The sequence below is a fragment of the Sphaerisporangium rhizosphaerae genome, from assembly GCF_042665155.1.
Classification (GTDB): domain Bacteria; phylum Actinomycetota; class Actinomycetes; order Streptosporangiales; family Streptosporangiaceae; genus Sphaerisporangium; species Sphaerisporangium rhizosphaerae.
In genome coordinates this window covers 1-112,933 of sequence record NZ_JBHTCG010000032.1, presented here as the reverse complement: position 1 = coordinate 112,933, position 112,933 = coordinate 1, and the positions used below count along the sequence as shown (strand labels likewise).

Below are 112,933 nucleotides of genomic sequence, written 5' to 3'. Positions count from 1 at the left end.
GTTGCGGCCGTCCGCCGCCGCGACGACCTCGCCGAGCGGCTCGCCGCCGCCGCACCCGACCTGCTGGACGCCTTCGCCGCCCTGCCGACCGCCCTTGTCGCCGGCTGTCGATCGGGGGATGCCGGCGCCAGACCACCGGTGGAACAGACGCGGCGGACGACATCTGGAGCCTCCGACGCCGATACCGGGGCCGACACCGGGCTCGACACCGGGGCCGACACCGACGCCGATACCGACGCCGATACCGGGCCCGACGCCGATGCAGGGGTCGACCTGTCGGCCGGGGGAGTGCCTCTTGGGGCGGCCCAGGCTTGGGTGGGGCCGCTGGAGGAGGTGGCGCGGGGGGCGATCTCCTCGACGGAGTTCGCGGAGGGCGCGGCCGCGGTGGAAGAGGTCGTGCGCGATCTGCGCGACCGGCTCGCCGCGCTCGAACGGGCGCACCGCGACGAGCTGGCCGGGCTGGAGCTCCGCCGGGCCGACGAGGCCCGGTTCGAGGAGACCCGCGCCGCGCTGCGCGCCCTCGACGAGGTGCTCGCCGAGCTGGCCGAGCGCGAAGCGGCCCTGGCCGACGCGCGGGCCGGGCTTCCCGGCCGCCTGGAAGAGGCGTCGGGACGGCTCGCCGAGGCCCAGGCCGAGGCGGCGCTGGTTCCGGCGGCCGCTTCCGCCTGCGAGGCCGCCGCGGTCGTGCTGGAGCAGGCGTCGCGCCGCGACGCGCTCACGGCCGAGCTGGAGGCTGCCGAGGGCGAGCGGCGCCGGGCCACCGACGAGGCGCAGGAGCTGCGCGACCGTCTCCAGCAGATCAGGCAGGCCCGCATCGACGGCATGGCGGCCGAGTTGGCGCGCGGCCTGCTCCCCGGTGAGCCGTGCGCGGTGTGCGGCTCCGCCGACCATCCCGCGCCCGCGTCGCCGGCCCTGTCCACGCCGACACTCGACGACGAACAGGCGGCCCAGGCGCAGTCCGACGCCGCGCAGGAGACCCGCCAGGCGGCCGAGGGCAGGGCCGCGGTGCTGTCCGCGCGGCTCCAGGACGCCACCCTCCGCGCCGGCGGCCGGCCGGTCGGCGCGGCGCTGGCGGCGCGCGACGAGGCCGATGCCGAACTGGCCCGTCTTGCGTCGATCGCCGATCAGGTTCCCGGCATCGAGGCGCGGGTCCGTGGCCTCCAGGACGAGCTGGACGCGGTCACCGGCCGGGCCCGCGAGCTCGACGTCATGATCGCCGAGCGGCGCGCCGGCCAGGCCGGGCTGCGACGCGAGCTCGACCGTCTGGGGGAGCTCCTCGCCGCCGCGCGCGGCGGCGACGACAGCGTGGGCGCCCGTCGCGACCGCGTCACCACCGAGACCGCACTGCTGGCCGCCGCCGTCCAGGCCGCCGCAGGAGTCGCCGAGGCGGCCACCGCCTGCACCGAGGCCCGCGCCGCCGTCTCCCGCGCCTTGTCCGAACGCGCCGGCGAGGGGGCGCCGGCCGAAGGCGAGGTGAGCGCGGCCGCGGCCGAGGAGATGCTGCGCGAGGCCGAGGCGGCGCTGGCTCGGCTGCGGGAGGCGGCCGAGGGGGAGGCCGCGCTGGTCGAAGAGCTGACCGGTGTCGAGGAGCAGCTCGCCAAGCTCGGTGAGAGCCTCACGCGCTTCGGGCTTGAGATCGTCGCGGAGCGCGCGGCCGGGAGGACCGCGGCCGCCGACGCCGAGCGGCTGGCGGCCCGGCTGGCCGAGGCCAAGGGCGAGGACGCCACGCTCGCCGCTCGCGTCGACCGGCTCGCCGACGAGGCCGAGCTGCTGCGGGAGGCCGTGGACACCGCTCGCGTCGCCCTCACCGAAAGCGCCGAACGGGACGCCGCGGTGGCACGCGCCGAGAGCGCCGCCGCGGACGCCGACTTCGCGCGCCTCGCCGACGTGCGGGCGGCCACGCGCCCGGCGGCGAGCCTCGAGTCCATGGCCGCGCGGTTGCGAGAGCTGGACGCCGAACGCGCCGCCGTGACCAGGCTTTTGGCCGATCCTGAGCTGGCGGCCGCGGCGGCCGCGCCCGCTCCCGATCTACCCGCCCTCACCGACGACTTCGAACGCGCCGAACGCGAGCACGCCTCGCGCACCTCCGCGCGCGACCAGGCCGAAGGACGGCACGACGAGCTGCTGGCGCTCACCGCGACGCTGGAAGCCGCCCTGGCCGAATGGCGTCCCGCCGAGGAGCGTTACCGCCTGGCCAAGCGCCTGGCGGAGCTGGCCGTCGGCACCTCCTCCGACAACAGGCTCGACATGCGCCTGTCGTCGTTCGTCCTCGGCGAGCGGCTGCGCCAGGTCGTGGACGCCGCCAACGAGCGGCTCGACCACATGTCCGGCGGTCGTTACAGCCTGCTGTTCGACGTGCGCAAGTCGGCGGCCGACCGCAAGCGCTCCGGCGGCGGGCTCGGCCTGCGCGTCCTGGACGGCTGGACGGGCGCCGACCGCGACCCGGTGACGCTGTCCGGCGGTGAGGCGTTCATGACCTCGCTGGCACTGGCCCTCGCGCTGGCCGATGTGGTGACCGCGGAGGCGGGCGGGGTGGAGCTCGGCACGCTCTTCATCGACGAAGGGTTCGGCACCCTGGACGACGAGACGCTCGACGGTGTCCTCGACATCCTGGACGAGCTGCGCGACGGCGGCCGGGCGGTCGGCATCGTCAGCCACGTCGGCGAGCTGCGTGCCCGCGTGCCCGCCCAGCTCAAGGTCACCAAACAGCGCTTCGGCTCGACCCTCGCGACAGTCGTCCCATCCTGACGCGGCGGTGACCGGCGCCCCGGCCCGCTGGTGACCTTCGCTCGTCAGGTGGCGTTGAGCAGGTCCAGGATCTCCAGAGGGGTGAGCAGGTAGCTGCCGATGACCAGGGCCGCGCCGGAGACCAGCAGGAACAGGAAGACGAAGAAGCCGCCCGGGAACGGGGTGAGCCGCGCGAGCTGGTCGGCGTCGGAGTCGGGCGCCCGGCCGCGCCGGCGCTTGCTCCGCAGTTCGAGGATCGGCCGTACGCCGCCGATCAGCAGGAACCACGCGACGAGCTGTGCGCCGACCGCCTGGATGTGCGCCGGGGCGAACCAGGACAGCGCGAAGACCGCTCCGCCGATCGTGAGGAGCGACACCACTCCGAAGACGTTGCGGATCATCAGCAGCATGCCGGCGAGCAGCAGCATGATGGTCCAGAGCAGGATCGTGATGTACCCGAGGGCGGTGAGCCACGCGGCGGCCAGCCCGAGCAGCGAGGGGGCGACGTACCCGGCGGCGGCCGTGCAGATCATCCCCGGCCCGGTGGGACGGCCCCGGGTCAGCGTGACCCCGGAGGTGTCGGAATGCAGGCGGATGCCCTGGAGCTTGCGCCGGGTGAGCACGGCCACCAGCGCGTGCCCTCCCTCGTGCGCGATCGTGATCAGGCCTCTGGAGATGTGCCACGACGTGGGGTACACGACCACGCCGAGGACGACGAGCGCGGCCAGGGCGGCGATCCACATGGGCGGGACCGGTTGCACGGTGGTCAGCCGTGCCCAGAGAGCGCTGAACGTCTGCAGGGTCCACCTCCATCGACCAGGCCACCGGCGGCCACGCGCGAGAACGCGCGGACATAGCCTTGCATGTCCGCCGACAGCACACGCGCACTGTCCCGCCAGAACAAGATTCGACTTGGATGATCCGCATCCCCGCCGGCCGACGGCACGGTGCGCGGCGGCGGTCGGGCGCCGTAACAGGCGCCGGCATCGCCGTACCACGACCCGCCGACCCGGCGCCGATCACTGCAGCACGTGGCCGGATGGAGGGCCGCGGCCGACGAACGTATGTGGGCACGCGCTGATCGGTGCAGCAGGTGGCCGGGTGGGGAGTCGCGGCGGACGAACGTATGTGGGCACGCGCTGATCGGTGCAGCAGGTGGCCGGGTGGAGAGTCGCGCCCGGTGAGCGTATGCGGTCACCGCGCTGGGTGGGGCCTCGCGCGGGACGGGGAGGCGGCGGGGTGAGCCGCGGGCGGTGGGGAGGCGGCGGGGTGAGCGGCGGGGTGAGCGGCGGGGATGGGGAGGCGGCGGGGTGGGCCACGGGGTTGGGGGTGCCGGGGGCCCGCGCTGATGCGCTCGGTGTCATCGGCGACCGGCTTTCGGAGGATGCCGGCGCAACGGCATCGGCGTTCGGGAAAAAGCCCTCTAAGCTGGAGGAGTGCCCTACTCCCGTACACCGGCGACGGGACCCGCCGAGCACCAGCAGGTGATCCGCGGCTTCTTCGACGCCTTCGCGCGCGGCGACACCGACGCCCTGGGACGGTGTTACCACCCGGACATCAGCTTCGGCGACCCGGTCTTCCTCGAACTGGAGGGCCGCGACCAGGTCGTCGGCATGTGGAGCATGCTCCTCGCCTCCGTAACCGACCTCAAGATCGCGGCCTGGGACGTCACGGCCGACGACCATTCCGGCGGCGCGAGCTGGTCGGCCGACTACGTCCTGCGGCGCAACGGCAGGCAGGTGGTCAACCAGGTGAGCGCGCAGTTCCGGTTCGAGGACGGGCTGATCGTCCGCCATCACGACGACTTCGACTTTCGCCACTGGTCGACGCTGGCGCTGGGCAGGCCCACCGGCGTGCTCGTCGGCTGGGCTCCGGCGCTGCGCCGCAGGGTCCGCGACAGGGCGCGCCACCGGCTCGACGAGTACCTGCGAAATGGGTCACTCATATCGGGTTAAGGTCTGACACGGGCGAGTCGACCCGGTCGTAGGTCCGCGACCGCCCCGAGCGTCCAGGGGAGGTGTCCGATGTCGGATCGTCGTGTGCGCGGGCTGAGGGATCTGATGCGCGTGCCGGTCGTGCGGGGAGGCGACCACGAGGTCGCCCCGGAGCATTCGATGGATCCCCGGCCGAAGGAGAACGACTCTCCGGCCGCGCAGCGGAGCGTCATCGACAACGCCGTCTACGTCGACGGCAGGCGGGTGGACACCCCGCCGTCCCTGGCCGAGGCGGTGACGGCCCTGCGCGCGCGGCCGGGCAGCATGGCGTGGATCGGCCTGTACCGGCCGGCCGGCTCGGAGATCCTCAAGGCCGCCGAGGAGTTCGGCCTGCACGAGCTGGCGGTCGAGGACGCCATCGTCGCCCACCAGCGGCCCAAGGCCGACCGGTACGGCGACACGCTGTTCCTGGTGCTGCGGGCCGCGCAGTACCTCGACTCGCCGGAGAAGGTCGAGTTCGGCGAGCTGCACGTGTTCGTCGGCGGCGACTTCGTGCTCACCGTGCGCCACAGCGAGGCCCCCGACCTGAGCAAGGTGCGGCGCCGGATGGAGAACGACCCCGACCTGCTGCGCCAGGGCCCGCAGGCGGTGCTGTACGCGATCCTCGACGCGGTGGTGGACGGGTACGCGCCGGTCGTGGCCGGCCTGCAGAAGGACATCGACGAGATCGAGGTGCAGGTCTTCGGCGGCGACCCGGCGGCGCCGCGGCGCATCTACGCCCTGTCGCGCGAGGTCATCGAGTTCCAGCGGGCGACCCGGCCGCTGCTGGACATGCTGAGCGGCCTCATCGCCGGCTCGCCGAAGTACGGCGTCGACGGCGAGCTGCAGCGCTACCTGCGCGACGTGGCCGACCACGCCATCACCGTCGTGGAGCGGGTGGACAACTTCCGCCAGATGCTGCAGGACATCCTCATCGTGAACTCCACCCTGGTCAGCCAGGCGCAGAACGAGGAGATGAAGAACGTCACCCAGGCGAGCTACGCGCAGAGCGAAGAGGTCAAGAAGATCTCCTCCTGGGCGGCCATCCTGTTCGCGCCCACCCTCGTCGGCACGATCTACGGGATGAACTTCACCCATATGCCCGAGCTCGGCTGGGTGTACGGCTATCCGTTCGCCGTCGCCCTCATGGGGGCGGTCTGCGCCACCCTCTACCTGGTCTTCAAGCGCCGCGACTGGCTCTGACCACCCACGCCGCGACCGGCTCTGACCGCCCGCGCCGTGATCCGGCCGGACCGGGAGGGACGAGCCGCGCATTCGGGGTAGGTCCCCGCGTATGGAGGAACGCCTGCTGGAACTGCACGCCATCGCGATGGACGAGTTCGGGCTCCGGGTGGGGATGGTCGAGGGCGACATGTGGGGGGCTCCGACCCCGTGCTCGGAGTGGACCGTCCGCGACCTGGTGAACCATCTGGTGGTCGAGCAGTTGTGGGTGCCGCCGCTGCTGGCCGGGGAGACGGTGGCCGGTGTGGGGGACCGCTTCGCCGGCGACCGGCTCGGCGAGGACCCCGTGGCCCGCTGGACCGACGCCTCCGTCGCCGCGCAGCGGGCGCTGGCCGAGCCCGGCGCGCTCGACCGGGACGTCCACCTGTCCTACGGGACGGTGAGCGCCCGGCACTACTGCATGGAGCTGACCGCTGATCTCGCCGTCCACGCCTGGGACCTGGCCCGCGCCCTCGGCGCCGACGACCGGGTGGACCCGGGGGTGATGAGCGCGGCCTACGAGCACCTGCTGCCGATGAAGGACGCGCTCGCCGGCAGCGGCATGTTCGACGAGCCCGTGCCGGTGCCCGCCGACGCCGACCCGCAGACCCGCACCCTCGCCCTCACCGGCCGCCACCCCTGAGTCGCCACCCTGAGTCGCCACGCTGGGCCGCCACCCCTGGGCCGCGGCCCGCCGGCGGAGCGCCATGTCCGCGCGGCGCGGTCGTCAGCCGAGGAGCTTGCGGGCGGCGCCCTCGATGTCGTGCTCGGACAGCAGCACGTGGGCGGCGGCGTCGCCGAGCGGGACGAAGCTGTCCCGCGAGGTCACCCGGGCGACCCGGCCGGTGTAGCCGGCGTCGGCGAGCGCGGCGAGCACCCCTTCGGAGACCCCGCCCGAGGCGCGCGTCTCGTCGGCGATCAGCACCCTGCCGGTCAGGTCGGCCGCGCGCAGCAGGTCCTCCACCGGCAGCGGCGACAGCCACCGCAGGTCGAGCACGCGGCAGCCGTACCCCTCGGCGGTGAGCCGGATCGCCGCGCGCAGGCTCATGCGCAGGCCGTTGCCGAAGGTCACGATGGTGAGGTCGCGGCCGTCGCCGTAGGAGCGGCCCCGCCCGATCGGCACGTGGGTCTCGGCCCACCGCGAGGGCGGGACGTACGCCGACAGCCAGCCGTTGTCGCCGTCGTCCATCAGGTCGCGGGTGTTGTACAGCGCGATCGGCTCGAGGAACACCGACACCTCGCCGTCGGCCAGGGCCGCGGCGACGCAGGTGCGTAGCATCGCCGCCGCGTCGTCCGGCCGGGCGGGCGAGGCGACGACCAGGCCCGGGATGTCGCGCAGCGCCGCGACGGAGTTATCGTTGTGGAAGTGGCCGCCGAACCCCTTCTGGTAGGAGTATCCGGCGACGCGCACGACCATCGGGTTGCGGTAGGCCCCCTGGGAGAAGAACCGCAGCGTGGCCGCCTCGCCCCGCAACTGGTCCAGCGCGTTGTGCAGGTAGGCCAGGTACTGGATCTCGGGGATGGGCAGCAGTCCGGAGGCCGCCGAGCCCAGGGCCAGCCCGAGGATGGACTGCTCGTCGAGCAGGGTGTCGAACACCCGGCCCGCGCCGAACCGCTTGAGCAGCCCCCGCGTCACCCCGTACACCCCGCCCTTGCGGGCGACGTCCTCCCCGAACAGCATGACCTCGGGGTGGGCGCCCATCAGGTCGGCGAGCGTGCGGTTGATGGACTGGGCGAGCGTCAGCGGGCCCTCGCGCTCGGGCAGGACGTCGCCGAACAGCGGCTCGCGGTCGGCCGCGGGCCGCGCCGCCAAGGCCGCCACCTGGGCGGGGTGGCGGGGCGCGAGCGGCTCCATCACCTCGTGCGCGGAGCTCAGCCGGGGCCGGCGGGTGCATTCGAGGGCGAGCTTCAGCACGTGCTCGCGCAGCGACTCGTAGCGCGAGGCCAGGTCGTCGGGCGTGGCCAGACCGGCCTGTACCAGCAGCCGAGCGGTGGCGACCAGCGGGTCGCGGGCGAGGTCGGCGGCGAGCTCGCGGGGCGTGCGGTAGGCGGACTCGACGTCGGAGCCGGCGTGCCCCATCAGGCGCACGGTGCGAAGGTGCAGGAAGGCCGGGGACCGGCGGGCGCGCACGTGCTCGACGGCCTGGCGGGCGGCGTCGTAGGCGTCCGGCAGGTCGCAGCCGTCGGCGGTGAAGCGCGGGATCAGCGGGTGGCCGGCCGCCTCGACCCAGCCGCCGGGGGTGCGGACGCTGATGCCGATGCCGTTGTCCTCGCAGACGAACAGGATGGGCAGCGGCAGCCCCTGGTAGGCGCAGTACGCGGCGGTGTTGAACCCGGTCAGGGCGCTGGCGTGGTTGGCGGAGGCGTCGCCGAAGCTGCACACCGCGACCGACCCGGCGGGCCAGGGCGAGCCGGCGACGCCGAGCTTGCGGGCCCGTTCGATGGCGAAGGCCACGCCGACCGCCCGGGGCAGGTGGCTGGCGATGGTCGAGGTCTGGGGGATGACCGCCAGGCCGGGGTGGCCGAACACTTTGTGGCGCCCGCCGGCGATGGGCTCCTCGGCGGCGGCGGTCAGCCCGAGCAGCACGTCGCGCAGCCCCTCCTCGGCCAGGCGGCCGGCCTGCGCGGACCTGGTGAGGTAGAACGCCCCGGAGCGGTAGTGCAGCAGCGCGGGGTCGGTGACGCGCAGGGCCGCCGCGACCGCGGCGTTGCCCTCGTGCCCGGCCGAGCCGATGGTGTAGAAGCCCTCGCCCTGCTCGCGGAGCCAGCGGGCGGCGATGTCCAGCATCCGGCTGGCGAGCTGGATCTCGAACAGGTCGCGGCACACGGCGCCGGTGAGCGTCGTGCCCGCTCGCACGGGCAGGCCCGGATCGCGGCGGTTTCCGGGGACCATCGCGGCGACCGACTCGATGAAGTGCGTCTCTACTGTGTCGCGGGCCACAAGGCCGATTATGTCGCCATGAACCGGGTCGCGTCCCGTGGCTTGCCGAGACTGGTCCGGTGTCCGAGTGGATCGGTCCATTTGACAGACGTTACTGACAGTTTGTCAGATCGACCAACCACTGCCACCTCCCGGCCGTCTACCTAGAGGAAATGACGTGGCACCCTCAAGCCGCGTTAAGGCAACGGGAAGGACGGATCCCCGTGTTACAACGCATCCGCGCCATCGTCGTGACGATGGCGTTGGGCGCCGGAGCCCTCGCTCTGGTGTCCACGCCGGCCTCGGCGACGGCACAGGCCGCGCCCACCGTGACCTCGGTGGACGTGAGCCCGAGCACGGTCGTCGTGTACGACAAGGACGGAAAGGCGGTGACCTTCAGCTTCCTGGTCGACGGGGCCACCACGGGCGGCTTCACGCTGAAGCGGCCCGACGGGTCGACCGTCGACGTCGAGGCCAAGAAGGTCGGCGACAGCGACGGCAAGCAGAAGTGGCAGGGCACCCGCACGTTCACCCGGTCGGACGCCTCCGGCAGGTGGAGCGTCACGGCCAAGGCGACCAGCGTCGTCGGAACCGGGACGGCGAGCGAGAGCTTCCGCGTCCTGCAGGTCTGGCACACCCACCTCTCGGACTTCCGCATCGGCCCCGACCCGGCCGACGAGGGTGACCGGCTGGTGGCCCGCGGGCGCCTGTCGGTCGAGCGTGCGAGCGGCTGGGACGGCTCCCGGGGCAAGAAGGTCGACCTGCTGTTCAAGGCCGACGGCTCCCGCCGCTGGAAGGTCGTCGGGCACGACTGGACCGACCGCGGCGGCCGGTTCTGGATCAGCACGGAGGCGGTCGAGTCGGGCTGGTTCCGCGCCGCGTTCGACGGCGCCCCCGGCGTCCGGGGGACGAGCAGCCGTCCGGAGCACGTGACGGTGCACAAGGTCGTCAAGCCGGCCGCCACGCGGGTCGTCCGCTTCAACGCCTCCCCCGAGCCGGTGAAGTACGGCAGGTACCTCACCAACCGGGGCACGCTGCAGGTGTGGGACGGCGACCACTGGACGGCTTATGACCACACGAAGGTCGCGCTGTACTTCAAGCGGGCCCACCACTCCAAGTGGGAGTACGTCAAGACGGTCGGCACCAACGGCGCCGGCGCCTTCTCCACCAAGGTGAAGGCCTGGCACTCCGGCTACTGGAAGGTCGTCTTCAAGGGCGGCGATGACACCAAGTCGTCGACCAGCAAGGCCGACTACGTGAAGGTGAAGCGGTAGCACCAGCGGTCGGGGCGATCGCCGGAAACGGTGATCGCCCGCGACGGCGATCGCCGGGAGACGGCGATCATCTGAGATGACGACGGCCCGGGAGCCCTGCTCCCGGGCCGTCCGCGTCCCGCCTGCCGCCCGGAGTGCGTGCGCTCGGTCCGTGCGGTCGGTCCGTGCGGTCAGTCCGTGCGGCGGAACTGGGCGATGGCGACGCCGAGCAGCGCGGCGCCCATCAGCGCGACGATCGCGAGCTCGACGCCGGTGGTGACCCGCCAGCCGAACCAGTGGACGCCCGGGTTGAGCGCCTCGACGGCCCGGGGGCTCACGTTCAGGTGGCTGAAGACGGCGTGGCGCATCGGGTCGACCGCGTAGGTCAGCGGGTTGATCTTGGTGAGCACGGCCAGCCACGCCGGCAGGTTGGCCAGCGGGAACATCGCGCCGGACAGGAAGATCATCGGCATGATCGCCATCTGCATGATCCCGAAGAAGGACTGCATGTTCTTCATCCGGGCGGCCAGGCTCACGCCGAACGCGGTGATGGTGAAGGAGGCCAGGAACATCTCGCCGAGCAGGGTGAGGATCAGCGCGGGGGAGTAGGGGACGTGCACCAGGCCCGCGAGGGCCAGGATGATGACGCCCTGCGCGGTCGCCACGATGCCGCCGCCCAGGCACTTGCCGATCACGATGGACGCGCGGCTCACCGGGGCGACCAGCATCTCGCGCAGGAAGCCGAACTCGCGGTCCCACACGATGGAACCGGCCGAGAACATCGCCGTCGTGATCACCGTCATCGCGATCACGCCGGGGTAGATGAAGGTGCGGAAGTCGACCCCTTCGCCCGGTCCCCGCGAGACCAGCGTGCTGAGGCCGGTGCCCATGACGAACAGCCACAGCACGGGCTGCACGAGCGTGGACACCATGCGGGTGCGGTCGTTGACGAACCGCAGCATCTCGCGGTGCAGGACGATCCTGACCGCGCGCAGGTCGTGCCGCACGCTGCGCCCGGGGACGCGCACGCGGACCACTCCGGGAGCGGTGACGCCTGTGGTCATCGGTTACCTCCTCGCCATCGCGCGCATCCACGTCGACGCGCCGCCGCCCTCGGCCTCGGCGTCGCGGATCGTGGAGCCGGTGTAGTTCATGAAGACGTCGTCGAGCGAGGGCCGCGACACGTTGACCGAGCGGATCGGCACGCCCAGCTCGGCGAACAGGCGGGGCACGAACGCCTCGCCGGAGGCGACGGCGAAGGTCACCACGCCCTCCCGCAGGGCGGCGTCCAGCTCGAAGCGCTCCTTCAGCGAGGTGATCGCGAGCTCGTCGTCGGCGGTGTGGATCTGGACGCGGTCCTTGCCGACGCTGGCCTTGAGCGCCTCGGGGGAGTCGACCACGACGATCTCGCCGTGGTCGATGATCGCGATGCGGTCGCAGTACTCCGCCTCGTCCATGTAGTGCGTGGTCATGAAGATGGTGATGTCCTCGGTGCGCCGCAGCCGGTTGATGTAGCCCCAGATGGCCGAGCGGGTCTGCGGGTCCAGCCCGACGGTCGGTTCGTCCAGGAACAGCACCCGGGGGGAGTGCAGCAGGCCGCGGGCGATCTCCAGGCGGCGCTTCATGCCGCCGGAGAAGGTGTTGACCTTGGCGTCCTTGCGGTCCCAGAGCGCGACCATCTCCATGACCTGCCTGATGCGCTCGGCGACCGCCTCGCGCGGCACCCCGTACAGCTCGGCGTGGAAGCGCAGGTTCTGCTCGGCCGTCAGGTAGCCGTCCAGCGTCGGGTCCTGGAAGACCAGCCCGATGTTGCGCCGGACCTCGTCGCGTTCCCTGACCACGTCGTGCCCGGCCACCGACGCCTGTCCGCCGGTCGGGCGGGCCAGCGTGCACAGCATGCTGATCGTGGTGGTCTTGCCGGCGCCGTTCGGCCCGAGGAACCCGAACACCTCGCCGGGCCGCACCTCGAAGTCGACGCCCTTCACGGCCTCGAAGTCGCCGTAACTCTTGCGCAGCCCCCGTACGGCGACGGCGGGCTCCTCGCTTGTCGTCATCGTTCCGTCTCCTCCTCGTCACCGTCGTCGGCGAGGATCGCGAACACCGACCGCCTGGTGCTCTTGAGCAGCTCGCGCGCCGCCGCCACCTGCCGGGGGCTGGCGACCTGGGCGAGCTGGCCGAACGCCTCGCCGAGCCGCCCCCACAGCATCCGCAGTTCCATCATGTCCTCGGGCAGCGTCCGCGCCACCTCCGACCAGGGATCGCCGAGGGCGCGGGCGTCCAGGTGCCGGCGTCCGTCCTCGGTCAGGGCGTAGGTGCGGCTGCCGCCGGACTCCTCGCCGGTGATCAGCCCCTCGTCCTCCAGCTGCTGCAGGGCGGGGTACACCGATCCGGGGCTCGGCCGCCAGACTCCCTGGCTGCGGTGCTGGATCTCCTGGATCATCTGGTACCCGTTGCGGGCCCCCTCGCCCAGCAGGGACAGCAGGGCGGCCCGTACGTCGCCGCGCCGCACCCGCGGCGGGAAGTGCGGCCCGTCGGGCAGGCTCCGGGAACCCGCGAAGTTCCAAGCGTCCATCTCACCGATCTTCCAACTATCGAGATACGTTAACGATATATCTAGATAGTTGACGAGACAAGCCCCAATTCGGACATGGGGGAGGTTACGGCGCGCCGTGTAGGGCGGGCGTATGGCGGCGCGGCGGGACCGCCGGCCGGGTGGATGGGAGTTAGCGCCCGTTAACGAGGCCGGCCAGGGCGGCGCGGGCCATGTCGTGCAGGAGGGCGGCCATGGCGTCGCGGGGCAGTTCCCCGGCGCTGTGCGGGGTGGAGTTCAGCAGCCCGAACACCGCGTGCGTGGCGGCGCGCAGCCGCGGCGGCGGCACCCGGGGGTACAGCTCGCTCAGCACCGTCACCCACTCCTCGACGTAGAGCCGCTGCAGCCGCCGGATGCGGCGCCGCTCGGGCTCGGGGACGTTGCCGAGCTCGCGGTCGTGCACGGTGATCAGCGCCGGATGGTCGAGCGCGAACTCGATCTGCCCGCTGAGCAGGGCGTCCAGGGCCTCTCGCCCGTCGGCGGCCCGGGTGGCGCGTTCCACGGCCGAGGTGCGCAGCCGCTCGCTGATGTCCAGGAGCATCTCGGCCAGCAGCGACTCCTTGCCGCTGAAGTGGCGGTAGAGCGCCGGCCCCGAGATGCCGACCGCCCCGCCGATCTCCTCGATCGACACCCCGTGGAAGCCCCGGGCCGCGAAGAGCGCGGCCGCCGCGTCGAGGATTTCCCTGCGGCGAGGGCTCGGAACGCGGGTAGGACTCGGCACAGCGGTCATAAAGCGCAATGGTAGACGAATCAGTTAATGGTGACTAACATCCGAGGCGGTGTTAGCGGACGTTAACCCAGGGAGGTGCGTGCGACCATGGCCCCTGTGCTCCGGACGACGGCGGGTCCGGGCGGCGAGGAGTTCAAGCGCAACGCGGAGGTCAACGAGCGCCTGGCCGCCGAGCTGCGCGAGCGCCTGGCCGTCGCGGCCCTGGGCGGTCCCGAGCGGTCCCGGGCCCGGCACGTCGAGCGCGGGAAGCTGCTGCCGCGCGACCGCGTCGGCACGCTGCTCGATCCCGGCTCACGCTTCCTTGAGCTGTCCCCGCTCGCCGCCACCGGCCTGTACGGAGACGAGGCGCCGGCGGCGGGCATCATCACCGGCGTCGGACGGGTCTCCGGCCGCGAGTGCGTGGTCGTCGCCAACGACGCCACCGTCAAGGGCGGCACCTACTACCCGATCACCGTCAAGAAGCACCTGCGCGCCCAGGAGGTCGCCCTCCACAACCACCTGCCGTGCGTCTATCTCGTCGACTCCGGCGGCGCGTTCCTGCCCCTGCAGGACGAGGTGTTCCCCGACCGCGAGCACTTCGGGCGCATCTTCTACAACCAGGCGACCATGTCCCGGCGCGGCATTCCGCAGATCGCCGCCGTCCTCGGCTCCTGCACCGCCGGCGGCGCGTACGTGCCGGCCATGAGCGACGAGGCCGTCATCGTGCGCGGCCAGGGAACGATCTTCCTCGGCGGGCCGCCGCTGGTGAAGGCCGCCACCGGCGAGGAGGTCACCGCCGAGGAGCTCGGCGGCGGCGAGGTGCACTCCCGGGTCAGCGGGGTCACCGACCACCTCGCCGACGACGACTCCCACGCGCTCGCCATCGTCCGCGACATCGTCGCCACCCTGCGCCCGGCCGGCCCGGCCCCCTGGGAGCGGGCGCGGGCGGAGGAGCCGGCGCACGACCCCCGCGACCTGTACGGCATCGTGCCCGCCGACACCCGCACCCCCTACGACGTCCGCGAGGTGATCGCCCGCGTCGTCGACGGCAGCCGGTTCCTCGAGTTCAAGGCCGAGTACGGCCCCACGCTGGTCACCGGCTTCGCGCACGTCCACGGCCACCCGGTGGGCATCGTGGCCAACAACGGCATCCTGTTCGCCGAGTCGGCGCTCAAGGGCGCCCACTTCATCGAGCTGTGCGACCAGCGCGCCATCCCGCTGGTGTTCCTGCAGAACATCAGCGGCTTCATGGTCGGCAAGGCCTACGAGCACGGCGGCATCGCCAAGCACGGCGCCAAGATGGTCACCGCCGTCTCCTGCGCCCGGGTGCCGAAGTTCACCGTCGTCATCGGCGGGTCCTTCGGCGCCGGCAACTACGCGATGGCCGGCCGGGCCTACGGGCCGCGCTTCCTGTGGATGTGGCCGAACGCCCGCATCTCGGTCATGGGCGGCGAACAGGCGGCCAACGTCCTGGCGACCGTCCGGCCCGGCGGCGACGCCGGCGAGGAGGCGGAGTTCAAGCGGGCGATCCGCGAGCGGTACGAGGAGCAGGGCAACCCCTACTACTCCACCGCGCGCCTGTGGGACGACGGCGTGATCGACCCGGCCGACACCCGCACCGTCCTCGGGCTGGCCCTCTCGGCGGCGTCCAACGCCCCCCTCGACCCCATCGGCTACGGCGTCTTCCGGATGTGACCATGACCTCGATGTTCGACACCGTTCTGGTCGCCAACCGCGGCGAGATCGCGCTGCGCGTCATCCGGACGCTGCGCCGGCTCGGCGTGCGGTCGGTGGCGGTGTACAGCGACGCAGACGCGGGCGCCCCGCACGTCCGCGCCGCCGACGCCGCCGTCCGCCTGCCCTCGGGCTACCTCGCCGTCGAGGAGGTCCTGGCGGCGGCCGGGCGCACCGGCGCGCAGGCGGTGCACCCCGGCTACGGGTTCCTCGCCGAGAGCACCGCCTTCGCCCGGCGCTGCGCCGAGGAGGGCGTCGTCTTCGTCGGCCCGCCCGCCGAGGCCGTCGAGGCCATGGGCGACAAGATCAGGGCCAAGGCCACGGTGGCCGCCGCCGGGGTCCCCGTGGTCCCGGGCGGCGCCGAGCCGGACGACCTGACCGAGGCCGCCCTGCGCATCGGCTTCCCCGTGCTGGTCAAGCCGTCGGCGGGCGGCGGCGGCAAGGGCATGCTGGTCGCCCGCTCGGCCGCGGAGCTGCCGCAGGCCCTGGAATCGGCCCGCCGCACGGCCGCCGCCGCGTTCGGCGACGCCACCCTGCTCGTCGAGCGGTACATCGCCGGGCCCCGGCACATCGAGATCCAGGTGCTCGCCGACGCGCACGGCAACGTGGTCCACCTCGGCGAGCGCGAGTGCAGCCTGCAACGCCGGCACCAGAAGATCATCGAGGAGGCGCCGTCCCCCCTGCTGGATGAGGAGACCCGGCGCAGGATGGGCGAGGACGCCGTGCGCGCCGCCCGCTCGGTCGGATACGTCGGCGCCGGCACCGTCGAGTTCATCGTCGCCGGAGACGAGCCGGGGCACCCGGCCTACTTCATCGAGATGAACACCCGCCTGCAGGTGGAGCACCCGGTCACCGAGCTGGTCACCGGCCTGGACCTGGTGGAGCTGCAACTGCGCGTCGCCGCCGGCGAGCCGCTGCCGTTCGCCCAGGAGGAGGTGCGGCTGCGTGGCCACGCCGTCGAGGCCCGCGTGTACGCCGAGGACCCGGCCCGTGACTTCCTGCCCACCGGCGGCACGGTCCTCGCCCTGGCCGAGCCCGGCGACCGGCCCGACGTGCGCGTGGACTCCGGTCTTCGGCCCGGCACGGTCGTCGGCAGCGACTACGACCCGATGCTCTCCAAGATCATCGCCTGGGCGCCGGACCGGGGAGAGGCCCTGCGGCGGCTGGACGCGGCGCTGCGCGCTACCACAGTTCTCGGCGTCACCACCAACATCGCCTTCCTGCGCGCCCTGCTCGCCGACCCCGACGTCGCCGCGGGCCGCCTGAGCACCGGGCTGATCGACCAGCGGCTCGGCGCCCTCCTCGACGCCGCCCAGGGCGGCGGACCCGTCGGGGTGAGCTCCCTCTCGGCGGGTTCCCCCGCGAAGGGCTCCGTCTCGGCGGGTTCCCCCGCGAAGGGCGTTCCGGATGGCCAGGTCGCCGGCGGCCGCGCGCCGGGCGGCGCGCCGCCGGGCGAGGTGCTCGCCGCGGCCGCCCTGGTGCTGCACGACGAGCTGGCCCGGCGCGCCGGGGACGACCCGTGGGAGGTGCCCGACGGCTGGCGCGTCGGCGAGCCCGCCTGGACGACCTGGCTGCTCGCGGCGCGCGGCGAGACGGCCGCCGTCCGCGTGCGCGGCCTGCCCGCCCGCGGGTGCGAGGTCGCCGTCGCGGACGGCGCGGCCGTGCGAGCGCGGCTCGCGCGGGACGGCGACGCCGACCGGGTGACCATGGACGGCGTGACCTCCCGCTTCGCCTGCGCCCTCGACGGCGGCGTCGTCTGGCTCGGCCGCGACGGCCGGTCCTGGGCGCTCACGCCGCACGAGGCGGGGGAGCGCGGCGCCGGCGCCGGGCCGGGCGGCGCGGGCGACGGGGTGGTGCGCAGCCCCATGCCGGGCACCGTCCTGCTGGTCAAGGTCGTCCCCGGCGAGCAGGTCACCGAGGGGCAGCCGCTGGTGATCGTCGAGGCGATGAAGATGGAGCACACCGTCACCGCCCCCGCCGACGGCATCGTCGCCGAACTGGCCGTGCGCGCCGGCCGTCCGGTCGACATGGACGCGGTCCTCGCCGTCATCCGCCCCGCGCCCGCCGACCCGGCGGGCGCCCCGGCCGCCGAGGAGGGATCATGATGCGCGCACCGTTCCGGGCGCCCTTGGAGGGACTGCCCGCCCGGGTGACGATCTACGAGGTCGGGCCCAGGGACGGCCTGCAGAACGAGGACACCGTCCTGCCGGCCGCGACCAAGGCCGAGTTCGTTGCCCGGCTCGCCCGGGCCGGTCTGACCACCATCGAGACGACCAGCTTCGTCCACCCCAAGTGGGTGCCCCAGCTCGCCGACGCCGAGGAGCTGCTCGGACGCCTCGACCGCGTGCCCGGCGTCCGCTACCCGGTGCTGGTGCCCAACGAGCGCGGCCTGGACCGCGCCCTCGCCCTCGGCGTCACCGACATCGCCGTCTTCGGCAGCGCCACCGAGTCCTTCGCCCGGCGCAACCTCAACCGGAGCGTGGAGGAGTCGATGGCGATGTTCGCCCCCGTGGTCGAGCGCGCCCGCGCCGGCGGGCTGGACGTCCGGGCCTACCTGTCGATGTGCTTCGGCGACCCGTGGGAGGGACCGGTGCCGATCGAGCAGGTCGTGCGGCACGGCCGTCGGCTGCTGGAGCTGGGCTGCACGCAACTGTCCCTCGGCGACACCATCGGCGTCGGCACCCCCGGCCACGTCACCGCCCTGCTGCGCGCCTTCGCCGACGCGGGCGTCGGCCCCGAGCGGCTCGCCGTGCACTTCCACGACACCTACGGCCAGGCCCTGGCCAACACCCTGGCCGCGCTGCGCGCCGGGGTGAGCGTCGTGGACGCCTCGGCCGGCGGCATCGGCGGCTGCCCGTACGCGGAGAGCGCCACCGGCAACCTGGCCACCGAGGACCTGGTCTGGATGCTGTCCGGCCTCGGCGTCGAGACCGGCGTCGACCTCGCATCGCTGGTGGAGACCAGCGCGTGGCTGGCCGGGGAGCTCGGCCGCCCGAGCCCCTCCCGAGTCGTCCAGGCCCTGGCCGCCGGGCCCGCCACCACGCGGGCCGGCGCGCCGGAGGCCGGCCAGGCCGCCGGACCCCCGGCGGAGCGACCCTCCGAGCCGGCCACGGGGAGACCCCCCGGGCCGCCGGCCCCAGAACAGGAGTGAAGAGCATGCACCGGCTCACCGACGAGTACGAGGCGCTGCGCAAGAGCGTCGAGGAGTTCTCCCGGGACGTGGTCGCCCCCGTCATCGCCGACTACTACGAGCGCTGCGCCTTCCCGTACGACATCGTCGCCCAGATGGGGCGCATGGGACTGTTCGGGCTGCCGATCCCCGAGGAGTACGGCGGCATGGGCGGCGACTACTTCGCGCTGTGCCTGGCCCTTGAGGAGCTGGCCCGCGTCGACTCCTCGGTGGCCATCACCCTGGAGGCCGCGGTCTCCCTGGGGGCCATGCCCGTCTACCGGTTCGGCACGGCCGCCCAGAAGCAGGAGTGGCTGCCCCGGCTGACCTCCGGCGAGACGCTCGGCGCCTTCGGCCTGACCGAGCCGGGCGGCGGCTCCGACGTGCCGGGCGGCATGCGCACGACCGCCGCGCTGGACGCCGGCGAATGGGTGGTCAACGGCTCCAAGGCGTTCATCACCAACTCCGGCACCGACATCACCGGGTTCGTCGCCGTGGCGGCGATCACCGGCCGGCGCGAGCGGGCCGACGGGAGCCCGGCGCCGGAGATCAGCACTGTCATCGTCCCCTCCGGCACCCCGGGGTTCACGGTGTCCAAGAAGTACTCCAAGGTCGGCTGGTCGGCCTCCGACACCAGGGAGCTGTCCTTCGCCGACTGCCGGGTGCCCGAGGCCAACCTGCTCGGCGAGCGCGGCCGGGGGTACGCGCAGTTCCTGCAGACCCTGGACGAGGGCCGCGTCGCCATCGCCGCGCTGTCGGTGGGCCTGGCGCAGGGCTGCGTCGACGAATGCCTGCGCTATGTGAAGGAGCGGCGGGCCTTCGGGCAGGAGATCGGGCGCTACCAGGCCATCCAGTTCAAGGTCGCCGACATGGAGGTGCGCGCGCACACCGCCCGCCTGGCCTACTACCACGCCGCCGAGAAGATGCTGGCGGGCGAGCCGTTCAAGAAGGAGGCGGCGATCGCCAAGCTGGTGAGCTCGAACGCCGCCATGGACAACGCCCGCGACGCCACCCAGATCTTCGGCGGGTACGGCTTCATGAACGAGTTCCCGGTCGGGCGCTTCTACCGCGACGCCAAGATTTTGGAGATCGGCGAGGGCACCAGCGAGGTGCAGCGCATGCTGATCGCCCGGCAGCTCGGCATGCCCGCGTAGGGGGCAGATCGCGGGTCAAGGCCTGATCTGCGGGGGGTGTCCGCGCTGTGACCTGCGCTATCGTGCAACATGGGGGCATCGGGGGGTGCGTCCGGCCGGCTCGCCGAGCCGGTCGCGCCCGCCGCGTGCCGCCTTCGTCGGCCCCTGCCGCGAGAAAGGTCCGTCCCGATGTCCGAGGCCAGTGAAATCATGATTCGGCTGACTGAGGCCTACAACAGCCACGACGTCGAGGCGATCACACGGTGCTACGCGCCCCGTGCGGTCACCGTCGCGCCGGGAGGCATCGCCGAGGGGCTGGACGAGATCTTCTCCTACTACGCCGACTGGATCGGCGCCTTCCCCGACTCCGTGGTGACCCCCTCTTTGCTGGTCACGGCGGGTGAGAGCACCATTTTGGAGTTCATGGTCACCGGCACGCACAAAGGGCCGCTGATCATGGCGGCGGGGGAGGTGGCGGAGGCGACCGGCCGCCCCATCGCCATCCGCTGCTGCTCGGTGTGCACCATCGAGGACGGCGCCGTGGCCAGTCACCGGCTCTACTTCGACCAGCTCGAGCTGGCGGCGCAGCTCGGGTACGCCATGCCCGGCAAGGACCGCGCGTTCTGATGTTCCCGGCACCCCTGGGCTCGATTCCGGCCCGCCCCTTCGTCCCCCGCGGCACTCCCGCGCCAGGCGTCACGGGGCCCGCGGAAGGCCGCCGAATGGACGAACCCGCCATCGACTCCCTAAAGTCCTTTTCATGACTTCTGATGATCTCCTGGTGCGAAGGGCTGAGAAGAAGGACATCGAGGAGATCTTCGGGCTCACCCGCGAGTTCGCCATGTCCTTCCGTCCCCAGCGATCGGCGTTCGACGCGGCCTTCCCCCGCCTGCTGGAGAACCCCGACGCCCTGCTCCTGGTCGTGACGGTGGGCGGCACGGTGCGCGGGTACCTGCTCGGCTTCGTGCACCTCACCCTGTTCGCCAACGGCCACGTGGCCTGGGTGGAGGAGGCCATGACCCAGCACGGCTTCCGCCGGCGCGGGCTCGGCCGGGCGCTGCTGGAGGAGTTCGAGACCTGGGCGCGCTCCCGCGACGCCGGGTACATCGCGCTGGCGACCCGGCGGGCGCCGGAGTTCTACGCGGCACTGGAGTACGAGTCCGCGGGAACCTACTACCGCAAGGTGCTCAAGGCCGACCGCCCGGCCTGACGCGCGACCGCTCACGGGCGGGCCCGCTCACGGGCCCGCCGGCGGCCCGGCGGCCGGGTCAGGAGGTGAGCTGCGCGTCCAGGCGGTACCCCTCCACCGTGACGTACACCGCGTCGCCCGGCCGGGCGTTGAGGCGCATCAGCACCGGCTGGAGCGAGTCGAACACCGGCTGGCGGTCGCGCCAGACCAGCACCACGGCGTTCTCTCCGGGCCCGGTGACCGACAGCAGCGTGCCCGGGCGCATGCCGAGCTGGGTGGCGTACCCCTCGGGCACGGGCACCGGCTCGCCGCGCAGGTGCTCGGGGGTCACGTCGATGCGCTGCCAGCGGCGCGGGTCGGACGCCGGACCGGGAATCGGCGCCTGGGTGGCCGCGCGCGGCTCGGGCACCAGGTGGGGCCGGGGCGGGCCGGACAGCGCCGTCAGCGCGGCCAGAGCCGTCTGGGCGTCGGGCAGGTTGTCGGCGACCGACGGGATGGGCAGGCCGCCGCGCATCTGGTGGCCGTTGGCCCCGGGAGTGCGACGGGGGAGCGGCGCGAACCCGTTGGTCGTGGTGGCCATCGGCTCCGGCGCCCGCGTCATCGCCTTGGGCAGCGCCTCGATCCACGCCTGGGCCGAGTGCGCGCGGATGCCGACCTGGGTCAGCATCTCGACGGCGTCCTCGCCGGAGGTCTTGTCGCCGAGCATCTGCGCCGTCCGCTCGCGCAGCCGGGTCAGGTCGCCGACGACCAGCCAGCCGTCCTGCAGGCGGCGGTCCGGCATCAGCGCCACCAGCACCCGCCACAGCGGCGTGCCCAGCGAGGGGACCTCGATCGGGTGCGCGGGGTCGGCCCCGATGAGCTGGTCCTCGGTGGCGGCGACGCCGAGCCATTCGGTGAGCCGGAACAGGTGCCCGGTCACCGCCGTGGACTCCGGCGAGCGCAGCCACTGCAGCACCCGCTCCTCGGCGGCCCGCTGCGCCTGCGAGAGGACGTCGCGGTCGACGTGCAGCTCGTGGGCCAGCGTGCGCAGGCTGACCGGCTGCTCGGCGAACAGCCGCTCTATCGCGACGGCCCGCTCCAGGGGCGTCCATTCGCGGAACACCGCGTCCACCAGCCGGACCAGCGGGTTGTCCGACACCGGCGGCGGCGGAGGCGTCGCGGGGGCGGGCGGCGCCGGAGGTTCGGCGTAGGGGGCGCGGGACACGCCGTTCACCGTGGGATGCGGCCCGGTGTGCTGCCCGGGGAAGGGCCCGGCGGGAGCTCCCGGGCGTGGCCCGGCCGGCCGGCCCTGCGGCCCGGTGGGATGCCCGGCGTACGGCACGGCGGGCTGCCCCGGCTGCCCCGGCTGTGAGGAGAAGACCGGCTGCCCGGGGACACCCTGCGGGGCCGGGCCGGGCTGCCCGGGGACGCCCTGCGGGGGAAGGCCCGGCTGTCCGGGCTGCGGGACGCCCTGCTGGGGCCCGCCCGGCTGTCCGGGAACGGGGCCGGGCTGCACCGGGTGGGGGCCGGTGCGCTGGGCGGGGTGGGTCGCGCCCGGCGCGCCGGCGGGCGGCGGCACCTGCGGCGAGACGGCGGGCACCCGGCCGAGGACCTCGCGGAACAGCGCGGTGATGATCACCTCGGCCGAGGCGGGGACCGCGGGGACGCGCAGGTCGGCGGGGCTGAGCCGGCGCAGGCGCTGGATGCCGCCCATGCCGCTGACGGCCGACCGGGCGGGCTCGGGCCAGCCGGGCAGCGCCGGGTCGCCGGCGTGGACCTGCAGGGCCGGCAGCACGTCCGTCAGCGCCATGTGGTCCCAGCGGCTGACGGCCAGCCGCGAGAGACGGTCGCAGAGCCACTCGACACCGGTCGTGCCCAGGGCACGGCTGAGGGTGACCGACGCCCACCATCCCCCGGGCAGCCGGGGGTCGGCGAGCACCTCGGCGATCTGCTGAGGCCGGCTCCAGCGCAGAGCCGGAACGAGATCACTCAGGCAGATCATTGAATCGGCGTCCATCGGCTGACCGCATCCTCCCGAGTGTGACGCATGTTGCTAATGGTGCAGCTTACGCCGGAGGCTATCAATTAGCGCCATCAAGGGAGAACATAGCGGCTCGCGCGGCGCCCGGGGGCGCGCACGGCCCTCATCGCCACCCCGATCCGCCGCCCTGCCCGCCGTTCTCGCCGCGCCTGCCATGCCCTCGTGCCCCGTGCCCGCCATGCCCCTTCACCGCCGTCGGGCCGGTGGCGGCGCCCGCCGGCGGGCAGGTCAGAGGGCCGGGGGACGGGAGGGGGGACGGCCGCCGAGCCGGGCGACCGCGGCGGCGCCGGCCCGGCAGCCCTCATCCAGGGCGGCGGGCGCGGGGCGGCCGGCGAGCAGCGCGGTCAGGAAGCCCGCGGCGAAGGCGTCCCCGGCCCCCGTGGAGTCGACGATCCCCGCCGCGCCGGTGGCGGGGACGGCCGCCGCGCGGTGCACGACCCGCCCGCCGACGGCCAGGACCGCCCCGGCGGCGCCGAGCTTCACCGCCGCCATGCCGTACCGCGCGCTGAGCGCCGCCGCCGCCCGCTCCACGGCGCCGGGCCCGTTGCTCCGGTCCCGTTCGCCGTTCCCGGCGACGGCGTCGTCCCCGGCGTCGCTGGCGTCCCTGGCGTTCCGGGCGGCGGCGTCGTCTGTGGTGGGCAGGGCGAGGGCGTCGTCTGCGGTGGTGGGAGGGAGTGCGTCGTCCCCGGCGGCCAGGAGGAGGGCCTCGTCGCGGTTGGGGATGATCAGCGTCGCGGCGGCGGTCTCGCGCAGGAAGCGGTCCGGGCCGAAGGCGCGCAGCGGCCCGGTCGAGGCGGGGTCGACGCTGATCGGCACGCCCCGGCCGCGGGCCGCCCGCACGGCGCGGCGCACCAGGTCCAGCCCCGGCTCGGCGAACAGCGTGTACCCCGAGATGTGCAGCAGGCCGACGTCGTCCAGCAGGGCGTCGTCCCAGTCGGCCGGCCCGATGCGCCCGCCCGCGCCCCGGTTGGTGAGCATGGATCGTTCCCCGCTCGCGTCCACCATCGCGATCACGACCGCCGTGGGGTGCGCCGGGTCCACCGACGCGTGCGGCCGTACGCCGGCCGCGCGCAGCTCGGAGATGTGCCACTGCCCGGTGTCGTACCCGACGCGGGTGAGGATGCGCGCGTCCGCGCCCAGGTGGGCGGCCCAGGACGCGGTGTTGGCCCCCGAGCCGCCCGGGCGCACGGCGATGTCGGCCGGGGTGTCGGTGCCGGTGGCCACCGGTGTCCGGTGCAGGGCGACGACATCGGTGACGGCGTCTCCGATGACGAGCAGGCCCGCCACTCAGCCCTCCGCCGCCGGGACGGGGACGGCGGGGACGCCAGGGGCGGCGGCGGAGGACCAGGCGGCGGCGATGCGGCCGGCGAGGCGGGTGTTGCCCCGGACGGCGGCCAGGTTCGCCTCCAGGGAGGCGCCGCCGGTGCCGCGGACCAGGAAGTCGAGCAGGAACGGGGTGATCGCCTGCCCGGTGACCCCTTCGCGGTCGGCCGCCGCGAGGGCCTCGGCCAGCACCTGGTCGTGCAGCGCCGGGTCGAGCTGCTCGTCGGCCGGCACGGGGTTGGCGACGATCAGCGCGGACGCGGGGCCGCCGAGCCCGTCCTGCGCCCGCATCACCGCCGCCGCCTGCTCGGGGCTCTCCAGCCGCCAGTCCACCGGCAGCCCCGAGGAGTGCAGGTAGAAGCCGGGGAAGGCGTCGGTGCGGTACCCCGCGACGCTCACCCCGCGGGTCTCCAGCCGCTGGAGGGTGGCGGGCACGTCGAGGATGGACTTCACGCCCGCGCAGACCACGGTGATCCGGGTCGAGGCGAGCATGTCCAGGTCGGCGGACTCGTCCTGGTCGGTCGTCCAGCCGCGGTGCACGCCTCCGAGGCCGCCGGTGGCGAACACGCGGATGCCGGCCCGCGCCGCGAGGAACGCGGTGGCCGAGACCGTCGTCGCGCCGCTGGCCCCGAGCGCCGCGGCCAGGGCGAGGTCGCGGAACCCGAGCTTGCGCAGGCCCGGCTCGGTGGCGACGCGTTCCAGCATGCCCGCGTCCAGGCCGACCCGGGCCACGCCGTCCAGGACGGCGATGGTCGCCGGCACGGCTCCGGCCTGCCTGACCAGCTCCTCCAGCTCCACCGCGACCTGGAGGTTGCGGGGCTGCGGGAGGCCGTGCGAGATGATCGTGGTCTCGAGCGCCACCACGGGGGCTCCCGTGGCGAGCGCCTCGGCGACCTCGCCGGAGGTCTGGATGATCGTCTCGCCGGGGCCGGTCGTACGCATTCTGGCTCTGGGTCCTCTCCGTCTGTACGCTCTGATGTCTCCCGGGGAGATGTTCCCCTGATGTGCTGTCTCACCGTACTGTCCCGGTTAGGAGCGTTTGTCATGCACCGGTCGCATTACGACGCCGTGATCGTGGGCGGAGGGCACAACGGCCTGGTCGCCGCCGCCTACCTGGCCAAGGCGGGCCGCCGCGTGCTGGTGCTGGAGCGGCAGCCCTACCTCGGCGGGCTCGCGGTGTCCGCGCGGGCCTTCCCCGGCGTGGACGCCCGCCTGTCCCGTTATTCCTACCTGGTCAGCCTGCTCCCCGGTCGGATCGTCGCCGACCTCGGCCTGCCCGTCACCCTGCTGCGGCGCCGTTTCGCCTCCTACACCCCCGTCGGCGCGACCGGTCTGCTGGTGGACAACGCCGACGCCGCCCGCACCGCCGCCTCCTTCGCCCGCGTGACCGGCGGCGCCGCCGACCACGAGCAGTGGGAACGTTTCTACCGGATGACGGCCGAGGTGGCTCGCCGCGTCGCCCCGACCCTGCTGGAGCCGCTGCTCGACCGCGCCGCCATGCGCGAGGCCGTCGGGGACGCCGAGGCGTGGAGCGCGCTGTTCGAGCGGCCCATCGGCGAGACGGCGGCCGAGCGGTTCGCCGACGAGGTCGTGCGGGGCGTCGTGCTGACCGACGCGCTGATCGGCACCTTCGCCGACCCGGCGTCCGGGCTGCTCGCCAACCGCTGCTTCCTCTACCACGTCATCGGCGACGGGACCGGCGAGTGGAACGTGCCGGTCGGCGGCATGGGCGCGGTCAGCGGCGCGCTCGCCGACGCCGCCAGCCGCGGCGGCGCCGACCTCCGCACCGGTGCCGAGGTGCTGGCGCTCGACCCCGCCGCCGCCGGTCCGGGCGGCGAGCGACGCGCCGCGGTCACGTTCCGGGACGAAGACGGCGCAGAGCACGCCGTGACCGGCGAGCACGTTCTCGTCAACGCCCCGCCCGCCGTCCTGGCCCGGCTGCTCGGCGCGGCGTCCGGCGAGGAGCCCGAGGGCGCCCAGCTCAAGGTCAACATGGTGCTGTCCCGGCTGCCGCGCCTGAAGGACGACGCCGTCGACCCGGCGGAGGCGTTCGCCGGCACCTTCCACATCAACGAGGCCCGCGACCAGCTCGATCGGGCGTACGCGCAGGCGTCGGCCGGCCGGATCCCCGACCTGCCGCCCGCCGAGGTGTACTGCCACTCGCTGACCGATCCCTCGATCCTCGGCCCGTCGCTGCGCGCGTCCGGGGCGCAGACGATGACGCTGTTCGGGCTGCACATGCCCGCCCGGCTCTTCCGCGCCGATCCGGACGCCTCCCGGCGGGAGGCGCTGGCGGCCACCCTCCGCTCGGTGAACTCCGTCCTGGCCGAGCCGCTGGAGGACTGCCTGCTCCGCGGCCCCGACGGCGTCCCCTGCGTCGAGGCCAAGACCCCCGTGGACCTCGCCACCGAGGCCGGGCTCCCCGGTGGGCACATCTTCCACCAGGACCTGTCCTGGCCGTTCGCCGAGGACGCCGCCGACGCCGGCCGGTGGGGCGTGGAGACGGCGCACGAGCGCGTGCTGCTGTGCGGCGCGGGCGCCCGCCGGGGCGGCGGCGTCAGCGGCATCCCGGGCCGCAACGCCGCCATGGCGATCTTGACCGCGGGCGCCTGAGAACGGCCCGGAGCCGGATGCCGGAGCCGGATGCCGGAGCCGGGGCGCCGGGAACGTTCCCGCGCCGCCCGGTCCCGGTACGAGCTCGCCCGGCGTCTTTCCACGCCGGCCCGCATCGACGGCGCGATCGCGGGTAGGACGCCGCACTACCGCTCACCGAGGGAATGATCTCGCATGGACCAGCACAGTTTCGTCGCTCTCCTCAACGAGGACCTGGAGAGCGAGTTCCGCTCGATCGTGCAGTACACGCAGCACACCGCCACGGTGAAGGGGGCCGAGTACCAGAGCATCATCGAGGAGCTCAGGGCCCACCTGAGCCAGGAGCTGGAGCACGCCCTGACGCTCGCCACGCAGATCGCCTTCCTCGGCGGGGTGCCGTCGGTGACGATCCCGAAGATCCCTAACGTGCCGGACGGGGCCGAGGCCCTCCAGCTCGACCTGGACCTGGAGGTCACACAGCTCGAGCGCTACCGCCAGCGGGTCGGCCAGGCCATGGAGCTCGGGCTGCACGACGTGGCCGAGGCGCTGCGCCCGCTCCTGCAGCAGACGCAGGACCACGTGATGGACCTGCAGGGGGCCCTCGGCCGATGACCTCCCCGGGGACGGCGCGGCGGGGACACACCTGCCTTGCCGCGCCGTCCCGCGGCCCTTCTCACGCCGATGGGCGGGGAGAGGCGGAGTAGGATCTGGGCCGTGCGGGGTGCGGAGAGAACACGAGGCAGCCGGGCCGACCAGGCCGACCAGCGCAGGGCCGAGCTGCTGGAGGCCGCGCGCCGGGTGGTGCTCGAACGGGGCATCTCCAGCACCCGCGTCGCCGACATCGCCAAGGCGACCAACGTCAGCGGCGGCCTCATCCACTATCACTTCGCCACCAAGGACGACCTGATCACCGCGATGCTCCGCGCCACCATCGACGGCGAGGTGGCCCGGCTGCGCGAGCTGGTGGAGGGCGCGGGCACGGCCGTCGACCGGCTCGACCAGGTGCTGTCGTTCTACATTCCGCGCTCGCGCACCGACCAGAGCTGGCTGCTGTGGATCGACGCGTTCGCCACCGGGCTGCGCGAGACGGTCGTGCGCGACAACCTGCTCGAACTGGAGACCGCGTGGATCGGCGCGGTCGAGCGGGTGATCCAGGAGGGCGTCGACTCCGGCGAGTTCTCCTGTGAGGACCCGCGCGGCGCGGCCGAGCGCCTCGACGGCATGCTCGACGGGCTGATCATCCGCTACACGCTCCACCCGTCGGTGCTCTCGAGGACGCGACTGCTCGAGCACGCCCGCATCGCCGCCGCCCGCGAGGTCGGCCTGCCCCGCTCGGCCTTCCCCGCCCCCTGATGGAGGCGTTCTCGGCCGCGGGGGCCGGACTCGAGCGGTTCCCTGAGGAGATCCACGCCCTGCCGGGGTTGCGCCGCGCCGACCTGGCCTGGAACCGCATCACCGCGGTCCCGCCGGAGATCGGCCGCCTGCGCGAGCTGGCGATCCTGCGACTGGACGGCAACCGGCTCACCGGCCTGCCGGAGGAGATCGGGCGGCTCGGCGCCCTGCGCGAGCTCCACCTGGACGGCAACGCGCTGGACGCCTTCCCCGCGGCGCTGCTCGGCCTGACCGGGCTGTCCACGCTGTCGCTGTACGGCAACCGCATCGCCGCGCTGCCCGCGGGCCTGGACCGGATGGCCGGACTGCGGCACCTGTCGGCCGGCGGCAACCGGCTGACCGGGACGCCCGAGGGGCTGTGGCGGCTGACCGGCCTGCGCTCGCTCAATCTGGCGGAGAACGCGCTCACCCACATCCCCGACGCCATCGGCCGCCTGCGCGGGCTGCGCATGCTCGACCTCGGGCACAACGCCATCGAGCACATCCCCGCCGCGATCGGCGACCTGGACGGCCTGACCGACTACCTCTACCTCAGCGACAACGGGTTCACCGCGGTGCCGGCGTCCCTCGGGCGGCTGCGGCGGCTGGCGTACCTCAACCTGACCGACAACCGGCTGACCGAGTTGCCCGCGAGCCTCGGCGACCTGGCCGCGCTGGTGGAGCTCAGGCTGTACGGCAACCGCCTCACGGCCCTGCCCGCGTCGTTCGGCCGGCTGTCCTCGCTGCGCGAGCTGCATCTGCGCGGCAACCGGCTGGCCGCGCTGCCCGAGCAGATCGGCCGCCTGGACGGGCTGCGCGTGCTGGACGTGCGGGACAACGTGCTGACCCGCCTGCCGGAGTCGGTGGGCGGGCTGACCGGCCTCACCCATCTGGACCTGCGCAACAACCGGCTCCGCGAGATTCCGGGCGCGCTCGCCGCCCTGCCGCGCCTGGAGAAGCTCGACCTCCGCTGGAACAAACTGGACGACCCCGGCTCAGAGCCGCTTCACGTGCTGCGCGGTCGAGGGTGCGCCGTGCTGCTGTGAGGACGGCTCAGGCGGGCAGCGCGGCGAGGAGGTAGGCCAGGCGGGCGGCGGCGCCGTCGATGTCGTCGGTGGTGCCGAGCCGGTAGCCCCACGAGGTGAGGAAGACGCCCTGCGGGCTGCAGGTGACGACCTCGGCCAGCGTGTCGCTGAAGCGGTTGCGCACCCGGACGCGGGGCGGGGTGTCGCCGATGACCTGCACCGACAGGTCGATGTGCAGCCGGGTCGCGGAGGCGAACCGTTCGAGGCAGGACATGGTGTCCAGCATGCGCCCCACCTCCGCGTCAGCCCTGTGGAAGGTCAGGATTGCATGATCTTGCCGACCGGGGCAAGCAATTGTGGAGGTCAAGACGCCGATTGTTTCGCGAAGTCGACAAGAACGCGGACGATCACCTCCCTGGCCTCCTCGCGGAACACCGCCACCTCGCAGAGCTCCTCGAAGGCGCCGGCGTAGAAGGCCACGCTGTCGGGATCGCGCAGCAGCAGGTCCTTGGTGCGCGTCGGGACGCCGACCATGGACTCGTTGTAGATCCAGAACCCGTTGAGCAGGGCGGAGGGAAGCTGCGCCTCGAAGGGGATCACGCCGAACTCGACGTTGGGCAGGGTGGTGACGGCGAGCAGCCGGTCGAGCTGGCCGCGCATCACCTCGTCTGGCGCGAGCCGGTAGCGCAGCGCGGCCTCGGGGAGCAGGAAGCGGAACCGCCGGGCCGGATCGTAGAGGATCTCCTGGCGGCGCATGCGCACCCGGATGGCGGCGTCGATGTCGTCGGCGCCGGTGTAGACCCGGTGGACCTTGGTGAAGATGTTGCGCGCGTACTCCGCGGTCTGCAGCAGGCCGATCACCACGCCCGGCTCGAACACCCGGAACAGCGTGACGCGCGCCTCGAGGTCGCGGACGTCCTCCTGCAGCCCGGCCAGCCCGCTCTTGTGCCGCTGGCGCCAGGAGTCCTGCCGGTCCAGCAGCGCGACCGCCCGGCCGACCAGGTCGGACAGCACGTCCGGCGCGGCCTCGACGGCCTGGCACCACAGCATGACGTCGTCCTCGGTGGCGCTCTGCCGGGCGTTCTCGATGCGGGAGACCTTGGAGGCCTGCCAGTGGAGCCGGGCCGCGAGGTCCTTGCCGGACAGCTGGGCGGCCTCGCGCAACTGGCGCAGCCGGGTGCCGAGGTCCATCCGCGCCTGCTGAAAGCCGCTCACGCTCACCTCCCGTCGGCGACAGAACTCGCCCGAGGGTAGACCCGCCGCCGCGGCCATGCCATAGGGATCTCCCTATTCGTGATCAGCGACGCCCGCCGACGGGCCGGGGACGCCGAGCACCCGGCGCGCGATCTCGACGAGCAGCTCACGGGGCACCTCGACGGCCGACTCGCCGTCCAGCACGTGCCGCAGGTCGCCGCGGGCTTCGGGGTCGGTGAGCGTCACGCCCTGCACGACGAAGGTGCCGCGGTCGGTCTCGTAGAGCGAAGGGCAGGCGCCCGCCTCCGAGGTGGAGCCGAGAAAACGCAGACGCATGACCGACCGTCCTTCCCCCCGCGAGGCCCCCATTTGGCCGCAATTGCGCGCAATTGTAGAGGAAAGAGGGCGTCGCTGTCCCCTATGTCCAGTAGATAACCCGCGCTCCCCGGCTGCCGGTCATGTGCCTGGCTGGTCAGTCACCGGTGACGCCGTCCAGCATCTCCCGCAGGATGTCGATATGACCGTTATGTCGGGCGGTCTCCTCGACGAGGTGGTGCAGGATCCAGCGCAGCGTGACCCGCGTCCCGTCCCGGAGCGGCTCCTTGGCCACCGTGTCCAGGCTGAGCGGGGCCAGCAGCTCGCGGTAGCGCGCGCACTGCTCCTCGTACTCCGCGAGGAGCCGGCTCAGGGGGATCTCCAGAGCGATCCGCATCTCGCGGTCGGGATCCTCCTCCGTCCACGGCGCGTGCTCCTCCTCGCCCAGGAGCCGGACCTGGACCCAGGAGTACTCGACCCAGCGCAGATGGCTCACCAGCCCGCTGATCGTCGTCAGCGGCGAGGACGGCAGCAGGGCCTTGCGCGCGTTCTCCTCCGACAACCCCTCACACTTGGCGTGCACGGTGGCCCTCACGTAGTCGAGAAGGGTCTCCAGCGTGGCCCGCTCGTCCCAGGCGGACGGAATATCGGTGCGTGTATTCATGGAGGGCAGCATTTCGGACGTGGTGCTCGCTGTCGAACGATTAAATCATCTGACCTGCGCCTTCGCCGGCCCGGCGGCGTGGGTACGCCTTGGGGATGGGATGCCTCAGGACCCGTCGGGCCGGCCGGGTCGGCCCGGGTCGGGTCGGCTCCGGTCGGGTCCGGTCGGGTCCGGTCCGGTCGGGTCCGTCAGTTCAGGTCAGGTCTGTGAAGGGGCGGCGGGTTCGTCCCGGGGGATCCAGGACGCCGGCCGCTTCTCCATGAACGCCCGGATGCCCTCCTGGCCCTCCGGTGAGGTGAAGCGCTGCGCGGACAGCTCGGCCATCCGGCGCATCCCCTCCTCCACCGGCAGGGACGGCACGGTGCGCACGAGCTGCTTGGTGATCGCCAGGGCCTCGGGGCCGCCGCGCAGCAGCATGCCGGCGTAGTGCTCCACCGTCGCGTCGAGGTCCCCGGCCGGCACCGCGCGGGTGAGCAGGCCGATCTCGGCGGCGCGGGCGGCGCCGAACACCTCGCCGGTCAGGAAGTACTCGGCGGCGGCGCGCGGCTCCACCCGGCGCAGCACGGTGACCGAGATCATGGCGGGGACCACGCCGAGCCGCACCTCGCTGAAGGCGAACGTCGCGGAGTCGGGGGCGATCGCGAAGTCGCAGGCCGCCACCAGCCCGAGCCCGCCCGCGCGGGCGGTGCCGTTCAGCCGGCAGATCACCGGCTTGGGGCTGTCCCAGATCAGGCTCATGACGCCCGGGAAGGTCGCGGTCACCGGCGCGTCGTGCGGCCGGGCGTCCGCGGCGGGCGCCTGTTCCTTCAGGTCGGCGCCCGAGCAGAACACCGGCCCGGCGCCGGTGAGCACGATGACGCGCACGCCCTCGTCCGCGAGGGCCCGGTCCAGGGCCCGCTCCAGCTCGCCGAGCAGGCGGACCGACAGCGCGTTGCGGTTGGCGGGGGAGTCGAGCGTGACCGTCGCGACGCCGCCGCGGGCCTGGTAGCCGACCAGCGCGGTCATCGGCCCTCCTCGATGACGGCGAGCACGGCCCCGGCCTCGACCTGGCGCCCCGGCGCCACGTTCAGCGCGGAGACGACGCCCGCCGCCGGGGCGGAAATGCGGTGCTCCATCTTCATCGCCTCCAGGATCAGGATCGGCTGCCCCTCGTCGACCTTCTCGCCGGGGGCGACCTCGACGCGCAGAACGGTACCCGGCATGGGCGCGAGCAGAGAGCCGGGGGCGACGCGCGTCACCGGTTCCGGCAGCCTCGGCAGCGCGACCAGCCGCACCGAGCCGAGCGGCGCGTCCACGTGCGCGACGTCGTCGTAGCGGGCGACGGCGAACCGGCTCACCACCCCGCCGACGGCCAGGACGACCTGCTCGGGGGCGGCCGAGACCAGCTCCACCTCTGGCAGGCCCTCGGCCGCCAGTCCGTCCCGGGTGAGCTGGTAGGCGACCTCCACCCGGCCCTCCGGCCCGTCGAAGGCCGCCCGCTGCGGCTGGGAGGGCACGTTGCGCCAGCCGCTCGGCAGCCCGCCCAGCGCCGGGGCCGCGGCCCGGTTGGCGGCGGCGGCCGCCAGCGCCGCGGCCAGCGCGAGAACAGGCAGGACGGCGCCGTCAGGGTCGCCGGCGGGGGAGGGCGCGGAGAGCAGGTCGTGCCGGTCGAGGAATCCGGTGTCGGTGTCGCCCGCGAGGAACGCCTCGTGCCGCAGGACGCGCACCAGCAGGTCGCGATTGGTGGTCAGGCCGTGCAGGCGGGCCCCGGCCAGCGCGGTCGCCAGCCGCCGCGCCACGGCCGCCCGGTCGGGGCCGCAGGCGATCACCTTGGCCAGCATCGGGTCGTACCGGACGCCGACCACCGACCCGCTCTCCACCCCCGAGTCCAGCCGCAGGCCGCACGGCCCGGCCACCCGGCCCTCAGCGGGCTCGCGGCCGTCCACCGGCGGCGCGAGATCCGGCTCGCCGCTGCCCACCGGCCGGGAGCCAGCAGGGTCGCGGTCGTCCACCGGCCGGGTGGCAGCGGGCCCGCGGTCGTCCACCGGCCGGGCGACGGGCGCCGCGGTTCGCGCCTCGCGCGCCGCGGCCGGCACCGTGAAGCGGGCGTCCACGCCGGGGATCTCGAACAGGTGGAGGGTGCCGCTCTGCGGGCGCCAGTCGTGGGCGGGGTCCTCGGCGTACAGGCGCACCTCGATGGCGTGGCCGCTCGGCTCGGGCGGCGCGGCCGGCAGGCGCGCGCCCTCGGCGATCTGCAGTTGCAGGCGGACCAGGTCCACGCCGTACACGCACTCGGTCACCGGGTGCTCGACCTGCAGGCGGGTGTTCATCTCCAGGAAGGCGACCGTGCCGCCCGCGACGAGGAACTCCACCGTGCCCGCGCCGACGTACCCGATGGCCTCGGCGGCCCGGACGGCGGCGTCCAGCAGCACCGCTCGCACGCCGGGGGAGACCCCGGGCGACGGCGTCTCCTCCACGACCTTCTGGTGCCTGCGCTGGATGGAGCACTCGCGCTCGCCGAGCGTCCACACGGTGCCGTGCGCGTCGGCGAGGACCTGCACCTCGACGTGCCGGGCGTTCTCCAGCAGCGGCTCGGCGAACACGGTGCCGTCCCCGAACGCGGCCAGCGCCTCGCGCCCGGCCGCCGCGACCGCCTCCGGAAGCTCCGCCGGGTCGCGCACGACACGCATCCCGCGCCCGCCGCCGCCCGCCGAGGCCTTCACCAGCACCGGGAACGAAAGGCCGTCGCCGCCCGCCCCCTCCGGGCCGGAACCCGCCGGTTCCCCACCCGTGGGTACGGAACCGGCCGGCCGCTCACCCGCGAACGCGGGATCGGCCGGCTGCTCACCCGCGACCGCGGGACCCGCCGGCCGTTCGCCCGCCGGCGCCGGATGGGCGAAGGTCAGCGACGGCAGGACCGGGACGCCGGCCTCGGCCATCAGCCGCTTGGCGCCGATCTTGGAGCCCATCGCGGCGATGGCGTCCGGACCGGGCCCGACCCAGGTCAGCCCGGCCGAGAGCACGGCGCGCGCGAACGCGGCGTTCTCCGACAGGAACCCGTACCCGGGATGGACGGCGTCCGCGCCCGCCCGCAGGGCCGCCTCGACGAGCGCCGCGGCGTCGAGATAAGTCTCGGCCGGCCGCTCGCCTTGCAGCCGGACCGCGAGGTCGGCCTCGGCGACGTACGGCGAGGCGGCGTCGTCGCCGGCGAACACGGCCACCGTCTCGATGCCCAGCTCGCGGCAGGTGCGGAAGATCCTGCGGGCGATCTCGGCGCGGTTGGCCACCAGTAGTCGTCTGATCACGTGCTCACATCCGGAAGACGCCGAAACCGGCGGGCGCAGGATCGGGCGCGCCGGCGATGGCCGACAGGCACAGCCCGAGGACGGTGCGGGTGTCGCGCGGGTCGATCACCCCGTCGTCGTAGAGCCGGCCGGACAGGAAGAACGGCAGCGACTCCGCCTCGATCTGGGCCTCGACCATCTGCCGCATCGCCGCGTCGGCCTCCTCGTCGTACACCTGGCCGCGCGCCTCGGCCGCGGCCCGCCCGACGATCGACAGCACTCCGGCGAGCTGCGCCGGGCCCATGACCGCCGACTTGGCGCTCGGCCAGGAGAACAGGAAACGCGGGTCGTACGCCCGCCCGCACATGCCGTAGTTACCGGCGCCGTAGGAGGCGCCCATGACGACGGTGAGGTGCGGCACGGTCGAGTTGGACACCGCGTTGATCATCATGGCGCCGTGCTTGATGATGCCGCCCTGCTCGTACTCCTTGCCGACCATGTAGCCGGTGGTGTTCTGCAGGAACAGCAGCGGCGTGCGCGCCTGGTTCGCGAGCTGGATGAACTGGGCGGCCTTCTGGGCCTCCTCGCTGAACAGCACGCCGCGCGCGTTGGCCAGGATGCCGATGGGGTGCCCGTGCAGGGTGGCCCACCCGGTCACCAGGCTCGCGCCGTACAGCGGCTTGAACTCGTCGAACTCGCTGGCGTCGACGATCCGGCCGATCACCTCGCGCGGGTCGAAGGGGATCTTGAGGTCCTCGGGGACGACGCCGAGCAGCTCGTCCTCGTCGTGCAGCGGGGGCCGCGCGCCGTTCGGTGCGGGGCGGACGGGCCGGCGCCGGTTGAGCCGGGCGACGATGCGGCGGCCGATGCGCAGCGCGTCGTGCTCGTCGGCCGCCAGGTGGTCGGCGAGGCCCGAGACGCGGGCGTGCATCTCGGCGCCGCCCAGCGACTCGTCGTCGGACTCCTCGCCGGTCGCCATCTTCACCAGGGGCGGGCCGCCGAGGAAGACCTTGGCGCGTTCCTTGACCATGACCACGTGGTCGCTCATGCCCGGGACGTACGCGCCACCGGCGGTCGAGTTGCCGAAGACCAGCGCGATCGTCGGGACGCCGGCCGCCGACAGGCGGGTGAGGTCGCGGAAGATCCGGCCGCCCGGGATGAAGATCTCCTTCTGGGTCGGCAGGTCGGCTCCGCCGGACTCGACCAGGTTGACCAGCGGCAGGCGGTTCTCCAGCGCGATGTCCATCGCGCGCAGGGTCTTGCGCAGGGTCCAGGGGTTGGAGGTGCCGCCCCGCACGGTCGGGTCGCTGGCGATGATCACGCACTCGACGCCCTCGATGACCCCTATGCCGGTGACCACGCTCGCGCCGACCGGGAAGTCGGTGCCCCAGGCCGCCAGCGGCGACAGCTCCAGGAACGGGGAGTCGGGGTCCACCAGCAGCTCGACGCGCTCACGGGCGAGCAGCTTGCCGCGGCGGTGGTGGCGCTCGACGTACTTCGGGCCGCCGCCCGCGACGGCCTTGTCCTGCTCGGCCGACAGCTCGCCGAGCCGGGCGAGCATGGCCGCGCGCCTGGCCAGGTAGTCGGCGCTCGTCGAGTCGAGCCGGCCGCCGATCACGCCCATCCGCCACCTCCTCCGCGTCGTCGCCGCCCCGGAGGGCGTCCCGGGCGGTCGCGCCCGGCGCCCGTACTCGGTGCCTGGGCTCAGAACGTAGTACACCGCCCCGACACCCGGGCCCGCCGGGGGGATCTTCGGCCCGCGCCGCCGGCCGGACCGCCGATGAGGCGCCGGGATGGCCGTGGACGAGGCCGCGGGATGGGCGGACCAGGCCGCGGGGAAGGACTCGGGCGGGGACGCGGCGCGGCGTCAGCCGCAGTGGGACCAGCCGCTCTTCCAGGAGGCGGTGCCGTAGGAGCCGCCCCAGATGACGCAGACCTGCTTGGCGGCGACCCGGACCGGGCCCGCGTAGGCGGTGTAGGAGCCGCTGTCGGAGCCGGTCGCGCCGCCCTTGACCTGGAGCAGCACGCCCATCTTCACCTTCTGCGGCGTGACGTACTTGCCCATCGTGACCACGCAGTTCTTGCCCGCGGCGCCGCTGTAGAGCAGGTAGACGGTGGCCGATCCGAGCGAGTGGGAGTCCACGGCCTTGTAGCCGGAGCCGCACACCCCGGCCGCCGTGTACGGGTTCGGCTTGGGGGAGGGCTTCGGGGTCGCGGACGGCTTGGGGCTGGCGCTGGGGGAGGGCTTCCTGGTCGGCGACGGGGACGGCTTGGGGGTGGGCGTCGCCTTCGGAGTCGGGGTGCGCGACGGCGCCGCGGAGGGGCCGCGCGAGGGCGTGGCGGAGTGCCGGGGGCCGGTGGACGGCGGCGCGGGCAGGCCGGTGGCGCTCGCCCTGGCCGTGGGGGTGGCGCGCCGGGTGCGGGACGGCGAGGCGGGCGGCGGCTCGGAGGGCGACTCCACCCCGCCCACCGTCGCGTCCACGGTGGGCCCGGCGCCGGGCGACGCCGTGCTCGCCGGCGCGGCCTGGTTGCCGAAGGAGCCCGACTGCGCGAGCACGACGGTGCCCGCGGTCACGACCGCCGCGGCCAGCCCGGAGGCGATCGCGAGGGCGGCCGTGCGCCCGGCGCGCGGCTTGCCGCCGTGCCGGGTGGCGCCGGGACGCCGCGGATCACCCGCCGCCCGGCCCGGCCCACCGGCCGCGGGCCCCGAGGGACCGCCTCCCTGACCATGGACGGGCGCCGCCCCGGCGGGACCCTGAGCGCGGCCGGGCGCCTGCCCGGCGGGTGCCTGAGCGTGGCCGGGTCCCTGAGCGTGGCCGGGTCCCGGGACGGGCCCCTGGCCGGTGGCGAAGGCGCCGCTCGGGGCGGGGGAGGGGCGGCCCAGGAGGTGGGCGACCAGGTCGTCGGCCTGCGGGCGGCGGGCCGGGTCCTTGGCCAGGCAGGCGGCCACCAGCGGGCGCAGCGGACCGTCCAGGGCGGTGAGGTCCGGCTCCTCGTTGAGAATGCGGTTGATCACGGCCGGAATGGAGTCCGCGCCGAAGGCCGGGCGCCCGGTGGCGGCGAAGACGATGGTCACGGCCCAGGCGAACACGTCGACCGCCGGGGTGACCGCCGCGCCGGCGAGCTGCTCGGGCGCGAGGTAGGACGGCGTGCCGAGGGTGTCGCCGGTGGCGGTGGCCCCCGGGGCGTCCAGGGCGCGGGCGATGCCGAAGTCGATGACGACCGGCCCCTCCGGGCCCATCAGCACGTTGGCGGGCTTGAAGTCGCGGTGCAGGATGCCGGCGCGGTGGATGGCGGCGAGCGCGGTGGCCGTGGAGACCGCCAGGCGGTCCAGCGCGGCGCCCCGCCGCGGGCCCTCCCGGTCGACGAGCTGGCGCAGGGACGGGCCGGGGACGTACTCGCTGACGATGTAGGGCTGGTTGCCGGCCAGGTCGGCGTGCAGCACCGAGGCGGTGCAGAACCGCGCCACCCGCTGCGCGACCGACACCTCGCGCAGGAACCGCGAGCGCGCCTCGGCGTCCCCCGACAGCCGGGCGTGCAGCAGTTTGATGGCCACGGGCTCGCCCGCGCCGGCGCGGCCGAGGTACACCACCCCCTGGCCACCGTCTCCCAGCCGGCCGACGATCTCGTAGGCGCCCAGCCGGCGCGGGTCCTCGTCCGTGAGCCCCTGTGCCACCCCAGACCCCCGATAAAGCGATATGTCAGCACTTCGCGTGATGAACGGTACCAGTGGGGCCCCAGGTAAAGGGCGCTGTCAGATCGCTTTGCCGGGGTTGAGGATGCCGAGGGGGTCGAAGACGCGCTTGATCCCCTGCTGCACCTCGGTCACGAGCGGACCGCTCTCCAGGCCGAGCCAGCGGCGCTTGAGCAGGCCGACGCCGTGCTCGCCGGTCAGCGTGCCGCCGAGCTCCAGCGCCGCGCGGAAGACCTCGTCGGCCGCGGCCCAGACGTTGGGCGGCGGCTCGGGCAGGCCGCGGTCGAAGATGAACACCGGGTGCAGGTTGCCGTCCCCGGCGTGCGCGACCGTGCAGATGTGCGCGTCGTGCCGGACGGCGGCCCGCTCGATGAGGGTGATCATGTCGGGCAGCGCCGAGCGGGGGACGCAGACGTCCTCCACCAGGCAGGCGCCCAGCCGCTCCTTGGCGGTGTAGGCCAGCCGGCGCAGCCCGATCAGCTCCTCGGTCTCCTCCGGCGTCGAGGACACCGCGACGAAGCCCGCGCCGTTGGCCTCGCACAGCCGCTCCATCTCGGCGGCGTCGCCGGGCAGATGCCCGTCGGCCTGGGCGATCAGCATGGCCCGCACGCCCGGGTCCAGGCCGATGTTCTTCCAGGCGTCGATGGCCTCCAGGGTGCCCCGGTCCATCAGCTCCAGCAGCAGCGGCTGGCAGCCGGCGGCGACGATCGCGGCGACGGCGTCCCCGGCGGCGCGCGGCGAGGGGAACTCGGCGGCGATCGTGACCGGCGGGACCGACGGCGCCCGCCGCAGCCGCAGGGTGGCGGCGGTGATGACGCCCAGCGTGCCCTCCGAGCCGACGAACAGCCCGGTGAGGTCGTAGCCGGTGACGCCCTTGATCGTGCGGCCGCCGGTGGCGAGGATCCTGCCGTCGGCCAGCACGACCTCAAGGCCGAGCGTGGAGTCGCGGGTGACGCCGTACCGCACGCACCGCAGCCCGCCCGCGTTGGTGGCCAGGTTGCCGCCGATCGTCGAGATCTCGTAGGAGGAGGGGTCGGGGGCGTACATCAGGCCGTGCGCCCGGGCGGCCCGGTCGAGGTCGGCGGTGATCACGCCGGGCTCGACGACGGCGACCTCGTCGGCGGGGGACAGCTCGCGAATGGCGGTCATGCGGGCCAGAGACAGCATCACGCAGCCCTCGACGGCCGTCGCCCCGCCCGCGAGCCCCGTGCCCGCCCCGCGGGGCACCACCGGGACGCGGTGCTCGCTCGCCCAGCGCATGGTGGCCACCACGTCGTCGCGCGTCTGCGCCGCCACCGCGCACAGCGGCTTGCCCGGCTCCAGGAAGGTCTGGTCGCGGGCGTAGGAACCGGCCACGTCCGGATCGGTCAGAACCCGGCCGGAGGGCAGCGCGTCGATGAGGGAGTCAACGGGATTCACGTCTGTGACTGTACGTTCTCCCGCCGCGCGTGCCGAGCCGGACCGGAATCCCCCGTCCCGGCTCCGGAGGGCCGGTGCGAAAGCGGCGAAGTGATGTGCACCTGGGGTGGGCCGAGGGGCCGGATGCCCGGAAACCGCGACAGGACCGGGGCGGAACCCTCGGAAACCGCAATCGGATCGGACTCGCCAGGATGACGATTTCGCAACATCCGCTGTCGGCTTTACTACTCCTTTACCTTTTCGTCTAACGTCCGCTTTGCCGAATCTGGGGCGTTCGTTGGCTAAGCGCCGCAGATCTCCACCGTTGGCGTGTCCATTCACGGCACGCCTTGACGTCGCCCGGACACCCCGGGCGGAGGAGGAAACCTCGTTGTCACGCAGAGTCAGGCGTCTCGTCGCCGCGCTGCCGGTTCTCGGGCTGGCGGCGGCGGGCCTCGCGGTCACGGGTGCCGCGGCGCCCGGTGACACCTCGGTCGCCAAATATAAGCCCAGCGCGAGCGACTACTACATCAACTACGCGCCCCCGAGGGTTCAGAGCGAGAGCGCCTCGAAGGCGGAGGAGAAGGTGGACACCGGAGCGGCCAAGCGGCGCCGCGACGTGCCCACCGCCGAGGAGATCGACCACAAGTTCTCCCTGGGCAACCCGGTCGCCGCCCGTGAGCTCACCAAGCGCGAGCACACGGCCGTCCGCACCGGCAAGAACCCCTTCGAGTTCCTGTACAAGAAGGCCAAGGTCACCCAGCAGGCCAAACTGCTCACCCTTCTGGTCGAGTTCAACGAGAACGCCAACGACGACTTCTCGGGTTTCAGCCACCCCAAGAGCACCGACGAGCCGGACGTCTGCGTCACCGAGCCGGCCGGAACCAAGGTGAACGGGCCGCTGCACAACACCATCCCGAACCCCGCCACCGCAGCCGGCGGCGGCAAGGACAACAACTCCATGTGGGTGAAGGACTTCAACAACGCCCACTACAACAACATGCTCTACTCCAGCAAGGGCATCACCCAGCGGGTCCGCACGGACCTGAAGGACCCTCGCGACGGCAAGCCGGGCATCGACATCTCCGGCTACACCATGAAGAACATGTACGAGGAGATGTCCAAGGGCGCCTACACCGTCACCGGTGAGGCCCTGGGCTGGATCAAGGTCCCGCACTCCGAGGCCTGGTACGGCGCGGGCGCCTGCGGCGCCGCCATCCAGGACAGCTCCGGCCACCCGGACAACCCGCGCGGCACCGCCCAGATGGGCGTCGACGCGGTGAACATCCTGGCGCAGCAGAACCCGAGCTTCCCGTGGGCCGACTACGACAAGGAAGACACCTCCGACGCCGACGGCGACGGCAACTACAACGAGCCGGACGGCGTCATCGACCACCTCGTGCTCGTGCACGCCGGTGAGGACAAGTCCGGCGGCGGCGGCGCGCAGGGCACCTTCGCGATCTGGGCGCACTCCAGCGCGATCCCCGGCGGCTACACCATCCCCGGCACCAGCATCAAGATCTCGAACTACATCGTGCAGCCGGAGGACTCCGGCGTCGGCGTGTTCGCCCACGAGTACGGCCACGACCTGGGCCTGCCGGACCTGTACGACGCCACCGGCGCCGGCGACAGCGACGTGGAGTTCTGGGACCTGATGTCCACCGGCTCGCACTCCGGGCCGATCTTCCAGTCGATGCCCATCCACATGGGCCTGTGGGACAAGTGGGTCCTGGGCTGGGCCAACCCCAAGGTGCTCAACCCCGGTGACGGCACCAAGCTGCTCACCGTCGGGCAGTCGTCGCGCACGCCGAAGCTCACCGAGGACGGCGTCCGGCTCAACCTGCCCGACAAGGACGTGGTCCTCACCACCCCGCACAGCGGCAGCAAGGTGTGGTGGTCGGGCAACGACCAGGACTGGGCCGACGTGCGGATCACCCGCGACGTGACCGTCCCCGCGGGCACCGACACCAAGTTCCGCTTCTGGAACGACTACACCATCGAGCAGGACTGGGACTACGGCTTCGTCGAGGTCTCCACCGACGGCGGCACCACCTGGTCCGAGCAGAAGATCTACGGCGAGGACGGCTCGCTCGTCTCCACCGGGGACGACTACGCCGACCCCAACAAGCGCATGAAGGACTACGGCAACAAGAAGTACGGCCTGACCGGCGACTCCGGCGGCTGGCAGCACTACTACGCCGACCTCGCGCCGTTCGCCGGCAAGAGCGTCAAGCTGCGCCTGCGCTACGCCACCGACGCCGCCGCCGAGGAGCGCGGCTGGTTCGTCGACGACCTGTCGATCACCAGCGGCGCCACCACCGTGTGGAGCGACGACGTCGAGCAGGGCGCCAACGGCTGGACCGCCACCGTCGGCACCTTCGTCGACACCACCGGCGCCGGCTGGACCCAGCACTCCGGAGCCCTCAAGAGCGCCCAGTACTACCTGGCCGAGTGGCGCAACCTGGACGGCTTCGACAAGGGCCTCAGCTACACCTACGACACCACCTGGAACCGCGACGGCGCCTGGAAGGTCGAGAAGGTCCCCTACAACGCCCCGGGCATGCTGGTCTGGCTGCGTGACACCTCGCTCGGCTACAACAACGCGGCGTCCAACATCTGGTCGCTGCCGTCGGCCGGCGCCAAGGGCCAGCTGCTGCTGGTCGACTCGCACTTCGACCCGCTGCGCCGCACCGGGAAGGCCGCCGAGGTCGACCCGAGCGTGACCAAGAACATCCCCTCCCGCCCGCAGGCCTCCAACGCGGCGTTCGGCTTCAACAAGACCTACTCCTTCAAGGAGTGCCTGGAGTCGGCGCCGTTCGTCGAGGCGTGCACCTCGTTCAAGCCCCAGGAGCCGGTGAAGGCCTTCACCGACGCCAAGGGCTGGTACCCCGGTCTGGAGTCCCGCGAGGACGGCCTGTACTACCGCTTCCGCGACGGATCGGTGGTCGTCCCCTCCAAGGGCGACCAGCCGTACTCGGTGCGGATCGTCAACGCCGACGGCACCCCCGCCAAGGACCTCTACGGCGAGACCGTCAACGGCTTCACCCTCGGCACCGGCAACCCCGGCGACGAGGGCAAGCAGCTCGGCGCGCAGGTCAAGCTGATCGCGCCGCTGCCGGGCAACCTGGGCGTGATCGCCCAGTTCACCGCGCCGAAGAAGTAGATCGGCACGGATGACCATATAGAGCGGCGGCCGGCCCGCGAGCCGGCCGCCGCCACCCGGGACGGGCGCGGCCTCGCCGCGCCCGTCCCGTTCGTTTTCCCCGCCCGCATAGCATGTCCCGGACGGAAACTACGGGACGGGTGATCGGTGAGCGAGCTGCGGACCAAGGCGGAACACACCAGGGCGATCCGCGATCTGCGCAGAGTGGTCCTTGTGGTGAACACCCGGTCCCGCCGGGGCCGCCACCGCTACTTCGAGGCGCTGCGGCTGATGCAGGCCGACGGCTTCCGGCCGCTGCGCACCTACGCCGTCATGGACCCCTCGCGGCTGCCGCAGATCCTGGACGAGGCCCTGGACCTCCAGCCCGACCTGCTCGTGGTCGGCGGCGGCGACGGCACGCTCAGCTCGGCGGTCAAGCACGTCGCCCACCGGGACGTCGCCCTCGGGGTGCTCCCGCTCGGCACCACCAACAACTTCGCCCGCAGCCTCGGCCTGCCCCTCGACCTGGCCATGGCGGTCAGGGTGTTCAGCCGGGGCAAGGTCGCCGACATCGACCTCGGCATGGCGGGCGACCAGCCGTTCGCCAACCTGGCGAGCTTCGGGGTGTCGGTCGAGGTGGCGGGCACGGTCAGGCCGTGGCTCAAGCGGATGCTCGGCCGCGCGGCCTACCCGCTCACCGCGCTCACCGTCCTGCCCCGGCACGAGCCGTTCCGCGCCTACATCACCGTGGACGGCCGCCGCCACGAGCTGCTGACCCACCAGCTCAACATCGCCAACGGGCGCTACCACGGCGGCTGGCAGATCGCCCGCGACATCAGCATCGACAACCGCCGCCTGGTCGCCTACCAGCTCGGTTCTGGCAAGCGGCTGCGGCTGCTCGCCGAGACCCTGGTGCGCGCCGCCGGGGGCCGCTGGCGCAGCCTGGCGGGCGGCCCGTTCGTCACCGGCACCGAGATGCTGCTGGAGACCGAGCCCCCCCTCGCCGCCGACGTGGACGGCGAGGTCCTGCTCCGCACCCCCCTCACCATCAAGGCCATCCCCAACGGCCTCCGCGTCATGGTCCCCCCCGGCTTCATCGACACCTGAGAATGGTCGGCATGACCGCTCCGCCTCTGGAACCTGTCGCGCGCCGTGATCCTGGGGAGGACCCTGCCGCGATCTTCGAAGCGCTTCCGTCGTCGCATCGCGCCCAGTTCCGGTCGGAGTATGACGAGGCTCTGGACGTCGCGTACGACCCGGCCGGGTTCAAGCGGGTGCGGACGCTGCTGCGCCAATGGCGGCTGCGAGCGATCGCCTACGCCCGTCCCGGCTACGAGGAGGCGGTCGAAGACGCCCTCCAAGGCCGCACAGAGATGTTCACCGGCTATGCCGAGTGGCGGCGGACGGTCTCGTGAAGTTCAGAGGGCGTCGAGGGCGGTGGGGCGGGGGGTGCGGGCGCGGCCGTCCAGGGAGGAGGCCATGCGGGCGATCGCGTCGGTGAGGAGGTCGGGTGGGGTGGCGAAGTTGAACCGGGCGAAGCCGCGTCCCGGCGCGCCGAACTTCAGGCCCGAGTACAGGGCCACCGAGCCGCGGCGCAGGAACCATTCGGCCGGGTCGTCGCCGAGTCCGAGCGCCCGCAGGTCCAGCCACGCCAGGTAGGTCGCCTGCGGCGGCTGGTACCCCACTCCGGGCAGTCGTTCGGCGAGCAGGTCGCCCAGCAGGGCGCGGTTGGCGTTCAGCCCGGCCATCAGCGCATCCAGCCACGGCTCGCCCGCGGTGAAGGCCGCCTCGGAGGCCAGCACGCCGAACATCCCCGAGCTCTCGCTGACCTCGGCGGCGATGGCGGCGAGGTCGCGGCGGGCCTCCGGCCCCGGGACGGCCAGCGCCGCCTTCAGCCCGGCCAGGTTCCACGCCTTGGACGCCGACACCAGCGCGACCGACCGGGCCGCCGCGGGGTCGTCCAGCGACGGGAACGGCACGTGCCGCGCGCCCGCGTAGACCAGCGGGGCGTGGATCTCGTCGGAGACCACCCGCACCCCGTACCGGCTGGCAAGCGCGGCGACGGCGCGCAGTTCTTCCTCGGTGAGCACCAGCCCGGTGGGGTTGTGCGGGTTGCACAGCAGGAACGCGGCGGCGCCGGCGGCGAAGTCGCGCTCCAGCGCCGCGAGGTCCAGCCGGTAGCCGTCCGGGCCGAGCGCGAGCGGGCTCTGCACGACCTCACGGCCGATGCGCGGCAGCCAGTAGAAGTACGGCGGGTAGGCCGGGGTGTTGACCACCACCCGGTCGCCCGGGGCGGTCACCAGGTGGAGCACCTCGATGATCCCCGCCATCACGTCCGGCACCAGGCGGATCGCCGCCGGGTCGGTGTGCCAGCCGAAACGGCGGGCGGCGAACGCGGCGAAGGCCTCCGGCAGGCCGCACGCCACCGCGTACCCGGTGTCGCCGCGGGCCACGGCCTCGCGCAGCGCGGCGGCGATCGGCTCGGCGAGCGGGGTGTCCATCTCCGCGACCCACATCGGCAGCACCTCCGGCGGGTACTCCCGCCACTTGGCGCTGTGACGTTCGCGCAGCTCGCCGAGGCCGAGCGCGGAGAGGGGCCCGCCGGGGCCGTGGCCGGTGCCGATCAAGGTGATCCTTTCGGGAGGGTGTACCAGGCTCATCCCCACGAGACCCGGTTTCATCCGTCATTGAGGTGATAGCACATGATCTGTCCCCTTGGCGGTCCGGGGGTGATCGCCCATCTCCTACCCGATCGGGTGTCACCGTCGAAGTGGTCAGCAGGGACCTCGGCGACCTGATCGAGGCCGAGCGGTCGCCGCTGGCCTACCTGGAGTACGACCCCAAGGACGACGAGTTCGCGGTCGGCCTCGGCGGGCCCAGCGGAGACACGGTGACCCGGCACGCCGTCCCCCACCCGCGCCAGATCATGGCGGACACCGTGCAGCAGGGCTCCGTGCGGGCCTTCGACGTCGTCGACGCGGAGGGCGCCCAGACGATCGTGACGCTGCGCCGCCCGCGGCTCGCCTCGCGAGCGACCTGAGCTTCGCACGGAGGCGCGGGCGTGCTGGAATGGCCGGGACCGGCCCCCTGCCAAGATCGGACGCCCGCATGGACTTCGAGCTGAACGAGGATCAGCGCATGTTCCGGCGCACCCTGCGCGAGTTCGTCGACCAGGAGATCATCCCCGTCGCCTCCGAATGGGAACGCGAAGGACGCTACCCCGAGGAGATCGTCGAGGGATTCCGGCGGCTCGGCCTGTTCGGCGTCACCGTCCCCGAGGAGTACGGCGGCCTCGACCTCGACCGGGTGTCCTTCGCCCTGGTCTTCGAGGAGATCGCCCGAGGCTGGATGGGCGTGGCCGGCGTCCTCGGCTCCCACACGCTGTCGGCCTGGATGATCGCCCGGTACGGCACCGACGAGCAGCGGGCCGCCTACCTGCCCGACCTGGCCACCGGCGCCCGCCGCACCGGCATCGCCCTCACCGAGCCCGGCGCCGGCACCGACCTGCAGGGCATCCAGACCCGCGCCGTCCGCGACGGCGACGAGTACGTCATCGACGGCACCAAGACCTGGATCACCAACGCCCGCCACGCCGACCCCCTCCCCGTCCTGGTGAAGACCTCCATCGCCGAGCCGCCGCACAAGGGCATGTCGGTGCTGCTCGTCGACGCCGACCGCGGGTTCACCGTCAGCCGCGACCTGCCCAAACTCGGTTACAAGGGCACCGAGACCTGCGAGGTGGTCTTCGACGGCGTCCGGGTGCCCGCCTCGGCCCTGCTCGGCGGGATCGAGGGACGCGGCATGCAACAGGTGCTGTCCGCGCTGGAACTCGGCAGGATCAACATCGCCGCCCGCGCCGTCGGGGTCGCCCAGTGCGCCTACGAGGCGGCCCTGAACTACTCCCGGGAGCGCCACGCCTTCGGGCAGCCCATCTCCGGCTTCCAGGCCGTCCAGCTCAAACTCGCCGACCTGGCCACCGAGATCCAGGCCGCCCGGCTGCTCACCTACTGGGCGGCCGACCGCTCACAGGCCGGCGCGGTCAACGCCGAGGCGGCGATGGCCAAGTACTTCGCCTCGGAGGTCGCGCTGCGCGCCACGATGGAGTCCATGCGCATCCACGGCGGCTACGGCTACTCTCAGGAGTTCGTGGTGGAACGCCTTTACCGCGACGCCCCGCTCATGGCCATCGGCGAAGGGACCAACGACGTGCAGCGCATGGTCATCGCCCGCGCACTGCTGTCCGGCGCCGCGAAGGTCGGCTGGTGACGCCCCCCGCCGCCCCGCAGACCGCCGGGGCCGCCGCCACGGAGACCGCCGGGGCCGCTGCCACGGAGAGCGCCGGGGCCGCTGCCCCGCAGGCCGCCGGGGACTGCCTGTTCTGCCGTATCGCCAAGGGGGAGCTGCCCGCCCACCTCGTCCTCGCCGACGAGGTCGCCGTCGCCTTCCTCGACGCCCGGCCGGTGTTCAAGGGCCACGTCCTCGTCATCCCCAAAGAGCACGTCGAGACCCTCGGCGACCTGCCGGGGGAGGCCCTCGGACCGTACTTCGCCCGGGTCCAGGCGGTCTCCCTGGCCGTGGAGAAGGGCCTGGGCGCGGCCGGCAGCTTCGTCGCCATGAACAACCGCATCAGCCAGAGCGTCCCCCACCTGCACACCCACGTCGTCCCCCGCCACAAGAAGGACGGCCTGCGCGGCTTCTTCTGGCCCAGAGTCAAATACGAAGACGACGCCGAAGCCGCCACCTACGCCACCCGCCTCCGCGAGGCCCTCGAATTCACCCCCTAACGCCCCACGCGGGCACCGTCCCCGCCCGAAAATGGGCCTCGCTCCGCTCGGACTGTATTTTTCGGGCTTCGCCCGGGCTCGACCACGCGCGCGGAGACCGGGGATCAGACGGTCTCACCCAATTGCTCGGCCGGCCGCTCCAGGCCGCCTCTGATGAGTTGCCCGTACCCGTCGTCGCCGAGGGCGCCCATTCCGGCCCGGGCCTGCTGGAAGGTTCACGGGCGCGGTCGAGGTCGCCCAGCTTGCGGTAGCACTCGCTCACCGCCTGGCCGATCCGGGTCAGCGTTGGGTCGGCGGTCATCAACGTCTCCTCCACCATCACAGGGCAACCGCGGTCAGCCTACTCACCTGACACGACTCAACGATCTTCATGCGCCGGGTTCGGGCCTTCGAAGCCGGCCCCTGGGACGTGCCCCATGGATCTTCAGCGGTGTTTGGTGTAGATCAGTCCAGTCCGGTTCTATGACGACACTCCCTGGACGGAAGAGAGGTGGTCGTCGATGGGGGAGGGGACGAGAAGACGTGGATGTGTATGAAGCCGTGGACAGTCGCCGGGCTGTGCGGGCGTTCAGCGATGAGCCCGTGCCCAAGGAAGTACTCGAACGAGTGCTGACCGCAGCGACGCGGGCTCCGTCGAGCGGGAACCTCCAACCGTGGCATCTGTACGTTGTGGCCGGTGAGCCGTTGGCTGAGCTCAAGAAGCACGCGACGGCCAGGGCATTGGCAGGAGACCCGGGCGATGAGCGGGAGTATCCGATGTACCCGGCAGAACTGACCTCGCCGTATCTGGACCGCTTTTCCGCCGCTGCTGCCCAGCGGTACAAAGCGCTCGGAATCGAGCGCGACGACCCCGACAGGCCGATGAAGATCGCCACCTTGAACTCGGCGGCGTTCGGGGCGCCGGTTGTGGTGTTCTGCTACCTCGACCGGACGATGGGACCCGGGCAGTGGGGGGACGCGGGGATGTACCTACAGACGGTCATGCTGTTGCTGAGGGCGGAAGGGCTGCACAGCTGTCCCCAGGTGATGTGGACGATGTATCGCAAGACCGTCAGCCGCATAGTCGGAGCCGATGACAGGCTCGCGCTGTTCTGCGGTGTCTCGGTGGGGTTCGAGAAGGAAGACGTGCCACGGCTGCGTACCGAGCGCGCGGAACTGGCGGAAACGGTGAGCTTCATCGGAGCGTGACCGTCAGGCGGTCAAGATCCACGGGACAGGCCCTAATGCCCCGTGTGGTTCCCGTGAGCCGCGCTCCGCCGGATCGGAGGGACACGAGTGGTCCGCGCAGGGGCAGGAACCGGCGCGGCTGTGCTGATGCCTGGTCAGTGGCGACAGGGACGGCCGGTATGACCTGCCGGGCGAGGGCGGCGAGCCAGCCGGTGGTCTCCGGTCAGGAGAGTTCTTGCTCGATGTTGTTCACACCGGGGAGCCCACTGACTGCGCGCCTGACGCGGTCGACGGCTCCTGGACCGTCGAGTACCAGGTGGTAGGACTCCGGAATGTACGCGAAGAGCTTTGTGTCATCCGGCGACCGAGCGAACATGGCCCAGAATGCGTCCTTCGTGGCGTGCCTACGATCCTCCAGGTAGATCGCCCCGATACCGTCGAGGTCGCGAAGGGTCTGGTAGATGGTGGCCTTCTCGGCCGCGCTGGCCTCGCCCCGCCCGAGGCACGGCGAATTCTTCCCCGGAGCGGTCCGCGGGCAGAGCCGGATCGCCACATCGGCCTTGCCGGCCCAGAAGCTCGTCCCGCGCACATAGACGTTCGAGACTCCAGGCAGCGTCTCCACCTTCCGCAGGAAATCTCCGGTCGAGGTGAGGTCCACCACGAATGATTCAGGCATGTCGGATTCGCGGAATGCCTCGCGGGCCGTGGCGCTCAGGGCCCAGGCTTTCTTGAAGTCTTTGAGCGTCTCCGCGCGCGATTGGAACCGCACGGCGGACACCTCGGGCAGGCCCCGGAGGGTGCGTTCGACCATCAGGCGCTGCGCGGCCATGATCGCACGCCCGTCGCAGTTGTCCTGCGCGCTGCCACTCCCGCACAGAAACACCGACGCTTCCCCCGTCGTCGGCCACGGGGCGTCGGGTGGCGGCAGAGGCCCGGCCTCTGTGCGGCGAAGGACCCACGCACCCACGCCGAGACCGGCGAGCAGGACCATCACGATGGCCACTACGACCGGCCGCCTCCGGCGTGCGCCCGGATCGTCTGGGACTTCCTCGAGGGGCATGCGCACGACTGTGCCGGGCGAACCGAACAGGGTCAATTCATCTGATCTCATGAGCCGGCGAGTAAGTGAGCGTTCGAGTGCCCGCGCCGTTAGCCGGCCGGCCAGAGGAATGGGCTCCGAGCCTGAAATGGCACGTCAGAGGGCATCGAAAGCCACTCGTCCCACCCGGCCACTTTCCTCACGACATCGATGGAGAGTGGGAAAGCTATATTTTCCAGTTCTGGCCGTTCGGTTGATGCTATTCGCCGAGGTTGAGAGGCTCTCCTAGAGCTTGTGCGCCTTCAGGGGGCCGAAGCGCGTGAGTGAAGAGTTGATCACCGCTGGAGTCTCGACCGCAGAGTAGGAGTTGCCAGGTATGGCAAGGGGACGCATGGCCCTGGCGTGCATCGCGCTGATCGTGGCATCTGGTCGTGCGGACACGGCTCCGGGGAGCCCTGAACTTCGAGGGCCAGGTGGAGGGATCATGACCGGTGAGGGCATGACCGTCAGCAAGCCAGGTGCGCCCTACTTGTATGGAGGGCTACGTCTGTGCCTGGACAAGCCTGGAACGGTCACCGTGAGGGCCGTACGTTTGGAGCACCCCCGCGGAATGCGCCTTGACGCTTACACCCTCCTCCCTCACGATGGATCTTCGAATGACGACACCATCGGAAGCGGCGAGTCAATCACCATCCAGCGCAAGGGCCTGCCCCAAGGGGTTCGGGAGGTCACACAGGTCTGCTCGCCTGAGGACTCGCCGATTCAAGTACGCGCCGAACTGGTTCTGCAGCTGTCCCGTCCAGGTGAGGCGAGCGGCTATTCATCGGCTTTTCTCGTCGATTATGTGAGCGGCGGGATCGAAAGAAGCACACGCATAGACCTTAATTACTGGTTATGCTCGAAAACCAGAAATGACATGCCTGACTTGTGTAGCCCATAGTGAGCTTTTCCATCCTGCTTCGCGTAGCCGAAGGATGTTCATGCCGTGCATCCGGTTCTTGCCGGAGTGGTACGACAGGTCGGCGGCCACCCGGTCGATCGGGATGAGCGTTCCGTCGAGTATGACGAAGGCGTAGTCGGCGCGTTCGGGGGCCTGTGATGTCTGGTCCAGGCTTGTAGCGCGACGGGAGGGCAGCATGGTGGCCTCGTGGATGTAGTGCCAGGCGGTGGCCGATCCCGGAACGACCTTGGCCGCTCATAGGTCAATTCTGCTGCACTCCGGCGTCCAACGGGCGTGGGTTTTCATCCAGTGAAAGATTTTCTGCCGTGTGATGGCCGAGAGATAGCATGACCGCCTCCTTGTGATTCAGGTTTCAAAGAATGCGGGGTTCGATGCAATCCCCGGCTCGGCGTAGACGGTTGAGGGGAGCGTGACCCGGTGGGTTACAACGACCTTTTTGAATACGACGCCGCCGGTGCCCTGGTGGGGCGCGCCAAGCAAGTGGAACGCATATGCGACTTCCTTGCCGCCACCGATCGTGGTGGGGCGCTCCTGCTGTCGGGGCAGGCGGGAGTGGGCAAGACGGTCCTGCTCAATGCCGCGGCGGAAGCCGCGTCCCTAACCGGAACGCGTGTCCTGCGTGCCGCCGGAGTCGAGTTCGAGGCCGACGTGAGCTACTCCGGACTGAACCAGCTCCTTTTCCCCCTCTCCGAGGCGTTCGGCGATCTCGACAGCGCCCACAGTGAAGCCTTGCGTGTCGCGCTGGGCTTCGGCAGCGGACCACCACCGGACCGGCTTGTCGTGTCGAGCGCGACCTTGATGCTTCTGCGTCAGGTGGCCGCCGCGGAGCCGCTGCTTCTCATCATCGACGACCTGCCCTGGGTGGACCGGGCCAGCGCTGCCGTGCTGGGCTTCGTCGCGCGCAGGCTCGACGGCAGCCGCGTCGGCTTTCTCGGCGCCATGCGCTCGGGGAGTGAGACCTTCTTCAACCGCGGCGGGCTACCTGAATACGAGGTGCCGCCGCTGGACGGGAAGTCGTCGAGGGCCCTGCTCGACGCACACTTCCCGAACCTCGCCGAGCGGGTGCGTCAGCGACTGCTGGCCGCGGCCGAGGGGAACCCGCTGGCTCTGCTCGAGTTGCCGACGGCGCTGAGCGGGCAGCAGCGCGTGGCGCTGGAGAAGCTTCCCGCGGTGCTGCCGCTCAGCCAGCGGCTGCAAGCACTGTTCGTCTCCCGGGTCTCCAGCCTCCCTGCTGCCGCGCGGCGTCTGCTGTTGCTCGCGACGATGGACGGGACCGGTGACCTCGGGGTCCTGCAGGCAGCGGCGCGGCAGGGCGGCCACGACGTCGATCTCGATGACCTGGCGCCTGCCGAGCAGGACCAGTTGGTGAACTTCGACGAGGGCACCCGGCGGCTCGTCTTCCGCCACCCCTTGATCCGCTCGGCGGTCGTGGACGCCTGCACCAGTGCCGAGCGCCGCGCGGCCCATCGTGCCCTGGCCCACGTACTGGTGCATCAGCCCGAGCGCCGGGCCTGGCATCTCGGAGAGGCGTCCGTCGAGCCGGACGAGCAGGTGGCCGTCCTGCTGGAACAGGCCGCGCATCGCATCGCGGCGCGCGGAGACGCCGTCGGGGCGGTGGCGGCGTTGGTACGGGCCGCCGATCTGAGCCCCCGTGGTTCGGACCGTGCCCGCCGACTGGCGGAGGCCGCCTACATCGGCGCCGACGCGACCGGGGAACTGCGCGGCGCGTCGGAGCTGCTCGAGAACGCCCGCCGGGCGGACCCGGACCTGACGGGCTCCCTGCGCTCCGCTTCCGCCGCCGTCTACCTGATCATCAACGGTGACGGAGACATCGACGCCGCTCACCGCCTGCTGGTGGGCGCCATCGAGTCCGGCACACACGGGTACGACGCCAAGGACAACGCCCTCATCGACGCGGTCCACCTGCTGCTGCTCCTGTGTTTCTTCAGCGGCCGCGCAGAGCTGTGGGTGCCCTTCTACACCGCGGTCGCCTCCCTGCGACCGGAGCCGCCCGCCCTGCTGTCCGTGGCCGGCAAGACCTTCTCCGACCCGGCACGTACGGGAGTCGCGGCACTGGAACAGCTGCAGACCGTCCTCAGCGAACTTCCCGAGGAGACCGACCCCGGCCGTATCGTCCGAATCGGCACCGCGTCGCTCTACCTCGACCGGCTGGCAGACCTTCGCGGGCCCTCCTGGAAAGTCGTCCTCCAGGGACGGGACGGCGGCCCGGCGCGCCGACACCTCGGCGCGCTGATGCACCTGTGCCTGGACGACTACCTGACCGGCAGGTGGGACGAGTGTGCGGATCTGGCCGACGAAGGACTCCAGCTGTGCGAGGACTCCGGCTACCGGTTCTTCACCTGGTACTTCTGGTACTGCCGAGCCGTCATCGCCGCCGCCCGCGGGGACGACGACACGGCCGGCCTCCTCACCGACCAGATCACCCGGTGGGCGACGCCTCGGGGAGTCGGGACAGCGCTGCACTACGCCTGGCACGTACGCACCATCGCGGATCTCGGACGCGGCGACTTCGAAAGCGCCTACCAGCACGCGACGGCGATCAGCCCCGCCGGCACTTTCGCCTCCCACGTCCCGCACGCCCTATGGGTGGCGATGGACCTCGTCGAAGCCGCGGTCCGCACCAACCGCCAAGCGGAGGCGGCCGCCCATGTGCGCGCCATACAGGAGACCGGGATCGCGGCGCTCTCCCCACGGCTCGCCCTTCTCGCCGGCGGCTCGGCGGCGCTGTGTGCCGCCGAAGATGAGGACGCGGTACGCCTCTTCGACACGGCGCTGGCCGTGCCGGGCGTCGAGCGGTGGCCGTTCGATCTGGCCCGGGTGCGACTCGCCTACGGCGAAAGGCTCCGACGAGCACGGGCGAACGCGGACTCCAGAGGGCCGCTGAGCCTGGCGTACGACGCCTTCACCCTGCTCAGCGCCCGTCCCTGGACGGAGCGCGCGTCCAAGGAACTGCGTGCCACCGGCTGGGTCGCGCCGAGAACCGCCGCCGCGGGTGACACGGTGCTCACGCCGCAGGAGCGGGAGGTTGCGGATCTGGCCGCGTCCGGCCTGAGCAACAAGCAGATCGCCGAGCGGCTCTTTCTCTCGCACCGGACCGTCGGCGCGCACCTCTACCAGATCTTTCCCAAGCTTGGGATCACCTCACGAGCCGCGCTCCGCGACGCGCTTTCGGCCTTGGACGAATGACACCACCGCACCAGCACGCCCACGATCGACCAGTGGGCTTGTTCCGCTTCCGCCCAAGCGGAAGCGGAAGCGGAACAAGCGTCCAGGAGGGGTCCTTTGGGCGGCGGCGTCAGTCCCGGTGCACTCCCGTCCGGCTAACCGCCGCTGCCCGCGCTGCCGGTCCCTGGCCCGTCGCCGGGTGGACCGGCGGCGACCCGCAGCGGACGGCCGCCCTTCGGTCCGTCCACCACGGCCGCGATGGCCTTGGCCGTCTGGGCGACGTCCGCGTCGGTGCCGGCCCGCTCCGCCAGGGTCACGTCCACGCGGTCGACCAGGCCGGGATACCGGCCCTCATACGCCTCGGCGGTCTCGGCGTCATCCGGATAGACCAGGCGCAGGTGCCGGCCGGTGTCAGGCATGAGCGAGCCGGAAACGACGATCGAGGTCTCTATCCCGAAGCCGGTCAGCTCTTTGGCATAGCTCGCCGCGAGATGGTCGATCAGCGTGACGGCTTCGGAGTGCAGGGCGAGGTAGGGAGCCGCATCGGCACGGTGGCCGGAGGATACGACCCAGACCAGCAGGCCGTCCCGGCGCTCGCGCATCTGCGGCAGCACCGCACGGTTCACCCGCTGGGTGGACAGCACATGCGCGTCGTAGATCTGCGCCAACTGGTAGGGAGTGAAGGACTCGACGGGCCCCCGGGGTACAGGTCCCATGGTGTGGATCACCACGTCGATTCGGCCGGCTTCCGCCGTGATATCCCTGACCGCGGCGGAGACCGAGCGCTGATCGGCGATATCAAGTGCGACGGGACGCAGCGCGCCCTGCGCGCGGGCGTACCCGTCCAGTTCGGCGATGTCCTCGGGCGGACGGCCGGAGGCGGGCCCGATTCCGGCGTAGGCGGTGTGACCGGCGCCGGCCAATGCCTGCGCGGTCGCCGCCCCGAGACCGCTGGAAGCCCCGGTGACAAGAACGATCTTCGACATCACGCTCCTCTCCTCAGCGGATGGGGGCGCTCTGTCTCCTGCCCGGCTGTTCGCTCGACGCAGGAAGTGAGGTCCCACTCGACAGGTACAACGGCGTACCTGACCACGTGGCCAGTGTCGGTGCTGTGGGATCGGGTCGCCTCGGTCAAATGACTGCGCGCGAGACCGCGGTTCATGCCGCCCGCGGCAGGGCCGCGTAAGTGCCGCTCGGCACCTGAGGTTCCGGCCTCGGCCGCTGGGCGCCGGCAGCGCACTTACTTTGACGGTCGTGGTGGGTACGGCGTCCCGCGTACATGGTCATCAGCCGGCCCGACATGGGCGAATGCCGGAGCGGGTCGCCTCCGAAGCCCGCGTTATGTGGGTCTGACCTGGAGGGACACCAGCGGGCTGGTGAAATGACCGTCAGCGCGGCGCGATGGCGCAGATCTCAGGTGGCCATTCGACGGATGCGGACCGGGCGCGTCTGGCGACACTCTGAAGAAGCGCCGCAGGATGCGTGCTCGACGTGCATCGGGGGCGGATCGCGGGGAGCGACGGTCCGGCTTCGCGTGCGGTGAGCAGCGGTCTTCGACTCCAGGTTCCTTTCCGCTGGATGGCGGGTGGGACGCGGGTCTCCCACGCGCCACTGTCTCCACCGATCGGTCCGCCCGATTCAAGTGAACAGAACGTTCTTACATTGGAGGGTTCTCATTAGTGAGTCCTACGCCGACGAGGCCGGCACGATCGTGCTCATCCACGGCCTCTGGGTGAATCCGCGCAGCTGGGAAGGGTGGAAGCACCACTACGAGGCTCGAGGGTACAGAGTCATCACCCCCGCCTGGCCGGGGCTGGACCGCGAGGTGGAGGAGCTTCGGCGCGACCCCACGGGCATCGCGGGAGTCGGCCTTCGCGAGGTGGTCGACCGCTACGAGGGCGTCATCCGCGATCTGGATCGCCCGCCGATCATCATGGGCCACTCGTTCGGCGGCGCCGTCGTGCAGATCCTGCTCGACCGCGGCCTGGGCGGTGTCGGCGTCGCCATCGACTCGGCAGCCGTCAAGGGTGTGCTCCCCCTGCCGCTGTCGACCCTCAAGTCGGCCTGGCCGGTCCTGGGAAACCCCGCCAACAGGAACAAGGCGATCCCGCTGACGCCGCGGCAGTTCCACTACGCCGTCACCAACACCCTCACCGAGAGCCAGTCCGCCGCCCACTACGAGCGGTACGCCGTCCCCGGCTCGGCCCGCGTCCTCTTCCAGGGGGCGTTCGCCAACTTCAACCCCCGAGCCGCCACTCGAATCAACTTCCGCAACCGCCGCCGGGCCCCGCTCCTGTTCATCGCGGGACAGGCCGACCACATCGTCCCGCCCAAGGTGAACAAGGCCAACTGGCGCCTCTACCGCAAGTCCCCCGCCATCACGGACTACCAGGAATTCCCCGGGCGCTCGCACTTCATCATCGGCCAGGACGGCTGGCAGGAAGTCGCCGACTACGCACTGAACTGGGCCGAGGAGCACATTCCCGCCCGAGTGTGACCGCAGACGGCCCGCCATCCACAGCCCGGCACAACGCCACCTCCAGGTGCGGGGGCGGTCCACTGATCCATCTCCACCGCCGTGCGTTCCCGCGGACAAGCATGTCCGCGCTCAACAAGCGATGATCCATCACACAAGGAGAAACCCGTGCTCAACCGTCGTACTTTCCGCGTCGCCATCGCCTGTGCGACCGGGGTCGCCCTCGCCGGCGGCGTGACCACCCTCGCGTCGGCCGCATCCTCCCACCAGACGGCCTCGGCCCCGAAACCGACCGTGGTCCTCGTGAACGGAGCCTGGTCCGACTCGGCCGGCTGGAGCGGCGTGGTCAAGCGCCTGCAGTCCAAGGGATATCCGGTCGCCGCCCCTCCCACAGGTCTGCGCAGCCTCTCCGACGACTCGGCCTATCTGGCTTCCTACCTCAAGACCATCAAGGGCCCCGTCGTCCTGGTCGGCCACTCCTACGGCGGATCCGTCATCACCAACGCCGCCACGGACGACACCAACGTCAAGGCCCTGGTCTACATCTCGGCCTTCGCCCCGGACGATGGCGAGAGCGCCGCGGACCTGACCGCGAAGTTCCCCGGCACCCACATCACCAACGACCCCAAGGCCCAAATCCCCACCGCCCTCACCCCCGTCCCCTTCACCCTGGCCGACGGCACCGCCGGAGTCGACTTGTATGCTAAGGCGGATGAATACCGGGACCTGTTCCTGAGTAACCGCCTCAGCGACAAGACCGCCGCGGAGCTCGCCGCCACACAGAGCCCCGCCGCCCCGCATACCCTCGATGAACCGTCTGGCCCGCCCGCGTGGAAGACCATCCCCTCCTGGTATCTCGTCTCCAACGACGACCACCTGATTCCTCCGGCGGCCGAGCGCTTCATGGCCGCCCGAGCCCACGCCCACACCGTCAAGGCCGGCACCCCCCACGCCGCACAGGTGACCAACCCGGAGATCGTCACCAACCTCATCGAACAGGCCACCGCGACCACCCGTTGACAACAAGCACCAGCCACGGCATCACCGGGCGTTCCGGCACACCCCGCCGACCGACACATCGGTCGTCCCGCGGGGAACAGCGGGGCCGCCCGGCGGCGCCATTCGACACCGACCGATCGATCACGTCCGGAGGTACAGCGAGATGACCCACCCGGCCACTCCGCCGACGCGACCTCTCGCCCATCGGGTCACATCATCTTCGGGTGGCTGAGCGAGCATCCATCGAACGGCGCGGAGACCATCGCGCAGGAAGGCAGGGAACATGTCCGACGAGCACAGCATGTCGGTGACCGACAAGGTCCTGGCGTTGCTCGGAGCGTTCTCCTACGAAACTCCTGCGCTGACGCTCACCGAATTGTCGAGGCGGACCGGGCTGTCGATGCCCACTGTCCACCGTCGTGCCGCCGAACTCGTCGAATGGGGAGCTCTCGAGCGTGGACCCGACCGGCGCTACAGGGTGGGCCTGCGACTGTGGGAGGTGGCCACCCTCGCGCCCCGCGGCTTCGCCCTGCGGAATGCCGCCCTGCCGTTCCTGCACGACCTGTACGACGTCACGAAGGAACAACATATCCACCTTTCCGTGCGGGATCACCTGGACGTCGTCTTCCTGGAACGTCTGAGCACGCCCAACGCTCCGCAGGCCGGCAGCCGGGCGGGAGGCCGGTTCGGCGCATTCGCCACGGGAGCGGGATTGGTATTGCTCGCCCATGCCCCTGGCGACGTACGAGAGGAATATCTGAGCGCTCCACTGCGGCGCTATACCGAGAAAACCGTCACAGATCCGGGCCGGCTCCGCTCCCTTCTGGCCGGCGTCCGCCGGGAGGGCTACTCCACCAGCGACAGAATGGTCGGGCCGGACGTCCAATGCGTCGGGGCGCCGATCTACGGGGCGGACGGCTCGGTAGTGGCGGCTGTGTCCATTTGCTTCCGAGCAGGCAGCCAATCCCCCCAGACGCTTGCTCCCTCCGTTCGAGCGACTGCCCGAAGAATTTCCCATGCCCTCCGCTGACGAACGTGAACGGCGTCCATCTCAAGGGCGCGATTCGCGACGTACCTGATTCCCGGCGCCGGCCGTGTCGTCGGCCTCAGCGGGGATCAGACGGTCTCACCCAACCGCTCGGCCAGGCGTTCCAGGCCGCCTCTGATGAGCTTGCCGTACCCGTCATCGCCGAGCGCGCCCATCCCGGCCCGGGCCTGCTGGAGGTGCTCACGGGCGCGGTCGAGGTCGCCCAGCCGGCGGTAGCAGTCACCCAGGTTCAGGTGCAAGGACGGATACAGGCCGGCCACCGGGATCGCCACTCCGGCCTGCGCAACCTGGTCATCGGTCACCCGATCAGCGGCGGCGAGGGCCCGCAGATCCCACAGCAGTTCCTCGTGAACGTCGTCCTGCACGTCGGCCATCGAGTGGGCCAGGACGCACACATGCAGCGGCTCGCCCTGCTCGCCGCCGATGTCATCCCAGATCTGCGCGAACAGCTCGCGAGCGGCGTCACGCTGACCCTGGCCGTGATGCAGGTCCACCGCTTGGCCGATCCGGGTCAGTGTTGGGTCGGCGGTCATCAACGTCTCCTCCACCGTCGCAGGGCAACAGCGATCACCCTAGCCCCGCCGAAATGGACCTCGCGTGCTGAGGTCCCGGCTGCGAGGCTGCACGAGCCCGACGGCTACGAGTGCCGTTCCGCCGCATCGAGCGGGCCATCTCCTGAAGCCGTCGTCTTCCGGACCGACGAGGTCATGGTCATCGAAGATCCCGGGCAGTCGGTCGGCGACATCGGAAGCCGACGCGCGACTCGAGTCGAAGATGCGCCTCAGCTGAGGACCGGCAACTGCCTCGAATAACCCAGGATGAAAAAGCCTCACTGCTGGAGAAGAGCGACGCATAAGACTGCTTGAGCCCCCGATCTGTATCGGGGGCTCTTGTCGGCCACTTCTGAAACACGCCCTGAGTGGCCAAGCCGGCTTTGTGCCTGAAATCCTGTTCGGGAAAGCTCTAGGTGATTATCTACTTACGGAGCCAGAGTCCGTAGCCGGGGCTGTCCCATAGGCAGCTGTACTCCTTCGCGATAGTCGTTTCTCCTATCAAATAAATTCCGGTGGATTTACATGATTGCATGTATGCATATACTTTGAACAGCCACCAGTCTGAGGCTTGAGCGGGAGAAGCCACGCCAATAGTCGTAAGGAAGGTGACGCTTGCGATAAGGAAGGCGGCCGATCTCATGCGCTTACGTGGCATTCGCGCGGTCTCCCATCGCTCTAGACGGACACGGCATGTTGGGTCCTCCTTCTCGGACTGTTCCGTTTTCGGGGGTGCGTCATACGGAATAATAGACAGTGCTGCCATAAACCCGCCATATGCGGGCCATGGTGGAGTGCGGCGTGCGGCCGAGAATGTCTTAAGTGATGCTCTACATCGCTCAGGGAATAACGGCGCCGACGCGGAAGGCGGTCCAGGCAAGCGTGAGTCGTCGTCCCGTCGCCAGGACATCTCCACCCGAGCCTGCGGTCAGTGGCGTCTTTGTGGCGGTTGTATGGCGCCTTCGGTGATCCTGGATCAGGAAGCACTCAGCGTCCGCTTCACACACCCCACGAAGTGGAGGACAACAAGCATCATGCCTGCCGACCTCACACATACATTCCGAGGACGACTCGGCCTGCTTCGCAAGTCCGCACAAGCCCTGGCTCTTCTCATCGTCGCGGCGACCGCCGGCGTTAGCCTGACCGCCGCACCGGCTGACGCCGCCTCGTGGCGCCTGTATCAGGTCTACGCGGACTCGGAGACGTGCAATGCCGTTGGGGAGGCCGCCGTCTATGTGGGCAAAGTGAAGAAGTACAAGTGTCTGTGGGACAGCCCCGGATTCGGTCTCTGGTTCTACTCCTGAACAACCTTCTAAGCGCGCTCGGTAGAGTTCCCTGCCGGGCGCGCTTTCGTCATCGGCCACGTCGTGAGGGGGAAAGGAACCACTCGGCCGCGGTCAGTTGCCCGGTGAGGGCGGCCCACCAATGGGATGGCCGGCGGATGTCACGTACCCGGGGGTCTCGCGGCCGGGGTGGTGTGGGCGGGTCCCGGGCGGGGCGACGTGGTCCATGAGCGCCCGGCGGCCACTCTCGACTGGCGGCCTTTCCTGATCGACAATGGCCAAGTGCCGTAGATCGACCCACTGGTCACAGGCGGGAGCGCGACTTGGCGGAAGTGACCTTCGGGATCTTGGGGCCGGTATGCGTTCGCGTGGGCGGTCAGCAGCTCGGCGCGCTGAGCGGTAAGCAGAGCGCGGTCCTGGCCAGTCTGCTGCTCAGTGTCAACACCACGGTGTCCAGGGACTGTCTGATCGCCTCGCTGTGGGCCAACCCTCCCTCTTCGGCGGTCCCCAACCTGCACACGTACGTCGCCCAGCTGAGAAAGGCGTTGCCGACGGGGACTCGCCTCTTCACGAGGGGACCCGGCTACTTGCTGCAAGCTGGTACAGAGGAGGTCGATCTGCTCACCTTCGACCAGGAGATACGGCTCGCTCGGCTGGAGGCCGAAAGGGGCGAGGCCGAGGCCGCGGTCGAACGGTTCGAACGGGCGCTGGCGCTTTGGCGTGGGCAGCCCGCCGAGGGCACTCCACTGGAGGGCGACCTTCTCGCCCGTGTCACCGAGGTGGAGGAGCGCCGCACGCAGGCGCGCCTTGACTACGCGGAGGTGAAGCTCGTCCTCGGTCCCCGCCAAGAGATCATCGAGGACCTCCGCCGCCTGCTGGCTGAGCAGCCTTTACGGGAGAGGGCCTGGTATCTACTCATACTCGCGCTCGCGCGCGCGGGACAGCGGGACAAGGCGCTTGACGCCTACCGTCGGGCCCGCGACGTGCTCGTTGCAGAGCTGGGCGTCGAACCTGGTAAAGACCTGCAACAGTTGCAGGCCATGGTCCTCGGCGGTGACCTGCCGCCAACCGTGCCCGGACCGCGGGCCGGGGGCATCTGCCAGCTACCGCCGGACATCGCCGACTTCGTCGGCAGGCGAGGAGAGCTGTCGGCGGCGATCAAGGCGCTTCGCCTGGGCCGCGGCAAGGCAACGACCTCCGCGACCGCAGGGACGGCGGGGACCGCGGGGACACCTACGCCGGCGACGGTGCCCCTTTGCGTGATATCGGGTCAGGGAGGCGTGGGTAAGACCGCCCTGGCCGTCCACATTGCCCACCACGTCCGGCGGGACTTCCCCGACGGGCAGTTGTACATCAACCTGCGCGGCGGCGAGAACCGTCCCACAGATCCGGAGGAGGCGCTGGGCCGGTTTCTGCGCGCGCTCGGGGTCGACAGCGCCACCGATCCTGCGGGGCTGGACCAGCGGGCGGAGCTTTACCGCGGCACGTTGGCGAACGGGCGTTACCTGGTGGTGCTCGACGATGCGGCGGACGAGGGGCAGCTCTACCCGCTGCTGCCGGGCACGCCGGGGTGCGCGGTCCTGATCACCAGCAGGCACCGGCTGACGGCTCTGCCCGCGGCACGGACGATCGACCTGCCGGTGATGCCGTCCGGTGAGGCGCTCGAACTCCTGCGGCATCTCATCGGCGCCGATCGGGCGGCCGAAGCGCCCAGTGACGCCGACATGCTCGTCCGGTTGTGTGGTGGCCTGCCCCTCGCGGTGCGTATCGCCGGCGCCAAGCTTGCCGCGCGGCCGCATGAGGGCCTGGATCAGTTGGTCATCAGACTGAGCGACACCCGCAGCCGCCTGGACCAGCTCTCCCATGGCTCCCAGGCTGTGCGGGCCAGCCTGGCCGTGGGGTACCAGGGCCTGACCTCTCCGGCACGGCGGCTGTTTCGCCTGCTCGGCCTGCTGGAGGCGTCGGATTTCGCGGCCTGGGCGGCCGCGGCCTTGCTCGACATACCGCACGCCGAGGCCGAGGACCTGATCGGGGAACTGGTCGAGGTCCGTCTCCTTGACGTCGCGGGTCGCGACCCGTCCGGGCAGGCGCGGTTCCGCTTCCATGACCTGACGCGCGTGTACGCGCGAGAATGCGCTGAGGCCGATGAGCCCGAGAACGAACAGAGCGCCGCGGTGCGACGAGCCTTGGGCGCCTGGCTTGCCCTGACCCGCCAGGCGCACGTGCGACTGTGCGGCGGAGACTACCGCCTGCTGCACGGCCGCAGCCCCCTCTGGTCGCCCGGCTCGGAGATCGTTGAACTCCATCTACGGGACCCGCTCGCCTGGGTCGACGCCGAGCGCGCTGGAGTCGTCGCCGCCGTCGGCCAATGCGCGTCGCTGGGGCTCGACGAGCTGTGCTGGGAGCTCGCCTCCAGCGCCATGCACCTGTTCGAGACCCGATGCTTCTACGACGAGTGGCGGGTGACGCAGCAGACCGCCTTGTCCTGCGTCCGCGACGCGGGGAACCTCAGAGGTGAGGCGGCTGTGCTGAACGGGCTCGGCGGGCTGTTCCTCGCACAGGACGAGAACCTCCGCGGCGGCGAGGTCCTGGAAGATTCGCTCCGGCTGTTCGCGAAAGTCGGCGACTGGTACGGGCACGCGCTCGCTCTGGTCAACATGGCCGAGCTGCATCGCGTCGAAGGGAGATACCCGGCGGCGCTGGCCTGCTACGGCGAGGCGGCGGACGGCCTGGCAGAGGCCGGTGATCGGGGTTCGGAGATCGCGGTGCTGCGGGGGATCGGCCAGATCCACTTCAACCAGGGCAGGCATGCCGCTGCCCGTCCCTACATCGAACGCGCCGTCGAGCAGGCCGGGTCCGTGGGCGACGTCCGTGCCCGCCAGTTCGCCCGGATCCTTCTGGGTGAGATCCAGCTCGCCCAGGACGAGCCCGCCGCCGCCGAACAGTCCTTCGCCCAGGCCCTGACATTCTTCGCCGATCTCGGTTTCCCCCGTGGCACGGCCTACGCCTCCCTGGGGCTCGCCTCCGCCAAACTCGCTCTGCGGCTGTTCGGGGACGCCGAGCATCTCCTGGGCGAGGCTCTGGCCACGTACCGAAGCGTGGACGAACGTCTGGGCGAGGCTCGCGTCCTGTTCGTCTGGGCGGAGCTCCATCGCTCGCGGCGGCGGTTGGACGAGGCGGCGACGGTCCTGGAGACGGTCGTCGCGATCTGTCAGGGCATTCCCGCTCCCCGGCGTCAGGGTCTGGCGCTGCGTGCGTTGGGCGACGTGCGTCGTGAAGCCGGAGACCTCGCGGCGGCCATCGGCGCCTGGCAGAAGGCTTCGACCGTTCTGGAAACCATCTCGCCGTCAGAGTGCGAGGAGATCGCCGTACTACTCGAGCGTCATGCGAACCAGGTGCACTGAGGATGGTGGCGTCCGGCTGCTGATCGTCTGGGCATGCCGTTTTTGCAACGCCCTGGCGCACGGAGCAGATCGCGGACCCGATCACCGACGTCACCGCGTCCGTGTGGGATATCAGTGTCAGGTGTGATCCGCCCTGGAACGTGGTGACCTTCGAGCGAGGTGGAGTCCTGGCTGGACGGGCTTTCCTTTCCGCTCTACCAGCGGGTTATGCGGAATGTAGACGACTACCTCGTCACTGGCGGCATCCCTGACGGGGATCACGTGAAGAAGCTGAACGAAGCCTTTGCACAGCGAGTCTCCTCCGGAGCACTCTGCGGGCAGAGCCGGATGACCACATCGGCCTTACCTGGCCCAGTAGGAGACCGGGTCTCTCTCCGCTCACGCGTACGCGGGGGGCCGAGGTGCGCGAAGATGGTCCGCATGGCGCCGCACCGGGGGATGTGCGCTGCCTTGCGGGGATGCCACTGCCCCAATGGGCCGGCGGTGGCCATGGACGGTGCGCGATTCGGTGAGGAGTCTTGTGAGTACGCTGGGTAGTTTCATCTGGTCGATCGCCGACCGGCTTCGGGGGCCCTACCGCCCCAACCAGTACGGGAACGTGATCCTCCCGTTCACGATCCTCCGGCGCCTCGACTGCATCCTGGAGCCGGACCGTGAGACGGTCCGAACCCTGGCCGCGGCGTACCAGAACCCGGCCCGGCTCCGGATGGAGGTCAACAGGGCCACCGGCCGGCCGTTCTACAACACCTCGAAGTACGGCTTCGACAACCTGCTTCAGGACGCGGACGGGCTGGAGGACAACCTCGTCGACTACATCGACCGCTTCTCCGCCGATGTCGATGTCTTCGAGTACTTCGACTTCAAGAAGGAGATCATCGCCTTGGAGAAGGCCGGTCTCCTGCGCGAGATCGTGAAGTCCTTCGGCGCCGTCGACCTGCACCCCGATGTCGTGTCCAACGCCGACATGGGGGACGCGTTCGAGTACATCATCCGCAAGTTCAACGAGGCCGCGAACGAGACCTCCGGCGACCACTACACGCCGCGTGACGCGATCCGGCTGCTGGTCGACCTGCTCTTCGCCGAGAAGGACGCCGATCTGACCGGGGCGGGCATCGTCCGCTCGCTCTACGACCCCACCGCCGGCACCGGCGGCATGCTCGCTCTGGCCGAGGAGCACCTGCTCGCACAGAACCCGGCTGCCCGGTTGAGCCTGTACGGGCAGGAGTACAACCCGCAGTCGTACGCGATCTGCAAGTCCGACCTGCTCGCCAAGGGCCATGACGCGTCCAACATCGCCTTCGGCAACACGCTCACCGACGACGCCTTCAAGAGCCGCAAGTTCGACTTCTGCATGTCCAACCCGCCCTACGGCGTCGACTGGAAGCAGTACGCCAAGGCCGTCACCAAGGAGAAGGCGGAAGCGGGCCCTTACGGCCGGTTCGCGCCGGGCCTGCCGGCCACCTCGGACGGGCAGATGCTGTTCCTGCTGCACCTGGCGCACAAGATGCGCGCCCCCGAGGACGGCGGCGGCCGGGCCGGGATCGTCATGAACGGCTCGCCCCTCTTCAACGGGGCCGCCGAGTCCGGTCCATCCAACATCCGCAGGTGGCTGCTGGAGAACGACCTGGTCGATGCGATCGTCGCGCTGCCGACCAACATGTTCTTCAACACCGGCATCGCGACCTACATCTGGATTCTCGACAACACCAAGCACCCCGACCGCGAGGGCCTGGTCCAGCTCATCGACGGCACGTCGTTCTGGACCAAGATGCGCAAGAATCTCGGCTCCAAGGGCCGCGAGATCAGCGACATTGACCGCGCCCAGGTCCTACGGCTGTACGCCGACTTCACCGATGCCGACCCCGACTTCTCGAAGGTGCTACGCACCGACGAGTTCGGCTACTGGACCATCACCGTCGAGCGCCCCCTGCTGGACGAGGATGGCAAACCCGTCCTCGACCGCAAGGGCAACCCGAAGCCCGACTCCAAGAAACGCGACACCGAGAACGTGCCCTTCACCTACGGCGGCTCGACCTCCGGTGCGGCGGCGCGGGTCGAGGTCATCCAGGCGTACTTCGACACCGAGGTGAAACCGCACGTACCAGACGCTTGGATCGACTGGGCCAAGGTCAAGGTCGGCTATGAGATTCCCTTCACCCGCCACTTCTACAAGTACGTCCCGCCCCGCCCTCTCGTCGAGATCGACGCCGACCTGGAGAAGCAGGTCGCCAAGATCCTCGACCTCCTGCACGAGGTGGAAGGGTGAGCCCGGCTGCGCGAGCAGGCTGGCGTCAGACGACGGTGCGCCGGGTGCTTCGTCCGCTCGACCGCCCGGCTCAGCCAGGGTTCGGTGTCATCACCGCCTATCGGGACGGCATCGTAACCCTTCGCTCCAACCGCCGTGAGGACGGCTACACCTTCTCGGAGACCGAGAACGGGTACCAGGAAATCCGTCCCGGCGATCTCGTCTTCCACGCGCTCGACGGTTTCGCTGGCGCGGTCGGCGTCTCCGACAGTTACGGCAACGCATCGCCCGTCTACCACGTCTGTGAGCCCGTCGCTGGCGACGATCCCGGTTACCTTGCCTGTCTGCTACGCCACCTCGGCACCTCCGGCTTCCTCGCCACCCAGGCGCCGAACGTCCGGGAGCGCAGCGTTGACTTTCGTAACTGGAGTACCTTCGCCCGCATCCCCCTGGTGCTGCCCCCGGCAGCAGAGCAGCGCGCCATCGCCGATTACCTCGACCGCGAGACCGCCCGCATCGACACGCTCATCGATGAGCAGCAGCGCCTGATCGAGATGCTCTGCGAACGTCGCCGGGCGGCGGTTGAGGAGGCGGTGTCCATCGTCGGCACCAGCGGGCCTCGACTGAAGCACATCATTCGATCAGTTCGGCAGGGCTGGAGCCCACAGTGCTACTCGTGGTCAGCCGATGGTGTTGAGACTTGGGCCGTTCTCAAGGCTGGAGCAGCGAACGGCGGTCGTTTCCGTCCGATGGAGAACAAGGAGTTGCCGGAGGACGAGATTCCGCGCCCGGACATCGTCGTAACTCGAGGTGACCTCATCGTGTCGCGAGCCAACACCCGTGAACTGGTCGGCAGCGCGGCAGTGGTCGAGGGCGACTTCCCACGGCTCATGCTCTGTGACAAGCTCTACGCCTTCTCGCTCGACGAGCGCCGAGCCGATTCGCGGTTCGTAGCGACAGCGCTCGGAAGCCGCAGATGGCGCGATCTGATCGAGTTGGAGGCGACCGGCGCGAGCCACTCGATGCTCAATATCAGCCAGTCCGACATCGTGAACCTCCCAATGCCGCTGCCCCCTGTGGATGAGCAGCGCCGGATCATCGCGCACTTGGACAGTGAGACCGCCAAAATTGATCAGCTCATCGCCGAGACCGAGCGCTTCATCGAACTTGCCCGTGAGCGCCGCTCCGCGCTGGTCACGGCCGCTGTCACGGGCCAGATCGATGTGCGTGAGGTGGCGTGATGGCCGACCACAACGAGGTCGTCTTCGAGAGCGAGATCTGTGAGCACCTCGCGGACCATGGGTGGCTGTACTCGGAGAACGACACCGGCTATGACCGGGAGCGGGCGTTGTTTCCCGAGGATCTGTTCGTGTGGCTGGAGGCGACGCAGAAGCCGGCGTACGAGAAGGCGTTGAAGGCGGCGGGGTCGCAGGAGAAGTTCCTCGACGTGCTGGCCACGGCGCTGGACAAGCCGCTGGAACACGGTGGCGGGATGCTGAATATCCTGCGTACCGGAGTGCAGTACATCGGCGGTGGCCGATTGAAGATGGCGCAGTTCCGGCCCGAGACGACGCTGAACGCGACGACGAACGCCGAGTACGCGGCGATGCAGGTCCGGGTGATGCGGCAGGTGCACTTCTCGACCGCCGACCAGCGCAGCATCGACCTGGTGTTCTTCGTCAACGGGCTTCCGGTCGCGACGGTGGAACTGAAGACCGACTTCACGCAGTCGCTGAACGAGGCGATCCAGCAGTACCGGAACGGACGCAACCCGCTGACCAATGGCCGAGTCGAGCCGCTGCTGTCGTTCGGGCACCGGGCGTTGGTTCACTTCGCGGTGTCCAACGACCGCGCCGCGATGACGACCCGACTTGAGGGCGACAAGACGCACTTCCTGCCGTTCGACACCGGCTTCGAGGACGGCGCAGGGAACCCGCCCGGTGCGGACGGGAAGTCGGCGACGGCGTACCTGTGGGAGCGGGTCTGGGAGAAGCACGCCTGGCTCAACATCATCGGCCGGCTGATGATCGTGGAGACCAAGCAGGAGTGGGACGTCGCGACCGGCACTTCAGTGCGCCGTACGACCATGCTGTTCCCACGATTTCACCAGTGGGAGGCGGTCACGAACATCGTGGCCGCCGTGGCAGAGGAGGGCGTCGGCCGGCGTTACCTGATCGAGCACTCGGCGGGGTCGGGGAAGACGAACACGATCGCCTGGACGGCGCACCGTCTCGCCCGCCTGCACGTCAACGATGAGAAGGTCTTCGACTCGGTCATTGTGATCGTCGACCGCACGGTGCTAGACGGGCAGCTTCAGGACGCGATCCGGCAGATCGACGGCAGCGGGAAGATCGTCGCGACGATCAGCCCCGAGGACGTGCGCAAGGCCGGTGCGAAGTCGAAGTCCGGCCTGCTGGCGCGGGCGCTGAAGAACGGCGAGTTGATCATCGCGGTGACGGTTCAGACCTTCCCGCACGCCCTCGATGAGATCCGGGCCGACTCCGGCCTGAAGGGCAAGCGGTTCGCCGTCATCGCGGACGAGGCGCACTCCTCGCAGTCGGGGCAGATCTCCTCGAAGCTGAAGCAGGTCCTGACCGCCGAGGAGATCAAAGAGATCGAGGACGGCGGCTCGATCGACGTCGAGACGATCCTGGCCGCGGAGATGGCCGAACGGGCCGAGTCGGAGAACATCTCCTATTTCGCCTTCACCGCGACGCCGAAGAACAAGACCCTGGACCTGTTCGGCCGCAAGGGGCCGGACGGCAAGCGCGAGTTCCACCTGTACTCGATGAAGCAGGCGATCGAGGAGGGCTACATCCTTGACGTGCTCAAGGGCTACCAGTCCTACGACACCGTGTTGAAGATTGACGGCAAGGCCGGGAGCGGCGCCGGTGGCGAGGTCGAGGAGTCGGTCGCACGCAAGGGGTTGATGCGGTGGGTGCAGCTCCACCCGACCAACATCGGCCAGAAGGTGCAGATCATCGTCGAGCATTTCCACGCCAACGTCGCCCACCTGCTGGAGGGCAGGGCGAAGGCGATGGTAGTCACCGACTCGCGCAAGGCCGCGGTGAAGTACCGCAAGGCGATCGACGCCTACATAGCCAAGCGGGCCGCCGAGGACGCGTCGTACAACTACCGGGCTTTAGTCGCCTTCTCCGGGTCGGTGTCGATGACCGAGAAGGACGAGTGGAGCCAGGACTGGGGGCCGGCGCCGTCGAAGGACGACGAGTTCACCGAGGCCAAGATGAACCCCGGAGCGGGCGCCGACCTGGGCGCAGCCTTCAAGGGCGACACGTACAAGATCATGGTGGTCGCCAACAAGTTCCAGACCGGCTTCGACCAGCCGCTGCTCTCGGCCATGTACGTCGACAGGAAGCTCTCCGGTGTCACCGCCGTGCAGACGCTCTCCCGGCTCAACCGAACCCACCGCACCGCCGGAGGGGAGCAGAAGACCAAAACGTTCGTCATCGACTTCGCCAACAAGCCCGACGACATCAGGGCCGCCTTCGAGCCGTACTTCACCGATGCCACCCTGGAGACCGAGACAGATCCGTACGTCGTCGTCCACCTCGCGAACAAGCTCGCCCAGGCGGGGATCTACACCGACGAGCAGGTCCGCCAGGTCGCCGAGCTGTGGGTCGCCCGCAAGGGCAACAACGCGCTCTCAGCGGCGATCAGCCCGGCCCAGCACGACTTCCGGCGTCGCTACGCGGCTGCGATCGAGGCCGAGGACAAGGTCACGCTCAACACCCTCGATCTCTTTCGCAAGGACATCTCCACCTACGTGCGGCTCTATGACTTCATGAGCCAGATCGTCAACTACGCCGACCCGTACATGGAGATGCTCTCGATCTTTCTCCGGCTGCTGGAGAAGGTCATCGCCGAGTCCTCATGGAGCGCCGACGTCGACCTTTCGGACGTGGTGCTGGTCGGTGTCAAGCACACCAAGAAGATCGCCGTCGACATCTCGCTGACCGGAGACGGCGCGCTGAAGGGGATCGGCGCGGCAGGCACCGGCGCCAGGAAGGAGCCGAAGTACGTCGCGCTCCAGGTCGTCATCGACAAGATGAACGACCTCTTCGGTGCAGAGTCGTTCGTCGAGTCCCAGATCCGGGAGTTCGTGCAGGGGCTCGTGCAGCGACTGCTCGGCAACCCAGACCTCGTTCAGCAGACCCGGGTGAACTCGAAGAAGCAGTTCATGGAGTCGCAGGACTTCCAGTCCGCCGTGACCGAGGCCGTCGCCGACAACCAGCAGGCGCACAACACCATGGCCGACTACTTCTTCACCGACGGGCCCGCGATCAAGGGGGTCATCGTGGCCCTCGCCGACGCCTTCTACGAGGCCGCGATCGACAAGGAGGCAGATCGACTTCGCTCAGGGGCATGAGGTGTGCGATCGGTGAGGTCGCCGCCGGAAGTGTGACGCTCCGACCTGGGTGGGCTCCAATAATAGAAAGGTGACGGTATGCTGTCGCCCCATTGCAGAGCGTAGGACGCGTGTCATGCTGGCAATCGGTCAGGGTCGTCTCTGGATCTGATTAGAGCCAATGGCATCGGCTCTAATCGGCTAACGGTCAAGGAGCTGAGATGCGGCCCGGTCACCCGAGTGAAGGACCGACGATGACGCCACGAGCCACAGTCCAGCTCGATCCGGTTCACTTCCTGGAGCTGGAGATCACCGGCCGCTGCCAGCTCCGGTGCGGCCACTGCTACGCCGATTCCGGGCCCGGCGTCGGGCACGGCACCATGACCACCGGCGACTGGGAGGACCTGCTCGCCTCAACTCGGGCCGCCGGGATCGAGACCGTGCAGTTCATCGGCGGCGAGCCGACCAAGCACCCTGACTTCGAGCGGCTGGTGCGGCACGCCCTCACTCAGGGGCTGAAGGTCCAGGTGTTCTCGAACCTGTACCACGTGCCCGACCGGCGGTGGGGCCTCTTCACCGACCCCGACGTCACGCTGGCCACGTCGTACTACAGCGATGACCCGGCCGAGCACGACCGCGTCACGCGGCGCGGCGGCTCCCACGCCCGGACCCTCGCCAACATCCAGGAGGCCCTTCGGCGCGGCATTCCCCTCAAGGTCGCCATCGTCGAGCTCGAAGACGGGCAGCGCGTCGAGCAGGCGCACGCGCAGATGAAGGCCCTGGGCGTGAACCGCCTGGGCTCGATCGACCGGATGCGCGGCGTCGGTCGCGGCGCCTCCACCATCGAGACCGGCGTCAAGGAGCTGTGCGGGCAGTGTGGCAACGGCCGCGCCGCCGTCGCCTCCAACGGGGACGTGTGGATGTGCGTCATGTCGCGGTTCCTGGAACCGGCGGGGAACGTCAAGACCACACCGATTGTGGAGATCCTCGCCGGGCGCATCTGGCGGGATCTCCTCGCGCAGGTGCCCCGCGGCGGTGCGATGACCTGTAATCCGGAGTCGGATGGGGACGACTGCGCGCCGGCCGAGACCCTCTGCGAGGGCGACGCCCTCATCTTGCCCGTGCGACGCGACAGGAAGCTCCGGCTCGCCGGAACACCGCGATGATGTGCGGCGCCCCGTAGGGGGGACACTGCTGACATGGACTGGCCGTCTCGCGCGCAGAAGCTCGCCGACCGTGTCACGCACCCGGGGTCACGGTGGCGCGACGCCGTCGCCCACACTCCCCGCCACCAGTTCGTCCCCGCCTGGTGGCAGCGGGCAGGCGGTCGCTGGGAACTGCGCTACGGCCCGGCCGACGAGGAGGGGTGGCTGGATGCGGCCTACCGTAACCGCACGCTCGTGACCAAGGTGGGTACCCTCCACGCCGACCAGGCCAGGGTCCATGACGAACCGACCGGGAGGCCTACCTCCTCCTCCACGCTGCCGAGCCTGGTTCTGCAGATGTACCGGCACGCCCGCATCGGGGACAAGCACACCATCCTCGACGTCGGTACCGGCTCGGGGTACGGCACCGCCCTGCTGTGCCATCTGTTCGGTGATGAGCAGGTGACCAGCATCGACGTGGACGACTACGTGACGGCTCTCGCATCGTGCCGACTGGCGGAACTCGACTACAACCCCCGCATCGCGCCGATGAACGCCACCGGGGACATCCCGTGGACGTTCGACAGGATCGTGGCGATGGTGTCGGTACGACCCGTCCCCGCGTCCTGGTTGACCGCGCTGAACTCCGGCGGCCGTCTGGTGACGACGATCTCCAACACCTCGCTCATCGTGTCCGCCGTCAAGACCGACGATGGCGGCGCGGTCGGTCAGGTGGAGCGGGACTGGGCAATGTTCATGAAGACCAGGACCGGCGCCGACTACCCGCCGGGCCTGGCCGGCCTGATGGAGACGGCGCGCACCGTGGACGGCGAGGAAGTCTCGATCGGCCGGTTCCCCGTCATCGACATCGAGGAGAACGCTTGGGAGCTGCGTTCCATGCTGGAGGTCATGGCCCCCGGCGTCGAGCTCGATTATCGCGAGAGCGGCGACACCAGGATCGCGCACATGGTCCACGAAGACGGGTCATGGGCGCGGGCCGAGCAGATCGGCCCACAATCCCCGGCCGTGCATCAGGGCGGGCCGCGCCGTCTGTGGGACCTGCTCGACGAGGCCCGCGACTACTGGCTACAGCATGGCAACCTGCCGCTGTACGGAGCAGGCGTCCGGATCGCTCCGGATGGGGTGATCCACCTCCAGCGCGGCCGGTGGTCGGCCACCATCAGCTGACCACGGAAACGCGAAGCGCCTGTCCTCCGCCTACGGGGGGAGAGGCAGCCGGCCTGTCACCTGTTGACCAGGGGGATGCCCAGGGAGGCGAGTTCCTCGTCGAGGGTGCGGACGTGTTTGTTGGTGGCCCAGGGTTCGAGCCGGGTGCGGGTCTGGCGGATGGTGTCGGCGAGGCGTCCGGAGCTGTGGCCTACGGTGATCTGAGCCGCCTGGCGGATCTTGTCCGTGGCGGCGGCTATCTCTCGCTTGTCGATGAGGGCTTCGGCGTACTCCAGGAGGGTTCTGCCCCGTGCGGATTTGCGCATGCCCCCCGCCAGGGCTCGTTCGGCCGTGCGGATCGCGTCGTCGGGACGTCCCCAGGCGAGCATGCAGGCCGCCGTGTGTCTCTCGACGCCCGCAGCCGTCCACCAGTAAAGGTAGGAGGGGTCGGCGTCGGTTCTCGGTCGTTCTGCCAGATGGCGCGACTGGACGAGCGCGTGTTCACTGTCGCGGGCGCTGCCGTGCGCGGCGAGGATACGCGCGAGGTCCACGGCGTGTACCGATCGGAGCAGGGCGCTCGGGCTTTGTCGTGCCCAGGCTTGGGCGGCGTAGATGTGGTCGAGGGCTTCGCCCGTGTGAACCAGGAAGCGGGACATGTTGGCCAGGCAGGTGTGCAGGTAGGCGATGAGGGTGGGGTCGCGGATCTGGTGGGCGGCGGTGAGGCCTTCTTGGTAGCGGCGGCGGGCTCCGGGGTGGTCGAGGAGGTCGTGGTGGAGCCAGCCGGCGAGTTGGCTGAGTTCGGCGTAGGCGCGGATCAGGCGGTCGCGCAGGCCGGGGAGTAGTGACTCGCGGTGGAGCAGGTCGGCGACGAGGGTGCGCTGGCCTTCGACGACGGGCAGGACCTTGGCGGGGCCGAACTCGTCGTCCAGGCGGCGGCAGCGGGCGGTGAGCTTCTCGATCAGTTCCACGGTGGCGGCGTCGACCCGGGTGGAGGAACGGATCGCGGTGGCCAGGCGGTCCTTCTCCGGTGGGGACAGGTGACGCAGCAGCGCCAGGGCGGGGGCGCCGCCGAGCGCCAGGGCGAGCTCGAACAGCAGATCGCGGCGCTTCACATCGGCCTCCTCGGCTGTGAGGGCACGCAGCAGCGCGGCGCAATCCTTGAAGCCGGGAACGGGGACCGCCGGGCGTGCCGCTTCCACTTCCTGACCCATGGTGACATGCCCCGAGATGGCGACGGGGGCGGCAGAGGGCCGTTGGGCGGTATGGGACGAACGGTGGTCGGTGCGGTCGATGAGGTCGCGGTCGCGCACGCTGTAGGAGGCGTAGATCCGGTCGCTGACCAGGCGGCGGGCGGCGGTCCGGTAGACGTGCGCGAACAGGGCGATGGTGCGCGCCGTCGGGCGCATTCCGCGCTGCGGCCAGTGCTCGAACTCGTACAGCCGTGACTCACGCAGCGCCGCCGTGCCCGCCGGGTCGAGGTCGTTGTATCGCGCGGCGGCCTCGGCGGCGGTCAGCCCGTAGGCGTACCGATACAGGCGCAACCGGCTGACGTCGTAACAGACCGAGAACAGGTCGGCGATCTGGTCGACGGTGTAGCCCATGGCGCGCAGGGCCTCGCCGCGACGCCGGCATTCCAGCAGGACGTGAACTCCCTCGCCCGACATGGCCGTCAGCCTCCCCGACTACGACTCGAACAGGTTCCCGGATCACAGAACTTATACGGAAAGTGTCTTGTTGACTACGGAGAATGAGGGAAGCCGGGGGATGTCGGTGGGTTCTGCCGGGTGGTGATCAGGCGAACACCTGTGTTCGCGCACGTCATCGGGCCTTTCGCCTGGAAGATCGCCGTGGAGGAAGGTGGGATCGGAGATGCGTGCTCGCTCGGCGATCGTTGTGGCTCGTGTCCACGAGAACCGACTCCAGCGACGAGGCGCCGCGCGTGGCCGCCGAGGACGTCGCGCCGCCCGGCCCGCCGTACGCCGGTCATCCCTCGCGCGCCGTGCCAGTCGACGAGGCCGTGCGGCTCGGCCCGGAGATTCTGGTCTGGCGGCGCGTCTTTCCGGGCGCGCTGGACCAGGCCGCGGAAGCCAGGCGCTTCACCCGGTTCCTGCTCGGTGGCACGCCGTTCGCCGACGATGCCGAGCTGGTCGTCGGGGAGCTGGCCGGCAACGCCGTCCGCCACACCCGGAGCGGATCGCCGGAAGGCCACTTCACCGTGGAGATCGCGCTCAACTCGCCCCGCCGTCGGCCGCTCGGCGCCTCCGTCAGAGCGGTGGGCGTCATGGTCACCGTCTACGACCTCGGCGGGGCCGGCGTCCCGGAGTTCGGCGACCGTGGCCGGGCGGACATCGCTTGCGCGGAAGGCGGGCGTGGGCTGGCCATCGTGACCGCGCTGGCCGAACGCGCCGGCTTCCAGGGCGCCCCGGCGACCGGCCACAGAGTATGGGCCTACCTCGCCGCGCGCTGACCGTGATGGGTGCGGTCGCGAATCCGGGGGTCAAGCGCCTTGCGAGCTGACACGATGATCAGCGCGACCTTCTCGGGCTTGAGTCTCAAGTGACCAGAGGCCCCAGGATCGGTGCTGTGAACGGCGAGCACTCGCGTGGAGCGCGTTCCGTCTCACCACCACGATCGAATCCGGCCCTCTTGGAAGAAGGATTTCTCATGTCCCGACAAGCGACACCGTCCGCTGAGGACGGCAAGCGACTCGTCAACGGCTTCGTGGACGAGATCTTCGGCGATCTGGACGCCAACCCCGACTTCGTCGCCATGATGAGGTCGGCCGTCCCTGAGATGCCCGCGGATCCGTCTTCCGCGCAACTGGAGGCCTATGCGGAACTGTCCGCCCTGATCCAGGACCCCGGCTTCAGGGCCAGTGTTCGCCGCATGGCCGAACAACAGGCGGCCGAGAGAGCGGACGGAGACCGGACCGGGCTCCACCATGAGGTGACCGACCTGGTCCGCGAGCGGGTCCAGAAGGCCCAGGCCGACGGCATCGAACCAGGTTCACCAGCGGCACGGCCGGTCCTGGCGGAAATGATCGCCGGGTATACGACGACGTTCGGTCACCCCGACAGCGCCGAGTACCGCCGCAAGCTGCTGACCCGCCTGGAGGTCGCGAACGACCCGCGCGCCGGGCGGTACTTCCATCTGCTGTCCACGATCAACGGCTGGCCGGCACCGCCGAGTCTCACGCCGGTGTTCGACTGGTTCATTCAGGCCCTTCGGCACCACCCCACCCCATAGGAGGATGGCCCCGGCGCGCCGAGTCACCCCGCCCTCCCACAACAGGGAGGGCAGGTCCTTGCGCCGGCGGCGCCGAGACGGGTGGCGGCCATGTGAAAGAACCTGATGCGCTGTCCACGAACGTGCACCGGCTCGGGCGCCGTAACAGGCGCCGGCATCGCCGTACCACGACCCGCCGACCCGGCGCCGATCACCTCCAGCATGTGGCCGGGGGTGGGGAGCCGTGCCTGGTGGAGGCTTGTGGTGGCCGCGCTGGTGTGCCGCGCCAGGTTGGCCCTCTCCAGCATGTGGCCGGGGGTGGGGAGCCGTGCCTGGTGGGGGCTTGTGGTGACCGCGCTGGTGTGCCGCGCCAGGTGTTGGCCCTCTCCAGTATGTGGCCGGGGGTGGGGAGCCGTGCCTGGTGGAGAAACCGACATGACTCACCCGACGGATCTCCGGCGCGGGACACTAGCGATCGGTTCGGATGCCGGTGGCCGCCTCGAGTGCGGTGAGGAACCAGCGGGCCGCCGGCACCGGATCGGGCTTGGGGGGCCGGCCGTTGATCAAGGTCAGCAGGCGCCAATACCGCGAGACCTGGGGGTCGGCTCCGATACGGACGCGTTCGGCGAGCCAGATTCGGAATTCGGCGTCATCCTCGCGCCGGTGGGCGGAGGCGAACGCGGCGACCAGTTCCTCCGCGATGGCCTGGCCCGGCGCGGAAGTCGGAGAGATCCCGTCGGCCATGGCCCCACCGGCCAGGTCCTCGACGGCCCGCTCCACCTGTCGCCAACTCTCCGGGTCGCCCTGGTCGGCACCGGAGGAACGGTCGGCGGCATGTCGCTCGAACGCCCGGCGAACGCCATCCCGGAAGGAGGGGGCGCTGACGAGGTGAGCCAGCTCCAGCCATGCCTCGATCTGTTCGACCGTGGGGTCGTCCGGCAGGTCCGGCAGCATCGATCGCAGGTGCGCGGCGAAGCCGGGCTCCATGTCGAGCCCGCGAGTCGCTTCCTCCACGAGGTCGGTCACCATCCGACGGCGCTGTTCGGCGGTCAGCCGGGCGAGGCGGTTGGCGCGCGCGATCCCGTCCGCGTCCGCACCATGAGTGGTGACCTGGCGCAGCACGGCCTGCCGCATCCGCAGAGTCTGGATCTGGGTCTCCAGGGCCGCGACCTGCCGGTCGGCGACATCGGCCAGGCTCTGCGCATGCGTGAGCACCCGGGTGACCGTCGCGAGATCGACACCGAGATCACGGAGCGTCCGGACCAGTTCCAGCCGGCACAGCGCCTCGTCATCATAGAGACGGTATCCACCAGGTGACCGGCCCACCGGCGGCACCAATCCCGCATCGGAGTAGAAGCGAACCGTCGGCACCGACAGCCCGGTCAGCCGGGCCACCTCGCCGATCGTGTGAAGGCCGTCGTCGTTCACGCGGCCCGCCCCCGCTCATCGACCGGCACCGCCTGACCGGCCGGCACCGCCTGACCGGCCGGCACCGCCTGACCGGACGGCGTGGCATGGCCGGCCGGCCCTTGGACCGGCCGCTCAAGGAAGACGTCGACGCCGCCGCAGCACACGACCTGGGCCGACGACCGACATCGGGCACGCGCAGCGGCCATTGGCGACTCCCCAAGCCTAGGAACAGATGAAGGCGTGAACGACTATGAGGCCTCACCTCACTTGAGACTCAACCAGGCGACGGCATCGGACGGCACCGGGGAGTCTGATGTTCGCGCCGCCGGTTCGAGTGTGTCGTCTTCGGCGAGGATGCGGTTTCGCGGTGGTAGTGGTGGTGGTCGCAGGACTTCTCGCGGGCCATCACCTCCCTTCCCAGCACGATAGGGTCGGAGTTGCTCGACACGCTGTAGTCCGGCTCGACGGGCGAGCCGCTCATCGCGGTCCCGTGGGGCTCCCAGCCCGGCTGCCGAAAACATCCATGACGCGACAGGGTTGTCGAAAAGCACGGGCATCAAGAAATCGTCTGTCGCCGTCGACGGTTGCGAAACAGCATGAGCGACTCAGAGGACGGCACCTCATCTGGTTCGTCATCGGCGCATCCTTCGGGAACCGAAAGCGGAGGTTGAAAGACACCATGACTTCCCCGGAGAAGGAGCACACCCGCGGTGACGGGCCCGCACCGATGCGGTGGGATCGCCAGCGCACGGACGCTGTGGACGACACGGCACTGCCGGGGCTCGCCCGTCTGTCGACCTTGGTTCGCAGTGTGCGCACCCCGGAATTCCAGGGGGTGACCTTCCACGAGATCTTGGCCAAGAGCGCGCTGAACAAGGTCCCCGACGACGCGCGGATGCTGCCGGGCGAATGGACCCTCAACCCCTACCGGGGCTGTTCGCACGCGTGCCGGTACTGCTTCGCCAGGCCCACCCACACCCGGCTCGCCCTCAACATGGCCGAAGACTTCGACCGCGAGATCATCGTGAAGGTCAACATCGTCGAGGTGCTCAAAGGTGAGCTGGCACGCAAGCGCAAACTGCCGCCGCGCGTCGCGTTCGGCACGAACACCGATGTGTACCAGCGTGCGGAAGGCCGCTACCGGCTGATGCCCGGCATCATCGGGGCACTCACCGCCGCGCGCGTGCCTTTCTCGATACTGACGAAAGGCACACTGATCCGCCAGGACCTGCCCCTGCTGGTCACGGCGAGCGCCGTGACCACGGTGCACCTGGGCATCTCGGTATCCCTGCCGGATGTCGAGATGCAGCAGTCCGTCGAGCCGGGCACCGCGACCACCCGGGCTCGCCTGGATACCGTGCGGGCGATTCGTGAGGCGGGTCTGGACTGCACGGTCTTCCTCGCCCCGGTACTGCCCGGATTGAGCGACAGCTCCGCCCAACTGGAGGAGATGGTCCGGGCCGTGGCGCAGGCCGGCGCGACGGGCGTGCACTGGACACCGCTGTATCTCGCCTCGGGCGTGAAGGAGGTGTTCTTCGACTGGCTGCGCATCCATCACCCCGAACTCCTCGACACCTACACCACGCTGTACGCGAAGGGCTCAGAGGTCCTCCCGGACTACCGCAAGGACATGCGTGCCCGCCTGTTTCCTCTCTTGACCCGGTACGGGCTGCCGTTGCCGGATCAGGCCACCGACGACAAGTTCGCCCTGCACGGCCGACGCGGCCGGCCGGAACCGCCGCGACAGGCGACGCTGTTCTGATCACGCCGAACCCGGGCGGGCAGGGACACCATGAGTGATCAAGAGAGGGCGGATCTCCCCGCGGGAGGGCTGGCGGACGTCCTCGCCGAGAAGCTGACCGTTGTCTTCGTCGGCATCAATCCCGCGCCGCTCTCCGTCGCGGCCGGGCACAGCTTCGCGACCCCGGGAAACCGGTTCTGGCCGGCCCTGCACGCCTCCGGCTGCGCCGCGCGGCAGGAATTGCCCGACCGATCCGCGCCGGAGGACGTTCGGCAGCGAGAGTGACGTGGGGGGTGTGCCGTCCGGCGCAGGGGGCGGGCGGTCCGGCGATGGGTGGGTTATTGGGTACCGGCGGGCGCGGGTAGGCTCCGGCGGCGTGGAACCGCTGCTCGCCGTGCCGGTGCTGCTGGCCCTCGTCGGGGTGCCGGCCGTGGTGCTGTGGCGGGTGCTGCGCGGCCGGCGCGAGCTCGGCACCAGCCCCGCCGAACGCGCCACCTTCGAGACCCTGCACACCGCCTCCCTGGCCGCGCCGCCGCTGCGGGCGGGGCTGACCGCCGCCGGGGCGCTCAAGGCGTCCCGCTACCTGCGTGAGCTGCTCGGCTCGCCGGGCATCGCCATCACCAACGGTGAGGAGCTGCTGGTCTACGACGGCGCGGGGGAGCACCACGCCAAGGACGCCTTCGCGCACGCCGCCGAGACCCTCCGCGACGGGCGCATCCAGGTGCTCGGCCCCGACGTCGTGTGGTGCCTGTCGCCGGAGTGCCCGGTCAGGTACGCCGTGGTGGTTCCACTGACCACCGACGACCGGGTGGTCGGGTCCCTGGCCGCCTACGGCGACCACGCAAGCGCCGGGCTGGTCAGGGCCACCGGCGAGGTCGCCGCCTGGGTGGACTCGCAGCTCGAACTGGCCGAGCTGGACCGTTCGCGCACCCTGCTCATGGAGGCCGAGGTGCGGGCGCTGCGCGCGCAGATCTCCCCGCACTTCATCTACAACTCGCTGACCACCATCGCCTCGTTCGTGCGCACCGACCCCGAGCGGGCCAGGGAGCTGCTGCTGGACTTCGCCGACTTCACCCGCTACTCCTTCCGGCGGCACGGCGAGTTCACCACCCTGGCCGAGGAGCTGCGTTCGATCGACCGCTATCTCACCCTCGAACGGGCCCGCTTCGGCGACCAGCTCCGCGTCACGCTGCGCATCGCCCCGGAGGTGCTGCCGGTGGCGGTGCCGTTCCTGTGCCTGCAACCCCTGGTCGAGAACGCCCTGCGGCACGGCCTGGAGAGCAAGGACGGCGTCGGGCGCATCGCCATCACCGCCGAGGACGCCGGCGCGGAGTGCCTGATCAGCGTGGAGGACGACGGCATCGGCATGGACCCCGAGCGGCTGAGGCGCATCCTGTCCGGCGACCCCGACGAGCGGTCGGGCACCGGCGGCGTCGGGCTCGCCAACGTCGACGAGCGGCTGCGCCAGGTGTACGGCGACGAGTACGGACTGGTGGTCGAGACGGCCGTGGGCGCGGGGGCCAAGGTGAGCGTCCGCCTGCCCAAATACCGGCCGGGCGTCTCCGTATAGTTATCAGCGCCGGGCGTCTGACCCGTTGACTTCCCCTGCCCGATTCACCACCCTCTAGGGGGATGAGGAGCAACTTTCGCCAGGTCGGCGCCCCGGTTCGGCGACCTCTGGGCGAGTCAGGGTGAGTGGCGGTGAGGTGACGGGCCTGCGCGTGCTCGCGGTGGACGACGAGCAGCCGGCGCTTGAGGACCTGGCGTACCTGCTGCGCGCCGATCCCCGCATCGGCGAGGTCGCCCTGGCCCGCGACGGCGCGTCGGCGCTGAAGATGCTCGACCGCGCCATGGCCGACGGCAGGCCGGTCGAGGCGGTCTTCCTGGACATCCGCATGCGCGGCCTGGACGGCGTCGTGCTCGGCCGCCTGCTGGCCCAGTTCGCCCGGCCGCCGCGCGTGGTGTTCGTCACCGCCTACGAAGAGCACGCGGTGGACGCCTTCGAGATCAAGGCCGAGGACTACCTGCTCAAGCCGGTGCGTCCCGAACGGCTCGCCGAGGCCATCCGCAGGGTCTGCGCCGGCATCCCGGGCGGTCCGGGAGCGGGGGAGGAGGCCGCGCGTCCGGCGCCCGAGGGCGACACCATCCCGGTCGAACTGGCCGGGGTGACCCGGTTCGTGGCCAGCTCCGACGTCCGCTACGTCGAGGCCCAGGGCGACTACGCGCGCCTGCACACCGCGAGCGGCAGCCACCTGGTGCGCATCCCGCTGGCCGCGCTGGAGGAGCGCTGGGCCGGCGCCGGGTTCATCCGCGTGCACCGCAGCCACCTGGTCGCGGTCAAGCACATCGACGAGCTGCACATCGACTCCGGCCGCTGCACGGTGCGCATCGGCGACACCGAGATCCCGGTCAGTCGCCGCCACACCCGCGAGCTGCGCGACCTGCTCGTCCGCCGCGCCAGGAAAGGCCGCGCCGAGTGACCGCCGACCGTGAGCCGCGTCAGGAACGGCCGCGCGGAGTGAGCGCCGACCGTGAGCCGCGCGAGGAACGGCCGCGTCGAGTGAGCGCCGACCGCGAGCCGCGCGAGGAACGGCCGCGCGGAGTGGGCGCCGACCGCGAGCCGTCCCCGCCGGCCTCCGCTCGCGGGGACCGGCCGCAGGACGGCGGGTGGCGGCGCATCGCCCCGAAGACCCCCGAACGGCCGCGGCGGCAGGTGGTCACCAGCCCGCGCACCACCGCCGCCCGCAGGCCCCGCCAGCCCGTCACCCGGGAGATCGACGAGCAGACCAGCCTCGGCGAGGTCTACATGCGCTCGCTGGTGCGCACCCAGTTCCGGCTGGCGCTGTTCGTCTGCACGGTGCTGTCGTGCGTCATCGGCGGCCTGCCGCTGCTGTTCCTGCTGGTCCCCGGCCTGCGCGAGGTGCGCCTGCTCGGCGTGCCGCTGCCGTGGCTGGTGCTGGCCGGGCTCATCTACCCGGCGTTCGTGGCCGGCGCCTGGCTGTACGTCCGCCAGGCCGAGCGCAACGAGCGCCACTTCGCCGACCTGGTCGAGCGCCGGTGACCGGCCGCGCCGCCGGTTGTGCCGGGGACAGCTCCGGGATACGCCGACCCCGGACATGCCGGGGTGGCGGTCTCCGGCGGCGCACCTCGGCGGCGCCGGCTCCGGCGAGCCCGACCTCCGTCCGGGCGGGAGCACGGCGCTGAACGCCGGGCTCGGGGTGGCGGCGGTGGTGGTGGTCATGGTGGCCGCCGTCCTCATCGGGGCCTTCGGCCTGCGGCTCTCGCGCACCACCTCCGACTTCTACGTCGCCTCGCGCACCGTCTCGCCGCTGTGGAACGCCTCGGCGATCGGCGGGGAGTACCTCTCGGCGGCCTCCTTCCTCGGCATCGCCGGCCTGATCCTCGCCTACGGGGCCGACATGCTGTGGCTCCCGGTCGGCTGGACCGGCGGCTACCTGGTGCTGCTGGTGCTGGTGTCGGCGCCGCTGCGCCGCTCGGGCGCCTACACGCTGCCCGACTTCGCCGAGGCCCGGCTGGAGTCGATGGCCGTGCGGCGCATGGCGAGCGTCCTGGTGGTGCTGATCGGCTGGCTGTACCTGATGCCGCAGTTCCAGAGCGCCGGCCTGGTGCTGCGCACGATCACCGGCGGCCCCGCGTGGGTGGGCGGCCTGCTCGTGGCCGTTGTCGTCGCGGTCAACGTCCTGTCCGGCGGGATGCGCTCGATCACCTTCGTCCAGGCCTTCCAGTACTGGCTGAAGCTGACCGCCCTCGCCCTGCCAGTGGTGTTCCTGCTGTTCGCCTGGTACGCGCACGGCAGGCCCGCGCCCGAGGGGGACGCGCCTCCGGTGTTCGCCGCCCCGGTCACCGTGACGATGGGCGTCGACGTCACCGTCGGCGTCCAGCGGCCGGTCGAGGTCACCGCGAAGGGCCGGGTGGACGGCCGCGTCCTGCGGGGGGAGCGCCTCACGCTGGCGCCCGGCCCGCACACCGTCACCGCCGACACGACGCTCGGCTTCCCGGCCGGGGCCCTGGTGCCGCACGCCGAGAACCTGCCGGTGCTCACCGACCACGAGTGGGCGCTGCCCCTGCACGGCCGGGAGCACCCGCTGTACGCGACCTACTCGCTCATCCTGGCCACCTTCCTCGGCACCATGGGACTGCCGCACGTCCTGGTGCGCTTCTACACCAACCCCGACGGGCGGGCCGCCCGCCGCACGACCCTCGTCGTGCTGACCCTGCTCGGGGCCTTCTACCTGCTGCCCGCCATCTACGGCGCGCTCGGCCGCCTCTACACCCCCGAGCTGCTGATGACCGGCCGCACCGACGCGGTGGTGCTCACCCTGCCCGCGCGCCTGGTCGGCGGGACGGCGGGCGAGGTGCTCGGCGCGCTGGTCACGGCCGGGGCGTTCGCCGCGTTCCTGTCCACCTCCTCCGGGCTCGCGGTGTCGGTGGCGGGCGTCATCGGCCAGGACATCCTGCGCGGGGGAGTGCAGTCGTTCCGCGCCGCCACGCTGATGGCGGTGGCCGTGCCGCTGGTGCTGGCGACCTCCGCCCGATCTCTCGCCGTCGCCGACGTGGTCGGCCTGGCCTTCGCGGTGGCCGCGTCCTCCTTCTGCCCGCTGCTGGTGCTCGGCATCTGGTGGCGGCGGCTGAGCGCCGCGGGGGCGATGGCCGGCCTGCTCACCGGCGGCGGCCTGGCCAGCGCGGCCGTGATCGCGGTCATCACCGGCGGCCCGTACACCGGCTGGACCGGGGCGCTGCTGGCCCAGCCGGCGGCCTGGACGGTGCCGATCTCCTTCGCCGTCATGATCGTCGTGTCGCTGCTGACGCCCGGAGGCGTTCCGCGCGGCGTCGCCCGCACGATGGTGCGGCTGCACACGCCTGAGACGCTCGACGTCAACCGCGGCGACTGGCGGCCGCGCTCCACCTGACCTTCGCCGGGGTAAGGGGGCGGGCGACCATTCGTCGCAGGGATCGCGCCTTTGGGCGCAGGTACGCGCCAGATGAGCGATCCTTCGGTACGACTTGGCGACCGCATGCCCCGCACCCCTGCGCAGCGGCGGGTGGGTGCTTCTACGGTATGGCGTGATTCAGATCACAACGTTGGAGGTCTCGTGACCACTCGACAAGACGAGTCGTCCGAATACGAACAGGTGCAGGCCGGCGCCGATTTCCAGGAGTTGCGCCGCCGTTACCGCAGTTGGGCGTTCCCTGTGACGATCGCCTTCCTGGCCTGGTACCTGCTTTACGTGATCCTGTCCGGCTGGGCGCGCGGGTTCATGGGCACCAAGGTCTTCGGCAACGTCAACGTGGCGCTGATCTTCGGCGTGCTGCAGTTCGTGTCGACGTTCCTGATCGCGTGGGCGTACGCCCGGCATGCCGACAAGAAGCTCGACCCGCTGTCGGGCAAGCTGCGCGACGAGATGGAGACCACGACCAATGAGTGACCACGCGCTGTCGATCACCCTTTTCGTGATCTTCGTCGCCGCGACGCTGGGCATCACGTTCTGGGCGAGCCGCAACACCAAGAGCGCCACCGACTACTACGCGGGCGGACGCTCGTTCACCGGTGTGCAGAACGGCCTGGCCATCGGCGGCGACTACATGTCGGCCGCGTCCTTCCTCGGCATCGCGGGCATCATCGCGCTGTCGGGCTACGACGGGTTCCTCTACTCGATCGGCTTCCTGGTCGCCTGGCTGGTGGCGCTGCTGCTCGTCGCCGAGCTGATGCGCAACTCCGGCAAGTTCACGATGGCCGACGTGCTGGCCTTCCGGATGAGCCCGCGCCCGGTGCGCACGGCCGCCGGCGTGTCGACGATCACGGTCAGCATCTTCTACCTGCTGGCGCAGATGGTCGGAGCCGGCGCGCTGGTCGGCCTGCTGTTCGGCATCACCTCCGACGCCGGCAAGATCGGCACCATCGTGGTGGTCGGCCTGCTGATGATCATCTACGTGGTCGTCGGCGGCATGAAGGGCACCACCTGGGTGCAGATCGTCAAGGCCGTGCTGCTGATGACCGGCGCCGCCCTGGTGACCCTGCTGGTGCTCGGCCACTTCGGGTTCAACCTGTCGAGCCTGCTCGGCAACGCGGCCCAGCAGAGCGGCAAGGGCGACGCCTTCCTCAACCCGGGCCTGAAGTACGGCGTCGAGGCCAAGGGCCTGGTCAGCAAGCTCGACCTGATCAGCCTCGGCCTGGCCCTGGTGCTCGGCACCGCCGGCCTGCCGCACATCCTGATCCGCTTCTACACCGTGCCGACCGCCAGGGACGCCCGCAAGTCGGTCCTATGGGGCATCGGCATCATCGGCGTGTTCTACCTGCTCACCCTCGTGCTCGGCTTCGGCGCCGCCGCGCTGGTCGGCAGCAAGGCCATCGCCGCGCAGAACAAGGCGGGCAACACGGCGGCTCCGCAGCTGGCGCAGAAGGTCGGCCAGCTCATCTTCGGCGACGTCGGCGGCACGATCCTGCTCGCGGTCATCGCCGCGGTGGCGTTCGCGACGATCCTCGCCGTGGTGGCGGGCCTGACGCTGGCCTCCTCCTCCAGCTTCGCCCACGACCTGTACGCGCACGTCTTCAAGCGGGGCAACGCCACCGAGCAGCAGGAGATCAAGGTCGCCCGCATCGCCGCCTTCGCCATCGGCGCGGTGTCGATCGTCCTTGGCATCTTCGCGCAGAACCTCAACGTGGCCTTCCTGGTCGCGCTCGCCTTCGCGGTCGCGGCCTCGGGCAACCTGCCCGCGATCCTCTACAGCCTGTTCTGGAAGCGGTTCAACACCGCGGGCGCGGTCTCGGCCATCTACGGCGGCCTGGCGTCGGCCGTGCTGCTGGTGATCTTCTCGCCGGTGGTGTCGGGCACGCCGACCTCGCTGTTCCCCGGCGCGGCCTTCAACTGGTTCCCGCTGGAGAACCCCGGCCTGGTCTCGATCCCGATCGGCTTCCTGGCCGGCTACATCGGGACGGTGCTCAGCAAGGAGTACAACGCGGCCAAGTACGCCGAGATCGAGGTGCGGTCGCTCACCGGCGCCGGCGCCGAGAAGGCGACCGGCCACTGAGAACCCTCCGGGGTGGCGCCTTCGGGTGCCTCCCCGGAGCGCTGGGGACATCCTCCCTCAGCCGCCCCGGCCGCGGGTCCGCCCCCAGGAAGACCCCGGCCGGGCTTCGTCGCGGGCGCCCGGCGCCCGTTTCAGGGGATGACCGTCACCGGGTGCTGGACGACGCCGTCGAAGTGGTAGCCCAGCATGTTGAACCGCGCCCGCGCCGGCTGGGTGGCCCCGGTCTCGTCGACGGCCCTGGCCATCAGGATGTGCGCCCCCGGCCGCCTCGGTACCCAGGCCAGGTGCCAGGGCGCCCACGCCCGCGCCGGGCGGGGCCCGCGGGTCTCGGCGCGCTGCCAGCTCAGGCCGCCGTCCACGCTCACCTCGACCCGCACGACGCGGCCGCCGCCCGACCACGAGCGGCCGCGCAGGATGTGCTGCCGCCCGGCCCGCAGCGTGGCGCCCCACGGCAGCTCGAAGGCGCTCTTGACCACCTGGTCGCTCAGCGGGGCGCCGCCGGGCGGGTGGCCGGGCCCGAACATGCGGTAGAAGCGGGTGTTCCACGGCGAGGAGAGCGCGGTGGTGGCGACCTCGATGTCACCGAGCCACTTGATCGAGGCCACGCCGCTCCAGCCGGGCACCACCAGGCGGGCGGGGAACCCGTGGTCGGGCGGCAGCGGCCGGTCGTTCATCTCGTAGGCCACCAGCACGTCCGACAGCGCCTTGGCGACGGGCAGCGGACGGCGCACGTGCCCGTGGTCGACGCCGTCCTCGACGTACACCGGGTCGAGGCCCCGCGGCATGACGTCGACCGCGTCGGCGCGCACCCCGGCCAGGTCCAGCAGCGTCGACAGCGGCACGCCGCGCCACCGGGCGACGCCGATGGCGCCGAGCCGCCAGGGGATGCCCGCCATGCGCTGGTCCTGCTGGAGGTCGAAGAAGGCCCGCCCGTTGCCGGCGCACTCGATGGCGACGTCCGCGGTCGTCGCGGGCAGGGCCAGCAGGTCCTCGTAGGTCAGGGTGCGGGGGGCGCGCAGCCCGTCCCCGTGCAGCCGCAGCCGCCAGGTACGGGCGTCGATGAGCGGCGTGGCGGTGTGGTTGCGGACGAAGAAGCGGTCGTTCGGGGTGTGGTACCCCTGGCCGTGCATGGCCTCCCAGCGGGTCTCGGCGCTGGAGCCGTAGGTGATGAACAGGTCGGGCGGCAGCGGCTTGACGATGGGCCCCGGCGCCGCGGGGATCGCCGCCGGCGCCTCCGCGGGGGGCGCTGAGGGCGCGCGGCGCATCCGGGGGACCGGCGCGGCGCTCCTCGCGTGTCCCGGGGCGGGTCTGGTCCTGGTGGCCTCGCCGGTCCGGTCTTCGAGTTCCATGGGGGACCCCCCGTCCGGTCAAACTTGTACCAATTTCCTACCAGGAAACCATGTTATAGGTCCAGTCTACTCCGCGCGCGCCTCCGGCGGGAGGCCCCCGGGCGCGGAGCGGGCGCTCAGCCCCGCCCGAGGAACGAAAGCAGCCGGTCCAGCGGCCAGGTGTTGATCACGTCGTCGCCGGTCAGCCCCGCCCGCTGGGCGATGCCGACGCCGAAGCGCAGATTGTCCATGTGCGGCACGGCGTGGGAGTCGCTGTCGATGCTGAACCGGACCCCGTGGTGGCGGGCCAGCCGCACCAGGTCGGAGGGCAGATCGGCCCGGTCGGGATAGGCGTCGATCTCCAGCGCCGTCCCCGTGCGGGCCGCCGCCGCGAAGACGGCCTCCCAGTCGGCGTCCACCGGCGGGCGCTTGCCGATCTTGCGGGTGGTCGGATGGCCGATGACGTGCACGTGCGGGTTCTCGCAGGCGGCGACGAACCGGCGGGTCATCTCCTCGCGCGACTGGGTGAAGTGCGAGTGCACCGAGGCGACGCAGATGTCGAAGCCCGAGAGCACCTCCGCCGGCCAGTCGACCGTGCCGTCGGGCGCGATGTTGAGCTCGGTGCCGTGCAGCAGCCGCATGCCCGGATGCTCGTCCTGGAGCCGGCGCAGCCGCTCGCGCTGCTCCAGCATCTTCTCCAAGGTCATCCGCTGCATGAACAGGTTCGGCGCGTGGTCGGTCACCGCGTAGTAGGCGTACCCGCGCCGCGCCGCCGCCGCGACCATCTCTTCCAGCGTCGCGATGCCGTCGGTCAGGTCGGTGTGGGTGTGCAGGTCGCCCTTGAGGTCCGAAAGCGTGACCAGCTCGGGCAGCGCGCCGCGCAGGGCCGCCTCGACCTCCCCGCCGTCCTCGCGCAGCGGGGGCGGCACCCACTGCATGCCGAGCGCCGCGTAGATGTCCTCCTCGGACTTGGCGGCGATCACCGTCTCACCCTCGAACAGGCCGTACTCCGACAGCTTCCAGCCGCGCTTGACGCACATCTCGCGCAACCGCACGTTGTGCTCCTTGGAACCGGTGAAGTACTGCATCGCCGCGCCCCACGACTCGGCGGGCACCAGGCGGAGGTCCACCTGGAGGCCCTGCGTCGTGCGCACCGAGGTCTTCAGCGCCCCGCTCGCGATGACCTCCGCCACGTACGGCTGCGCCTTGAAGTCGGCCATCAGCGACTCGGGGCCCACCGCGAGGACGTCGATGTCGCCGACCGTCTCCTTCATGCGGCGCAGCGACCCGGCGAAGGCGATCTGCTCGGCGGCCGGGAGCGAGGCGATGACCCGCTCGGCCAGCTCCATCGCCACCCCGGCGTGCACCCGCTCGCCGGCCCGCCTGAGCTGCTGGATGCCCTTGAGGAGGTTCTCCTCGGTCTTGGCGCCGAACCCGCGAAGGCCCGCGAGCCGGCCCTGCTCGATCGCCTCCGCCAGCGCCTCGGGCGAGTCGATGCCGAGCTCGCGGAAGAGGAACACGGCCTTCTTGGGCCCGAGGGAGGCGATGCGCGTGAGCAGGCGCACCCCCTCGGGCACCTCGGCGCGCAGGGCGTCGAGCTGGCGGAAGCTGCCCCGCTGCAGGAACTCCTCGACCTTCTTCGCGATCGCCTCGCCGACGCCGGGCACCTCGCGGACGTTAACCCGCGAGATGTCCCCGGGATGGCCGGCGATGGCCTTGGCGGCCTTCTGGTAGCTGCGCACCCGGAAGGCGTCGCCGCCGGTCATCGCGAAAAGATCGGCATACTCCTCAAGCGCCGCCGCAGCGGCGTCGTTGGCCCGCCCCATGGGGGCCAGCTTACGAAGGCCCCCCGACAATTCCGCCCCCGGGACCCGCCGACGCCCCTTGGGCCTTCGCATGGGCGAGCCCGCCTCCCGAAGGGAGGCGGGCTCGAGGGACGTTCCGCGCGTGCGGCGTCAGTGGATCACCGAGCGGGTGATGTAGGGCTCGGCGAGGTGGGTCAGTTCCTCTTCGGTGAGCTTCAGCTCGACCGCCGCGACGGCGTCGTCCAGGTGGTGCTCCTTGGTCGCGCCGACGATCGGGGCGGTCACGCCGGGCTGGGAGAGCAGCCAGGCCAGCGCCACCCGTGCCGCGGGGACGCCGCGCTTGCCCGCCGTCTCGGCCACCCGGGTGAGGACCTCGGCGTCGCCCGGCCCGCCGTACAGGTGCTCGATGCGCCAGTCGACGCCCGAGCGCGTCGTCCCCTCCTGCGGCACGTCCGCCCGCGCCAGCAGCCCGCGCGCCAGCGGGCTCCACGGGATCAGCCCGACCCCCTGGTCCAGGCAGAGCGGGATCATCTCCCGCTCCTCCTCCCGGTAGAGGAGGTTGTAGTGGTTCTGCATGGTCACGAACTTCGTCCAGCCGTTGACCTCGGCGACGTGCTGGGCCTTGGCGAACTGCCAGGCGTACATGGTGGAGGCGCCGATGTAGCGCGCCTTGCCCGACCGCACGACGTCGTGCAGCGCCTCCATGGTCTCCTCGATGGGGGTGAAGTCGTCCCACCGGTGGATCTGGTACAGGTCCACGTGGTCGGTGCCGAGCCGCCGCAGCGAGGCGTCGATGCCGTCCAGGATGTGCTTGCGCGACAGCCCGCCGTCGTTGGGCCCCTTCCCCATGGGGAAGAAGACCTTGGTGGCCAGCACGTAGTCCTCGCGGCGCGGGAAGATCGTGCGCAGCAGCCTGCCGGTGACCTCCTCGCTGGCGCCCTCCGAGTAGGTGTCGGCGGTGTCGAAGAACGTCACGCCCGCCTCGGCGGCCCTGCGCACCAGCGGCTCGCTGTGCTCCTCGTCCAGCACCCAGTCCTGCCAGCGCGCCGGATCCCCGTAGCTCATCATCCCGAGGCAGATGCGCGAAACCTTCAGCCCGGTCGTGCCAAGCCTGACATATTCCATAATCGATCCCTCCTCTTGGACATCTCACCACGAACGCCCGGAAGGTCGGCCACCATCGCCGACCTTCACGGCATCGCTCCGTGGTACCGGTGACGCCAGGGGCGGGCATGAGCCTGATCGCTACCATGGCACGGTCAACATGCCGGGGAAGCCGAGCGAGGTGTCATGACGACCGAAGTTCCGCGAGCTGTGAGCCCCTCCGAGCCGCTACGTCCGGAGCCGCTCCCGTCCCAGCCGGCCCCGTCCGAGCCGCTCCCGTCCCAGCCGCTCCCGTCTGGGCCGGTGTCGTCCGAGGAGAGCGTGGCCTCCGTCGTCGCCGCGGCCACCGCCTTCGGGCTCGGGTTGCACCATGTGCAGCTCGCGTCGCCGCCGGGGGAGGAGGAGGTGTGCCGGGGGTTCTACGTGGGCGTGCTCGGCATGACGGAGGTGGACAAGCCGGCGGACCTGGCCGCCCGGGGCGGGCTGTGGGTGCGCGCGGACGCGCTGGAGATCCACCTTGGGGTCGAGGAGGATTTCCGGCCCGCGCTCAAGGCGCATCCCGGCATCCTGGTGGCCGACCTGGACGCGCTGGCCGAACGGCTCACCGCCCACGGCGTCGCCATCACCTGGGACGACGCCTTTCCCGGGTACCGCCGCTTCTACGCCGCCGACTGCCACCGCAACCGCCTGGAGTTCCTCACTCCCCGCACCGGCTGACGCCGGGCCCTCCGTCGCCACCGGTCGACGCGCCCGCCGCTCTCGCCGCGTCGAGGCGAGGGTGCCCGGGTACGGCGGAGCCGGCCTTCCGCCTCGGCCATCACGTCGCGGGTTGGCCCGGCTCGGCGGCCCGGAGCAACTCGGCGAAACATCATTGCCGGATTTGGTGCGATATTTCTAGCTTCGTTCCATGAGTCTTCCTGGTGAGCCCGACATTGCCGGTCCTGGACGTGGCGGTGAGCGATTACGGCGGCATCCGGCGGCGCGAGCCGCCCACCGGTTGTGCTGGACGCTGGAGCGGCACGGCATCACCGCCGAGGTCCACGAGGGCAGGGGCCTCGCGCTCGTGTCGGTCTGCGTGGACCTGGTGGCCTGGACCGACGGGTCCTGCTATTTCTGGTGGTCGGGCGAGGTGTCGGAGGCGACCGGCCGCCGGACCTACAACTACAGCCCGGCCGGCGACCCGGTGACCGCCGCCCGCCGCGTCGCCGACCGGTACACCACCCTCCGCCGCGGCCGCCCCGCCCCCTCCTCACCCGAGCCGGTCCCCGCCCCCTCCCGGCCCGAGCCGGCCCCCGCGACGGCCCCGGCCTTCCGCTGATCAGAGGGTGGCGTGGACCTCGCCGACGGGGCGGCCGCCGCCGAGGACGGGAACGGTGGTGAGGGACTCGGCGCCGGCGGTCGCGGCGCCGATCTCCGCCAGGGCGGCCAGGGCGATCGCCGAGGTCGCGCGCGGCCCGCCGTCGATCACCTTGACGGCCACCGCGTGCCCCTCCGAGGTGGCGGCCACCAGCACTCCCTCCGCGCCGCCCTTCACCACGGTCCCCGGCAGGGCGCGCATCAGCTCGGTGTTGACGTGCCCGGTGCCCCCGACGTACTCGGGGTGGGCGCGCATGGCGTCGGCCACGGCGCGCTCGGGTGTGCCCTGCGGGGCGGTGGCGAGTGCCTGGACGGCGCGGGCCAGGCCGGCCAGGGAGAGCGCGAACAGCGGGGCGCCGCAGCCGTCCACGGCCGTGTGCGGGCTCTTCTCGCCCGACAGCCGCTCGACGGCCGAGCGTGCCTGCCGCTGGAGGGGGTGGGCGGCGGTGAGGTAGGAGGCGGTGTCCCAGCCCGCGGCGGCGCAGGCCATGAGCATCGCCGCGTGTTTGCCCGAACAGTTCATCCGCACCCTGGCGCGGTCCTCACCGGCCCTGACCATGGCGTGCCGGGTGGCCTCGTCCTCGGGCCAGTCGGCGGGGCAGCCCAGCGCGGAGGGGCCGAGTCCGGCCTCGGCGAGCATCGCGCGGACCAGTTCGGCGTGGAAGTCCTCGCCGGTGTGGCTCCCGGCGGCGATCGCCAGGCGCGGGCCCCCGAGGGCCGCGCCGGACGAAAGGCAGGCGAGGGCCTGGAAGGGCTTGGCCGAGGACCGGGGGAGCATCGGCTCGTCCACGGCGCCGCGCGCGAGCGCGAGTGCGCCGTCGGGCGCGAGGGCGGCGACGCTGCCGAAATGGACGCTCTCGGTGAAGCCGGACCTGACGACCTCCGCCAGACGCGCGTACATGTGGTGCCTTTCTCGATGGGGAAAAGGGGGCGGGGGGCGCCGGTCAGGCGTGGAGGGCGGCCTCCGGGGCGCCGGAGGCGGCCGCGGCGGCGCGCCGGGCGGCGCCGGCCTGGCGGGCCTCCAGCGTACGGGCCAGTTTGGACAGCGAGGCGTTCACCACCAGGTACACCAGGGCCACGACGATGTAGGTCTGGATGAGCAGGTGGTTGAAGTTGGCCAGGATCTTGCCGCTGTAGAGCAGTTCGGCGTAGCTGACGACGAAGCCCAGCGAGGTGTCCTTGAGCAGGCCCACCGACTGGCTGACGATGGACGGCAGCACGCGCCGGGCCGCCTGGGGCAGCACGATGAGATGCATGGTCTGCCCGCGCGTCAGCCCGACCGCGAGGCCCGCCTCGCTCTGGCCGCGCTCCACCGACAGGATGCCCGCCCGGAAGATCTCGGCGAAGGCCGCCGCGTTGGACACCGACAGCGGCACCGCGAGCTTCCAGAACAGCGGCAGGTCCAGCCCGTACCGGGGGAGCGCGAACAGCACCACGTAGACCAGCAGCAGCGCCGGGATCGTCCGGACGACCTCGACGTAGCCCCCCGCGGCCCAGCGCACCGGGCGCCGCGGCGACAGCCGCCCGAGCGCGAGCACCAGCCCGCCGGCCATGGCCAGGACGGCGCAGACCCCGGCCGCCAGGACGGTGGACCACAGGCCGCCGAGCAGGTAGCGCCACATCGGCCAGGTGGCATAGGGCTGCCAGCGCGCGGCGTCGAGCTGGCCGTTGGCGGCGAACTGGCGCACGGCCAGTGCGAGCAGGGCCAGCAGCGCGAGCGCCGTGAGGTAGGTGGCGGCGCGGGTGCGCCGCCGGGCGCGCGGCCCGGGCTCGTCGAACAGCAGGCGGCCGCCGCTCATCGGTGCACCGCCAGTCTGCGTTCGAGCACGCCGGTGACGAAGCCGGCCAGCGACGACAGCAGCATGTAGGCCACTCCGGCTCCCACGAAGATCGGGATCGGCCGGGCCTCGACGAGGTTGACCCGGTTGGCGGCGGCGGTCAGCTCCACCACGCCGACCGCCGCCGCGAGCGAGGTGTTCATCGTGAGCATGATGAAGATGTTGCCGAGCGGCTGGACGACCGTGCCGAGCGCCTGGGGGAGCACCACGTGGCGCAGCGACCCGGTGAACCCCAGCCCGAGCGCCCGCGCGGCCTCGCCCTGCCCGGAGGGCACGGCGTTGATCCCCGAACGCAGCGCCTCGGCGACGTACGCGGCCTGGTACAGCGCGATCACCACCACGGCCGTCGTGAACAGCCCTGCCTGCACGCCGATCTCCGGCAGCCCGAAGACCGCCAGGATCAGCAGCACCAGCAGCGGGATGTTCTGCAGCGTCTCCACGTAGACCGTCCCCGCCGCGCGCAGCACCGGTACCGGGCTGACGCGCGCGGCGGCGACGAGGGTCCCGGCCACGGACGCGCCCGCGAACGCGAGCAGCGTGAGCTGCAGGGTCACGAGCAGGCCGTCCCACAGCGCCGGGAGGTTGCCGGTCAGGGCGTCCATCGGCGGCGGCGCCTAGGAGCCGGGGACCGAGCCGATGGCCGGCGGCGCCGGCGGCTCGCCCTGCACGACCGTGCCGATGGACTTCTTCCACGCCTCCTGCCACAGCCCGGCGTCCTGGATCTTCTTCAGCCAGTCGTTGACGAACTTCTTCATCTGGTCGTCGCCGTGCTTGAGCCCGATGCCGTAGGGGTCGGTGGTGAAGGGCTCGCCGACCACCTGCACCTCGGGGTCGCTCTTGCCGTCGGCGACCAGCAGTGACTGGTCCTGGACGTAGGCGACGCCGCGGTCCTGCTTGAGGGCCTGGATGCACTCGGGGTCGCTGCCGAAGGTCACGATCTTGGCGTTCGGGGCGACCTTCTTGATGGCGGGGATGGCCGGGGTGTTGGCGCCGGCGATGACCGTCTTGCCGTCGAGGTCCTCGGGCTTGGCGATGCCCGTCGTGCCCTTCTTCACCGCGACGGCCAGGCCGGAGGTGTAGTACGGCCCGGCGAAGGCGACCTGCCGGGCGCGCTCGGGAGTGATCGTGTAGGTCTGGAAGACCACGTCCACGGTGCCGTTGGACAGCAGCGCCTCGCGGGTCTCCGACGCCGAGTTGACGATCTTGACGCTGGGCTTGCCGATGATGTACTTGGCCAGCATCTTGCCCAGGTCGGCGTCGAAGCCCTCGACCTGGCCGGTCGCCGGGTTCTGCTGGGAGAGCAGCGGCGCGTCCAGCGAGCCGCCGACGAGCAGTTCGCCGCGCTTCTTGATCGTGTCCATCGTCGAGCCGGCCGGGATGTCGGCGGCCGTCGCGACCGGAGCCGAGGGATAGGGGTCGCCCGCCTGGGCGCCGGCGTCGCCCGCGGGGGCGGGCGGGACGGCGGGCGAGCCGTCGCCGCCGGAGCAGGCCGCCGCCCCGGCCAGCGACGCCACGGCCATGACGGTGAGCGCCGCGCGGCGCGTGCGGGACAGTGCTGAGGCGTTTCCGCGCAGCTGGATCATCACTTACCATCCGACTTCATTCGGAATCGAATTTTGATCGGACGATAGAGGTCGATGTCGGCCAAAGTCAATCGATTGCCGCATTAAGTAACATCGTGGTATTCATCTCGTTGTGTCAGGCAAAGGAGAGCTGCTCCGTCTCGTGGCGCTAGGCCAGGCCGAGTCCCGCGCCGAGCTGGCCCGGCATTCCGGCCTCGCCCCCTCCAGCGTGTCGCTGCGGGTGGAGGAGCTCATCGACGCCGGCCTGCTCCAGGAGGAGGGCCCCGGGCTTTCCACCGGCGGCCGGCGGCCCCGGCGCCTCAAGCTCGCCCCCAAGGCGGGGCTGCTCGCCGTCGCCGACCTCGGCAGCCACCACGCCCGGCTCGGCCTGGTCGACCTCGCCGGCACCCCGCTCGCCGTCGTCGAGCACGCCTGCGACATAGGGGCCGGGGCGGCCCCCACCCTCGACTGGCTCGCCGCCCGGGTGGAGGAGCTCGTCGCCGCCTCCGGCGGCGGCCTGCCGGTGCGGGGCGTCGGCGTCGGGGTCCCCGGCCCGGTCGATCCGGTGGACGGCACCGTGATCTCCCCGTCCCGCATGCCCGGCTGGAACGAGTTCCCCGTCGGCGCCCACCTGGCCGAGCGGTTCGGCGTCCCCGTCCTGGTGGAGAACGACGCCAACCTGATGGCCGCGGGCGAGCACCTGGCCTGGCCGGGATGCGCGAACCTGATGGTGCTCAAGGTGGGCACCGGCATCGGCTGCGGCATCATCGCGGACGGCAGGCTGCATCGCGGGCGCGGGGCCGCCGGCGACATCAGCCACGTCAGCGTGCGCGCCGACCGGTCGGTGATGTGCTCCTGCGGGCACTCCGACTGCCTGGAGGCCTACGCCAGCGGCGCCGCGCTGATGGCCGCGCTGGCCGGCCAGGGCATCGAGGTGGACCATCCGGCCCGCATCGCCCGGCTGGCCGCCGACGGCGTCCCCCAGGCCACCAACCTCGTGCGCGGCGCCGGGCGGCTCATCGGCGACGTGCTCACCGCGCTGGTCAACTTCTTCAACCCGGACGCCGTCGTGATCGGGGGCAGTCTGTCGGCGGCCGAGCAGCTCATCGCCGCCGTGCGGGGAGCGGTCTACGAGCGGTGCCTGCCCCTGGCCACGCGCGACCTGCGGATCGACGTCACCCGCGCCGGGCCGAACGCCGCCATCCTCGGCGCGGGGTCGCTGCTGCGCGACGTGGTGCTGTCGGGCGACTGGGTCGAGGAGGCCGCCGCCCGCCCCTGACCGGCCCGTTGACCGGCCTCGCTCCTGACCGGCCCCGCCGCGAGGGCCGCTAGATCCAGTCCTTCTTGCGGAACACGACGTACAGGATCGCCGACGCCACCACGATCAGCAGGCTGGAGGTCCAGAAGCCCTCGGCGTGGGAGAACCCCGGGAAGGGGATGTTCTGCCCGTAGAAGCCGGTGATCAGCGTGGGCACGGCGATGATCGCCGCCCAGCTCGTCACCCGCTTCATGATGTCGTTCATGCGGTAGCCCTGCAGGTTCAGATGGGTCTCGTAGACGTTGCCCACCAGGTCGCGCAGCGACTCGGTCCATTCGGACACCCGCAGCACGTGGTCGTAGACGTCCTGGTAGTAGGGCGCCATCTCGGACTCCACCACGCCCAGGTCGCGGCGCATCAGGCTGGTGAGCACCTCGCGCATCGGCAGCACGACCCGCCGGAACCGCACGGTGGTGCGGCGCACGTCGAACATGCGCCGCTGCATGCCCCGGTTGTTGCCGGGCCGCTCGGTGAACAGCCCGTCCTCCAGCGCCTCCACCCGGTCGTCGAGCGCCTGGGCGACGTCGAAGTGACCGTCCACCACGTAGTCCAGCAGGGTGTGCAGCAGGAAGGACACCCCGTGCCCCGCCTTGCCCGGGCTGGCGTCCCAGCGCGCCGTGATCGCGTCGATGTCGCACGAGTCGTCCGAGCGCACGGTGACCAGCGCGTTCTTGGTCACGAAGACCGAGAGCTCGGTGAGGTGCAGGGCCGTCGCGTCCTCTCCCAGCCGGACGGCGTACAGCGTGAGGAACAGGTGGCTTTCGTAGATGTCCAGCTTGGGCCGCTGATGGGGGTGCAGGACGTCCTCGACGGCGAGCTCGTGCAGCCCGAGCTCCTCGCTGATGACCGCGAGCTTCTCCGGCGTGGGGGACAGCAGGTCGAACCACACGGTCGCCGAGGGGTCCTTGAGGTGCTCGGAGACATCGGCGTAGGGGAACCCCTCGGCCTCCAGGACGCCATTGCGGTACAGGCGGGTGCGCACCATGCCCGCCACCCTAGACCCGCACGTCAAGAGCGGCGCAGACCGGCCCGCAACACGAAGACGATCAGAGCCAGACCGGCGAGGATCTGCGCGCCGAGCACGATGCGGTTGACGTCCACGGCCGGCGCCCACGACACCTCGCCGTCCCTGACGACGTACGCGCCGACCGGGCGGGCGATCGCGCCGCCGCCCCCGCCCATGCCGCCGCGCACCTGGCTCCCCACGTCGCCCTGGCCGAAACCGCCGCCGGCGCGTACCGAGACCGCCGGGATGACGGTGGCGCCGTCCTTCTCGTACGGCTGCCCGTACACCCGCTGCGCCCCGGAAAGGTGCTCGAAGAACTCCCGCAGTTCCATGCCCGCCTCCGTGATCGAATCGCCTCTAGGGTCATCATGCCTCTCCCGGCCGGCACGCACTCGGGATCGAGCCGGTACGGATAGAAAGGGGGTGTGAACGAGCACGAGAACGCGGACGGCGTCCGCCCAGGGGTACCAGGGCCCGGGGACGACGCCTTCACGCGCGCGTACGAGATCCGCCGGCCGGCGCCGCACGACGCCCCCGCCGTCTACGAGGTGGTGTCGGCCTGTGACACCGCGGTGCTGGGGCATCCCGACATGACGCCCGACGACGTGGCCGACGTGCTGGCCGACCCGGCGCTCGACCTGGAACGCGACGCCTGGCTGGTCCTCCGGCGCGAGGACGGCGGCCCGGCGGGCTGGGCGTACGCCCTGCGCCAGGGGGAGGACGTCGTCGAGATCGAGGTCTGCTCCCGCGAGGAGGAGGTCCGGGCCTGGCTGTGGGACACCGTGCTCGACCGCGCCCGGCGCGTCACCGCCGAGATCGCGGTCTACCGGCAGGACGAGACCAAGCGGGCCGAGGCCGCCGCGCGCGGGTTCACGCCGGCGACGAGCTTCCACCGGCTGCGCGCCGACCACGCCGAGGTGGAGCCGGGCTCCCTGCCCGGCGTCACCGTCCACCCGGCGGCCGGGTCGGAGGAGCGGATGCGCGCCGCCCACCGCGTCCACCAGGAGGGTTTCGCGGAGCATTTCGGGTTCGTCCCCAAGGACTACGCCCGCTGGAAGGCCGACTTCGAGGCTTCAAGCACCCACGACTGGTCCCAGCTCCTGCTCGCCGAGGTGGACGGCGTGCCGGCCGCCATGCTGCTCGGGTCGGACATGTTCGCCGCCGACGAGAACTGCGGGTACGTCCGCATCCTGTCGGTGCTGCCGGAGTTCCGCGGCCGGGGACTCGGCCGGCTGCTGCTCAAGCGGGCCTTCGCCGCCGACGCGCGCCGGGGGAGGGCCGGGACGTACCTGCACGTGGACGCGGGCAACACCACCCCGGCGCTCGACCTGTACCTGTCGGTCGGCATGCGCCCCGTCCTGGCCATCGACGTCTGGCGCCGCGCCCTCTAGGAAAGGCGGGGACGGCGCAGCAGGGGCAGCACGCACGCCGCGCCCACCACCGCGCAGGCGGCCAGGCCGAACCCGGTCACTCCGATCGCGCGCGAGGAAGGGGAGAGGCTCAGGTACACCGAGCCGAAGGTCGCCACGCCCATCACCTGGCCGAGCTGGAGCGTCGTGGACATCAGCCCGCTCGCGTCCGGCGCGTCCCGCGGCTCCACGCCGGCCAGGGCGACGGTGAACAGCGGGCTGTAGGCCAGCCCGAGACCGGCGCCGGTCACGGCGAGCAGGATCTCCAGCAGCGGCTCGCCCCGGCCGCCGCCGCCGAACACCGGGGACAGGCCCGCGTAGCCGAGGGCCGCGAGCGCGAACCCGGCGAGGATCAGGCCGCGGTGCAGCCGGGCGGGCAGGCGCCGCCAGGTGAGGCTCACGACCGCGAACCCCGCCGCGCCGGGCACGAAGGTCAGGCCCGCGCGCAGCGGCCCGTCCCCGATCCCGCCCTGCAGGTGCAGCGCCACGGTGAACAGGAACCCGCCCCAGGTCACCATCGCGAAGAAGACGCCGAGCACGCCGGGGAGCAGGCCGGGGGCGCGCAGGAGCCGGCCGGGCACCAGGGGATGCCGGGCGCGCCGCTCCGCGACGGCGAAGACGCCGAGCAGCGCCACGCCGGCCGCCATCGAGCACCAGCCCCACAGCGGCCAGTGCTGCTCGTGCCCGAGGACCAGGGGGATCACCAGCAGCGACACCGCCGCCGAGAAGCAGAGCAGTCCGGGCAGGTCGAGCCCCTGGTCGCGCGGCACGTGGTCGGAGGGCAGCATCCGCGCGCCGGCGGCGAGCAGCGCGAGGCCGATCGGCACGTTGACCAGGAAGACCGGGCGCCACTGGGTGCCGAACAGGTCGGCGGTCACCAGCAGGCCGCCGAGCACCTGCCCGGCGACGATGCCGCCGGCCAGCACCGCCGAGTAGGCGCTGAGCGCCCTGGCCCGCGCGGCGCCCGCGAAGTTGAGCTGGATGATGCTGAGCACCTGGGGCACCATGAAGGCGGCGCCCGCGCCCTGCGCCAGGCGGAACCCGATCAGCGCGCCCTCGGAGCCGGCCAGTCCGCAGGTCAGGGACGCGGCGGTGAACAGGGCCAGGCCGAGCAGGAACATCCGGCGCGGGCCCGACAGGCCGCCCAGCCGGGCCCCGGTGATGAGCAGCATGGCGTAGGCGATGGTGTAGCCGGAGATGATCAGTTGCAGGCCGGAGCCCGAGGCGCCGAGGGCGGCGCGGATCGTCGGGGCGGCGACGTTGACGATCGACACGTCGAGGATCGCCATGAACTGTCCCGCCAGGACCACGGCGAGCGTCCATCCCGGGCCGCGCCGGGACCGCGGGACGGCGGGGGCGAGCGTTGCTACGGAGGTCATGCCAGGAATCGTCGGGCCGTTCCGGTACCGGTAACGAGAGCCTGCCGATCCTGGTAGCGGCACTACCTGGCAAGACGCCGCCCTCCGCGCCATCATGGACCCCGTGACGAGGACGGTTTCCAGGCGGGGGGAGCTCGCGGCGTTCCTGCGCAGCCGGCGTGAGCGCATCGCCCCGGCCGACGTTGGCCTGCCGCCGGGCCTGCGCCGCCGCACGCCGGGGCTGCGGCGCGAGGAGGTGGCCCAGCTCGCCGGGGTCGGCGTCACCTGGTACACCTGGCTGGAGCAGGGCCGGCCGATCAACGCCAGCGTCCAGGTGCTGGACGCCATCGCCCGCACGCTGAGACTCGACACGGCCGAGCGCGAGCACCTCTACCGGCTCGCCGATGTGCCCGAGGTGCCGCAGAACGACGGCTGCGGCCGGCTGGAGCCCGAGGTGCACACCATCCTGGCCGGCCTCGACCCACTCGCGGCGGTGGTCTACAACAGTCGCTACGACGTGCTGGCCTGGAACTCCACCTACGCGTTGCTGTTCCCGACGCTGGTCGGCGGCGACCTGCCCGAGCGCAACGCCGTCTGGCAGTGCTTCACCTGTCCCGAATGCTGCAACCCGGTGCGCAACCTCCAGGACGAGCGCGGCCTCATGGTGGGCATGCTGCGCGCGGCCTTCGGACGCCATCTCGGCGAGCCGTCGTGGGTCGACTTCGTCCGCAGGCTCTCGGCGGCCAGCCCCACCTTCGCCCGGATGTGGGCCAGCCACGACGTGGCCAAGCCGGGCACGCGCATGAAGATCTTCCAGCGGTCCGGCGTCGGCCTGGTCCGCATGGCCTCCACCAGCCTGACCCTGGCCACGCCCCCGGAGACCCGCGTCGTCGTGTACACGCCCATGGACGACGAGAGCCGCGGGCGCATCGAGTGGCTTCGCGCGCACCCGGACGTCCCGGCCGGCGACCACACCCACTGACCGGGGAGAACCGACGGCCGGTGCCGGGTCTGTCGTGGTTTATCCGATCGTGACTTGACGGCGGATGTGTCGCGCGGGTTACATGAACCTACCCCCGTAAACGTTTTCAGTGGTCTTCCCGGAGATCTGTAAACGTTTACTTTTCCCCCTGGACCGAGGTGACACGTGAGTGACGGGCCGACCATCACGACGATCGCCCAGCGCGCCGGCGTCTCCATCGCCTCGGTGTCGCGCGTCCTCAACGGCCTGCCCACCAAGGCCGAGACCGAGCGGCGGGTGATGAGCGCCGCCCGCGAACTCGGCTACGTGCCGAACTCGGTGGCCAGGTCGCTGAAGTCCCGCCGCAGCAACCAGCTCGGGTTCGCCATGGCCGACATAGGCAACCCGGTGTACCTGGCGATGATCCGCGAGATCCAGCCCGTGCTGAGGGCGGCCGGCTACCGCCTGGTCCTGCACTCCACCAACGCCGACACCGATGACGAGATCGACGTGCTGCGCGGGCTCGGCGAGCGGTACATCGACGGGCTCATCATGATCCCGCTGCGGGTCACCGGCGAGCACCTGAAGATGTTCGCCGCGGCCCGCGCGCCCGTCGTCGTCATCGGCTCGGTCCCCGAGGGCACCCCGGTCGACAACGTGCGCACCGACTCCCGCGAGGGCGTGCGGCTGGCCGTCGAGCACCTCCACGGCCTCGGCCGCCGGCGCATCGGCTTCGTCAACGGCCCGCTGGACACCGTGCCCGGCGCCGCCCGCGCCGCGGCCTACGCCGAGGCGGTGCGCGCCCTCGGCCTGCCGCACGACCCCGCGCTGGCCGAGGTCGGCGACTTCTACCGCGCCGACGGCGCCCGCGCCACCGCCCGGCTGCTCGAACGCGCGCCGGACGTGGACGCGCTGCTGTGCGCCAACGACCTGATCGCGCTCGGCGCACTGGACGTCCTGCGCCGCGAGGGACGCCGGGTGCCGCAGGACGTCGCCGTGGCCGGCATGGACGACACCGACCTGGCCACGCTCGCCTGGCCCCCGCTGACCAGCGTGTCGCTCGGCTCGCCCGAACGCGGCCGCGCCGCCGCCGAGCTGCTGCTGGACCGGCTGGCCAGCAGGGACCGCGAGCCCCGCGTCGTCACCGTCGAGCCCCGCCTGGTCGTCCGCGCCTCCACCGCGGGCGACGACGCCCCCGGCGAGCCGCCCGCCGTAGACGCCTCGACCGTAGACACCCCGGCCCGCGACGTCTCGGCCCGTGACGGCTCCGCCGTCGGAGAGACCGTCGGCGACTCGGGGAGGGAGGCGCCGTGACCATGACCGCGCGGACGACCCGGCGGCCCGCGGCGGGCCGGCGCGCCGGCGGCGGCGAGGCCCGGCGCGGGCGCGAGACGCTCGCCCTCATGCTGCCCGCCCTGGTCCCGGTGCTGGTGTTCAGCGTCGGCCCGCTGCTCTACGGCATCTTCCTCGCCTTCACCGACGCCCGCTCCGGGCGCAACTCGGTGACCTCGTTCGTCGGCCTCGCCAACTTCGGCGACCTGTTCGCCGACGGCGACTTCTGGGAGTCCTTCCGCATCGGCCTGGTCTGGGCCGTCTCGGTGACCGTGCTGCAGTTCGCCGCCTCCCTCGGGCTGGCGCTGCTGCTCAACGAGAACCTGCGGTTCCGGGCGTTCGCCCGGGTGCTCGCCCTGGTGCCCTGGGCCATGCCGCCGGTCGTCATCGGCCTGATGTGGCGCCTGGTCTACCACCCGAACGCGGGCATACTCAACAGCGTCCTGCAGCAGGCCGGCCTGCTGGACCACAACATCGACTGGCTCAACGACTTCTCCATCGCGCTGCCCGCGGTGATCGTCGTCGGCGTGTGGACCGGCATGCCGCAGACCACCGTCGTCCTGCTGGCCGGCCTGCAGAACGTCCCCGGGGAACTGCACGAGGCCGGTCACATGGACGGCGCCTCCACCTTCCGCCGCTTCTGGAGCATCACCCTGCCCCAGCTGCGCCCCATCATCGTCACCATCACCTCGCTGGACTTCGTCTGGAACATCAACCAGTTCGGCCTGGTGTACGTGCTCACCCAGGGCGGCCCCGGCGGGCGGACGCGGCTGCCGATGCTGTTCGCCTACGAGGAGGCGTTCCGCTACGGCTTCTTCGGCTACGCCGCCACGCTCGGCGTCGCCTTCGTCATCGTCGTGCTGGCCCTGCTGAGCCTGTACATCGGCCGGCGACTGCGGGAGGCGGAGTAAGAGATGCGCAGACCCCTGCAGTACCTCGCCCTGCTGGCCTACATGGTCTTCCTGGCGTTCCCGCTGGTCTGGCTGCTGTCCACGGCGCTGAAGACCTCGCGCGAGATGGCGAGCCTCACCCCGTCGTGGATCCCGCGCCACCCCGTGCTGAGCAACTTCGCCGACGCCTTCGCCGAGCAGGACATCGTCGGCAGCGCCCTGCGCAGCCTCGGCGTCGCCGTCGCCACCTCGCTGCTGACGATCGTGCTCGCGCTGCCCGCCGCGTACGCGATGGCCCGCCACCGCTCGCTGCTCGGCAAGCTCGCCGTGGGATGGGTGCTGGTCAGCCAGGTCTTCCCGTTCATCCTGATCATCATCCCGCTGTTCATGGTGCTGCGGACCCTGGACCTGGTCAACACGCTGCCCGGCCTCACCATCGTCCACGTCACCTTCGTCCTGCCGTTCGCGCTGTGGATGCTCCAGGGGTACGTGCGCGCGGTGCCCCGCGAGCTGGAGGAGGCCGCGGCCGTGGACGGCGCCGGGCGGGTGCGCGCCATCGTCCGGGTCGTCGCGCCGCTGCTGGCCCCCGGCGTGGTCGCGACGGCGCTGTTCGCGTTCATCTCCTCCTGGAACGAGTTCCTGTTCGCGCTGGTCGTCCTCAAGGACCCCGGCGTGGCCACGCTGCCCCTGACCCTGGTGAAGTTCACCGGCGCGGAAGGCGTCGTGCGCCTCGGCCCGCTCGCGGCGGCCTCGCTGCTCGCCACGATCCCCAGCCTGGCCTTCTTCGCGATCATCCAGCGGCGGCTGAGATCCGGCCTCATGGCCGGCGCCGTCAAGGGATGACCGGCCATCCTCCGGCCCGAGCCGAGCACCTGCGAGGCGAAGCCCACAGCCACGGCACCCCCTGATAGGAGAGTCTCTTGCGTACCAGAACCGCACTCGCGGCGGCGGCGGCCGCGATCGCCGCGCTGACGGCCGGCTGTTCGTCCGGCGCCGGCACCACCACGACCGGCGGCGGCGACGGCGGGACGGTGACCCTGAAGTTCCTCAGCCTCGCCTGGCAGAAGGAGTCCATCGCCGCCAACAAGCAGATCGTCGACGAATGGAACAAGGCCAACCCCGCCACCAGGGTCGAGTACGTCCAGGGAAGCTGGGACAACGTCAACGACCAGCTCGTCACCTCCTTCGAGGGCGGCGACCCGCCGGACGTCATCCACGACGACTCCCCGGCGCTCGCCGGGTTCGCCTCGCGCGGCTACCTGCTCGACCTGTCGGCCAAGCTGCCCCCCGACCTGAAGAACGACATCCCGCAGCCCGCGTGGGACACCGTCACCTTCGGCGACGGCAAGGGCGGCCAGGGCGTGTACGGCGTGCCGTTCCTGCAGGAGTCGCAGGTGCTGATCGGCAACAAGAAGCTGCTCGACGCCGCCAAGGTGCGCATCCCCACCCCGGACGCCCCCTGGACCTGGGACGAGTTCGCCGAGATCAGCAAGAAGCTCACCAAGGGCGGGAACTACGGCGTCGCCTGGCCGCTGAAGTCCCCGGTCAACAAGGTGCTCAACCTGGCGCTCAACTTCGGCGGCACCTTCTTCCAGGTGGACGGCGCCAAGGCCACCGTCAAGGTGGGCCCCGGCGAGCGCGAGGTCATGCAGCGCATCCACGACCAGCTCTACAAGGACAAGTCGGCCGACCCCTCCGCGCTCGGCATGGGCACCGCCGACCCGCTGCCCGGCTTCTACGCCGGCAAGTACGCCCTGCTGCCCGCGGGCGTCTACCTGCGCCAGCAGGTCGCCGAGCAGGCGCCGGAGGACTTCGACTGGATCACCATCCCGCCGCTCAAGGGCACCACCTCCGAGCAGGGCGCCACCTCCCAGACGCTGTCGGTCGCCGCCGACAGCGAGTACCCCGAGCAGGCGACGAAGTTCATCTCCTTCTTCCTCGACAGCGCCAACCAGGCGAGGCTCGCCAAGGGCGACTGGCTGCTGCCCACCAGCGTCAAGGCGGCGAGCGACCCGTCCATGACGACCAAGGAGAACGGCTGGGACGTCGCCACCGCCTCGGCCAAGAACCTGGTCGTCGCGCCGTACCTGAAGGTCAACGGCTTCGACGAGTGGAAGAGCAAGGTGGCCACCCCCACCCTGCAGCAGTACTTCGCCGACAAGATCACCCTCGACCAGGCGGCGAAGACCCTCACCGACGAGGGCAACAAGGTGCTGGAGCGGTACGGCAAATGAGCCTGACCCGCGCCCGGGGGTGCCTGCTCGGCCTGGCGGCCGGCGACGCCCTCGGGCGGCCCGCCGAGAACCTTCCGCCCGAGGAGATCGCCCGGCGTCACGGCCGCCTCACCGAGATCGAACCGGGCAAGGGCGGCACCGACGACACCGAGTACACCATCTTCGCCGCGTCGCTGCTGTGCCGGTACGGCGCGGCCATGACCCCGGCGGACGTGGCCAGGGAGTACCGCGAGCAGATCATCCCGTCCATCGACGGGCCCATGCGCGGCGCCGGGTTCTCCGAGCTCGGCGCCGTCCAGGCTCTGCGCCGCGGCCTGGCGCCGCCGATGTCGGGCGAGTGGCACCAGCACGGCTGGTCGGACGGCCTGGCCATGCGCGCCGCGCCCTACGGCATCTTCGCGGCCGGCGACCCGGGGGAGGCGGCGCGGCTGGTGGCCGTGGACGGAGTGGTGAGCAACGGCGTCGAGGGCGTGTACGGCGGCCAGGCGGTCGCCGCCGCGGTCGCCGTCGCGATGACCGGCGCCGCGCCCGCCGAGGTCGTTCAGGCGGGGCTCGCCGCCGTCCCCGAGGACTCCTGGACCTCCCGGAACCTGCGCGCGGCGGTGGACGCCGTCGCCGCCGGGTCGGTGGAGCGGCTGTACGCGGCCGTCGTGGTGCGCCACTACCCGTGGACCGACCTCGCGCCCGAGGCCGTCGCGCTCGCCTTCGCCGGCTACCTCATGGGCGCCGGCGAGGTGGAGGAGTCGGTCGTGTCGGCCGCCAACCTGGGCCGCGACGCCGACACCACCGCGGCCATCGCCGGCGCCCTCGCGGGGGCGGGGCGCGGCGAGGCCGCCGTCCCCGCGCGCTGGGCTAGGGAGATCGGCCCCGCCACCGGCCGCTGCCTCCCCGTCGTCGCCGGCCGCCACGTCCTGGACGTCGCCACCGCGCTGTACGCGGCATCCCAGAACGCCCACGCACCCGACGACGAAGCCCCGCGATGACCGCTTCGGCGGGATAGATCGGGATAGAGGAGAGACATGCAATCGGGGGACAGGACCAAGGACGCGCCCGGCACGGCCGCGGACCGGGTCGCGGGCGCCTTCGTCGGGCTGGCCATCGGCGACGCCGCCGGGTGGCCGTCCGCGCGCCACCGCTCCGCGCTGCTCGCGCCGTGGACCAGGCGGCTGGAACGCGAGCTGGACGCCTTCGCCGAGGAGCACCGCCTCACCACGCTCCCCGTGCCGTTCACGCTGAACCAGCCCGTCGAGCCGCTCGCCCTCGGCCCGTCCGACGACGCCGAGTGGCTCGCCTGGACCGCGCTGACCCTCCACCAGGACCGCGCCGAGGCCTTCACCGCCCTCGCGGGACGCTCGGACCTGCGGGTGCGCATCTCGGTGCGTTCGGCCCTCGCCAACCTGGCCGCGGGCAAGCCGCCCCCGGTCAGCGGCCACGACAACCCGCACCACTTCGACGACGCCGCCGCCGTCCGCGCCGTGGCCTTCGCCGCCGCCGCTCCCGGCTCCGCCGCCCTGCCGGACCTCGTGCGGGCCGACGCCTCGGTCACCAACTCCGGGGACGGGGTCCTCGGCGCGCTCGCGATGGCCGCCGCGGTCGCGGTGCTCGTCGCGGGCGGGACGATGGGCGCGGCGGTGGAGGCGGCGCTGGCCGAGCTGCCCGGGGACACCGCCATCGGCCACGCCGCCAGGACGGCCCTCGCGGCGGCCCGCCGGGCGGGCGATCCGTTCGCGGCCGTCCCGGCCCTGGACGCCGCGCTGGTCGACCACGTCTACAGCTACGGGGTCGCCGCCGCGCAGACCGTCCCCGCGGCGCTCGCGCTCGCGGAGGTGTCCGGCGGCTCGCTCACCGCGGCCGTCCCCGCCGCCGCCTGCCTGTCATCGCTCGCCGACTCCGCCCCGGCCCTCACCGGTGCGCTCACCGGCGCCCGCACCGGGCTCCGCGCGCTCCCCGAGGGCTGGTGCGCCGCGGCGCGCACGCTCACCGGCTGCGGCCTCCCCGAGCTGGCCGGAGCCGATCTCATCGACATCGCTGGAGGACTGGCATGACGCCGCTGGAGGACCTGCTGACCGACAAGGCCGTCGGATGCGTGACGGGCGCGGCGGTCGGCGACGCCATCGGCGGCGCCACCGAAGGCTGGACGCCCGGCCAGATCCAGGAACGGTACGACGGGTACGTGACGGGCATCGTCCCGCCGTACTTCGAGGACTGGCGCAACGCGCGCCCCATCGCGCCTTATCACAAGGGCGACGGCCACATCACCGACGACACCCTCATGACGCACGCCCTCATCCGCGTGTACGAGAAGGTCGGCGGTCACCTGGACGCCTACGCCGCCGCCGACCACCTGGTGCCGGAGATGATGGGCGAGAAACGCTGGATCCCCGAGCTGGAGGCCGAGGCGCTGCCTCTGCAACGGGTCTTCCTCGCCGAGAAGTGGCTGGTCCTGCGCCTGCACTACGGGCACATCGACCCGCGCGAGGCCGGGGTGGGCAACATCGTCAACTGCGGCGCCGCGATGTACATGGCGCCGGTCGGCATCGTCAACGCCGCCAACCCCGACGGCGCGTACGCCGAGGCCGTCGACCTGGCGGGCGCCCACCAGTCCAGCTACGGCCGGGAGGCGGCCGGCGTGCTGGCCGCCGCCGTCGCCGAGGCGATGCGTCCCGGCGCGAGCGCCGACTCGGTCGTGGCCACCTGCCTGCGGCTGGCCCGCGACGGCACCCGCGCCGCCATCGACGCCGTGTGCGAGCGGGCCCGCGGCCTGGACCACTGGGAGGGGTCGTTCGACGCGCTCCGCGAGGCCGTCAAGCCCTACGACACCGTCGCCGACACCTACCGCGACCAGGGCCTCGGGGCGCGGCGGCCGAGCCGGCTGCACAGCATCGAGGAACTGCCGCTGGCGCTCGCCTTCCTGGTCATCGCCAAGGGCGACTATCGCGACACCGTGCTCGGCGGCGTCAACTACGGGCGCGACGCCGACTCCATCGCCAGCATGGGCGGCGCGATCGCCGGCGCCCTCGGCGGGGCCAAGGCGGTGCCCGCCGAATGGCTCGACCCGGTGTCCGAGGCCAGCCGCATGGACCTGGTCGCCCCCGGCCTGGCGATCGCCGAGGTCGCCCGGCGCGTCCACGCCGGCGACCTCGCCGCCCGCCGTGCCCACGAGGCCGCCTTCACCGCCCTGACCTGGGACAACACCCCCGGACTCCCGTCATGAGCGGCGACCGGCCGATCAGGCTGACCTGGGTGCAGCCGGAGGATCTGGTGGGACACGAGCTGCGGCAGGCCGGCGAGGACGGCCGGGGCGCCCAGGCCGCCCCGATCGCCGACCGGTGGCACGCCGCCGGAGGGCACGACGCGCCGCCCCGCGCCGGGGCCTCGCCCGAGCCGCCCGCCCCCGAGCTGCGAGCGCTGGCCGCCGAGCTGCTCGACGAGCTGGCGGGCATCCCCTCCCCGCTGCCCGAGCCGACCGGTCTCGCCGGCATCCGCGCGGCCGCTTCCGCCTGGGCGGCGTCCGGCACTCCGGACAGCGCGGCCACCCTTGCCCGGCCGGGGTCCGGCGTTCCGGACGGCGCGGCCACACTTGCCCGGGTCGGGTCCGGCGCTCCGGAGCGTCCGGGCGCCCACCCCGACGAGCTGGGCGAGCGGCTGCTGGGGGCGTGGCGCGGACGGGCGGCGGGGTGCGTGCTGGGCAAGCCGGTGGAGAAGATCCCCCGCCAGGGCATCAGGGAGATCGCCGAGGCGACCGGCAACTGGCCGATCCGCGGCTGGTTCACCGCCGAGGGGCTGCCGGCCGAGGTGGCGGCCCGCTGGCCGTGGAACCGGCGCAGCGCCGCCACCTCCCTCGCCGAGACCCTCGACGGCGTCCCCGAGGACGACGACCTGAACTTCCCCCTGCTGGCCCTGTCCCTGCTGGAGCGGCACGGCCGCGGGTTCACCACGGCCGACGTCGCCGCCCTGTGGCTGGAGGAGCTGCCCGCCGGCCGGGTCTTCACCGCCGAGCGCGTGGCCTACCGCAACCTGCTCGACGGACTGGAACCGCCGCGCACGGCCACGTGGCGCAACCCCTTCAGGGAGTGGATCGGCGCGCTGATCAGGGCCGACGTGTACGGCTGGGCCAACCCCGGCGACGTGCGCGCGGCGGCGGAGTTCGCCTGGCGGGACGCGCGCCTCAGCCACACCGCCAACGGGGTCTACGGCGCCATGATGGTCGCCGCCATGTGCGCCCGGTCCCTGGTCGTGCCCTCCGGCGACCCGGCCGCGGCGGTGGAGGAGGTCGTGGCCGCCGGACTGTCGGTCGTCCCCGCCGGTTCCCGGCTCGCCCGGGCCGTCCGGGACGCCGTCGCCGACGCGCGGGCCGAACCCGACTTCGAGCGGGTCGTCGACCGCCTGTACGAGCGGCACGGCGGGCTGCACTGGGTGCACACCGTCAACAACGCGGCCCTGGTGGCCGCCGCGCTGACGCACGGCCGCGGCGACTTCACCGCCTCGGTCGCGGGCGCGGTCGCCGCGGGATGGGACACCGACTCGGCCGGCGCCACGGTGGGCTCCATCGCCGGCGGCCTGCTGGGTGCCTCGCGCATCCCGTCCGGGTGGGCGCTCGGCGACCGGCTGGCGAGCAGCCTGCGCGGCTTCGACGGCATCGGCTTCGACGAGCTCACCCGCCGCACGCTCGCCGTGGCATCGTGACCACCACAGCGGCGCCGGACGGGCGGAGCCGTACAGGGATGCCGGACGGGCGGACCCGCACAGCGGCGCGGGACGGGCGGAGCCTCACTGAGGTGTCGGGCGGGGGAGAGGACAGACCATGATCTCGGTATTCGGCAGCGCGAACATGGACCTGGTGGCCTACACCGCGGTCGTGCCCGGGCGCGGCGAGACCGTCACCGGGCACGCATTCCGCACGATCCCGGGAGGCAAGGGCGCGAACCAGGCCGTCGCGGCGGCGCGCGCCGGAGCGGCCACCTGCTTCGTCGGCGCGGTCGGGGACGACGCGTTCGGCCCCGTCATGCGCGACACGCTCGCCGGGGCCGGCGTCGACGTGAGCCGCCTTCGGGTGGTGCCCGGGTCGTCGGGCATCGCGCACATCGTCGTGGACGACGACGGCGGCAACTCCATCATCGTCATCCCCGGTGCGAACGGCACGATCACCGCCCCGTCCGACGAGGACCTCGCCGTCATCGACCGCTCCGACGCGCTGCTGCTGCAACTGGAGCTGCCCATGGAGGCCGTGGTGGCCGCCGCGCGACGGGCCAGGGTCCCGGTCGTCCTCACCCCCGCCCCGGTCCAGGACCTGCCCCGCGAACTGCTCGGCGCCGTCGACCTCATCGTCCCCAACGAGCACGAGGCCGCGGCGATCACCGGCCTGGCCGACCCCGAGGAGGCGCTGAAGGCGCTGCTCGACCTCGTCCCCGAGGCGGTGATCACCCTCGGCGCGGAGGGGGCGCTGTACGGCGCCCGGACGGGCCGCCCGTTGCGGGTGCCGGCGGTGCCGGTGCGGGCCGTCGACACCACGGCGGCCGGCGACACCTTCGTCGGCGCGCTCGCCGTGGCCCGCGCCGAGGGCCGGCCGCAGGAGCAGGCCCTGCGGTTCGCCGCCACGGCCGCCGCCCTGTCGGTCCAGCGCCCCGGCGCGAGCACCTCGATGCCCACGCGCCCCGAGATCGAGGCGGCCCTCGCGTGACCGGGCCGGAGCCGCCCGCGGCGGCGACCGTCGTCACCACGCGGAACCACCGAGGAGCCGCCCCGGAGCTCTGCGGGGGAGTCGTCAGGCGGACCCCGGAGCAGTCGTCACGCAGGACCCCGGAGGAGTCGTCATACGGGTCCCCGGAGGAGTCGTCATACGGGTCCCCGGAGCAGTCGTCACGCAGGACCCCGAAGGAGTCGTCACGCAGGACCACGGAGGATCAGACATGAAAGCCCTGGAAGGCGTCCGCGTCCTGGACCTGGCGACGCTGTTCGCCGGGCCGATGGCCGCGATGCTGCTCGGCGACTTCGGCGCCGAGGTGGTCAAGGTCGAGCACCCGGTCAAGCCCGACCCCTCCCGCGGACACGGTCCGGGCGGCCTGTGGTGGAAGGTGCTGGGCCGCAACAAGCGGGCCATGACCCTGGACCTGTCGACGGCCGAGGGGCAGCGGGTGCTGCTCGCGCTCGCCCGCGACGCCGACGTGGTCATCGAGAACTTCAGGCCCGGCACCCTCGAGCGCTGGAACCTGTCCTACGACCGTCTCCGCGAGGCCAACCCCCGCTTGGTGCTGGCCCGCGTCACCGGGTTCGGCCAGTTCGGCCCGTACGCGCGGCGTCCCGGGTTCGGCACCCTCGCCGAGGCGATGAGCGGGTTCGCCGCGATGACCGGCGAACCGGACGGGCCGCCCACCCTGCCCCCGTTCGGGCTGGCGGACGGCATCTGCGCCCTCGCCACCGCCTACGCCGTCATGGCCGCCCTCCACGCGCGTGAGGGCACCGGGGCCGGCCAGGTGGTCGACATGTCGATCATCGAGCCGATCCTCACCGTGCTCGGCGCCCAGCCGACCATCTACGACCGGCTCGGCGTGGTGCCGCCGCGCACGGGGAACCGCTCGGTCAACAACGCGCCGCGCAACACCTACCGCTGCGCCGACGGCACCTGGGTGGCCGTCTCCACCTCCGCCCAGAACATCGCCGAGCGGGTCATGCGCCTGGTCGGCCGGCCCGAGTACGTCCAGGAGCCGTGGTTCGCCACCGGCGCCGGACGCGTCGAGCACGCCGACGAGCTGGACCAGGCCGTCGCCGCGTGGGTCGGCGCGCGCACCCGCGAGGAGGTGCTGGACGCCTTCGAGCGCGCCCAGGCGGCGGTCGCCCCCATCTACGACGTGCGCGATGTCATGTCCGACCCGCAGCTCGCCGCCCTGGACGCGGTCACCACCGTCGAGGACCCCGGCCTCGGCCCGCTGCGCATGCAGAACGTCATGTTCCGCCTGTCGGCCACGCCGGGCGAGATCCGCTGGCCCGGCCGCCCCCACGGCGCCGACACCGCCGCCGTCCTGGCGGAGCTGGGCCTGTCCGACGCGGACGTGGCGGCCCTGCGCGACAAGGGCGTCGTCTAGCGCGATGACCACATGCGTTCACCGGGCGCAGCTCTCCACCCCCGGCCGCACCTGGTGCGGTGCCCACATGCGTTCGCTGGGCGCGGTTCTGCGCCCCCGGGCCGGACCTGGTGCGGTGTCCACATGCGTTCGCCGGGCGCGGTTCTCCGCCCCCGGGCCGGACCTGGTGCGGTGACCACGTACGTTCACCGGGCGCGGCTCTCCACCCCCGGCCACATGCTGCAGTGATCGGCGCCGGGTCGGCGGGTCGTGGTACGGCGATGCCGGCGCCTGTTACGGCGCCCGAGCCGGTGAACGTTCGTGGACGGCGCACTAGTGTCCCGCGCCTGAAATTCGTCCCAAATATTTAGCGAGTGATTCGAGGATCTCCTCGGCGGTCTTGGTCCATACGAAGGGTTTGGGGTTCTGGTTCCAGTGGGCGATCCAGGCGCGGATGTCCTTTTCCAGGGACTGGACGCTCTTGTGGACTCCGCGGCGGATGAGC

General features: G+C 71.6%; 92 protein-coding genes and 2 pseudogenes. 58 read left to right on the top strand and 36 right to left on the bottom strand.

Features of this window, described 5'->3' with window-relative positions; all coding sequences use genetic code 11:
- Positions 1–2,748: SbcC/MukB-like Walker B domain-containing protein (locus ACFQSB_RS32650; protein WP_380830686.1), on the top strand; the 2,748-nt coding region annotated here is incomplete at its 5' end.
- A gap of 44 nt (positions 2,749–2,792) precedes the next feature.
- On the opposite strand, the gene ACFQSB_RS32645 is transcribed toward ACFQSB_RS32650, so the two are convergent.
- Positions 2,793–3,470, bottom strand: a complete 678-nt coding sequence (locus ACFQSB_RS32645; protein ID WP_380830689.1) for a M50 family metallopeptidase — start codon at positions 3,468–3,470, stop codon at positions 2,793–2,795.
- Between the two features lie 693 nt (positions 3,471–4,163).
- On the opposite strand from ACFQSB_RS32645, the gene ACFQSB_RS32640 reads away from it, so the two are divergent.
- The 3 genes from ACFQSB_RS32640 to ACFQSB_RS32630 all read left to right on the top strand — a co-directional run bounded on the left by ACFQSB_RS32640 (position 4,164) and on the right by ACFQSB_RS32630 (position 6,564).
- Complete coding sequence (locus ACFQSB_RS32640; RefSeq protein WP_380830685.1) at positions 4,164–4,682, top strand: nuclear transport factor 2 family protein; 519 nt, start codon at positions 4,164–4,166, stop codon at positions 4,680–4,682.
- Positions 4,683–4,751: 69 nt separating this feature from the next.
- Positions 4,752–5,903 (top strand): magnesium and cobalt transport protein CorA, encoded by a 1,152-nt coding sequence (locus ACFQSB_RS32635; protein ID WP_380830684.1) that lies wholly within the window; start codon positions 4,752–4,754, stop codon positions 5,901–5,903.
- Between the two features lie 91 nt (positions 5,904–5,994).
- Positions 5,995–6,564, top strand: a complete 570-nt coding sequence (locus ACFQSB_RS32630; RefSeq protein ID WP_380830683.1) for a TIGR03086 family metal-binding protein — start codon at positions 5,995–5,997, stop codon at positions 6,562–6,564.
- Between the two features lie 84 nt (positions 6,565–6,648).
- Here ACFQSB_RS32630 and ACFQSB_RS32625 read toward each other — a convergent pair whose 3' ends face one another.
- The gene (locus ACFQSB_RS32625; protein WP_380830682.1) at positions 6,649–8,862 is read right to left on the bottom strand and encodes a thiamine pyrophosphate-dependent enzyme; all 2,214 of its coding nucleotides are present in this window, start codon (positions 8,860–8,862) and stop codon (positions 6,649–6,651) included.
- Positions 8,863–9,065: 203 nt separating this feature from the next.
- Between ACFQSB_RS32625 and ACFQSB_RS32620 the strand changes: the two genes are divergently transcribed.
- Positions 9,066–10,115: a hypothetical protein gene (locus ACFQSB_RS32620; RefSeq protein WP_380830681.1), complete on the top strand. Its 1,050-nt coding sequence runs from the start codon at positions 9,066–9,068 to the stop codon at positions 10,113–10,115.
- 170 nt (positions 10,116–10,285) lie between these two features.
- Here the strand turns inward: ACFQSB_RS32620 and ACFQSB_RS32615 are convergent, their stop codons facing one another.
- From ACFQSB_RS32615 to ACFQSB_RS32600, 4 genes are all read right to left on the bottom strand, one after another.
- Entirely contained in the window at positions 10,286–11,158 is an 873-nt protein-coding gene (locus tag ACFQSB_RS32615; RefSeq protein ID WP_380830680.1) for an ABC transporter permease, read from the bottom strand.
- A gap of 3 nt (positions 11,159–11,161) precedes the next feature.
- Entirely contained in the window at positions 11,162–12,148 is a 987-nt protein-coding gene (locus tag ACFQSB_RS32610; RefSeq protein ID WP_354839417.1) for an ATP-binding cassette domain-containing protein, read from the bottom strand.
- Positions 12,145–12,666, bottom strand: a complete 522-nt coding sequence (locus tag ACFQSB_RS32605; protein WP_354839420.1) for a PadR family transcriptional regulator — start codon at positions 12,664–12,666, stop codon at positions 12,145–12,147. Before ACFQSB_RS32605 ends, ACFQSB_RS32610 begins: the two co-directional genes overlap by 4 nt.
- 151 nt (positions 12,667–12,817) lie before the next feature.
- Positions 12,818–13,414, bottom strand: coding sequence for an SACE_7040 family transcriptional regulator (locus ACFQSB_RS32600; RefSeq protein WP_354839422.1), 597 nt, complete (start codon positions 13,412–13,414; stop codon positions 12,818–12,820).
- Positions 13,415–13,501: 87 nt separating this feature from the next.
- Here ACFQSB_RS32600 and ACFQSB_RS32595 point away from each other — a divergent pair, with 87 nt between their 5' ends.
- The 6 genes from ACFQSB_RS32595 to ACFQSB_RS32570 all read left to right on the top strand — a co-directional run bounded on the left by ACFQSB_RS32595 (position 13,502) and on the right by ACFQSB_RS32570 (position 20,639).
- A complete protein-coding gene (locus ACFQSB_RS32595; RefSeq protein WP_380830679.1) occupies positions 13,502–15,088 on the top strand; it encodes a carboxyl transferase domain-containing protein in 1,587 nt (528 codons plus the stop codon).
- Between the two features lie 11 nt (positions 15,089–15,099).
- On the top strand, positions 15,100–17,232 hold the full coding sequence (locus tag ACFQSB_RS32590; RefSeq protein WP_380830678.1) for an acetyl/propionyl/methylcrotonyl-CoA carboxylase subunit alpha: 2,133 nt from the start codon (positions 15,100–15,102) through the stop codon (positions 17,230–17,232).
- A complete protein-coding gene (locus ACFQSB_RS32585) occupies positions 17,229–18,278 on the top strand; it encodes a hydroxymethylglutaryl-CoA lyase (RefSeq protein ID WP_380830677.1) in 1,050 nt (349 codons plus the stop codon). Before ACFQSB_RS32590 ends, ACFQSB_RS32585 begins: the two co-directional genes overlap by 4 nt.
- Before the next feature lie 5 nt (positions 18,279–18,283).
- Positions 18,284–19,450: an acyl-CoA dehydrogenase family protein gene (locus ACFQSB_RS32580; RefSeq protein ID WP_380830676.1), complete on the top strand. Its 1,167-nt coding sequence runs from the start codon at positions 18,284–18,286 to the stop codon at positions 19,448–19,450.
- 189 nt (positions 19,451–19,639) lie between these two features.
- Complete coding sequence (locus tag ACFQSB_RS32575; RefSeq protein ID WP_354839437.1) at positions 19,640–20,056, top strand: ester cyclase; 417 nt, start codon at positions 19,640–19,642, stop codon at positions 20,054–20,056.
- Positions 20,057–20,189: 133 nt separating this feature from the next.
- Positions 20,190–20,639 (top strand): GNAT family N-acetyltransferase, encoded by a 450-nt coding sequence (locus ACFQSB_RS32570; RefSeq protein WP_354839439.1) that lies wholly within the window; start codon positions 20,190–20,192, stop codon positions 20,637–20,639.
- 58 nt (positions 20,640–20,697) lie between these two features.
- Here the strand turns inward: ACFQSB_RS32570 and ACFQSB_RS32565 are convergent, their stop codons facing one another.
- The 3 genes from ACFQSB_RS32565 to ACFQSB_RS32555 form a co-directional block, all read right to left on the bottom strand.
- Positions 20,698–22,614: a hypothetical protein gene (locus ACFQSB_RS32565; RefSeq protein ID WP_380830675.1), complete on the bottom strand. Its 1,917-nt coding sequence runs from the start codon at positions 22,612–22,614 to the stop codon at positions 20,698–20,700.
- 252 nt (positions 22,615–22,866) lie between these two features.
- The gene (locus ACFQSB_RS32560) at positions 22,867–23,925 is read right to left on the bottom strand and encodes a carbohydrate kinase family protein (protein WP_380830674.1); all 1,059 of its coding nucleotides are present in this window, start codon (positions 23,923–23,925) and stop codon (positions 22,867–22,869) included.
- The gene (locus ACFQSB_RS32555) at positions 23,926–24,903 is read right to left on the bottom strand and encodes a pseudouridine-5'-phosphate glycosidase (protein WP_380830673.1); all 978 of its coding nucleotides are present in this window, start codon (positions 24,901–24,903) and stop codon (positions 23,926–23,928) included. It lies immediately after the preceding gene.
- Positions 24,904–25,005: 102 nt separating this feature from the next.
- On the opposite strand from ACFQSB_RS32555, the gene ACFQSB_RS32550 reads away from it, so the two are divergent.
- The 4 genes from ACFQSB_RS32550 (at position 25,006) to ACFQSB_RS32535 (ending at position 28,970) form a co-directional block, all read left to right on the top strand.
- Positions 25,006–26,574 (top strand): phytoene desaturase family protein, encoded by a 1,569-nt coding sequence (locus ACFQSB_RS32550; RefSeq protein ID WP_380830672.1) that lies wholly within the window; start codon positions 25,006–25,008, stop codon positions 26,572–26,574.
- A 174-nt stretch (positions 26,575–26,748) separates the two neighbouring features.
- Positions 26,749–27,165: a ferritin-like domain-containing protein gene (locus tag ACFQSB_RS32545; RefSeq protein WP_354839452.1), complete on the top strand. Its 417-nt coding sequence runs from the start codon at positions 26,749–26,751 to the stop codon at positions 27,163–27,165.
- Between the two features lie 102 nt (positions 27,166–27,267).
- Positions 27,268–27,906 carry a TetR/AcrR family transcriptional regulator gene (locus tag ACFQSB_RS32540; protein ID WP_380830671.1) on the top strand — a complete coding sequence of 213 codons (639 nt, stop codon included), beginning with the start codon at positions 27,268–27,270 and terminating at the stop codon, positions 27,904–27,906.
- The gene (locus ACFQSB_RS32535) at positions 27,906–28,970 is read left to right on the top strand and encodes a leucine-rich repeat domain-containing protein (protein ID WP_380830670.1); all 1,065 of its coding nucleotides are present in this window, start codon (positions 27,906–27,908) and stop codon (positions 28,968–28,970) included. Before ACFQSB_RS32540 ends, ACFQSB_RS32535 begins: the two co-directional genes overlap by 1 nt.
- A gap of 7 nt (positions 28,971–28,977) precedes the next feature.
- On the opposite strand, the gene ACFQSB_RS32530 is transcribed toward ACFQSB_RS32535, so the two are convergent.
- The 9 genes from ACFQSB_RS32530 to ACFQSB_RS32490 all read right to left on the bottom strand — a co-directional run bounded on the left by ACFQSB_RS32530 (position 28,978) and on the right by ACFQSB_RS32490 (position 39,498).
- The gene (locus ACFQSB_RS32530; RefSeq protein WP_354931844.1) at positions 28,978–29,235 is read right to left on the bottom strand and encodes a hypothetical protein; all 258 of its coding nucleotides are present in this window, start codon (positions 29,233–29,235) and stop codon (positions 28,978–28,980) included.
- A gap of 77 nt (positions 29,236–29,312) precedes the next feature.
- Complete coding sequence (locus ACFQSB_RS32525; protein ID WP_380830669.1) at positions 29,313–30,164, bottom strand: helix-turn-helix domain-containing protein; 852 nt, start codon at positions 30,162–30,164, stop codon at positions 29,313–29,315.
- Positions 30,165–30,236: 72 nt separating this feature from the next.
- Positions 30,237–30,479 carry a hypothetical protein gene (locus ACFQSB_RS32520; RefSeq protein ID WP_354839466.1) on the bottom strand — a complete coding sequence of 81 codons (243 nt, stop codon included), beginning with the start codon at positions 30,477–30,479 and terminating at the stop codon, positions 30,237–30,239.
- A 136-nt stretch (positions 30,480–30,615) separates the two neighbouring features.
- Positions 30,616–31,122 (bottom strand): DinB family protein, encoded by a 507-nt coding sequence (locus ACFQSB_RS32515; protein WP_380830668.1) that lies wholly within the window; start codon positions 31,120–31,122, stop codon positions 30,616–30,618.
- Positions 31,123–31,320: 198 nt separating this feature from the next.
- Positions 31,321–32,127: an enoyl-CoA hydratase-related protein gene (locus ACFQSB_RS32510; RefSeq protein ID WP_380830667.1), complete on the bottom strand. Its 807-nt coding sequence runs from the start codon at positions 32,125–32,127 to the stop codon at positions 31,321–31,323.
- Entirely contained in the window at positions 32,124–34,406 is a 2,283-nt protein-coding gene (locus ACFQSB_RS32505) for an ATP-binding protein (protein ID WP_380830666.1), read from the bottom strand. Before ACFQSB_RS32505 ends, ACFQSB_RS32510 begins: the two co-directional genes overlap by 4 nt.
- Positions 34,407–34,410: 4 nt before the next feature.
- Entirely contained in the window at positions 34,411–36,009 is a 1,599-nt protein-coding gene (locus ACFQSB_RS32500; RefSeq protein ID WP_380830665.1) for an acyl-CoA carboxylase subunit beta, read from the bottom strand.
- A 243-nt stretch (positions 36,010–36,252) separates the two neighbouring features.
- A complete protein-coding gene (locus ACFQSB_RS32495; protein WP_380830664.1) occupies positions 36,253–38,061 on the bottom strand; it encodes a serine/threonine protein kinase in 1,809 nt (602 codons plus the stop codon).
- 78 nt (positions 38,062–38,139) lie between these two features.
- The gene (locus tag ACFQSB_RS32490) at positions 38,140–39,498 is read right to left on the bottom strand and encodes an FAD-binding oxidoreductase (RefSeq protein ID WP_380830663.1); all 1,359 of its coding nucleotides are present in this window, start codon (positions 39,496–39,498) and stop codon (positions 38,140–38,142) included.
- A gap of 370 nt (positions 39,499–39,868) precedes the next feature.
- On the opposite strand from ACFQSB_RS32490, the gene ACFQSB_RS32485 reads away from it, so the two are divergent.
- From ACFQSB_RS32485 to ACFQSB_RS32475, 3 genes are all read left to right on the top strand, one after another.
- Positions 39,869–42,640 (top strand): immune inhibitor A domain-containing protein, encoded by a 2,772-nt coding sequence (locus tag ACFQSB_RS32485; RefSeq protein ID WP_380830662.1) that lies wholly within the window; start codon positions 39,869–39,871, stop codon positions 42,638–42,640.
- Positions 42,641–42,787: 147 nt separating this feature from the next.
- Complete coding sequence (locus ACFQSB_RS32480; RefSeq protein ID WP_354839489.1) at positions 42,788–43,726, top strand: diacylglycerol/lipid kinase family protein; 939 nt, start codon at positions 42,788–42,790, stop codon at positions 43,724–43,726.
- A gap of 11 nt (positions 43,727–43,737) precedes the next feature.
- Positions 43,738–44,034 (top strand): DUF6247 family protein, encoded by a 297-nt coding sequence (locus ACFQSB_RS32475; protein ID WP_380830661.1) that lies wholly within the window; start codon positions 43,738–43,740, stop codon positions 44,032–44,034.
- A gap of 3 nt (positions 44,035–44,037) precedes the next feature.
- On the opposite strand, the gene ACFQSB_RS32470 is transcribed toward ACFQSB_RS32475, so the two are convergent.
- Positions 44,038–45,246, bottom strand: coding sequence for a MalY/PatB family protein (locus ACFQSB_RS32470; RefSeq protein ID WP_380830660.1), 1,209 nt, complete (start codon positions 45,244–45,246; stop codon positions 44,038–44,040).
- Between the two features lie 65 nt (positions 45,247–45,311).
- Here ACFQSB_RS32470 and ACFQSB_RS32465 point away from each other — a divergent pair, with 65 nt between their 5' ends.
- From ACFQSB_RS32465 to ACFQSB_RS32450, 4 genes are all read left to right on the top strand, one after another.
- A complete protein-coding gene (locus ACFQSB_RS32465; protein ID WP_380830659.1) occupies positions 45,312–45,659 on the top strand; it encodes a DUF5335 family protein in 348 nt (115 codons plus the stop codon).
- A gap of 68 nt (positions 45,660–45,727) precedes the next feature.
- Complete coding sequence (locus ACFQSB_RS32460) at positions 45,728–46,885, top strand: acyl-CoA dehydrogenase family protein (RefSeq protein WP_354839501.1); 1,158 nt, start codon at positions 45,728–45,730, stop codon at positions 46,883–46,885.
- A complete protein-coding gene (locus ACFQSB_RS32455) occupies positions 46,882–47,403 on the top strand; it encodes an HIT family protein (protein WP_380830657.1) in 522 nt (173 codons plus the stop codon). Before ACFQSB_RS32460 ends, ACFQSB_RS32455 begins: the two co-directional genes overlap by 4 nt.
- Positions 47,404–47,925: 522 nt before the next feature.
- Positions 47,926–48,591 (top strand): nitroreductase, encoded by a 666-nt coding sequence (locus ACFQSB_RS32450; RefSeq protein ID WP_380830656.1) that lies wholly within the window; start codon positions 47,926–47,928, stop codon positions 48,589–48,591.
- A 202-nt stretch (positions 48,592–48,793) separates the two neighbouring features.
- Here ACFQSB_RS32450 and ACFQSB_RS32445 read toward each other — a convergent pair whose 3' ends face one another.
- Both ACFQSB_RS32445 and ACFQSB_RS32440 read right to left on the bottom strand, forming a co-directional pair.
- The gene (locus ACFQSB_RS32445; protein WP_380830655.1) at positions 48,794–49,630 is read right to left on the bottom strand and encodes a permease-like cell division protein FtsX; all 837 of its coding nucleotides are present in this window, start codon (positions 49,628–49,630) and stop codon (positions 48,794–48,796) included.
- Positions 49,631–50,582: 952 nt separating this feature from the next.
- Positions 50,583–50,681: pseudogene (locus ACFQSB_RS32440) on the bottom strand (IS5/IS1182 family transposase); the annotation flags it as partial.
- Between the two features lie 306 nt (positions 50,682–50,987).
- Here ACFQSB_RS32440 and ACFQSB_RS32435 point away from each other — a divergent pair.
- Positions 50,988–53,777 (top strand): ATP-binding protein, encoded by a 2,790-nt coding sequence (locus ACFQSB_RS32435; protein WP_380830653.1) that lies wholly within the window; start codon positions 50,988–50,990, stop codon positions 53,775–53,777.
- 134 nt (positions 53,778–53,911) lie between these two features.
- On the opposite strand, the gene ACFQSB_RS32430 is transcribed toward ACFQSB_RS32435, so the two are convergent.
- A complete protein-coding gene (locus tag ACFQSB_RS32430) occupies positions 53,912–54,742 on the bottom strand; it encodes an SDR family NAD(P)-dependent oxidoreductase (protein WP_380830652.1) in 831 nt (276 codons plus the stop codon).
- A 656-nt stretch (positions 54,743–55,398) separates the two neighbouring features.
- On the opposite strand from ACFQSB_RS32430, the gene ACFQSB_RS32425 reads away from it, so the two are divergent.
- The 3 genes from ACFQSB_RS32425 (at position 55,399) to ACFQSB_RS32415 (ending at position 58,261) form a co-directional block, all read left to right on the top strand.
- On the top strand, positions 55,399–56,253 hold the full coding sequence (locus ACFQSB_RS32425; protein WP_380830651.1) for an alpha/beta hydrolase: 855 nt from the start codon (positions 55,399–55,401) through the stop codon (positions 56,251–56,253).
- 147 nt (positions 56,254–56,400) lie between these two features.
- Positions 56,401–57,252: an alpha/beta fold hydrolase gene (locus ACFQSB_RS32420; RefSeq protein ID WP_380830650.1), complete on the top strand. Its 852-nt coding sequence runs from the start codon at positions 56,401–56,403 to the stop codon at positions 57,250–57,252.
- 262 nt (positions 57,253–57,514) lie between these two features.
- Positions 57,515–58,261, top strand: coding sequence for an IclR family transcriptional regulator (locus tag ACFQSB_RS32415; RefSeq protein ID WP_380830649.1), 747 nt, complete (start codon positions 57,515–57,517; stop codon positions 58,259–58,261).
- Between the two features lie 86 nt (positions 58,262–58,347).
- Here ACFQSB_RS32415 and ACFQSB_RS32410 read toward each other — a convergent pair whose 3' ends face one another.
- The gene (locus ACFQSB_RS32410) at positions 58,348–58,812 is read right to left on the bottom strand and encodes a tetratricopeptide repeat protein (protein ID WP_380830648.1); all 465 of its coding nucleotides are present in this window, start codon (positions 58,810–58,812) and stop codon (positions 58,348–58,350) included.
- A gap of 983 nt (positions 58,813–59,795) precedes the next feature.
- On the opposite strand from ACFQSB_RS32410, the gene ACFQSB_RS32405 reads away from it, so the two are divergent.
- The 7 genes from ACFQSB_RS32405 (at position 59,796) to ACFQSB_RS32375 (ending at position 72,461) form a co-directional block, all read left to right on the top strand.
- On the top strand, positions 59,796–60,134 hold the full coding sequence (locus ACFQSB_RS32405) for a hypothetical protein (RefSeq protein WP_380830647.1): 339 nt from the start codon (positions 59,796–59,798) through the stop codon (positions 60,132–60,134).
- A gap of 311 nt (positions 60,135–60,445) precedes the next feature.
- Positions 60,446–63,517, top strand: a complete 3,072-nt coding sequence (locus ACFQSB_RS32400) for an AfsR/SARP family transcriptional regulator (protein ID WP_380830688.1) — start codon at positions 60,446–60,448, stop codon at positions 63,515–63,517.
- A gap of 520 nt (positions 63,518–64,037) precedes the next feature.
- Positions 64,038–65,783, top strand: coding sequence for an N-6 DNA methylase (locus tag ACFQSB_RS32395; RefSeq protein ID WP_380830646.1), 1,746 nt, complete (start codon positions 64,038–64,040; stop codon positions 65,781–65,783).
- Positions 65,780–67,003 carry a restriction endonuclease subunit S gene (locus ACFQSB_RS32390; RefSeq protein ID WP_380830645.1) on the top strand — a complete coding sequence of 408 codons (1,224 nt, stop codon included), beginning with the start codon at positions 65,780–65,782 and terminating at the stop codon, positions 67,001–67,003. The genes ACFQSB_RS32395 and ACFQSB_RS32390 overlap by 4 nt, the downstream gene beginning before the upstream one ends.
- On the top strand, positions 67,003–70,149 hold the full coding sequence (locus tag ACFQSB_RS32385) for a type I restriction endonuclease subunit R (RefSeq protein WP_380830644.1): 3,147 nt from the start codon (positions 67,003–67,005) through the stop codon (positions 70,147–70,149). Before ACFQSB_RS32390 ends, ACFQSB_RS32385 begins: the two co-directional genes overlap by 1 nt.
- A gap of 233 nt (positions 70,150–70,382) precedes the next feature.
- On the top strand, positions 70,383–71,294 hold the full coding sequence (locus tag ACFQSB_RS32380; protein ID WP_380830643.1) for a radical SAM/SPASM domain-containing protein: 912 nt from the start codon (positions 70,383–70,385) through the stop codon (positions 71,292–71,294).
- A 33-nt stretch (positions 71,295–71,327) separates the two neighbouring features.
- Positions 71,328–72,461 (top strand): methyltransferase domain-containing protein, encoded by a 1,134-nt coding sequence (locus ACFQSB_RS32375; protein WP_380830642.1) that lies wholly within the window; start codon positions 71,328–71,330, stop codon positions 72,459–72,461.
- A gap of 56 nt (positions 72,462–72,517) precedes the next feature.
- Here the strand turns inward: ACFQSB_RS32375 and ACFQSB_RS32370 are convergent, their stop codons facing one another.
- Positions 72,518–74,104, bottom strand: coding sequence for a hypothetical protein (locus ACFQSB_RS32370; RefSeq protein ID WP_380830641.1), 1,587 nt, complete (start codon positions 74,102–74,104; stop codon positions 72,518–72,520).
- Positions 74,105–74,340: 236 nt separating this feature from the next.
- Between ACFQSB_RS32370 and ACFQSB_RS32365 the strand changes: the two genes are divergently transcribed.
- Complete coding sequence (locus ACFQSB_RS32365; protein ID WP_380830640.1) at positions 74,341–74,907, top strand: ATP-binding protein; 567 nt, start codon at positions 74,341–74,343, stop codon at positions 74,905–74,907.
- Between the two features lie 197 nt (positions 74,908–75,104).
- Positions 75,105–75,686, top strand: coding sequence for a hypothetical protein (locus tag ACFQSB_RS32360; RefSeq protein WP_380830639.1), 582 nt, complete (start codon positions 75,105–75,107; stop codon positions 75,684–75,686).
- A gap of 447 nt (positions 75,687–76,133) precedes the next feature.
- On the opposite strand, the gene ACFQSB_RS32355 is transcribed toward ACFQSB_RS32360, so the two are convergent.
- The gene (locus ACFQSB_RS32355; protein WP_380830638.1) at positions 76,134–77,093 is read right to left on the bottom strand and encodes a helix-turn-helix domain-containing protein; all 960 of its coding nucleotides are present in this window, start codon (positions 77,091–77,093) and stop codon (positions 76,134–76,136) included.
- Positions 77,094–77,754: 661 nt separating this feature from the next.
- Here ACFQSB_RS32355 and ACFQSB_RS32350 point away from each other — a divergent pair.
- From ACFQSB_RS32350 to ACFQSB_RS32315, 8 genes are all read left to right on the top strand, one after another.
- Positions 77,755–78,837: a radical SAM protein gene (locus tag ACFQSB_RS32350; protein WP_380830637.1), complete on the top strand. Its 1,083-nt coding sequence runs from the start codon at positions 77,755–77,757 to the stop codon at positions 78,835–78,837.
- A gap of 30 nt (positions 78,838–78,867) precedes the next feature.
- Positions 78,868–79,101 carry a uracil-DNA glycosylase family protein gene (locus tag ACFQSB_RS32345; RefSeq protein WP_380830636.1) on the top strand — a complete coding sequence of 78 codons (234 nt, stop codon included), beginning with the start codon at positions 78,868–78,870 and terminating at the stop codon, positions 79,099–79,101.
- 91 nt (positions 79,102–79,192) lie between these two features.
- The gene (locus tag ACFQSB_RS32340; RefSeq protein ID WP_354839559.1) at positions 79,193–80,386 is read left to right on the top strand and encodes a sensor histidine kinase; all 1,194 of its coding nucleotides are present in this window, start codon (positions 79,193–79,195) and stop codon (positions 80,384–80,386) included.
- Positions 80,387–80,522: 136 nt separating this feature from the next.
- Positions 80,523–81,296: a LytR/AlgR family response regulator transcription factor gene (locus tag ACFQSB_RS32335; protein WP_354839562.1), complete on the top strand. Its 774-nt coding sequence runs from the start codon at positions 80,523–80,525 to the stop codon at positions 81,294–81,296.
- Positions 81,293–81,877 carry a DUF485 domain-containing protein gene (locus ACFQSB_RS32330; protein ID WP_380830635.1) on the top strand — a complete coding sequence of 195 codons (585 nt, stop codon included), beginning with the start codon at positions 81,293–81,295 and terminating at the stop codon, positions 81,875–81,877. The genes ACFQSB_RS32335 and ACFQSB_RS32330 overlap by 4 nt, the downstream gene beginning before the upstream one ends.
- A 55-nt stretch (positions 81,878–81,932) precedes the next feature.
- Positions 81,933–83,747: a sodium/solute symporter gene (locus ACFQSB_RS32325; protein WP_380830634.1), complete on the top strand. Its 1,815-nt coding sequence runs from the start codon at positions 81,933–81,935 to the stop codon at positions 83,745–83,747.
- Between the two features lie 183 nt (positions 83,748–83,930).
- Entirely contained in the window at positions 83,931–84,263 is a 333-nt protein-coding gene (locus tag ACFQSB_RS32320; RefSeq protein WP_380830633.1) for a DUF485 domain-containing protein, read from the top strand.
- Positions 84,256–85,866, top strand: coding sequence for a solute symporter family protein (locus tag ACFQSB_RS32315; protein WP_354839573.1), 1,611 nt, complete (start codon positions 84,256–84,258; stop codon positions 85,864–85,866). The genes ACFQSB_RS32320 and ACFQSB_RS32315 overlap by 8 nt, the downstream gene beginning before the upstream one ends.
- Before the next feature lie 131 nt (positions 85,867–85,997).
- Here the strand turns inward: ACFQSB_RS32315 and ACFQSB_RS32310 are convergent, their stop codons facing one another.
- The 3 genes from ACFQSB_RS32310 to ACFQSB_RS32300 all read right to left on the bottom strand — a co-directional run bounded on the left by ACFQSB_RS32310 (position 85,998) and on the right by ACFQSB_RS32300 (position 90,124).
- Positions 85,998–87,215: a sulfite oxidase gene (locus tag ACFQSB_RS32310; RefSeq protein ID WP_380830632.1), complete on the bottom strand. Its 1,218-nt coding sequence runs from the start codon at positions 87,213–87,215 to the stop codon at positions 85,998–86,000.
- 116 nt (positions 87,216–87,331) lie between these two features.
- A complete protein-coding gene (gene polX / locus ACFQSB_RS32305) occupies positions 87,332–89,020 on the bottom strand; it encodes a DNA polymerase/3'-5' exonuclease PolX (protein ID WP_380830631.1) in 1,689 nt (562 codons plus the stop codon).
- A gap of 129 nt (positions 89,021–89,149) precedes the next feature.
- A complete protein-coding gene (locus ACFQSB_RS32300) occupies positions 89,150–90,124 on the bottom strand; it encodes an aldo/keto reductase (protein ID WP_354930490.1) in 975 nt (324 codons plus the stop codon).
- Positions 90,125–90,424: 300 nt separating this feature from the next.
- Here ACFQSB_RS32300 and ACFQSB_RS32295 point away from each other — a divergent pair, with 300 nt between their 5' ends.
- Positions 90,425–90,820, top strand: coding sequence for a VOC family protein (locus ACFQSB_RS32295; protein ID WP_380830630.1), 396 nt, complete (start codon positions 90,425–90,427; stop codon positions 90,818–90,820).
- A 190-nt stretch (positions 90,821–91,010) separates the two neighbouring features.
- Entirely contained in the window at positions 91,011–91,421 is a 411-nt protein-coding gene (locus tag ACFQSB_RS32290) for a hypothetical protein (RefSeq protein WP_380830629.1), read from the top strand.
- On the opposite strand, the gene ACFQSB_RS32285 is transcribed toward ACFQSB_RS32290, so the two are convergent.
- Genes ACFQSB_RS32285 through ACFQSB_RS32270 form a run of 4 tightly spaced genes read right to left on the bottom strand, consistent with a single transcriptional unit; the run spans position 91,422 to position 94,880 of the window.
- Complete coding sequence (locus tag ACFQSB_RS32285; RefSeq protein WP_380830628.1) at positions 91,422–92,360, bottom strand: asparaginase; 939 nt, start codon at positions 92,358–92,360, stop codon at positions 91,422–91,424.
- A gap of 43 nt (positions 92,361–92,403) precedes the next feature.
- Positions 92,404–93,258, bottom strand: a complete 855-nt coding sequence (locus ACFQSB_RS32280) for an amino acid ABC transporter permease (protein WP_380830627.1) — start codon at positions 93,256–93,258, stop codon at positions 92,404–92,406.
- The gene (locus tag ACFQSB_RS32275) at positions 93,255–93,899 is read right to left on the bottom strand and encodes an amino acid ABC transporter permease (protein WP_380830626.1); all 645 of its coding nucleotides are present in this window, start codon (positions 93,897–93,899) and stop codon (positions 93,255–93,257) included. The genes ACFQSB_RS32280 and ACFQSB_RS32275 overlap by 4 nt, the downstream gene beginning before the upstream one ends.
- Positions 93,900–93,911: 12 nt before the next feature.
- Positions 93,912–94,880 (bottom strand): glutamate ABC transporter substrate-binding protein, encoded by a 969-nt coding sequence (locus tag ACFQSB_RS32270; protein WP_354839597.1) that lies wholly within the window; start codon positions 94,878–94,880, stop codon positions 93,912–93,914.
- Between the two features lie 142 nt (positions 94,881–95,022).
- On the opposite strand from ACFQSB_RS32270, the gene ACFQSB_RS32265 reads away from it, so the two are divergent.
- Positions 95,023–96,138 carry an ROK family protein gene (locus ACFQSB_RS32265; RefSeq protein ID WP_380830625.1) on the top strand — a complete coding sequence of 372 codons (1,116 nt, stop codon included), beginning with the start codon at positions 95,023–95,025 and terminating at the stop codon, positions 96,136–96,138.
- A 49-nt stretch (positions 96,139–96,187) separates the two neighbouring features.
- Here the strand turns inward: ACFQSB_RS32265 and ACFQSB_RS32260 are convergent, their stop codons facing one another.
- Positions 96,188–97,162, bottom strand: a complete 975-nt coding sequence (locus ACFQSB_RS32260) for a magnesium transporter CorA family protein (RefSeq protein ID WP_380830624.1) — start codon at positions 97,160–97,162, stop codon at positions 96,188–96,190.
- A 23-nt stretch (positions 97,163–97,185) separates the two neighbouring features.
- Entirely contained in the window at positions 97,186–97,515 is a 330-nt protein-coding gene (locus tag ACFQSB_RS32255) for a spore germination protein GerW family protein (RefSeq protein WP_354839606.1), read from the bottom strand.
- Between the two features lie 93 nt (positions 97,516–97,608).
- Between ACFQSB_RS32255 and ACFQSB_RS32250 the strand changes: the two genes are divergently transcribed.
- Entirely contained in the window at positions 97,609–98,574 is a 966-nt protein-coding gene (locus ACFQSB_RS32250) for a GNAT family N-acetyltransferase (RefSeq protein WP_380830623.1), read from the top strand.
- On the opposite strand, the gene ACFQSB_RS32245 is transcribed toward ACFQSB_RS32250, so the two are convergent.
- Entirely contained in the window at positions 98,571–99,971 is a 1,401-nt protein-coding gene (locus tag ACFQSB_RS32245; protein ID WP_380830622.1) for an MFS transporter, read from the bottom strand. The two genes, ACFQSB_RS32250 and ACFQSB_RS32245, sit on opposite strands and share 4 nt — an antisense overlap.
- 103 nt (positions 99,972–100,074) lie before the next feature.
- Between ACFQSB_RS32245 and ACFQSB_RS32240 the strand changes: the two genes are divergently transcribed.
- The 11 genes from ACFQSB_RS32240 (at position 100,075) to ACFQSB_RS32190 (ending at position 112,449) form a co-directional block, all read left to right on the top strand.
- Entirely contained in the window at positions 100,075–100,932 is an 858-nt protein-coding gene (locus ACFQSB_RS32240; RefSeq protein ID WP_380830621.1) for a helix-turn-helix transcriptional regulator, read from the top strand.
- A 165-nt stretch (positions 100,933–101,097) separates the two neighbouring features.
- Positions 101,098–102,225, top strand: a complete 1,128-nt coding sequence (locus ACFQSB_RS32235) for a LacI family DNA-binding transcriptional regulator (RefSeq protein ID WP_380830620.1) — start codon at positions 101,098–101,100, stop codon at positions 102,223–102,225.
- A 2-nt stretch (positions 102,226–102,227) separates the two neighbouring features.
- Positions 102,228–103,154: a carbohydrate ABC transporter permease gene (locus ACFQSB_RS32230; RefSeq protein WP_380830687.1), complete on the top strand. Its 927-nt coding sequence runs from the start codon at positions 102,228–102,230 to the stop codon at positions 103,152–103,154.
- Between the two features lie 3 nt (positions 103,155–103,157).
- The gene (locus tag ACFQSB_RS32225; protein ID WP_380830619.1) at positions 103,158–103,976 is read left to right on the top strand and encodes a carbohydrate ABC transporter permease; all 819 of its coding nucleotides are present in this window, start codon (positions 103,158–103,160) and stop codon (positions 103,974–103,976) included.
- Between the two features lie 77 nt (positions 103,977–104,053).
- Positions 104,054–105,367 (top strand): ABC transporter substrate-binding protein, encoded by a 1,314-nt coding sequence (locus ACFQSB_RS32220; RefSeq protein WP_380830618.1) that lies wholly within the window; start codon positions 104,054–104,056, stop codon positions 105,365–105,367.
- Positions 105,364–106,350: an ADP-ribosylglycohydrolase family protein gene (locus ACFQSB_RS32215; protein WP_354921400.1), complete on the top strand. Its 987-nt coding sequence runs from the start codon at positions 105,364–105,366 to the stop codon at positions 106,348–106,350. Before ACFQSB_RS32220 ends, ACFQSB_RS32215 begins: the two co-directional genes overlap by 4 nt.
- A gap of 36 nt (positions 106,351–106,386) precedes the next feature.
- On the top strand, positions 106,387–107,412 hold the full coding sequence (locus ACFQSB_RS32210) for an ADP-ribosylglycohydrolase family protein (protein ID WP_380830617.1): 1,026 nt from the start codon (positions 106,387–106,389) through the stop codon (positions 107,410–107,412).
- The gene (locus ACFQSB_RS32205) at positions 107,409–108,581 is read left to right on the top strand and encodes an ADP-ribosylglycohydrolase family protein (RefSeq protein ID WP_380830616.1); all 1,173 of its coding nucleotides are present in this window, start codon (positions 107,409–107,411) and stop codon (positions 108,579–108,581) included. The genes ACFQSB_RS32210 and ACFQSB_RS32205 overlap by 4 nt, the downstream gene beginning before the upstream one ends.
- Complete coding sequence (locus ACFQSB_RS32200) at positions 108,578–110,053, top strand: ADP-ribosylglycohydrolase family protein (RefSeq protein ID WP_380830615.1); 1,476 nt, start codon at positions 108,578–108,580, stop codon at positions 110,051–110,053. The genes ACFQSB_RS32205 and ACFQSB_RS32200 overlap by 4 nt, the downstream gene beginning before the upstream one ends.
- Before the next feature lie 118 nt (positions 110,054–110,171).
- Positions 110,172–111,047: a ribokinase gene (locus ACFQSB_RS32195; RefSeq protein ID WP_380830614.1), complete on the top strand. Its 876-nt coding sequence runs from the start codon at positions 110,172–110,174 to the stop codon at positions 111,045–111,047.
- A gap of 229 nt (positions 111,048–111,276) precedes the next feature.
- Positions 111,277–112,449, top strand: a complete 1,173-nt coding sequence (locus tag ACFQSB_RS32190; protein ID WP_380830613.1) for a CaiB/BaiF CoA transferase family protein — start codon at positions 111,277–111,279, stop codon at positions 112,447–112,449.
- Between the two features lie 312 nt (positions 112,450–112,761).
- On the opposite strand, the pseudogene ACFQSB_RS32185 reads toward ACFQSB_RS32190, so the two are convergent.
- Positions 112,762–112,933: pseudogene (locus tag ACFQSB_RS32185) on the bottom strand (IS630 family transposase); the annotation flags it as partial.

Coding starts and splice junctions, on each gene's coding strand:
- ACFQSB_RS32645 (WP_380830689.1), bottom strand. CDS start 3,470: ATGTGGATCGCCGCCCTGGCCGCGCTCGTCGTCCTCGGCGTGGTCGTG.
- ACFQSB_RS32635 (WP_380830684.1), top strand. CDS start 4,752: ATGTCGGATCGTCGTGTGCGCGGGCTGAGGGATCTGATGCGCGTGCCG.
- ACFQSB_RS32630 (WP_380830683.1), top strand. CDS start 5,995: ATGGAGGAACGCCTGCTGGAACTGCACGCCATCGCGATGGACGAGTTC.
- ACFQSB_RS32615 (WP_380830680.1), bottom strand. CDS start 11,158: ATGACCACAGGCGTCACCGCTCCCGGAGTGGTCCGCGTGCGCGTCCCC.
- ACFQSB_RS32610 (WP_354839417.1), bottom strand. CDS start 12,148: ATGACGACAAGCGAGGAGCCCGCCGTCGCCGTACGGGGGCTGCGCAAG.
- ACFQSB_RS32605 (WP_354839420.1), bottom strand. CDS start 12,666: ATGGACGCTTGGAACTTCGCGGGTTCCCGGAGCCTGCCCGACGGGCCG.
- ACFQSB_RS32600 (WP_354839422.1), bottom strand. CDS start 13,414: ATGACCGCTGTGCCGAGTCCTACCCGCGTTCCGAGCCCTCGCCGCAGG.
- ACFQSB_RS32595 (WP_380830679.1), top strand. CDS start 13,502: ATGGCCCCTGTGCTCCGGACGACGGCGGGTCCGGGCGGCGAGGAGTTC.
- ACFQSB_RS32590 (WP_380830678.1), top strand. CDS start 15,100: ATGTTCGACACCGTTCTGGTCGCCAACCGCGGCGAGATCGCGCTGCGC.
- ACFQSB_RS32585 (WP_380830677.1), top strand. CDS start 17,229: ATGATGCGCGCACCGTTCCGGGCGCCCTTGGAGGGACTGCCCGCCCGG.
- ACFQSB_RS32580 (WP_380830676.1), top strand. CDS start 18,284: ATGCACCGGCTCACCGACGAGTACGAGGCGCTGCGCAAGAGCGTCGAG.
- ACFQSB_RS32575 (WP_354839437.1), top strand. CDS start 19,640: ATGATTCGGCTGACTGAGGCCTACAACAGCCACGACGTCGAGGCGATC.
- ACFQSB_RS32570 (WP_354839439.1), top strand. CDS start 20,190: ATGACTTCTGATGATCTCCTGGTGCGAAGGGCTGAGAAGAAGGACATC.
- ACFQSB_RS32565 (WP_380830675.1), bottom strand. CDS start 22,614: ATGGACGCCGATTCAATGATCTGCCTGAGTGATCTCGTTCCGGCTCTG.
- ACFQSB_RS32555 (WP_380830673.1), bottom strand. CDS start 24,903: ATGCGTACGACCGGCCCCGGCGAGACGATCATCCAGACCTCCGGCGAG.
- ACFQSB_RS32550 (WP_380830672.1), top strand. CDS start 25,006: ATGCACCGGTCGCATTACGACGCCGTGATCGTGGGCGGAGGGCACAAC.
- ACFQSB_RS32545 (WP_354839452.1), top strand. CDS start 26,749: ATGGACCAGCACAGTTTCGTCGCTCTCCTCAACGAGGACCTGGAGAGC.
- ACFQSB_RS32535 (WP_380830670.1), top strand. CDS start 27,906: ATGGAGGCGTTCTCGGCCGCGGGGGCCGGACTCGAGCGGTTCCCTGAG.
- ACFQSB_RS32530 (WP_354931844.1), bottom strand. CDS start 29,235: ATGCTGGACACCATGTCCTGCCTCGAACGGTTCGCCTCCGCGACCCGG.
- ACFQSB_RS32520 (WP_354839466.1), bottom strand. CDS start 30,479: ATGCGTCTGCGTTTTCTCGGCTCCACCTCGGAGGCGGGCGCCTGCCCT.
- ACFQSB_RS32515 (WP_380830668.1), bottom strand. CDS start 31,122: ATGAATACACGCACCGATATTCCGTCCGCCTGGGACGAGCGGGCCACG.
- ACFQSB_RS32510 (WP_380830667.1), bottom strand. CDS start 32,127: ATGACCGCGCTGGTCGGCTACCAGGCCCGCGGCGGCGTCGCGACGGTC.
- ACFQSB_RS32500 (WP_380830665.1), bottom strand. CDS start 36,009: ATGGGCGTGATCGGCGGCCGGCTCGACTCGACGAGCGCCGACTACCTG.
- ACFQSB_RS32475 (WP_380830661.1), top strand. CDS start 43,738: ATGACCGCTCCGCCTCTGGAACCTGTCGCGCGCCGTGATCCTGGGGAG.
- ACFQSB_RS32460 (WP_354839501.1), top strand. CDS start 45,728: ATGGACTTCGAGCTGAACGAGGATCAGCGCATGTTCCGGCGCACCCTG.
- ACFQSB_RS32445 (WP_380830655.1), bottom strand. CDS start 49,630: ATGCCCCTCGAGGAAGTCCCAGACGATCCGGGCGCACGCCGGAGGCGG.
- ACFQSB_RS32430 (WP_380830652.1), bottom strand. CDS start 54,742: ATGTCGAAGATCGTTCTTGTCACCGGGGCTTCCAGCGGTCTCGGGGCG.
- ACFQSB_RS32415 (WP_380830649.1), top strand. CDS start 57,515: ATGTCCGACGAGCACAGCATGTCGGTGACCGACAAGGTCCTGGCGTTG.
- ACFQSB_RS32410 (WP_380830648.1), bottom strand. CDS start 58,812: ATGACCGCCGACCCAACACTGACCCGGATCGGCCAAGCGGTGGACCTG.
- ACFQSB_RS32385 (WP_380830644.1), top strand. CDS start 67,003: ATGGCCGACCACAACGAGGTCGTCTTCGAGAGCGAGATCTGTGAGCAC.
- ACFQSB_RS32380 (WP_380830643.1), top strand. CDS start 70,383: ATGACGCCACGAGCCACAGTCCAGCTCGATCCGGTTCACTTCCTGGAG.
- ACFQSB_RS32375 (WP_380830642.1), top strand. CDS start 71,328: ATGGACTGGCCGTCTCGCGCGCAGAAGCTCGCCGACCGTGTCACGCAC.
- ACFQSB_RS32370 (WP_380830641.1), bottom strand. CDS start 74,104: ATGTCGGGCGAGGGAGTTCACGTCCTGCTGGAATGCCGGCGTCGCGGC.
- ACFQSB_RS32360 (WP_380830639.1), top strand. CDS start 75,105: ATGTCCCGACAAGCGACACCGTCCGCTGAGGACGGCAAGCGACTCGTC.
- ACFQSB_RS32350 (WP_380830637.1), top strand. CDS start 77,755: ATGACTTCCCCGGAGAAGGAGCACACCCGCGGTGACGGGCCCGCACCG.
- ACFQSB_RS32345 (WP_380830636.1), top strand. CDS start 78,868: ATGAGTGATCAAGAGAGGGCGGATCTCCCCGCGGGAGGGCTGGCGGAC.
- ACFQSB_RS32325 (WP_380830634.1), top strand. CDS start 81,933: ATGCCGGGGTGGCGGTCTCCGGCGGCGCACCTCGGCGGCGCCGGCTCC.
- ACFQSB_RS32315 (WP_354839573.1), top strand. CDS start 84,256: ATGAGTGACCACGCGCTGTCGATCACCCTTTTCGTGATCTTCGTCGCC.
- ACFQSB_RS32310 (WP_380830632.1), bottom strand. CDS start 87,215: ATGGAACTCGAAGACCGGACCGGCGAGGCCACCAGGACCAGACCCGCC.
- polX (WP_380830631.1), bottom strand. CDS start 89,020: ATGGGGCGGGCCAACGACGCCGCTGCGGCGGCGCTTGAGGAGTATGCC.
- ACFQSB_RS32300 (WP_354930490.1), bottom strand. CDS start 90,124: ATGGAATATGTCAGGCTTGGCACGACCGGGCTGAAGGTTTCGCGCATC.
- ACFQSB_RS32290 (WP_380830629.1), top strand. CDS start 91,011: ATGAGTCTTCCTGGTGAGCCCGACATTGCCGGTCCTGGACGTGGCGGT.
- ACFQSB_RS32285 (WP_380830628.1), bottom strand. CDS start 92,360: ATGTACGCGCGTCTGGCGGAGGTCGTCAGGTCCGGCTTCACCGAGAGC.
- ACFQSB_RS32280 (WP_380830627.1), bottom strand. CDS start 93,258: ATGAGCGGCGGCCGCCTGCTGTTCGACGAGCCCGGGCCGCGCGCCCGG.
- ACFQSB_RS32275 (WP_380830626.1), bottom strand. CDS start 93,899: ATGGACGCCCTGACCGGCAACCTCCCGGCGCTGTGGGACGGCCTGCTC.
- ACFQSB_RS32270 (WP_354839597.1), bottom strand. CDS start 94,880: ATGATCCAGCTGCGCGGAAACGCCTCAGCACTGTCCCGCACGCGCCGC.
- ACFQSB_RS32260 (WP_380830624.1), bottom strand. CDS start 97,162: ATGGTGCGCACCCGCCTGTACCGCAATGGCGTCCTGGAGGCCGAGGGG.
- ACFQSB_RS32255 (WP_354839606.1), bottom strand. CDS start 97,515: ATGGAACTGCGGGAGTTCTTCGAGCACCTTTCCGGGGCGCAGCGGGTG.
- ACFQSB_RS32245 (WP_380830622.1), bottom strand. CDS start 99,971: ATGACCTCCGTAGCAACGCTCGCCCCCGCCGTCCCGCGGTCCCGGCGC.
- ACFQSB_RS32230 (WP_380830687.1), top strand. CDS start 102,228: ATGACCGCGCGGACGACCCGGCGGCCCGCGGCGGGCCGGCGCGCCGGC.
- ACFQSB_RS32225 (WP_380830619.1), top strand. CDS start 103,158: ATGCGCAGACCCCTGCAGTACCTCGCCCTGCTGGCCTACATGGTCTTC.
- ACFQSB_RS32215 (WP_354921400.1), top strand. CDS start 105,364: ATGAGCCTGACCCGCGCCCGGGGGTGCCTGCTCGGCCTGGCGGCCGGC.
- ACFQSB_RS32210 (WP_380830617.1), top strand. CDS start 106,387: ATGCAATCGGGGGACAGGACCAAGGACGCGCCCGGCACGGCCGCGGAC.
- ACFQSB_RS32205 (WP_380830616.1), top strand. CDS start 107,409: ATGACGCCGCTGGAGGACCTGCTGACCGACAAGGCCGTCGGATGCGTG.
- ACFQSB_RS32200 (WP_380830615.1), top strand. CDS start 108,578: ATGAGCGGCGACCGGCCGATCAGGCTGACCTGGGTGCAGCCGGAGGAT.
- ACFQSB_RS32195 (WP_380830614.1), top strand. CDS start 110,172: ATGATCTCGGTATTCGGCAGCGCGAACATGGACCTGGTGGCCTACACC.
- ACFQSB_RS32190 (WP_380830613.1), top strand. CDS start 111,277: ATGAAAGCCCTGGAAGGCGTCCGCGTCCTGGACCTGGCGACGCTGTTC.